107 protein-coding genes and 1 tRNA gene (2 of these 108 only partly in view) are annotated in these 111,190 nt (G+C 68.9%); 51 read left to right on the top strand and 57 right to left on the bottom strand.

The features are described 5' to 3' along the window. A protein-coding gene (gene lipB / locus AC6EUL_RS02745; protein WP_499868731.1) for a lipoyl(octanoyl) transferase LipB crosses the window boundary here: on the bottom strand, nt 1-76 show its 5' portion. It extends 650 nt beyond the left edge of the window; only the first 76 of its 726 coding nucleotides appear in the window; it begins with the start codon at nt 74-76; its stop codon lies beyond the left edge, outside the window. A gap of 80 nt (nt 77-156) precedes the next feature. Here lipB and AC6EUL_RS02750 point away from each other — a divergent pair, with 80 nt between their 5' ends. Next, nucleotides 157-462 carry a FliM/FliN family flagellar motor switch protein gene (locus tag AC6EUL_RS02750; RefSeq protein WP_056211093.1) on the top strand — a complete coding sequence of 102 codons (306 nt, stop codon included), beginning with the start codon at nt 157-159 and terminating at the stop codon, nt 460-462. Between the two features lie 135 nt (nt 463-597). Next, nucleotides 598-682: transfer RNA gene (locus tag AC6EUL_RS02755), tRNA-Leu, on the top strand. Nucleotides 683-762: 80 nt separating this feature from the next. Here the strand turns inward: AC6EUL_RS02755 and AC6EUL_RS02760 are convergent. Beyond that, entirely contained in the window at nt 763-1,941 is a 1,179-nt protein-coding gene (locus AC6EUL_RS02760; protein ID WP_499868732.1) for an FAD-dependent monooxygenase, read from the bottom strand. A 371-nt stretch (nt 1,942-2,312) separates the two neighbouring features. On the opposite strand from AC6EUL_RS02760, the gene AC6EUL_RS02765 reads away from it, so the two are divergent. Next, nucleotides 2,313-2,522 carry a hypothetical protein gene (locus AC6EUL_RS02765; protein WP_499868734.1) on the top strand — a complete coding sequence of 70 codons (210 nt, stop codon included), beginning with the start codon at nt 2,313-2,315 and terminating at the stop codon, nt 2,520-2,522. Between the two features lie 66 nt (nt 2,523-2,588). On the opposite strand, the gene ribB is transcribed toward AC6EUL_RS02765, so the two are convergent. The 3 genes from ribB to AC6EUL_RS02780 all read right to left on the bottom strand — a co-directional run bounded on the left by ribB (nt 2,589) and on the right by AC6EUL_RS02780 (nt 6,054). Next, on the bottom strand, nt 2,589-3,665 hold the full coding sequence (gene ribB, locus AC6EUL_RS02770) for a 3,4-dihydroxy-2-butanone-4-phosphate synthase (protein ID WP_056211087.1): 1,077 nt from the start codon (nt 3,663-3,665) through the stop codon (nt 2,589-2,591). Between the two features lie 51 nt (nt 3,666-3,716). Continuing rightward, entirely contained in the window at nt 3,717-4,820 is a 1,104-nt protein-coding gene (aroC, locus tag AC6EUL_RS02775; RefSeq protein WP_056211085.1) for a chorismate synthase, read from the bottom strand. A 94-nt stretch (nt 4,821-4,914) separates the two neighbouring features. Then, nucleotides 4,915-6,054: an anhydro-N-acetylmuramic acid kinase gene (locus AC6EUL_RS02780; protein ID WP_200917640.1), complete on the bottom strand. Its 1,140-nt coding sequence runs from the start codon at nt 6,052-6,054 to the stop codon at nt 4,915-4,917. 134 nt (nt 6,055-6,188) lie between these two features. Between AC6EUL_RS02780 and tyrS the strand changes: the two genes are divergently transcribed. Then, nucleotides 6,189-7,487, top strand: a complete 1,299-nt coding sequence (tyrS, locus tag AC6EUL_RS02785) for a tyrosine--tRNA ligase (protein ID WP_056272724.1) — start codon at nt 6,189-6,191, stop codon at nt 7,485-7,487. An 891-nt stretch (nt 7,488-8,378) separates the two neighbouring features. Here tyrS and AC6EUL_RS02790 read toward each other — a convergent pair. The 3 genes from AC6EUL_RS02790 to AC6EUL_RS02800 form a co-directional block, all read right to left on the bottom strand. Next, a complete protein-coding gene (locus AC6EUL_RS02790; RefSeq protein ID WP_499868736.1) occupies nt 8,379-8,579 on the bottom strand; it encodes a hypothetical protein in 201 nt (66 codons plus the stop codon). Between the two features lie 10 nt (nt 8,580-8,589). Further along, nucleotides 8,590-8,832, bottom strand: a complete 243-nt coding sequence (locus AC6EUL_RS02795) for a hypothetical protein (protein WP_499868738.1) — start codon at nt 8,830-8,832, stop codon at nt 8,590-8,592. A gap of 447 nt (nt 8,833-9,279) precedes the next feature. After that, nucleotides 9,280-10,248, bottom strand: coding sequence for a LysR family transcriptional regulator (locus tag AC6EUL_RS02800; protein ID WP_499868739.1), 969 nt, complete (start codon nt 10,246-10,248; stop codon nt 9,280-9,282). Nucleotides 10,249-10,340: 92 nt separating this feature from the next. Between AC6EUL_RS02800 and AC6EUL_RS02805 the strand changes: the two genes are divergently transcribed. After that, nucleotides 10,341-11,231 (top strand): aldo/keto reductase family oxidoreductase, encoded by an 891-nt coding sequence (locus AC6EUL_RS02805; RefSeq protein WP_499868740.1) that lies wholly within the window; start codon nt 10,341-10,343, stop codon nt 11,229-11,231. A gap of 45 nt (nt 11,232-11,276) precedes the next feature. Here AC6EUL_RS02805 and AC6EUL_RS02810 read toward each other — a convergent pair whose 3' ends face one another. Further along, a complete protein-coding gene (locus AC6EUL_RS02810; RefSeq protein ID WP_056272734.1) occupies nt 11,277-14,726 on the bottom strand; it encodes a YhdP family protein in 3,450 nt (1,149 codons plus the stop codon). A 173-nt stretch (nt 14,727-14,899) separates the two neighbouring features. Between AC6EUL_RS02810 and AC6EUL_RS02815 the strand changes: the two genes are divergently transcribed. Both AC6EUL_RS02815 and AC6EUL_RS02820 read left to right on the top strand, forming a co-directional pair. Next, nucleotides 14,900-15,367 carry a peroxiredoxin gene (locus tag AC6EUL_RS02815; RefSeq protein WP_056211439.1) on the top strand — a complete coding sequence of 156 codons (468 nt, stop codon included), beginning with the start codon at nt 14,900-14,902 and terminating at the stop codon, nt 15,365-15,367. A 98-nt stretch (nt 15,368-15,465) separates the two neighbouring features. Then, nucleotides 15,466-16,686: a M23 family metallopeptidase gene (locus tag AC6EUL_RS02820; protein ID WP_499868742.1), complete on the top strand. Its 1,221-nt coding sequence runs from the start codon at nt 15,466-15,468 to the stop codon at nt 16,684-16,686. A 112-nt stretch (nt 16,687-16,798) separates the two neighbouring features. On the opposite strand, the gene prfB is transcribed toward AC6EUL_RS02820, so the two are convergent. The 5 genes from prfB to AC6EUL_RS02845 all read right to left on the bottom strand — a co-directional run bounded on the left by prfB (nt 16,799) and on the right by AC6EUL_RS02845 (nt 20,915). Then, nucleotides 16,799-17,927, bottom strand: a protein-coding gene (prfB, locus tag AC6EUL_RS02825; protein ID WP_156375915.1) for a peptide chain release factor 2 whose coding sequence is annotated in 2 segments (ribosomal slippage) — nt 16,799-17,857 and nt 17,859-17,927 — 1,128 coding nt in all. Because the reading frame shifts where the segments join, the coding sequence is not laid out codon by codon here. Between the two features lie 238 nt (nt 17,928-18,165). After that, nucleotides 18,166-18,486 (bottom strand): hypothetical protein, encoded by a 321-nt coding sequence (locus tag AC6EUL_RS02830; protein ID WP_082487798.1) that lies wholly within the window; start codon nt 18,484-18,486, stop codon nt 18,166-18,168. Between the two features lie 211 nt (nt 18,487-18,697). Beyond that, nucleotides 18,698-18,925, bottom strand: a complete 228-nt coding sequence (locus AC6EUL_RS02835; protein ID WP_499868745.1) for a hypothetical protein — start codon at nt 18,923-18,925, stop codon at nt 18,698-18,700. Between the two features lie 189 nt (nt 18,926-19,114). Further along, a complete protein-coding gene (locus AC6EUL_RS02840; protein WP_056211437.1) occupies nt 19,115-20,347 on the bottom strand; it encodes an LL-diaminopimelate aminotransferase in 1,233 nt (410 codons plus the stop codon). Nucleotides 20,348-20,588: 241 nt separating this feature from the next. Then, entirely contained in the window at nt 20,589-20,915 is a 327-nt protein-coding gene (locus AC6EUL_RS02845) for a hypothetical protein (protein WP_056211063.1), read from the bottom strand. Between the two features lie 143 nt (nt 20,916-21,058). Between AC6EUL_RS02845 and phaC the strand changes: the two genes are divergently transcribed. Continuing rightward, nucleotides 21,059-22,864 (top strand): class I poly(R)-hydroxyalkanoic acid synthase, encoded by a 1,806-nt coding sequence (gene phaC, locus AC6EUL_RS02850; protein WP_499868747.1) that lies wholly within the window; start codon nt 21,059-21,061, stop codon nt 22,862-22,864. Further along, nucleotides 22,861-23,331: a GNAT family N-acetyltransferase gene (locus AC6EUL_RS02855; RefSeq protein ID WP_499868748.1), complete on the top strand. Its 471-nt coding sequence runs from the start codon at nt 22,861-22,863 to the stop codon at nt 23,329-23,331. Before phaC ends, AC6EUL_RS02855 begins: the two co-directional genes overlap by 4 nt. A gap of 13 nt (nt 23,332-23,344) precedes the next feature. Here AC6EUL_RS02855 and AC6EUL_RS02860 read toward each other — a convergent pair whose 3' ends face one another. Then, on the bottom strand, nt 23,345-24,682 hold the full coding sequence (locus AC6EUL_RS02860; protein WP_082501229.1) for an outer membrane protein transport protein: 1,338 nt from the start codon (nt 24,680-24,682) through the stop codon (nt 23,345-23,347). Between the two features lie 435 nt (nt 24,683-25,117). On the opposite strand from AC6EUL_RS02860, the gene AC6EUL_RS02865 reads away from it, so the two are divergent. Together AC6EUL_RS02865 and bioB are read left to right on the top strand one after the other, a co-directional pair. Beyond that, nucleotides 25,118-26,002 (top strand): fumarylacetoacetate hydrolase family protein, encoded by an 885-nt coding sequence (locus AC6EUL_RS02865; RefSeq protein ID WP_499868750.1) that lies wholly within the window; start codon nt 25,118-25,120, stop codon nt 26,000-26,002. 50 nt (nt 26,003-26,052) lie between these two features. Further along, nucleotides 26,053-27,075, top strand: a complete 1,023-nt coding sequence (gene bioB, locus AC6EUL_RS02870; RefSeq protein ID WP_056378449.1) for a biotin synthase BioB — start codon at nt 26,053-26,055, stop codon at nt 27,073-27,075. A gap of 37 nt (nt 27,076-27,112) precedes the next feature. Here bioB and AC6EUL_RS02875 read toward each other — a convergent pair whose 3' ends face one another. From AC6EUL_RS02875 to mnmA, 4 genes are all read right to left on the bottom strand, one after another. Continuing rightward, a complete protein-coding gene (locus tag AC6EUL_RS02875) occupies nt 27,113-28,603 on the bottom strand; it encodes a sensor histidine kinase (RefSeq protein WP_056211055.1) in 1,491 nt (496 codons plus the stop codon). A gap of 186 nt (nt 28,604-28,789) precedes the next feature. Next, nucleotides 28,790-29,599: a TVP38/TMEM64 family protein gene (locus AC6EUL_RS02880; protein WP_499868752.1), complete on the bottom strand. Its 810-nt coding sequence runs from the start codon at nt 29,597-29,599 to the stop codon at nt 28,790-28,792. Beyond that, complete coding sequence (locus AC6EUL_RS02885) at nt 29,596-30,249, bottom strand: class I SAM-dependent methyltransferase (RefSeq protein WP_056353787.1); 654 nt, start codon at nt 30,247-30,249, stop codon at nt 29,596-29,598. The genes AC6EUL_RS02880 and AC6EUL_RS02885 overlap by 4 nt, the downstream gene beginning before the upstream one ends. Nucleotides 30,250-30,301: 52 nt before the next feature. Then, entirely contained in the window at nt 30,302-31,453 is a 1,152-nt protein-coding gene (gene mnmA, locus AC6EUL_RS02890) for a tRNA 2-thiouridine(34) synthase MnmA (protein ID WP_499868754.1), read from the bottom strand. A 275-nt stretch (nt 31,454-31,728) separates the two neighbouring features. Here mnmA and AC6EUL_RS02895 point away from each other — a divergent pair, with 275 nt between their 5' ends. The 8 genes from AC6EUL_RS02895 (at nt 31,729) to flbD (ending at nt 39,574) form a co-directional block, all read left to right on the top strand. After that, nucleotides 31,729-33,162: a flagellar hook-length control protein FliK gene (locus tag AC6EUL_RS02895; RefSeq protein WP_499868756.1), complete on the top strand. Its 1,434-nt coding sequence runs from the start codon at nt 31,729-31,731 to the stop codon at nt 33,160-33,162. Nucleotides 33,163-33,173: 11 nt separating this feature from the next. Beyond that, nucleotides 33,174-33,848, top strand: coding sequence for a flagellar hook assembly protein FlgD (locus AC6EUL_RS02900; protein WP_056211045.1), 675 nt, complete (start codon nt 33,174-33,176; stop codon nt 33,846-33,848). Nucleotides 33,849-33,949: 101 nt separating this feature from the next. Then, a complete protein-coding gene (gene sciP, locus AC6EUL_RS02905) occupies nt 33,950-34,225 on the top strand; it encodes a CtrA inhibitor SciP (protein WP_018044452.1) in 276 nt (91 codons plus the stop codon). Between the two features lie 226 nt (nt 34,226-34,451). After that, nucleotides 34,452-36,065: a flagellar basal-body MS-ring/collar protein FliF gene (fliF, locus tag AC6EUL_RS02910; protein ID WP_056211431.1), complete on the top strand. Its 1,614-nt coding sequence runs from the start codon at nt 34,452-34,454 to the stop codon at nt 36,063-36,065. A 42-nt stretch (nt 36,066-36,107) separates the two neighbouring features. After that, nucleotides 36,108-37,160, top strand: a complete 1,053-nt coding sequence (fliG, locus tag AC6EUL_RS02915) for a flagellar motor switch protein FliG (protein ID WP_056211044.1) — start codon at nt 36,108-36,110, stop codon at nt 37,158-37,160. Then, entirely contained in the window at nt 37,157-37,756 is a 600-nt protein-coding gene (locus AC6EUL_RS02920) for a FliH/SctL family protein (protein ID WP_056272775.1), read from the top strand. Before fliG ends, AC6EUL_RS02920 begins: the two co-directional genes overlap by 4 nt. Nucleotides 37,757-37,796: 40 nt before the next feature. After that, nucleotides 37,797-38,141, top strand: a complete 345-nt coding sequence (gene fliN / locus AC6EUL_RS02925) for a flagellar motor switch protein FliN (RefSeq protein ID WP_056211040.1) — start codon at nt 37,797-37,799, stop codon at nt 38,139-38,141. A 65-nt stretch (nt 38,142-38,206) separates the two neighbouring features. Beyond that, on the top strand, nt 38,207-39,574 hold the full coding sequence (flbD, locus tag AC6EUL_RS02930) for a sigma-54-dependent transcriptional regulator FlbD (RefSeq protein ID WP_056211038.1): 1,368 nt from the start codon (nt 38,207-38,209) through the stop codon (nt 39,572-39,574). Nucleotides 39,575-39,616: 42 nt separating this feature from the next. Here flbD and AC6EUL_RS02935 read toward each other — a convergent pair whose 3' ends face one another. Next, complete coding sequence (locus AC6EUL_RS02935) at nt 39,617-39,895, bottom strand: hypothetical protein (RefSeq protein ID WP_056211036.1); 279 nt, start codon at nt 39,893-39,895, stop codon at nt 39,617-39,619. A gap of 137 nt (nt 39,896-40,032) precedes the next feature. Beyond that, the gene (locus tag AC6EUL_RS02940; RefSeq protein WP_056211034.1) at nt 40,033-41,346 is read right to left on the bottom strand and encodes a KpsE/RkpR family capsule polysaccharide export protein; all 1,314 of its coding nucleotides are present in this window, start codon (nt 41,344-41,346) and stop codon (nt 40,033-40,035) included. Between the two features lie 275 nt (nt 41,347-41,621). On the opposite strand from AC6EUL_RS02940, the gene AC6EUL_RS02945 reads away from it, so the two are divergent. From AC6EUL_RS02945 to AC6EUL_RS02955, 3 genes are all read left to right on the top strand, one after another. Beyond that, the gene (locus AC6EUL_RS02945; protein ID WP_056211032.1) at nt 41,622-41,999 is read left to right on the top strand and encodes a (2Fe-2S) ferredoxin domain-containing protein; all 378 of its coding nucleotides are present in this window, start codon (nt 41,622-41,624) and stop codon (nt 41,997-41,999) included. A 100-nt stretch (nt 42,000-42,099) separates the two neighbouring features. Continuing rightward, nucleotides 42,100-43,206 carry a lysylphosphatidylglycerol synthase domain-containing protein gene (locus tag AC6EUL_RS02950; RefSeq protein ID WP_499868762.1) on the top strand — a complete coding sequence of 369 codons (1,107 nt, stop codon included), beginning with the start codon at nt 42,100-42,102 and terminating at the stop codon, nt 43,204-43,206. A 10-nt stretch (nt 43,207-43,216) separates the two neighbouring features. After that, complete coding sequence (locus AC6EUL_RS02955) at nt 43,217-44,131, top strand: EamA family transporter (RefSeq protein WP_499868764.1); 915 nt, start codon at nt 43,217-43,219, stop codon at nt 44,129-44,131. A 21-nt stretch (nt 44,132-44,152) separates the two neighbouring features. Here the strand turns inward: AC6EUL_RS02955 and AC6EUL_RS02960 are convergent, their stop codons facing one another. From AC6EUL_RS02960 to mltG, 4 genes are all read right to left on the bottom strand, one after another. Beyond that, nucleotides 44,153-45,550: a dihydrolipoyl dehydrogenase gene (locus AC6EUL_RS02960; protein ID WP_499868766.1), complete on the bottom strand. Its 1,398-nt coding sequence runs from the start codon at nt 45,548-45,550 to the stop codon at nt 44,153-44,155. Nucleotides 45,551-45,650: 100 nt separating this feature from the next. Beyond that, nucleotides 45,651-46,313 carry a guanylate kinase gene (gene gmk, locus AC6EUL_RS02965; RefSeq protein WP_499868767.1) on the bottom strand — a complete coding sequence of 221 codons (663 nt, stop codon included), beginning with the start codon at nt 46,311-46,313 and terminating at the stop codon, nt 45,651-45,653. A 12-nt stretch (nt 46,314-46,325) separates the two neighbouring features. Continuing rightward, complete coding sequence (locus AC6EUL_RS02970; protein WP_499868768.1) at nt 46,326-47,204, bottom strand: YicC/YloC family endoribonuclease; 879 nt, start codon at nt 47,202-47,204, stop codon at nt 46,326-46,328. Between the two features lie 378 nt (nt 47,205-47,582). Beyond that, a complete protein-coding gene (gene mltG / locus AC6EUL_RS02975; RefSeq protein ID WP_499868769.1) occupies nt 47,583-48,944 on the bottom strand; it encodes an endolytic transglycosylase MltG in 1,362 nt (453 codons plus the stop codon). A gap of 409 nt (nt 48,945-49,353) precedes the next feature. On the opposite strand from mltG, the gene AC6EUL_RS02980 reads away from it, so the two are divergent. Then, nucleotides 49,354-50,712: a hypothetical protein gene (locus tag AC6EUL_RS02980; RefSeq protein WP_499868770.1), complete on the top strand. Its 1,359-nt coding sequence runs from the start codon at nt 49,354-49,356 to the stop codon at nt 50,710-50,712. On the opposite strand, the gene fabF is transcribed toward AC6EUL_RS02980, so the two are convergent. From fabF to AC6EUL_RS03005, 5 genes are all read right to left on the bottom strand, one after another. Then, nucleotides 50,709-51,971, bottom strand: a complete 1,263-nt coding sequence (gene fabF / locus AC6EUL_RS02985) for a beta-ketoacyl-ACP synthase II (RefSeq protein ID WP_499868771.1) — start codon at nt 51,969-51,971, stop codon at nt 50,709-50,711. The two genes, AC6EUL_RS02980 and fabF, sit on opposite strands and share 4 nt — an antisense overlap. 88 nt (nt 51,972-52,059) lie before the next feature. Further along, complete coding sequence (locus AC6EUL_RS02990; protein ID WP_018044468.1) at nt 52,060-52,296, bottom strand: acyl carrier protein; 237 nt, start codon at nt 52,294-52,296, stop codon at nt 52,060-52,062. Nucleotides 52,297-52,670: 374 nt separating this feature from the next. Then, nucleotides 52,671-53,411: a 3-oxoacyl-[acyl-carrier-protein] reductase gene (gene fabG / locus AC6EUL_RS02995; protein ID WP_056272807.1), complete on the bottom strand. Its 741-nt coding sequence runs from the start codon at nt 53,409-53,411 to the stop codon at nt 52,671-52,673. A 16-nt stretch (nt 53,412-53,427) separates the two neighbouring features. Next, entirely contained in the window at nt 53,428-54,369 is a 942-nt protein-coding gene (gene fabD, locus AC6EUL_RS03000) for an ACP S-malonyltransferase (protein WP_499868772.1), read from the bottom strand. 117 nt (nt 54,370-54,486) lie between these two features. After that, the gene (locus tag AC6EUL_RS03005; protein ID WP_056272808.1) at nt 54,487-55,209 is read right to left on the bottom strand and encodes a carbonic anhydrase; all 723 of its coding nucleotides are present in this window, start codon (nt 55,207-55,209) and stop codon (nt 54,487-54,489) included. Between the two features lie 231 nt (nt 55,210-55,440). Here AC6EUL_RS03005 and rpoZ point away from each other — a divergent pair, with 231 nt between their 5' ends. The 3 genes from rpoZ (at nt 55,441) to AC6EUL_RS03020 (ending at nt 59,339) form a co-directional block, all read left to right on the top strand. After that, nucleotides 55,441-55,851, top strand: coding sequence for a DNA-directed RNA polymerase subunit omega (gene rpoZ / locus AC6EUL_RS03010; RefSeq protein ID WP_056211011.1), 411 nt, complete (start codon nt 55,441-55,443; stop codon nt 55,849-55,851). A gap of 184 nt (nt 55,852-56,035) precedes the next feature. Continuing rightward, a complete protein-coding gene (locus AC6EUL_RS03015; RefSeq protein ID WP_056272811.1) occupies nt 56,036-58,279 on the top strand; it encodes a RelA/SpoT family protein in 2,244 nt (747 codons plus the stop codon). A 385-nt stretch (nt 58,280-58,664) separates the two neighbouring features. Further along, complete coding sequence (locus tag AC6EUL_RS03020) at nt 58,665-59,339, top strand: LabA-like NYN domain-containing protein (protein WP_056211007.1); 675 nt, start codon at nt 58,665-58,667, stop codon at nt 59,337-59,339. 556 nt (nt 59,340-59,895) lie between these two features. Here the strand turns inward: AC6EUL_RS03020 and smpB are convergent. Both smpB and dapA read right to left on the bottom strand, forming a co-directional pair. Then, entirely contained in the window at nt 59,896-60,369 is a 474-nt protein-coding gene (gene smpB, locus AC6EUL_RS03025; protein WP_056189358.1) for an SsrA-binding protein SmpB, read from the bottom strand. Nucleotides 60,370-60,451: 82 nt separating this feature from the next. Then, nucleotides 60,452-61,351 carry a 4-hydroxy-tetrahydrodipicolinate synthase gene (gene dapA, locus AC6EUL_RS03030; RefSeq protein WP_499868773.1) on the bottom strand — a complete coding sequence of 300 codons (900 nt, stop codon included), beginning with the start codon at nt 61,349-61,351 and terminating at the stop codon, nt 60,452-60,454. 187 nt (nt 61,352-61,538) lie between these two features. Here dapA and AC6EUL_RS03035 point away from each other — a divergent pair, with 187 nt between their 5' ends. The 3 genes from AC6EUL_RS03035 to AC6EUL_RS03045 all read left to right on the top strand — a co-directional run bounded on the left by AC6EUL_RS03035 (nt 61,539) and on the right by AC6EUL_RS03045 (nt 64,833). Beyond that, nucleotides 61,539-63,806, top strand: coding sequence for a lytic transglycosylase domain-containing protein (locus AC6EUL_RS03035; protein WP_499868774.1), 2,268 nt, complete (start codon nt 61,539-61,541; stop codon nt 63,804-63,806). 69 nt (nt 63,807-63,875) lie between these two features. Beyond that, on the top strand, nt 63,876-64,634 hold the full coding sequence (locus tag AC6EUL_RS03040; RefSeq protein ID WP_499868775.1) for a competence/damage-inducible protein A: 759 nt from the start codon (nt 63,876-63,878) through the stop codon (nt 64,632-64,634). Between the two features lie 28 nt (nt 64,635-64,662). Then, entirely contained in the window at nt 64,663-64,833 is a 171-nt protein-coding gene (locus tag AC6EUL_RS03045) for a hypothetical protein (RefSeq protein WP_200917636.1), read from the top strand. Nucleotides 64,834-64,840: 7 nt separating this feature from the next. Here the strand turns inward: AC6EUL_RS03045 and AC6EUL_RS03050 are convergent, their stop codons facing one another. Then, nucleotides 64,841-65,059 (bottom strand): hypothetical protein, encoded by a 219-nt coding sequence (locus tag AC6EUL_RS03050; RefSeq protein WP_499868776.1) that lies wholly within the window; start codon nt 65,057-65,059, stop codon nt 64,841-64,843. A 131-nt stretch (nt 65,060-65,190) separates the two neighbouring features. After that, nucleotides 65,191-65,370, bottom strand: coding sequence for a hypothetical protein (locus AC6EUL_RS03055; protein ID WP_499868777.1), 180 nt, complete (start codon nt 65,368-65,370; stop codon nt 65,191-65,193). A gap of 231 nt (nt 65,371-65,601) precedes the next feature. Here AC6EUL_RS03055 and AC6EUL_RS03060 point away from each other — a divergent pair, with 231 nt between their 5' ends. Continuing rightward, entirely contained in the window at nt 65,602-66,471 is an 870-nt protein-coding gene (locus tag AC6EUL_RS03060) for an outer membrane protein (RefSeq protein ID WP_499868778.1), read from the top strand. 107 nt (nt 66,472-66,578) lie between these two features. On the opposite strand, the gene AC6EUL_RS03065 is transcribed toward AC6EUL_RS03060, so the two are convergent. The 9 genes from AC6EUL_RS03065 to AC6EUL_RS03105 form a co-directional block, all read right to left on the bottom strand. Further along, the gene (locus AC6EUL_RS03065; protein WP_056210996.1) at nt 66,579-67,013 is read right to left on the bottom strand and encodes a GlcG/HbpS family heme-binding protein; all 435 of its coding nucleotides are present in this window, start codon (nt 67,011-67,013) and stop codon (nt 66,579-66,581) included. A 220-nt stretch (nt 67,014-67,233) separates the two neighbouring features. Further along, entirely contained in the window at nt 67,234-68,208 is a 975-nt protein-coding gene (locus tag AC6EUL_RS03070) for an HpcH/HpaI aldolase/citrate lyase family protein (protein ID WP_056210994.1), read from the bottom strand. Nucleotides 68,209-68,338: 130 nt separating this feature from the next. After that, nucleotides 68,339-71,098: a phosphoenolpyruvate carboxylase gene (locus tag AC6EUL_RS03075; protein ID WP_056210992.1), complete on the bottom strand. Its 2,760-nt coding sequence runs from the start codon at nt 71,096-71,098 to the stop codon at nt 68,339-68,341. A 235-nt stretch (nt 71,099-71,333) separates the two neighbouring features. Then, on the bottom strand, nt 71,334-72,227 hold the full coding sequence (sucD, locus tag AC6EUL_RS03080) for a succinate--CoA ligase subunit alpha (protein ID WP_499868779.1): 894 nt from the start codon (nt 72,225-72,227) through the stop codon (nt 71,334-71,336). An 18-nt stretch (nt 72,228-72,245) separates the two neighbouring features. Continuing rightward, nucleotides 72,246-73,424, bottom strand: a complete 1,179-nt coding sequence (locus AC6EUL_RS03085; protein ID WP_056210987.1) for a malate--CoA ligase subunit beta — start codon at nt 73,422-73,424, stop codon at nt 72,246-72,248. A 272-nt stretch (nt 73,425-73,696) separates the two neighbouring features. Then, nucleotides 73,697-74,338: a methenyltetrahydrofolate cyclohydrolase gene (gene fchA, locus AC6EUL_RS03090; protein ID WP_056490248.1), complete on the bottom strand. Its 642-nt coding sequence runs from the start codon at nt 74,336-74,338 to the stop codon at nt 73,697-73,699. Nucleotides 74,339-74,343: 5 nt separating this feature from the next. After that, complete coding sequence (locus AC6EUL_RS03095; protein ID WP_056210983.1) at nt 74,344-75,204, bottom strand: NADP-dependent methylenetetrahydromethanopterin/methylenetetrahydrofolate dehydrogenase; 861 nt, start codon at nt 75,202-75,204, stop codon at nt 74,344-74,346. A 116-nt stretch (nt 75,205-75,320) separates the two neighbouring features. After that, complete coding sequence (locus tag AC6EUL_RS03100; protein ID WP_056210981.1) at nt 75,321-76,259, bottom strand: D-2-hydroxyacid dehydrogenase; 939 nt, start codon at nt 76,257-76,259, stop codon at nt 75,321-75,323. Nucleotides 76,260-76,389: 130 nt separating this feature from the next. After that, nucleotides 76,390-77,598 carry an aminotransferase class V-fold PLP-dependent enzyme gene (locus AC6EUL_RS03105; RefSeq protein WP_499868780.1) on the bottom strand — a complete coding sequence of 403 codons (1,209 nt, stop codon included), beginning with the start codon at nt 77,596-77,598 and terminating at the stop codon, nt 76,390-76,392. Nucleotides 77,599-78,184: 586 nt separating this feature from the next. Between AC6EUL_RS03105 and AC6EUL_RS03110 the strand changes: the two genes are divergently transcribed. From AC6EUL_RS03110 to rnhB, 3 genes are all read left to right on the top strand, one after another. Then, a complete protein-coding gene (locus tag AC6EUL_RS03110; RefSeq protein WP_499868781.1) occupies nt 78,185-79,006 on the top strand; it encodes a UDP-2,3-diacylglucosamine diphosphatase in 822 nt (273 codons plus the stop codon). Further along, a complete protein-coding gene (locus AC6EUL_RS03115; RefSeq protein ID WP_499868782.1) occupies nt 79,003-80,073 on the top strand; it encodes a glycosyltransferase family 4 protein in 1,071 nt (356 codons plus the stop codon). Before AC6EUL_RS03110 ends, AC6EUL_RS03115 begins: the two co-directional genes overlap by 4 nt. Nucleotides 80,074-80,138: 65 nt before the next feature. Further along, nucleotides 80,139-80,768, top strand: a complete 630-nt coding sequence (rnhB, locus tag AC6EUL_RS03120; RefSeq protein ID WP_499868783.1) for a ribonuclease HII — start codon at nt 80,139-80,141, stop codon at nt 80,766-80,768. Here rnhB and AC6EUL_RS03125 read toward each other — a convergent pair. Further along, nucleotides 80,734-81,858: a PA0069 family radical SAM protein gene (locus tag AC6EUL_RS03125; RefSeq protein ID WP_499868784.1), complete on the bottom strand. Its 1,125-nt coding sequence runs from the start codon at nt 81,856-81,858 to the stop codon at nt 80,734-80,736. The two genes, rnhB and AC6EUL_RS03125, sit on opposite strands and share 35 nt — an antisense overlap. Nucleotides 81,859-82,027: 169 nt before the next feature. On the opposite strand from AC6EUL_RS03125, the gene AC6EUL_RS03130 reads away from it, so the two are divergent. Continuing rightward, on the top strand, nt 82,028-82,549 hold the full coding sequence (locus tag AC6EUL_RS03130; protein ID WP_499868785.1) for a hypothetical protein: 522 nt from the start codon (nt 82,028-82,030) through the stop codon (nt 82,547-82,549). A gap of 30 nt (nt 82,550-82,579) precedes the next feature. Here AC6EUL_RS03130 and moaB read toward each other — a convergent pair whose 3' ends face one another. From moaB to AC6EUL_RS03145, 3 genes are all read right to left on the bottom strand, one after another. Then, complete coding sequence (gene moaB, locus AC6EUL_RS03135; RefSeq protein ID WP_499868786.1) at nt 82,580-83,137, bottom strand: molybdenum cofactor biosynthesis protein B; 558 nt, start codon at nt 83,135-83,137, stop codon at nt 82,580-82,582. An 85-nt stretch (nt 83,138-83,222) separates the two neighbouring features. Next, on the bottom strand, nt 83,223-84,140 hold the full coding sequence (ypfJ, locus tag AC6EUL_RS03140) for a KPN_02809 family neutral zinc metallopeptidase (RefSeq protein ID WP_499868787.1): 918 nt from the start codon (nt 84,138-84,140) through the stop codon (nt 83,223-83,225). 103 nt (nt 84,141-84,243) lie between these two features. Then, nucleotides 84,244-85,137, bottom strand: a complete 894-nt coding sequence (locus AC6EUL_RS03145) for a uracil-DNA glycosylase (protein WP_499868897.1) — start codon at nt 85,135-85,137, stop codon at nt 84,244-84,246. A gap of 238 nt (nt 85,138-85,375) precedes the next feature. On the opposite strand from AC6EUL_RS03145, the gene AC6EUL_RS03150 reads away from it, so the two are divergent. From AC6EUL_RS03150 to AC6EUL_RS03165, 4 genes are all read left to right on the top strand, one after another. Next, nucleotides 85,376-87,037 (top strand): electron transfer flavoprotein-ubiquinone oxidoreductase, encoded by a 1,662-nt coding sequence (locus AC6EUL_RS03150; protein WP_056210961.1) that lies wholly within the window; start codon nt 85,376-85,378, stop codon nt 87,035-87,037. A 164-nt stretch (nt 87,038-87,201) separates the two neighbouring features. After that, complete coding sequence (locus AC6EUL_RS03155; RefSeq protein WP_499868788.1) at nt 87,202-89,055, top strand: tetratricopeptide repeat protein; 1,854 nt, start codon at nt 87,202-87,204, stop codon at nt 89,053-89,055. An 81-nt stretch (nt 89,056-89,136) separates the two neighbouring features. After that, complete coding sequence (locus tag AC6EUL_RS03160) at nt 89,137-90,012, top strand: 4-(cytidine 5'-diphospho)-2-C-methyl-D-erythritol kinase (protein ID WP_499868899.1); 876 nt, start codon at nt 89,137-89,139, stop codon at nt 90,010-90,012. Nucleotides 90,013-90,129: 117 nt separating this feature from the next. Continuing rightward, nucleotides 90,130-91,782 carry a putative bifunctional diguanylate cyclase/phosphodiesterase gene (locus AC6EUL_RS03165; RefSeq protein ID WP_499868789.1) on the top strand — a complete coding sequence of 551 codons (1,653 nt, stop codon included), beginning with the start codon at nt 90,130-90,132 and terminating at the stop codon, nt 91,780-91,782. Nucleotides 91,783-91,806: 24 nt separating this feature from the next. On the opposite strand, the gene AC6EUL_RS03170 is transcribed toward AC6EUL_RS03165, so the two are convergent. Continuing rightward, nucleotides 91,807-92,826, bottom strand: a complete 1,020-nt coding sequence (locus AC6EUL_RS03170) for a polyprenyl synthetase family protein (protein ID WP_499868790.1) — start codon at nt 92,824-92,826, stop codon at nt 91,807-91,809. Between the two features lie 159 nt (nt 92,827-92,985). On the opposite strand from AC6EUL_RS03170, the gene AC6EUL_RS03175 reads away from it, so the two are divergent. Further along, on the top strand, nt 92,986-93,210 hold the full coding sequence (locus tag AC6EUL_RS03175; protein ID WP_499868791.1) for a putative signal transducing protein: 225 nt from the start codon (nt 92,986-92,988) through the stop codon (nt 93,208-93,210). Continuing rightward, nucleotides 93,203-93,973 (top strand): tRNA1(Val) (adenine(37)-N6)-methyltransferase, encoded by a 771-nt coding sequence (locus AC6EUL_RS03180; protein WP_499868792.1) that lies wholly within the window; start codon nt 93,203-93,205, stop codon nt 93,971-93,973. The genes AC6EUL_RS03175 and AC6EUL_RS03180 overlap by 8 nt, the downstream gene beginning before the upstream one ends. A gap of 9 nt (nt 93,974-93,982) precedes the next feature. Here AC6EUL_RS03180 and AC6EUL_RS03185 read toward each other — a convergent pair whose 3' ends face one another. Then, complete coding sequence (locus tag AC6EUL_RS03185) at nt 93,983-94,273, bottom strand: twin-arginine translocation (Tat) (RefSeq protein ID WP_200927201.1); 291 nt, start codon at nt 94,271-94,273, stop codon at nt 93,983-93,985. Nucleotides 94,274-94,464: 191 nt separating this feature from the next. On the opposite strand from AC6EUL_RS03185, the gene AC6EUL_RS03190 reads away from it, so the two are divergent. Next, nucleotides 94,465-95,319, top strand: coding sequence for a S49 family peptidase (locus AC6EUL_RS03190; RefSeq protein WP_499868793.1), 855 nt, complete (start codon nt 94,465-94,467; stop codon nt 95,317-95,319). Nucleotides 95,320-95,339: 20 nt separating this feature from the next. On the opposite strand, the gene AC6EUL_RS03195 is transcribed toward AC6EUL_RS03190, so the two are convergent. Further along, nucleotides 95,340-95,579, bottom strand: coding sequence for a hypothetical protein (locus AC6EUL_RS03195; RefSeq protein WP_056353684.1), 240 nt, complete (start codon nt 95,577-95,579; stop codon nt 95,340-95,342). Between the two features lie 212 nt (nt 95,580-95,791). On the opposite strand from AC6EUL_RS03195, the gene AC6EUL_RS03200 reads away from it, so the two are divergent. Then, nucleotides 95,792-96,721: a glycine--tRNA ligase subunit alpha gene (locus tag AC6EUL_RS03200; RefSeq protein ID WP_499868794.1), complete on the top strand. Its 930-nt coding sequence runs from the start codon at nt 95,792-95,794 to the stop codon at nt 96,719-96,721. Between the two features lie 60 nt (nt 96,722-96,781). Then, complete coding sequence (gene glyS, locus AC6EUL_RS03205) at nt 96,782-98,920, top strand: glycine--tRNA ligase subunit beta (RefSeq protein ID WP_499868795.1); 2,139 nt, start codon at nt 96,782-96,784, stop codon at nt 98,918-98,920. An 18-nt stretch (nt 98,921-98,938) separates the two neighbouring features. On the opposite strand, the gene AC6EUL_RS03210 is transcribed toward glyS, so the two are convergent. Next, on the bottom strand, nt 98,939-99,337 hold the full coding sequence (locus AC6EUL_RS03210; RefSeq protein WP_499868796.1) for a winged helix-turn-helix transcriptional regulator: 399 nt from the start codon (nt 99,335-99,337) through the stop codon (nt 98,939-98,941). A gap of 107 nt (nt 99,338-99,444) precedes the next feature. Here AC6EUL_RS03210 and AC6EUL_RS03215 point away from each other — a divergent pair, with 107 nt between their 5' ends. Then, entirely contained in the window at nt 99,445-100,323 is an 879-nt protein-coding gene (locus AC6EUL_RS03215; protein WP_499868798.1) for an SDR family oxidoreductase, read from the top strand. A 140-nt stretch (nt 100,324-100,463) separates the two neighbouring features. Further along, on the top strand, nt 100,464-100,703 hold the full coding sequence (locus tag AC6EUL_RS03220; RefSeq protein WP_056211425.1) for a hypothetical protein: 240 nt from the start codon (nt 100,464-100,466) through the stop codon (nt 100,701-100,703). A 66-nt stretch (nt 100,704-100,769) separates the two neighbouring features. On the opposite strand, the gene AC6EUL_RS03225 is transcribed toward AC6EUL_RS03220, so the two are convergent. Together AC6EUL_RS03225 and AC6EUL_RS03230 are read right to left on the bottom strand one after the other, a co-directional pair. Further along, entirely contained in the window at nt 100,770-101,264 is a 495-nt protein-coding gene (locus AC6EUL_RS03225) for a GNAT family N-acetyltransferase (protein ID WP_499868800.1), read from the bottom strand. Next, on the bottom strand, nt 101,261-102,835 hold the full coding sequence (locus AC6EUL_RS03230; protein ID WP_499868802.1) for an OpgD/OpgG family glucan biosynthesis protein: 1,575 nt from the start codon (nt 102,833-102,835) through the stop codon (nt 101,261-101,263). Before AC6EUL_RS03230 ends, AC6EUL_RS03225 begins: the two co-directional genes overlap by 4 nt. Before the next feature lie 675 nt (nt 102,836-103,510). Between AC6EUL_RS03230 and AC6EUL_RS03235 the strand changes: the two genes are divergently transcribed. Continuing rightward, entirely contained in the window at nt 103,511-104,677 is a 1,167-nt protein-coding gene (locus AC6EUL_RS03235; RefSeq protein ID WP_499868804.1) for a type III PLP-dependent enzyme, read from the top strand. A 155-nt stretch (nt 104,678-104,832) separates the two neighbouring features. Beyond that, nucleotides 104,833-105,402 carry a GNAT family N-acetyltransferase gene (locus tag AC6EUL_RS03240; protein WP_499868806.1) on the top strand — a complete coding sequence of 190 codons (570 nt, stop codon included), beginning with the start codon at nt 104,833-104,835 and terminating at the stop codon, nt 105,400-105,402. A gap of 24 nt (nt 105,403-105,426) precedes the next feature. On the opposite strand, the gene AC6EUL_RS03245 is transcribed toward AC6EUL_RS03240, so the two are convergent. Continuing rightward, a complete protein-coding gene (locus tag AC6EUL_RS03245; RefSeq protein WP_200917634.1) occupies nt 105,427-105,603 on the bottom strand; it encodes a hypothetical protein in 177 nt (58 codons plus the stop codon). A gap of 320 nt (nt 105,604-105,923) precedes the next feature. Here AC6EUL_RS03245 and AC6EUL_RS03250 point away from each other — a divergent pair, with 320 nt between their 5' ends. From AC6EUL_RS03250 to AC6EUL_RS03265, 4 genes are all read left to right on the top strand, one after another. Beyond that, nucleotides 105,924-107,369 carry a homospermidine synthase gene (locus AC6EUL_RS03250; protein ID WP_499868808.1) on the top strand — a complete coding sequence of 482 codons (1,446 nt, stop codon included), beginning with the start codon at nt 105,924-105,926 and terminating at the stop codon, nt 107,367-107,369. 152 nt (nt 107,370-107,521) lie between these two features. Then, on the top strand, nt 107,522-107,866 hold the full coding sequence (locus AC6EUL_RS03255; RefSeq protein WP_056210929.1) for a hypothetical protein: 345 nt from the start codon (nt 107,522-107,524) through the stop codon (nt 107,864-107,866). Nucleotides 107,867-107,890: 24 nt separating this feature from the next. Further along, nucleotides 107,891-108,733 carry a DUF1206 domain-containing protein gene (locus AC6EUL_RS03260; RefSeq protein ID WP_056210927.1) on the top strand — a complete coding sequence of 281 codons (843 nt, stop codon included), beginning with the start codon at nt 107,891-107,893 and terminating at the stop codon, nt 108,731-108,733. Between the two features lie 110 nt (nt 108,734-108,843). Then, a complete protein-coding gene (locus AC6EUL_RS03265; RefSeq protein WP_056210924.1) occupies nt 108,844-109,179 on the top strand; it encodes a hypothetical protein in 336 nt (111 codons plus the stop codon). Nucleotides 109,180-109,240: 61 nt separating this feature from the next. Here the strand turns inward: AC6EUL_RS03265 and AC6EUL_RS03270 are convergent, their stop codons facing one another. The 3 genes in view from AC6EUL_RS03270 to AC6EUL_RS03280 are tightly spaced (at most 14 nt apart) and all read right to left on the bottom strand, a layout consistent with a single transcriptional unit that may run on beyond the window. Continuing rightward, nucleotides 109,241-110,164: an NAD-dependent epimerase/dehydratase family protein gene (locus tag AC6EUL_RS03270; RefSeq protein ID WP_499868811.1), complete on the bottom strand. Its 924-nt coding sequence runs from the start codon at nt 110,162-110,164 to the stop codon at nt 109,241-109,243. A gap of 14 nt (nt 110,165-110,178) precedes the next feature. Next, nucleotides 110,179-110,565 carry a RidA family protein gene (locus AC6EUL_RS03275; protein WP_499868812.1) on the bottom strand — a complete coding sequence of 129 codons (387 nt, stop codon included), beginning with the start codon at nt 110,563-110,565 and terminating at the stop codon, nt 110,179-110,181. Next, nucleotides 110,562-111,190: the 3' portion of a lytic murein transglycosylase gene (locus tag AC6EUL_RS03280; protein WP_082501232.1), read on the bottom strand. It continues 577 nt past the right edge of the window; only the last 629 of its 1,206 coding nucleotides appear in the window; its start codon lies off the right edge, out of view; its stop codon occupies nt 110,562-110,564. The genes AC6EUL_RS03275 and AC6EUL_RS03280 overlap by 4 nt, the downstream gene beginning before the upstream one ends.

Consider the following 111,190-nt stretch of genomic DNA (forward strand, 5'->3'; position numbering starts at 1 on the left):
GCGCCGTGCCGGCCACGGCCCGGAAGTCCCTCGGCGGGAGCGCCAGCCGGGTGGCGTTTAGGGTTTCGTTTACCAAGACTTCACCATCGCGCGTGGAAGGTGGACGGAGGGGCGGACGCCGCATCGCGCGCCGCCCCGGAGCGGGGGACGGGGCGCGTGGCGGTTCTGGAAGACCTGAAGGTCGATCTTAAGGTGGTGCTCGGCCGCAGTCACATGCCGCTGCACATGCTGCTGCGCATGGGCCGGGGCGCCGTGATCGAACTCGAATCCACCGAGTCCGATATGGTCGAGATCCTCGCCAACGACCACCCGATCGCGCGGGGCCAGATCGTCGTGACGGGCAACCGCATCTCCGTGGAAATCACCGAGTTGATCCGCAAGGCCGAGGTGGTGCGCCTGGCCGGGGTGACCATCGGCGAGGGCGCGGTCCCGGTCCTCGAAGGCGGTGTCGATTTTCTCTGATCCCGCCCTCGCGGCGCTTGTCGGACGGAAATCCCTCTGTTATTGGCTGCGCCGCGCCCCGAGAGATCGGCCGCCGCAGCCGAGTGAGACAGGATCTCCGGGCCCGGTGACCGACGCGAACGGTGTGTTGACGATGCGGCCATGGCGGAATTGGTAGACGCGCTAGCTTGAGGTGCTAGTCCTGCAAGGGGTGGAGGTTCGAGTCCTCTTGGCCGCACCAACTCAACAGAGTTGGTGTCCCCTCCCGAACTGACGAGGTCGCTACCAGGCCTCCCCTTCTCCCTCCGACAATTCGTTCGATCAGGCGCCCTGCACAGGCGCGCCTCTTCCATCGCACGTCCGCTCCCACACCGAGACCGGCTCGCGGAGGGGCGCATAGGCGGCGCGGTAGCTGCGTGGGCCGATGACGGGCAGCAGCCGGTTTCGCGCCCAGTCCGGCAGCGCGGCGGTGCGCGACAGGCGATCGGTCATGGCCTGGACATGGGCCACGCGGGGGCGACGCCGCGCCTCGTAGGCGAGGCCGACCGTGTTCCAATCCGCTTCGCGCGCCAGGAGGTCCGCGAGTACCAGGGCATCCTCCAGGGCGAGGGCGGCGCCCTGTGCCCAGACCGGCGCGGTGGCATGGGCGGCATCGCCGGCCAGGAGAACCCGGCCTTGGGTCCAGCGCGCGATCCGCACCTCCTCGAGCGGGGAATGATGGATCGCGTCGGGATGGACCAGCACTCGATCCAGGGTGTCCTGCACCAGGCGCGGGAAGGGGGCGAACACCCGGCGGACTTTCGCCAGATCCCGTTCGCCCGCCCCGGTCCGGCGAATCGAAACCCAGCCATAGACCGTACCGGTGTCGACCGGGATGAGCAGGAACAGGCCCCCCGCCCCCGCCCAGAGGGTCCACGCATCGATGCCGGGGTTTGGGGCCATGAAGCGCCAGCTGGCCTGTCCGAGCACGGCCGCGCGGGTCGCCTGTTCGCCGAACATGGAACGCCGGACCGTCGAGTGGACCCCATCCGCGCCGACGAGCAGGCCGCCCTGCTCCACCCCTCCTTCGCCAAGATCGACGCTCACGCCCGAGGCGGTCGCCCGGACCGCGCGGATCGTGCCGCCACGCCGGATCGCCTCCGGCGGGAGGTCCTGACCCAGGAGGCGCTGAAGGTCGGAGCGGCGCAGGCAGCGCGGGCAGGCCGCCTCCCCCCAGAACGCCGCCTCGTCTACGGCGAACAGGAGCTGGCCGCGATGGGTGCGATATTCGCGCCGCCGGACGGGCGACCCGACGCGCTCCAGGGCGTCGCCCAGCCCGAGTTGCCCGAGGGCCTGCACCGCGTTGCCCGGGAGGTTGATGGCGAGCCCGCCATCCTCCGGCGCCGTGCGCCGCTCCAGGGCGAGGACGGGCACCCCGCGCCGGTGCAGGGCCCGCGCCGCCGCCAGTCCCGCGATGCCGCCGCCGGCGACGAGGACGCGCCCGCGCGCATCATCGATCATGAAGCCTCTCCGTTCGCGTCCCGACCGGCGCTGCGCACTCTGCACGCGCGCCACTGTGGCAAGGATACGCGCGCGCGGGAACCGCCTGCTGCGCCGGACCTTCCCGGTATGGGTTCGCCCTGTGCGGCGGGTTCCCGCGCAGGTCTGCCCTGTGCCAGACCGCCTTGTCCGGGTCGGGCATGTGCGAGACCGATACGCGCGGCCCGGCGCTTGCAAGCGAATCGCAGCAAGTCGAACGCGGGTGTCGGCGACGACGCTCCTTGCTGGCGGTTCTCGCCGCCGGCCCGCGGCGATGACGGAAAATGGGTGCCATCGCGACCGAAACTACGTAGGTTTGACGGAGACGCTCGCCGAGCGCAGAGGGAAGCGGAATGCGGTTGATCGAGGACGTGGATGCGAGAGGGCGGCGACGGCTCCTGCGCGGTGCCTACATCTGGTATCGCTTCACCATCCTCGCCGTTCGCGAGATCCTGACGCGCCGCGACACCGAGCACCACCGGGGCGGGGCCCCGTCCTACCCAGGACCGCATGCGGGATCCCACCCGCGCCGGCTGTCCTGGTCGAGCGGCCCCAAGGCCTGAGAGCCGGCCGACCCGATCCTCGGTGGGGTCGAGCAGCAATTGGATGCTCTCGCCCCCCGCGTCGGCTCAGCTCTCCAGGCGCTCGTCGCCCAGGAACTCGATCCCGAATCCCGAGAGTCCGACATAGGCGCGCGACGAGGTCGCGAGGTTGCGGATCGACGAGACGCCGAGATCGCGCAGGATCTGGGCGCCGAGCCCGACTTCGCGCCACTGCGCCACGCGCTGCGCCTCCGAACCCTCCTCGACGAAGGGCTTCAGGGGCACGCCGGCCGTGCCGTCGCGGAGGTAGACGAGGATGCCGCGGCCTTCCTCGGCGAAGCGGCGCATCACCGCCTCGATCTGGCGCCCGCCCTCGATGACGTCGGCCACCACGTTCGACCGGTGCAGGCGCACCAGCACGTCCTCGCCGTCGCCGATGCGGCCGTGGACGAAGGCGAATTGCTGCACGGTCTCGAACGGCGTCGTGTAGGCGTAGCCCGTCATCTCGCCGAACTCGGTCTTCACCGGGAAGGTGCCGACCCGCTCCACCAGGGTCTCGCGGGCCTGCCGGTAGGCGATCAGGTCGGCCACCGAGACGCGCTTGAGGTTGTGCAGCTCGGCGAAGGCCGTAATCTGCGGACCCTTCATCACCGTGCCGTCGTCGTTGGCGAGTTCGCAGATCACGCCCACCGGGGGTAGGTTCGCGAGCTTGCACAGGTCCACCGCCGCCTCGGTGTGGCCGGAGCGCATGAGCACGCCGCCATCCTTGGCGATCAGCGGGAAGACATGGCCGGGACGGACGAAATCGTCCTCGCCCATGTTGCCGTTGGCCAGCGCCCGCACCGTGTTGCAGCGCTGCTCGGCCGAGATCCCGGTGGTCAGCCCGTGCTTGGTGTCCACCGTCACCGTGAAGGCGGTACCGAGCGGCGCGTCGTTCGAGGCCACCATCGGGTCGAGGCGCAGGCGCCGGGCCTCGGCCCGGGTCAGGGGCGCGCAGACGATGCCGCAGGTGTTGCGGATGATGAAGGCCATCTTCTCCGGCGTGCAGAGCGCGGCGGCGACGACGAGGTCGCCCTCGTTCTCGCGGTCGTCGTCGTCGGTGACGACGACGATCTCGCCGCGAGCATAGGCCTCGATGGCCTCGGTGACGTGGGTGTGGGGCACGGGCTGTCTCTTGGCGTTTCGCGGATCGGACGACGGCGGGCGCGGGCAGGATCAGTCCCGCGCGCCGACCTGCCCCCGATGACGCAGATAGTGATCGGCGAGGACGCACGCCATCATGGCCTCGGCCACCGGCACGGCGCGAATGCCGACGCAGGGGTCGTGGCGCCCCTTGGTGACGAGGTCGACGTCGCGGTTGTCCCGGGAGACGCTCATGCGCGGCGTCAGGATCGAGGAGGTCGGCTTCACGGCGAAGCGGCAGACGATGGGCTGGCCGGTGGAGATGCCGCCCAGAACCCCGCCCGCATGGTTGGCGAGGAAGGTCGGGGCGCCGGCATTGCCCGAGCGCATTTCGTCGGCGTTCTCCTCGCCCCGCAGGGACGCGGCGGCGAAGCCGTCGCCGATCTCGACGCCCTTCACGGCGTTGATCGACATCATGGCGGCGGCGAGATCCGCGTCGAGCTTGCCGTAGATCGGCGCGCCGAGACCGGGGGGCACGCCCTCGGCCACCACCTCGATCACCGCGCCGACGGACGAGCCGTCCTTGCGGATGCCGTCGAGGTAATCGGCATAGAAAGTCGCGGTCTCGGGGTCCGGACAGAAGAACGGGTTGGCGTTCACCGCCTCCCAGTCCCAGCGCGACCGGTCGACGGCGTGGGGGCCCATCTGCACGAGGGCGGCCCGGATGGTGACGCCGGCGGGCAGGACCTTGCGGGCGACGGCGCCCGCCGCGACCCGCGCGGCGGTCTCGCGCGCCGAGGAGCGCCCGCCGCCGCGATAGTCGCGGATGCCATACTTGGCCTCGTAGGCGTAGTCGGCATGGCCGGGCCGGTAGCTGTCCCGGATCTCGGAGTAATCCTTCGAGCGCTGATCGGTGTTCTCGATCTCCAGGGCGATCGGCGTGCCGGTGGTGAGCTGGACGCCGCCGGTGCGGTCGTCGGCGAAGACGCCCGATAGGATGCGGACCTGGTCGGGCTCGCGCCGCTGGGTGGTGAAGCGCGACTGGCCGGGCTTGCGCCGGTCGAGTTCCGCCTGGATGTCCTCCGCCGACAGGGCGAGCCCGGGCGGACAGCCGTCGACCACGCAGCCGAGGGCGACCCCGTGGCTCTCGCCGAAGGTGGTGACGCGAAACAGGTGTCCGAACGTATTGTGCGACATGGCGCTCCCGCTCTAGCGCGGGTTTGGCCCGAGGGCCAGCGCGGGGCCATGCGCCGGTCCGGGGGCGACCCTGCGCCAGGACACGCGCTGCGCCTCAGGCATCCGGCCGCGCGAGCACGCCGCCGGTGGTCGGCTCGCGCACGCCGGTGGTGGACGGGAAGGTGATCGGCAGGCCCTTGAGCGAGCGCACCGCGAGATGCGCGAAGGCCTGTGCCTCGAGATAGGCCGAGGACCAGCCGATGGCGTCCGCCGTCGTGATCTCGGCGCGCAGGTGGTAGTTCAGCAGGCGCACGAGCTCGCCGTTGCGGGCGCCGCCGCCGGCCACGATCCAGCGGGCCGGGATCTCGGGGGCGTGGTCGAGGGCGCGGGCCACCGCGCGGGCGGTGAAGGCCGTGAGGGTCGCGGCGCCGTCCTCCGTCGAGAGCTGGCCCGCGAGCTTGTGCGAGAACCAGTTGCGGTCGAGGGATTTCGGCGGCCGCCGGGCGAAGAACGGGTGGATCAGCAGCCAGGCCAGCAGCGGCTCGTCGGGGCGTCCGCGGGCGGCGGTGCGGCCGCCGTCGTCGAGGGGGCGGCCGGTGCGCTCCCGCATCCAGTCGTCGATCAGCGCGTTGCCGGGCCCCGTGTCGAACGCGATGACGTCGCCGTTCGCCGACAGGATGGTGGCGTTGGCGACCCCGCCGATGTTCAGGATGCCGAGGGCCCCCTCGAAGCCGGAGGCGCGGGCGAGGGCCTGGTGGAACACCGGGACCAGGGGGGCGCCCTGCCCGCCCGCCACCACGTCGGCGTGGCGCAGGTCCGACACCACGGCGATGCCCAGCCGCCGGCTCAGGGCCGCGCCGTCGCCGATCTGCACGCTCATGCGCTGGTCCGGCCGGTGCACCACGGTCTGGCCATGGAAGCCGATCACGTCGATGTCGGCCGGGGTGAGATGGTTGTCCGCCAGGAAGCTCTCCACCGCCTCGGCATGGGCGGCGGTGACGAAGGCCTCGGCCTCCGCCAGGCAGCCCGGCCGGTCCTCGCGGGCGGTGACCCCTTCCGAATCGATCAGCGCCTGGCGCAGCAGGGCCCGGTCCTCGTCCGAGTAGCCGCGATAGCCCGTCGGCCCGAGGGGCTCGAGGTAGCCGTTGTGGCTCTGGACCACCCGCACGGTCTCGCCGTCGGTCTCGATCAGGGCGACGTCGACGCCGTCGAGGGACGTGCCGCTCATCAACCCGATCGCGCGCATCATCGTCATGGTGCCCTCCCCGGGCCTTGATGCCCGTGCCTTCCGTCCGCAGCCCTGCTAAGAGCCGCCCCACATCCCGTGCGGTGCTATCACGCGGCCTTCAACGCTGTCCCGTGCCGCGATTCTCGAAACCGGAACCTCGCATGTCCTCCGACGCCCCCCAGGCTGCCGCCGCAAACGCGCCCTTCCAGCCGCAATCCGATTTTCTGAAGGTCCTGACCGAGCGCGGCTACATCCACCAGGGGTCGGACCTCGCCGGCATCGATGCGGCCGCCCGCGAGGGCCGGCTGACGGCCTATGTCGGGTACGACTGCACTGCCGCCTCCCTGCATGTGGGCCACCTCCTCTCGATCATGATGCTGCACTGGCTCCAGGCCACCGGCGGCACGCCCATCACCCTGATGGGCGGCGGCACGACGCGGGTGGGCGACCCCTCGGGCCGGGACGAATCGCGAAAGATCCTCACCCTCGCGCAGATCGAGGAGAACAAGGCCGGTATCCAGAAGACCTTTTCGCGGTTTCTCACGTTCGGTGACGGCGGCCAGGCTGCGACGATGGTCGACAATGCCGAGTGGCTGACCAAGCTGAACTACATTGAGATGCTGCGAGACATCGGGCGCCACTTCTCGGTCAACCGCATGATGTCGATGGACAGCGTGCGCATGCGCCTGGAGCGCGACCAGGAACTCTCGTTCCTGGAGTTCAACTACATGATCCTGCAGTCCTACGACTTCGTCGAGCTCAACCGTCGCTACGGCTGCGTGCTGCAGATGGGCGGCTCGGACCAGTGGGGCAACATCGTCAACGGTATCGATCTCGGTCGCCGCATGGGCACGCCGCAGCTCTACGGGCTCACCTGCCCGCTGCTGACCACCGCCTCGGGCGCCAAGATGGGCAAGACCGCCGCCGGGGCGGTCTGGCTCGATGCCGGGATGCTCAGCCCCTACGATTACTGGCAGTTCTGGCGCAACACCGAGGACGCTGATGTCGGCCGCTTCCTCAAGCTGTTCACCCTCCTGCCCATGGACGAGATCGCGCGCCTGGAAGCCTTGCCCGGCGCGGGCATCAACGAGGCCAAGAAGGTGCTGGCGACGGAGGCGACGGCCCTGATGCACGGCCGCGAGGCGGCGGACGCCGCCGCCGAGACGGCCCGCAAGACCTTCGTCGAGGGCACGGTGGCGCAGGACCTCCCGAGCATCACCGTCTCGCCCGAGCTCCTGGACGCCGGCCTCGGCGTCCTCTCGGCCTTCGGCCCGGACTACGCCAAGCTCCTGCCCTCCACCAGTGAGGGCCGCCGCCAGATCAAGAGCGGGGGCCTGCGCGTCAACGACGTGCCGGTGACGGACGAGCGGGCCGTCCTGCGCACGGCGGACCTCACCGCGGACGGCGTCATCAAGCTCTCGTTCGGTCGCAAGAAGCACGTGCTCGTCCGCGTCGCCTGAGAGGTGATCCGCCGTATCGACCCGAGACCGTGCCCCGATCCCGGACACCCCGGAGGTCCCCTGCCTTGGTCAGGACCGGGGGACGTGGCATGACGGGCCGATGCGCATTCCTTCGCTGCCAGACCATAGCGTGGCCGTCTCGGCCTGCCGGAGCGAGAAAGGTCGCTTTCGCTGGTCGGTCTGCACGACCGGCTATCACCCATACCGGTCCCCGAGTTCCTACCCGTCCGCGGCCCTCGCGCTCGTGGCGGGGATCTCGCACGCGCACGTCCTGGCCGAACAGCATCCGATCCGCGCTCGGATCAACGACGGGAGCTGGCTCTAGGCGCGCGTTCGCGCCCGGCAGCGTCCTGGCGGCGGGATCCGACCCAATCTACAATAAGTGTAGGTGATCGATCGATCGAGGCGCATACTGCCCGCTGGGTAGGAATCTCTATGACAATCAAAGAACTCGTGCGTCGGCGTCGATCTTCGGCAGGACAGGCGGCCGTCGTCGGTGTGACGCGTGCTTTGGAGATGGCGTTTCCCATCATCGAGAACGACGCGGGGCTCAATCGTATCGGTCGGGCCCTGGCCGCCCTCGTCGCGTTGGACGCCGTCGCCGAGCGCGTGGTCGCCGTCGAGGCGGCCTGAGTGAGGGAAGTCTGATCGCGACGGACGTCGCCGGGGCGGACGCGATTGGCCACCGGGGCGGTGCGACGGCCGCTCGCCAGGCGTCTTCGCGCAACTTCAACAGATCACAGCCAAAACGCAGGCGATCCCCCGGACCGCATGCGTCCGTGCCCTGCGATCGGTCCGTCGGCGTTATTCGCACCGAAGGTCGGCCCCAGAGCGCGCCTGTCGCTGAGCGCAGGGCCGAGGCGTGGCAGGGATTCGGATCTCAAACCGGTATCAGTGTCTGAGCGAGGTGGCGCCGATGCAGGTTCCGATGATGAAGATGAGCGCCGCGGCACAGAAGTGCAGCGCGGGAGACGGTGTCCGGGAGAGCGTTGGCTCGGAATTTCCGGCCTGAACCCGGACCATCGTTGCGCCGATCGCCAGAGCGACCAGGGCGACCGCCATGTCGAGGGCCACTTCGAGGAATTCCTTCATCCAAGGTGCCCTAATCCCATTGCTGGCTGTCGAGGTTGCAAGCGCCGTTCGTCAGCTTGGCAATGGCCGACATGGCCTCATCGAGGCTCGGGTGCCGGAGCTTGATGGTCTGCAGGATCGTGCCCGGCTCCGGTTCGATGCTGACGGTATCCCCCGTCGCGCTTCTTCGGATCGTTCCCAGATCGCGACCCAGCCGATCCTTCAGGGACCAGACATCGACGTCCGATTTCGTTGGCGTGAGGACGACATCCATCGGCGGTCCCTTAAAATCAATGACCTGAGAGTAACGTCAGCCCTATCGGCGGTCGCTGACGCGCGAGATCCTACGTGAAAGATGCGCTCGGGGTCGGTCTCTGGCAATCATAGAAAGCAAACTTATTTCTATTTTAACGCGTAGGAGCTTTCAGAAACTCGTGTATGTTCGCCTAAATCTTGAAAAGGGCGAAACATGTTCCGAATTATTCTCCGTCACGAGACGTCGGCGCTTGGCTCGAAGGCTTGGACCGACGACCTGGACTCGGCGAAGTCTCATGTGAAGGCCCTGATCGACAAGCCGGGTACGGGCGTTCGACCCACATCCGCCGAGATCCGCGATGGCATCTCGCAGGCGATCGTCTACCGGTATCCCCCTCTCCCGTAGGGTCCGGTCGACCGCCGTGACGCTGGGGTACCGAGCCCGCGCACCGCGATCCCCCGTCCATCACGAAACATCCCGAAGCGGGGTGCCAGGCGACGCCGGGGGATGGTTCGCCGCGAGATCTCCCCTGCGTCCAGGGCGGGGGGCGATGAAGTCCACGAAGGCGCGCAACGGCGCCGGCAGGTAGCGGCGCCCGGGATAGTACAGGAACGGCCCGGAGAACCGCTGCCACCAGGGCTCCAGCACGGGCTCCAGGGCGCCGCTGTCGAAATGCGGCTGGAGCCAATCCTCGAACAGGTTCAGCAGTCCGACGCCGGCGATCGCCGCGTCGATGGCGAGTTCGGTCGCCGCCCCGACGCGCACGACCAGCGGCCCCGTCGGCTCGACCCGGACGATCTCGCCGGCGCGCTCGAATTCCCAGGCCGGCATGGCGCCGCTGGCGAAGCGGCCGCCGATGCAGGCATGGTCGAGGAGGTCGCGCGGGTGCTCCGGCCGGCCGTGCCGGTCGAGATAGGCCGGCGCCGCCGCCGTGGCGAAGCGCTGCTCCCGCGGGCCGATCGGGACCGCCACCATGTCCTGCTCCAGGCGCTCGTCGTAGCGGATGCCGGCATCGCAGCCGGCGGCCAGCACGTCGACGAAGCTGTCGTCGGCGATCACCTCCAGGCGGATGTCGGGATAGGCCGCCAGGAAGGGCGGGACGATCCGGGGCAGCACCAGCCGGGCCGCGCTCACCGGCACGTTGAGCTTCAGCGTGCCGGCCGGCCGATCGCGAAAGCCGTTGACCACGTCCACCGCCGCCGCGACCTCGCCGAGGGCCGGTTTCAGGCGCTCCAGAAGACGCAGGCCGGCGTCCGTCGGGACGACGCTGCGGGTGGTCCGGTTCAGGAGCCGGACCCCGAGGCGCGTCTCCAGGCGCCGCACCGCCTCGCTCAGTCCGGAGGCGCTGAGCCCGCTCGTGCGGGCACCGTCGCGAAAGCCGCCGGCTTCCGCCACGGCCACGAAGGCCGCGAGTTCCCCGAGATCGCTGCGCATCGTTCGTTTCCCCGCACGGCCCGTGCGCATTGTGCCGGATTATCGCGCGGGGCGGCAGGGGCTAGGTGGAGCTCAGCGCAGAGGAGTTTTCCATGAACGATCGCGACAGGGCGAAGGATCTCGACGGAGCCGGCACCTACCAGCTCGGCGACCGGACGGTGAAGCGGATGGGCTACGGTGCCATGCAGCTGGCCGGACCGCAGGTGTTCGGCCCCCCGAAGGACCGGGCTCGTGCTGTGGCCGTGCTGCGGGAGGCGGTGGCCTCCGGTGTGGATCACATCGACACGAGCGATTTCTACGGCCCCCACGTCACGAACCAGATCATCCGCGAAGCGCTGCATCCCTACCCGGACGATCTCGTCCTCGTCACCAAGGTCGGAGCGCGGCGGGGACCGGACGCCTCCTGGAACCCGGCCGCCTCGGCCGAGGACCTGACGCGCGCCGTCCACGACAACCTGAGAAACCTCGGCGTCGAGGCGCTGGATGTGGTGAACCTGCGGATCATGTTCGACGCGCACGGTCCCGCCGAGGGCTCCATCGCGGAGCCCCTGGGCGTCCTGGTCGACCTGCAGCGCCAGGGACTCGTGCGCCGGATCGGACTCAGCAACGTGACGCCGCGCCAGGTGGCCGAGGGGCGCGCGATCACGCCCATCGTCTGCGTGCAGAACGCCTACAACCTCGCGCAGCGGGCGGACGACGCGCTGGTCGACGACCTTTCCGCCGCCGGCATCGCCTACGTGCCCTTCTTTCCGCTGGGCGGCTTCAGCCCGCTCCAGTCGACGACGCTGTCGGCCGTCGCCGCGCGCCTCGGCGCGACCCCGATGCAGGTCGCCCTCGCCTGGCTCCTCGCCCGGGCGCCCAACATCCTGCTGATCCCCGGCACGTCGTCGCCGGAGCACCTGCGCGAGAACATGGCGGCCGCCGGTCTGTCCCTGCCGGCGAACGCGCTGGCGGAGCTCGACGGGATCGCGGGCGCGGGCTGACCATGGGGATCCCGGAGCGGGGTCGCGCGCAGGACGGCGAGCCCCTCAGCGCTCGGTCTCGCTCATCGGCGCGCCCGCAGCGAGGCCGTCATTGCCGCCGCCCGCGCTGAACAGCTTGCGCAGGATGCCGGGGGCGAGGGCCGAGAGCGGGTTCACGCTCACGTCCGGCTTGGCGAGGCGGCCGGACACCCGGAAGTTCAGGGCGAACAGGCCCTCGTTCCGGCCGCCACCGAGGAGCTGGCCGAGGATCGGCAGCTGGGAGACGACGTTGTTCAGGCCGTAGAGCGGCACGAAGGTGCCGTTGATGTCGGTGCGCTCCTTGGCGGTGTCGAGGAAGCCCGTCATGGTGAAGCCCATGGCGGGGTTCGAGATCGCCGCGTCGCTGATGTCGATCCGGCTGCCCGTGCGGGTGAAGATCGCCCGCAGGCGGTCGAACTCCACGTCGTTGCCGGCATTCTGCACGACGTATTTCCGGCCGCGGGAATCCACGACCTCGCTGGTGGCCGGCCCCTGCGCCATGATGCTGGACAGGGCCGGCTCGTTGCGCAGGATGAAGTTGCGGATCTGGACGGAGCCCGGCTGCGGCCCGTCGTTCAGGGCGCTCGTCATGATCAGCTTGCCGCCGTACATCCGCTTGTAGATGTCGGCGAAGCGCAGGGTCGAGCCGGCATCCAGCGTCTCGATGGTGACGCTCGAGGCGCCGCGATCGGTGTGGGTCACCTGCGCCGAGAAGGGCGCGCTGCTGAACTTGCCCTGGACGCGCCCGCTTCGCAGGTCGCGGCCGCGCAAGGAGAGCTTGGCGCTGGCATTGGTCAGGGATTCCCCGTTGAAGCCGCTGACGATGCCGAGGCTGAGATCGGCCTCGACATCCTTCGGGTTCGCATCCCGGGCCCCCTTGACGTCGGGCCCGCCGAGCCCGCGCAGGAACGGGCGCGCATCGGCCACGGCGCCCCGGACGGCGACCCGATAGGCATTGCCGCCGGTGCGGTCGACCTGGACGCGCATGTCGTCCCCGGGCGAGAGCTTCAGCGCCGTCAGATCCGCGCGCTCCAACCCCCCGTCGCCGTTGAGGCTGGCGCTGCCGCGCGCCATCAGCGGTCCCGCGTCGACGACGAGATCGCGCAGGTCCTGGTTGCCGTTCGCCCCCTCGCTCACGGTGAAGCTCGCGCGTCCGGCCTTGCCGACGGCCTTCGTCACGCCCGGCAGGAGTCCGTCGCTCCCCATCCGGGTGAGGTCGGCCTCCACGCGGATCGGGGGCTTGCCCGGTCCGGTCCGGCCGATCGGCAGGGTCAGGCGGACCGGGATGGTGCCGGTGATCTGGGGCGCCACCGGCAGGCCCTTGCGGGCCCGCAGGGCGTCGTCGATGGCCAGGCCGATATTCACCTCGCCGGGCGCGCCGGCCTTGGGCTGGCGCAGGTCCACCGTGATCGGCGTACCCATGACGCGGCCGTCGCCCTTGAGCGAGAAGGCGCCCCGCTCGCAGAGGACAGTGAAGCGTCCGCCCTCGAGCCGCTCCTTCCCGAACACCTTGTCGACCGCGATGTCCGACAGGGTCCCGGTGATGCTCACCGGCAGGTCCGGCAGGTCGGGGATGTGCTTCAGGTTGAGGGGGAAGTCGATGCGCAGGTCCGCGGCGCCCTTCACCGTCCCGGGATCGAGATCGAGGCCCGTGAGGGTCTTGAACATGTTGGTCTGCAGCAGCGAGACCAGGGCGTCGGCGCCGCCGCTGAGGCGCAGCCCGATCTGCGCCGTCACCGTGTCGGGGGTGATCTTGGGGATCACGAAGGATCCATCCGAGATCGACAGGGTCCGGTTGTCCGCCATGCGGACATCGGCGGTGACGTTGCGGATCTTGGTCGTCTGTCCGGTGATCGTGCCGGTCACCCGCCCCCGCGTGAGCGGCGGCGAGTCAGGCACCACGATCAGGGTGGCGTCGGAGACCGCGAAATCGATATGGACCGCGTTGTCGGGCATCGGCTCGCCGCGGGTGGCGGCGGCGAGTTCCGAGCCGCTCATGTCCACGGTGATGTCGACCGCGTTGACCTTTCCGCCGCGCAGGTTGTCCACGAGGTAGTTGCGGGCGGGCGGCGCCACGTGCTCGGGCCAGAGGCGCAGCGCCATGCGCCCGTCGGTGTCGCCGGCGACGATGTGCAGGGTCAGCCCGTCATCGTCGGCCGAGGTCCCGATGGTCCCGGTGATCCGGCCGTTGGCGGCACCGGCCCGGACCGAGAAGTCGTCGATGACGATCCCGCCGGCCTTGCCGGTGAGATGGGCCGAGACCGTGTCGAGGCCGACGGGTTTGTCGGCCGCATTGGCCCCGCGTAGTACCGCGTCCTTGCCCGCCAGTTCCAGGGTCCAGGCGGAATCCGCGCCCGCGGGCGCCGCGGTCCAGGCGCCGGTGAGGTGCACCGCGTTGCCGGCCCCGCGATAATCGAGGGCGTCGAGCTTCATCGCCCGGCCGGCCTCGTCCCAGCTCACCGCGGCCGCGAGGCTGTCGATGGTGACCGGGTTGAAGTCCTTCTCCTCGATCAGGACGTTGCCGCCGCCGGTGCGGATCTCGGCTGTCATCGTCTCGATGCGCCCGGCATCGATCGCCACGTCGGCCTTGGCCGAGAGCTTGAGGTCGGTGTCCACCGGCAGCTTCGACTGGCCGGACAGGAGGAGGAGGTCGCTGATCGGCAGGTCGTCGAGGGTGATGATGCCGGTGCGCTTGGTGCCCCCGGCCTCGTGCAGGTCGCCGCCGAAGCGCCATTCCCCGTGCGGCCCGTCGATGCGCAGTTCGAAGACCCGGGCGTCGCGCACGGCATCGCGGCGGAACAGGCCGTTGACGTGCTCGAACACGGCGCGCTGGCGGGCATCGTCGTCGATGAGCGTGAGGCGTCCGTTGGTGATCCGCGCCCGGTCGAGGGCGCCGATCACGCCGGCGGAATCGAGCACCACCCCGAAGATCGAGGCGACGCTGGCGGAGATCGGCGAGACGTGGCCGGCCGCGGCATCGACGCTCGGCAGCGTGTGGGGCACCACCGCGCTGCCCGGGCTGCTGTCGGAGGCCGCGAAGGCGATGCTGCCGTTGCGGTGGACCAGGGCCGTCATCTGCAGGTCCCGGAACTCGATGGCCCGCGGCTGTACCGCGAGGCGCAGGAGGCTCCAGGTGTCGAGGCTGACCACGGCCAGGGGCGCCCGGACCACGAGGGCGCCCTCGGGATTGTGGATGTCGAGGCCGGCGACGCGCAGGGCCAGGGACTGCTCCGCGTCGAGCTCCAGGGCGCTGTCGCTGAGAGCGACGCGCCAGCCGGGACCGATGCTGCCGGCAATGGCCGAGGCCACGCGCTCCGACATGCCGTCGATGCGCAGGGGACCCATCGACAGGCGGCCGATGACTCCGCCGACGGCGACCGTCAGGCCGACCACCAGGGCGGCCGCAATCCAAAGCAGCGGCCGCCGCCGTGCGGCGGGCCGCGCGGGCCGCGAACCTTTGGCCGTTTCCTGGTCCATCAATCCTTGTGCCGCTGGATCGGAACGTCCCCTCGGGCTATCGAGCGGCAGTCCTACGGGTTTCTGCTTGCGCGGGTCTTTGGCGTTCGTCGGTCCTGGTGCGCCGGGGCGTGGAACTCCCGTCGCGGTGCAACGCCAGAGGCACACCATCAATCGGCCGAAAGGAAGGCATGATGCCCCTCGATACCGGAGATCAGGCGCCCGACTTCACCCTGCCGGGCGCCGGCGACGAGACGATCAGCCTCGGGGACCTGTCGGGCCGCAAGGCGGTCCTGTACTTCTACCCCAAGGACGACACGAGCGGTTGTACCCTGGAGGCGCAGGGCTTCAACGCCCTCGGCCCCGACTTTGCCGCGGCTGACACCATCGTGATCGGGGTGTCGCCGGACTCGGTGAAGAGCCACGACAAGTTCCGCGCGAAGTACGCCCTCACCTTTCCGCTGGCCTCCGACGAGGGCAAGGCCATGCTCGAGGCCTATGGCGTGTGGGTCGAGAAGAGCATGTACGGCCGGAAATACATGGGCGTGGAGCGTACGACGATGCTCCTGGACCGCGCGGGTCGCATCGCCCGGATCTGGCCGAAGGTGAAGGTGCCGGGCCATGCCGAGGCGGTGCTGGCCGCCGCCCGCGATCTGGCCTGAGGACTGGATTCCGTATGATGAATCGTCGGGGCTGCGCCTTGGCGGTTCGTTAACCCTGATCCGGGCAGGGTGACGCGGTGGATCAGGTCACGCGTCCCATGCCATCGTCTTCCCGGAAATCCTCCTCGACGGCGAACCGCGTCGTCCCCGCCGGCCCGGCTTCGGCGCCGCGGTCCCGCCTCCTCGCCGGAGCGCTGGCCGTTGCCGTCGCCTGGGCCGGCGGGGCGACGTACTACCTCGTCTTCCACGACGAGGTGCTGGCCCGCTTCGTCTCGCAGCAGAGCGCTCTCCAGTACGGCTACGAGGAGCGGATCGGCACTCTGCGCCTGCAGCTCGACCGGGTGACGATGGAGCAGGCGGCGTCGCGCGACGGCCTCGCCCAGCGCATGGCCGAGCTCGCGCGCCGGCAGGCCGCGCTGGAGGCCCGCCAGGCCGCCATTGCCACCCTCGCGGGCGATCCCGGCGCCGCGACGCTGGCCGCTCCCGTGAGCGAGGCGCCCGAGCCCGCGATCAAGGGCCCGTCCACTTCCCTGCCGGGCACCCTGTCAGGCGCCAAGCCCTTCCCGACCCCCGATGCGCTCCAGCTCCGGACCGCCGCAGACCCCGCCTCCGGGCGACAATCCGCCCGCGCGGTCGAGGGAAGGGTCGCGGCCCTGGAGCAGCGCCTGGACGGCCTCGCCGAGGCGCAGTCCCGCGTGCTCGCCACGATCGGGGCGCGGGCCGGCAAAGGCGCCCAGCGCCTGCGCGGCCTCGTCGCCCGCCTCGGTCTCGATCCCGCCCGCTACGAGCACGAGCGTCCGGCCGGGATCGGTGGGCCGCTGGTGCCCCTGAGCGGCGACGCGTTCGCCCTGTCCCTGTCGGAGGTTCAGCGCTCCCTGGCCGAGGAGGCGCATCTGCGCCGGATCACGGCGGCCCTCCCCGTGCGCCGTCCGCTCTCCGGGGACCTCAGCCTGTCCAGCAATTTCGGCCCCCGCCTCGATCCGTTCACCCGCGGCTACGCCATGCATACCGGCATGGACATGCGGGCGGAGACCGGAGAGCCGGCCCGCGCCACGGCGGCGGGGCGCATCACGGTGGCCGAGTACAATGGCGGCTACGGCAACATGGTCGAGGTCGATCACGGCCACGGACTCGTCACCCGCTACGCGCACCTCTCGGCCTTCGACGTATCGCCGGGCCAATGGGTCGAGCCGGGCACGATCGTCGGACGCGTGGGCTCCACCGGCCGCTCCACCGGCAGCCACCTGCATTACGAGACCCGCATCGACGGCGAGCCGGTCGACCCGGTGCGCTTTCTCAGGGCCACCGACGTGCTCTGACCGGCCCTCCGCCGGCCCCGCTTCGCGTCGAGATACCCCGACGAGGGAGCCGGCGCGGCGTTTTCCCGAAGCCGGGAAACGCCGTCCGACCACCCGGGAGCGGGCGCGCGCCCTACTCGATGTCCTCGACCACATCCGCCCCGCCATAGACGCGCTGGGCGAGGGACGCTTCCATGAACGGATCGAGGGAGCCGTCCAGCACCGCATCGGGATCGGTGGACTGGGTGCCGGTGCGCAGGTCCTTCACGAGCTGGTAGGGCTGCAGCACGTAGCTGCGGATCTGATGACCCCAGCCGATGTCGGTCTTCGCGGCGGCCTCGGCACTGGCCTTCTCCTCCCGCTTCTTCAGCTCGGCCTCGTACATGCGGGCGCGCAGCATGTTCCAGGCGGTGGCCCGGTTCTTGTGCTGCGAACGCTCCTGCTGGCACGCCACCACGATGCCCGTCGGAATGTGCGTGATGCGCACCGCCGAATCGGTGGTGTTGACGTGCTGGCCGCCCGCGCCCGACGACCGGTAGGTGTCGATGCGGCAGTCGGATTCCTTGATCTCGATCTCGATCCGGTCGTCGATGACCGGATAGACCCAGACGCTGGCGAAGCTGGTGTGGCGGCGCGCGCTCGAATCGTAGGGCGAGATCCGCACCAGCCGGTGCACGCCGGACTCGGTCTTGAGCCAGCCATAGGCGTTGTGGCCCTTGATCAGGAGCGTGGCGCCCTTGATCCCGGCCTCGTCGCCATCCGACCACTCGACGATCTCGACCTTGTACTTCCGGCGCTCGGCCCAGCGGCCATACATGCGCTGAAGCATGTTGGCCCAGTCCTGGCTCTCGGTGCCGCCGGCGCCGGAATGGACCTCTAGGTAGGTGTCGAAGCCGTCGGCCTCGCCGGAGAGCAGCGTCTCGATCTGGCGCCGCGCGGCCTCCTTCTCGACGGCGCGCACGCCCGCCTCGCCCTCCTGGATGGTGGCCTCGTCGCCCTCCATCTCGCCGAGTTCGATCAGCGTGTGAGCGTCCTCGAGGTCCTGGCTCAGCTTCTTGATCGCGTTGACCGCGTCATCGAGCTGGGTGCGCTCGCGCATGACCTTCTGGGCGGCCTCGGCGTCGTTCCAGAGCTCGGGATTCTCGGAAGCCGCGTTCAGCTCCGCGAGGCGTTTCTCGACGGTATCCCAGTCAAAGATGCCTCCTCAGCAGTCCGATCGACTGCTTGGCGGCATCCGAGAGTTGTTCGATCTCGGCGCGCATCTGGTGTTTCGGGCTCGTGTGTTCGGGGTGTGGGACCGGGTGATACCGGGCCGGCCGGATGGTGTAAACGCCGGGGAGCGAAACCGAGGCCGCGTCGCGCCCCCGGTCGGCGCGTCGGCGCAAGGGGGGCGAGCCCACGCACGTGGCTGTGCCTGCCCTTCGGCACCGGTCGTGACGGGAGGCGGATCGGTCCCCGGGGACGCGATGACCCCAGGCAGTGTCGCCGGGCCGACCGGCGCTAGCGGAGGGCGGGGCGGACGTAGTCCGGCGGGCCGATGCGGGCCGGCGCCAGGACGAATTCGCGCGGGCGGTGGCGCTGGTTGAGGGGGCCCTCGCTGAGGCCGTCGCTGAAATACTCGGTTCCGGTCAGGCCGAATCCGCCGCCGTTCATCACGCTCGGCACCGGCACCGCCTCGGGAACGTCCGGGATCGGCCGGCCGGAGCTCGGGCTCGTCGGCAGCACCACGGGGCCGTTCGCGCCGAGATAGAGGGTCTGCGCGGAGGCACCAAGGGTGAACCCGAGACCGATCAGGCCAGCAGCGAGGAGGGTCCGCATCATCAGCACCACGATCAAACTCCGGCGGGCAACCTGAAGACCCGGAGGGACGCGCCCAGGGGCATCCTGCCCCAATCCCGCGTTCCTGTCCGTGTCCGTTCGGTCGCGGGAGCGCGACATTCGTCGCTGTCCTGTGGGAAAGCGGCCGCGACGCGCGGCCTCGAGACGTCGACGGCCGGACAGCGGCCCGGCCCTGCGACGCGTTCCGGGGGGCTCAGCCCTTGGCGCGGACCACCACCGAACGCTCCTGGAGCGCCGGTTCGCAGGTGGAATAGAAGCCGTTCAGCACGGTCGGCCGCGAGCTGCACTCGTAGCCGAGCGTCGGCTCGGGTGCCGGAACCGGGTCGCGGGCGACGATCGGCTTCGGCGCGCAGCCGCCCGCGGAGGCGCTCAGCACCAGGGCGACGGCAAGGGGCAGGCGACGATGGGGCAGGCGACGCATACGATCCTCGGGCCTCGGCGAACGCACCGCGCGCAGACAGGAAACGCGGCGCGGTATCGCTGGGACCCTGCGGAGCGCGCCGCGCCGTGACAAGCGCATCGGTGCGTTTCGGCAAGCTTTGCGGCCGGCTGTCTCCCGGCCGCAACATCCGGGCCCAAGGTTCGGGCCCGAGATCCAGACGAGGAAGCCTCAGCCGGCCTTCGACAGGGACGCCTCGGGCATCGGCACCACGTTGTGCAGCGTCTTGTCCGAGGTCTCGAAGAAGCGCCGGACGTTGCGCGCCGCCTGCCGGATGCGCTGCTCGTTCTCCACGAGCGCGATGCGGACGTAGTTGTCGCCGTGCTCGCCGAAGCCGATGCCGGGGGCCACCGCCACGTCCGACTTCTCGAGGAGGAGCTTCGAGAATTCGAGGCTGCCCAGCGCCTGGTACTTCTCGGGGATCGGCACCCAGGCGAACATCGAGGCCGACGGGGTCGGGATCTTCCAGCCGGTCTTGCCGAAGGACTCGACCAGCGCGTCGCGGCGCTTCTTGTAGATCCCGCGCATCTCGACGATGCAGTCCTCCGGCCCGTTCAGGGCGGCGGTGGCGGCGACCTGGATCGGCGTGAAGGCGCCGTAATCGAGGTAGGACTTCACGCGGGTGAGTGCGGCGAGCAGGCGCTCGTTGCCCACCGCGAAGCCCATGCGCCAGCCGGCCATGGAGAACGTCTTCGACAGGGACGAGAACTCCACCGTGCAGTCGATGGCGCCCGGGATCTCCAGCACGGAGGGCGGCGGATCGCCGTCGAAGTAGACCTCCGCATAGGCGAGGTCCGACAGGATGATGATCTCGTGGCGCTTCGCGAAGGCGACGAGGTCCCGGTAGAAGTCGAGGCTCGCCACGTAGGCGGTGGGGTTCGAGGGATAGCAGACCACGATCGCCACCGGCTTCGGGATCGAGTGCTGCATCGCCTTCTCCACCGCGGGGAAGAAGGCTGGCGTCGGCTCGGCCGGCACCGAGCGGATGACGCCGCCGGCCATGAGGAAGCCGAAGGCGTGGATCGGGTAGCTCGGGTTCGGCACCAGCACCACGTCGCCCGGCGCCGTGATCGCCTGCGCCATGTTGGCGAAGCCCTCCTTCGAACCCAGCGTCGCCACCACCTGGGTGTCGGGGTTCAGGCTCACGCCGAAGCGGCGCTTGTAATAGTTCGCCTGGGCGCGGCGCAGGCCGGCGATGCCCTTCGAGGCGGAGTAGCGGTCGGTACGCGGACGGCCGGCGGTTTCCACCAGCTTGGCGATGACGTGCTTCGGGGCGTCGAGGTCCGGGTTGCCCATGCCGAGGTCGATGATGTCGGCGCCGTTGGCGCGGGCCTGGGCCTTGATCCGGTTCACCTGCTCGAACACGTAGGGGGGCAGGCGCTTGATGCGGTGGAAGTCGGTCATGGCCTTCACGATGTCCGAGAAAACGAGCGAGAGATACGAATGGGGGCGCGGGGCGGCGAGCGTCACCCGGCGCGAAGCTGTCATCATCCCGAGATGGCGGCGTGGTCTTCTCCGGATGTCCCTCGGGTGGAATCCGGACGTCTTTTGACGGCCTCGCCTGGCGCAGGGCCGTCGCAGAATCCGCACGCTCCCTTCCCGTCTAGCAGTTTTGTGCCCCGACGCCGAACGATATCTGGGGGGCCTACGGCTTGGCGGCCTGGGCCGCGCCCTCGGCGGACCGGCCGCGCGCTTCGTTGCGCCCGCGCGCCGCGACGAGCTCGGCCTCGAGGGCCTTGGTGCCCTCGGGCGTCTTGGCCCGGATCGGCCGGGCCGGGGCGGAGACGCCCACCGGCATGAAGTCGTCGCCGCCGCGGCGGGACTGGGCCACGAAGTCCGGCGCCTTGGCGGGCGGCCCGGCCTCGCCGGTGCCGTAGGCGATCCGCATGGGATTCAGGTCGCCGGAACATCCCGCGAGCAGGAGGGCCACGGCGAGGACCGCGACAAACTGAGAGTTGTGAAGCCCGGACATGGGAGAAGTCGGCCGTTTTGGAGGCGTGCGCTCTGGCGGAACTCCGCGATGGCGCGTTAATTTGTCGGAAACGAGGCCCCCTCGACCGTGCGGCAGGCGTCGTGCGGCCAAAGGTTCGGCCACACTCGGGGAGAGATGCACGCGTGACGACCGAACGGACGACACCGCTGCCCGACATCGAGGCCCTGTCCCGCAACGCGAGCCTGCTGGTCGAGGAATTCGGCCGGGCCGCGTCGCGCTACATGAAGCCCGTGGGCACGCCGGACGCCCTGCCGGTCGAGGCGGTCGAGCCGCCCGAGGAGGTCAAGGACGTGGTCCGCACCCTCGGCAGCGTCGCCGAGACCTGGCTCGCCGACCCGAAGAAGACCGTCGAGGCACAGACGAAGCTGAGCGAGGCCTTCATCACCCTTTGGGGCTCGACCTGGCAGCGCCTGCAGGGCGAGAGCGCTCCGCCCGTGGCCGAGCCCGAGCCGAAGGACAACCGCTTCGCCCATGCGGAATGGTCCACCAACCCGATCTTCGACTTCATCAAGCAGAGCTATCTCATCACCTCCCGCTGGGCCGAGGGCCTCGTGGACGAGGCCGAGGGCATCGACGAGCACACCCGGCACAAGGCGCAGTTCTACCTGCGCCAGATCACCGGGGCGCTGTCGCCCTCGAACTTCGTGATGACCAACCCGGAGCTGATCCGGCACACCCTCCAAGAGAACGGCGCCAACCTGGTGCGCGGCATGAAGATGCTCGCCGAGGACATCGAGGCCGGCAAGGGGCAGCTCCGGGTGCGCCAGACCGATCCGGCGGCGGGCTTCGAGGTCGGCGTCAACGTGGCGGTGACGCCGGGCGAGGTCGTCTTCCGCAACGACCTGATGGAGCTGATCCAGTACGCGCCGACCACGGAGACGGTGCTCAAGCGGCCGTTCCTGATCGTGCCGCCCTGGATCAACAAGTTCTACATCCTCGACTTGAACCCCTCGAAGAGCCTGATCGCCTGGATGGTCGGCCAGGGCCTGACGGTGTTCTGCATCTCCTGGGTCAACCCGGATGCGCGCCACGCCGACAAGGATTTCGAGAGCTACATGCGGGAGGGCATCGAGACCGCGATCGATGCCATCGGGGTCGCCACCGGCGAGAACGAGGTCGCGGCGGCGGGCTACTGCGTCGGCGGCACCCTCCTGGCCGTGACCCTGGCGATGCAGGCCGCCACCGGCAACAAGCGCATCAAGAGCGCCACCTTCCTGACCACGCAGGTGGACTTCACCCATGCGGGCGACCTGAAGGTGTTCGCCGACGAGGATCAGATCCGCCTGATCGAGTCGCGGATGCAGAAGCGCGGCTACCTCGAAGGCACCGGCATGGCGACCGCCTTCAACATGCTGCGCCCCAACGACCTGATCTGGTCCTACGTGGTCAACAACTACGTCAAGGGCCAGACGCCGATGCCCTTCGACCTGCTGTACTGGAACGCCGATTCCACCCGGATGCCGGCGGCCAACCACTCGTTCTACCTGCGCAACTGCTACCTGAACAACACGCTCGCGCAGGGCAAGATGATCCTCGGCAACGTCCGGCTCGACCTGAAGAAGGTGAAGATCCCGATCTTCAACCTTGCCACCAAGGAGGACCACATCGCGCCCGCCCTGTCGGTGTTCGAGGGCTCCGCGAAGTTCGGCGGACCGGTCAGCTACGTGCTCGCCGGCTCGGGCCATATCGCCGGGGTGGTGAACCCGCCGGCCAAGCCGAAATACGGCTTCTGGACCGGAGGGCCGGCCAAGGGCCGGTTCGAGGACTGGATGGCGGCGGCCACCGAGACCAAGGGCTCCTGGTGGCCCTACTGGTTCGCGTGGCTGGAGCACCAGGCCCCCGCCCGCGTCCCGGCACGGGTGCCGGGCGAAGGCGGCCTCGCTTCGCTGGGCCCGGCGCCCGGCACCTACGTGCGCATGAAGGCGTGAGCGTCGCCGCGACGGGGTCCGATTGGACGATCCGCCTGGAGGCGGAGCCCGACCCGGGGATGCGGACCGCGATCCTGGCGCCCCTCGTCGCCTATAACGAGGCGCAGATGCCGGGCGGCGACTGGGGCCTCCTCGCCCTCACGGTGCGGGATGCGGACGGCGCCATCGTCGGCGGCCTCTGGGGCCGGCACGGCTACGGCATGCTCTTCGTGGAGTTGCTGGCCCTGGGGCCGGCGCGCGGGCAGGGCCTGGGACGGCGCCTGATGCGGCAGGCCGAGGCCGAGGCGCGCCGGCGCGGCCTGTCCGGGATCTGGCTCGACACCTGGACGTTCCAGGCCCCCGGCTTCTACGCGCGCCTCGGCTTCACCGAGTGCGGGCGGATCACCGATTATCCGCCCGGCCATGACCGGATCTTCTACGTGAAGCGCTTCGACGACGGCGGGACCGCAGCGGTTCCGCCGCCCTGAGTACTCGGCGCCCTCAGAACTTGCGCACCAGCGGGGCCGGCGCGGCGGCGACGGGCTCCCCGAAGACGTAGCGGAAGCCCACCGAGACGATGTCGGCGCTGCTGTCGGCCACGCCCGCGAAGACGACGTTCTGGACGTTGTAGTCGCGGCCGGGGCCGGCCAGGATCCGCCCCTTGTCCACGAAGAAGTGCGAGTAGGCGACGTTGAGGGTCAGCTTTTCGCTCCAGCGGTAGCTTCCGCCGACCGACACGTTCACCCGGTCGCCGTCGGGCAGGCGCACCGACCGGTTCGAGAAGTCGATGGGGGAGGATTCGTAGGCGACGCCGGCCCGGACCGTCAGGGCCGGGGACCAGTCGTACTCGCCGCCGATGGAGTAGGTGTAGCCGTCCTTGTAGTTCAGGGTCAGCGGCGGGGCCGCGGCGCGGGCGCCGGCCGAGACGATGTTGACCAGCCCGAGGCGGCTCCAGTTGTCCCACTCGAAGCCGAGATTGACGCGGGCCACCGGGGTGATCGCCTGGGTGAGGCCGACACTGAGCTTCTCGGGGGTGTTCAGCTTGGCCTTGATGTCGCCGCCCAGCGCCGCCAGGGCCCCGGGCAGGATGAGCTGGCCGCCGATGTCGTGATGGACCGACGAGCGGTAGCCGACGCCGATCGCGGTGCCCTCGAACGGCGTGATCAGGGCGCCCGCGGTGAACCCGACGCCCCAGGAGTCGCCCTTCAGGCCGGAGCTCGGCAGGGCCGCCGGGTTGAAGACCGGGGACGGGATGAAGGCCTGGCGCAGGACGAGCTTGAAATACTCGATGTTCGGGCCGGCGGCGAGGGAGAGCCACTCGTTGACCTTGAAGCCGATGACCGGGTTGAAGGCCAGGGAGAAGATGCGGCTCGACCGGCCGTAGAGCTCGCCCGACCAGGTCTGCCGCGGCTTGGTCACGAGGCCGAAGGGCGCGCCGGAGGTGATGCCGACCCAGAGGCGGTCGTTGATCTGGTAGGAGGTCGCCCCGGCCGGAACGATCGCGCCCTGGCCGAGCTCGCCGCTGTCGCCCAGGCGGCCGAAGGCCGGGTTCGTACCCACGTCGGGCGTGATCTTCGCCGACAGGTTGATGAAGGACAGGTTCTGCTCGGTGACCCAACCCGGCCGCATGGTCACGGTGGCGGGGTTCCAGAACATCGAGGAGACGCCGCCGGATCCCGAGGCGGCGCCCGCGAAGGCGAGGCCCTGGGCCTCGGTGCTCTGCTCGCGGATGCCGAAGGCGCCGGCCGAGGCGCCGGCCACGCCGGCGCAGAGGATGGCCGTGGAAACTCCCGATCGCGCGAGGCCGCGCAGAGAACGGCGCCGAATCGTGCCCATCATGACGTCAGACCCATCCCTATTGTTGGTGCTCGCTTGTCCTGTCCCGTTCGGGACGGCCTCGCACCTTGGGAGCGACAATGACGCGAGTGGCGCGACTTCGCAAATCACGGATTGAAAAGTAAAACTGTCGGATAGTTCGGAAGCAATACTGTAATTGGCGCGATATTGCAGGCCTGGCCGCGCTCTGGCGAGCATGCCGGCAGAATGGTTCACATCTAAACTCTCGTCGACGTGAGTAAGCCGCGCGGGCGAAAAAATGCGCCCGGCGCATCTCCGGACGGGGGTGTGACCTTTCGGCGACAGGCCAGTCATGGGCCCGGCGTCCCGGCGCGATCGGCCGGTGAGACGGCAGGCCATCCGTCGCCGATTGCCCCTTGCCGCCCGTCCCGCTCCGATCGATGTCAGGCAGGGGACAGCCATGCGGAGGCACGAGCGATGAAACTGGTACGCTACGGCGCGAGCGGAGACGAGAAGCCGGGTCTCATCGATGCGCAGGGTGTCCTGCGCGACCTCTCGGCCCATGTGCGCGACATCGCCGGGCCTGCCCTGTCCCGCGAGACCCTGGAGCGTCTGCGCCGGCTCGATCCGGCGAGCCTGCCGGCCCTGCCGGCGGACACCCGCCTCGGCCCCTGCGTCGGCGGCACCCGCAACTTCGTCGCCATCGGGCTGAACTTCAGCGACCATGCCGCCGAGATCGGCGCCGACATTCCGCCGGAGCCGATCCTCTTCAACAAGGCGCCCTCGTGCCTCGCCGGGGCGAACGACCGGGTCATCCTGCCCAAGGGCTCGGCCAAGACCGACTGGGAGGTGGAACTCGCTTTGGTGATCGGCGCGCGCGCCTCCTACGTGCACGCCAACGAGGCCCTGTCCTACGTGGCGGGCGCCTGCATCTGCAACGACGTGTCCGAGCGCGCGTACCAGATGGAGCGCGGGGGCACCTGGACGAAGGGCAAGGGCTGCCCGACCTTCGGACCCCTCGGTCCCTGGCTCGTCACCCTCGACGAGATTCCCGACCTGAAGAATCTCGGCATGTGGCTCGACGTCAACGGCACCCGGATGCAGACGGGTTCGACGGCCACGATGATCTTCGACGCGGCGCAACTCGTCGCCTACGTCTCGCATTTCATGATGCTGGAGCCCGGGGACATCATCACCACGGGCACGCCCCCCGGCGTCGGCATGGCGCGCAAGCCGCCCCGCTTCCTGCGCAGCGGCGATGTGATGACCCTCGGCATCGCCGGGCTCGGCGAGCAGCGCCAGGAGATCATCGCCTTCGACGACTGGACCGCCAAGGTCGCGGCGGGCGAACCGACGCATTGAGGGCGTGCGGCCGGCTTGATTTTCCGGCCGAGATTCGCCTCATGGGGGCTATGACCGACACCCTGGCCCCCCTCGCCGCCCGCCCGGCTCCCGCCTCAGCCGCGATCCGTCACGACTGGACCGTGGCCGAGATCCAGGCGATCCACGACCTCCCGCTCCTCGACTTGGTGTTCCGGGCGGCGGAGGTCCATCGCGCCCACAACGATCCGGCCGACATCCAGCGAGCCAGCCTGCTGTCGATCAAGACTGGCGGCTGCCCCGAGGATTGCGCCTACTGCCCGCAGTCCGCCCACCACAAGGGCACCGGCATGGCCCGCGAGCGCCTGATGCCGGTTGATGCCGTGCTGCGGGAGGCGGCCGAGGCCAAGGCGGCGGGCGCCCACCGCTTCTGCATGGGGGCGGCCTGGCGCCAGCCCAAGGACGGGCCGGAATTCGACGCCGTGCTGGCGATGGTGCGCGGCGTGCGCGGCCTCGGCATGGAGGCCTGCGTCACCCTCGGCATGCTCTCGCCTGCGCAGGCCGAGCGCCTCGCGGAGGCCGGGCTGACCTCCTACAATCACAACCTTGACACCGGCCCCGACTTCTACGGCGACATCATCTCGACCCGCACCTACGAGGACCGCCTCACCACGCTCCAGAACGTGCGTGATGCCGGCATCGGCGTCTGCTGCGGCGGCATCGTCGGCATGGGCGAGGGGGTGAAGGACCGGGCGAGCATGCTGCAGGTGCTGGCCAACCACGCGCCGCACCCCGAGAGCGTGCCGATCAACGCGCTCGTGGCGGTGGAGGGCACGCCCCTGGAGGACCGCCCCGCCGTCGACCCCCTCGACCTCGTGCGGATGTGCGCCACCGCCCGCATCGTGATGCCACGCGCCCGCGTGCGCCTCAGCGCCGGCCGCAAGGGCCTCACCCGCGAGGCGCAGATCCTCTGCTTCCTCGCCGGGGCCAACTCGATCTTCTACGGCGAGCGGCTGCTGACCACGGCGAACAACGAGACCGATTCGGATGCCGAGCTCCTGCGCGACATCGGCATCACCGTGCCGGGCCTGACCCTGGCGGCGGCAGCGGAGTAGTGCCCGCCCCTTCGGTCCGCCATCCGGCGACGCCGGCTCAGGCGACGGCGGCGTCCGGGATGGTGATGCGGAAGCAGGTGCCGATCGCGGTGTCGTCGAGGCTGAGGCGCCCCCCGTTCAGCTCGATCAGCTCCGACGCGATGGCGAGGCCGAGGCCGGTGCCGCCGGAGCGCGACGAGCCCTTGAACGGGGAGAACAGGTGCTCGCGGGCCCGGGGCGGCAGGCCGGGGCCGTTGTCGGCCACGAGGATCGTCGTCTCGCCGGCGCCGGGCTGGCCCTGGCGGCGGGCCCGGATGGTGATCTCGGGGTTCTCCTGGGACGGCGCCTCGTAGCCGGCCCCCTGCGGGCTCAGGGCCTGCACGGCGTTCCGGACGATGTTGGCGAGCGCGCGCGAGAACTGGTCCGGGTCGACGAAGATCCGGAGCTCAGTCGGACAGAGTTCGCGGATGACGATCTTCGAATCGCGCCCGCGCCCGGCCAGGTCCGCCTGCTCGGCGACGATCTGGGCGATGGGGACGAGGCGGCGGTTCGGGTTGCGCTCCGTCGCCCGCCCGTAGGCCAGGGTTTCCTCGCAGAACCGGATCGCCCGATCCAGCGTCGCGACGAGGCGGGGGGCCACCCGCTGGGCGACGGGATCGGCGACGCCGTCGAGGCGGTCGCTGAGGAGCTGAGCCGTCGTCAGCAGGTTGCGCAGTTCGTGGTTGATCTTGCTCACCGACAAGCCGAGGCCGGCCAGCCGCCGCTTCTCGCGCAGCTCGCTCGCGAGCGCCGTCTCCATGCGGGCGAGCGCGATCTCGGCATGGCCGATCTCGTCCGTGCGCCGCGAGGGCACGATCACGCCGTCGATCGCTTCCGGATCGTCGGCGAACCCCGTGATGTTCTGGACGAGGCGCCGGACCGGCCGCACGATCACCCGCTGCAGGACGAGGAAGATCAGGCCCGCGACGGTCGCCGCGAGGGCCAGGGAGGACAGGGCCAGCCGGATCGAGAAATCCGCCACGGCCTCCCGCAGGGGGTGGGGATCCATCAGGATCTCGACGAGGTCGAAGCCGTCGCGGCCGTGCCCGATCACGCGGATCGGATCGCCCGATTCGGTCAGGAGCGTCCGGGCGACGCCGTTGATCGACCGGATCCAATGCTCCGACCGCAGGTCGATGGTGTCCGAGACCGTGTCGGGGACCGGCTCGTTGGCGAGGAGCCGGCGGGTCCCGTTGCCGCGCACCGCGATGGCCCGCGCGCCCGCACCCGCGAGCAGGCGCTGGGACAGCCCTTCCGAGACCTGCTGGTCGGGGGCCGCGTCGAGGACGAGGGCGGCCACCTGGGCGGCGGCGATCCGGTCCGACAGCCACATCCGGCGGTAATTCGCCACCGTCGGGACGTAGATCAGCACCTCGATCAGCGCCACGAACGCCACGGTGAGCAGGAAGAGCCGACCGGACAGGCCGAGATGCCGGCCGAGACCGCGGGCGGCCACGGGGTTCGTGGCGGTCGCCTCCTGCTGAATTTCGACGCGCGACGTCACACCCATCTCGGTACTTGGCGTTTCCGGTGTCCCAACGGCGCGGCGGGTGACGGCGTGAACCCGATCTGGAGCGTGATCCAGTGGCGTTTTCAGGGCGACGGCTCGGAGCGCGATTGCCCACCAACGCTCCGCACCGCATTAGGCTGCGTCCGGAGATACAACTTTTTAGATCAGGTGTCTGGCCAAAATCGATCAGGATTCTAGCCGGCGCCGCGCCTGGAAGCGACGTCGTAGGAATACCGAGATCAGGGCCAGGGCGGCCAGGGCGCCCAGGCCGAGCACCATCTTGGGGGTGATGAGAGCGCGCAAAGTCAGGGCGTTCTCGCAATCGAGGCCGTCGGCGGCGAGGCAGGCCGCCTTGGCGGTCTCGTGCGCCAGCACCACGTCCTCGATCGCCGCGCCGGTGGCGGCGTACACGAAGGCCCCCGGCAGGAGGCCGACCAGGGTCGCCAGCACGAAGGTGCTGCGCCGCACCCCGAAGGCGGCCGGGGCGAGGTTGGTCATCCAGAACGGAAAGATCGGCAGCAGGCGCAGGAAGGCGATGTAGCCGAAGGCGTCCTCGCGAAAGCCCGCCGCGAGGCCCGCCAGGCGGGGACCGGCCCGCCGCAGGAGCAGGTCGGAGGCCGCCCCGCGCCCGATGGTGAAGACGATGGCGGCCCCCGTGGTGGCCGACGCGACGGCGACGAGGGCGCCGGGCACGATCCCGAACAGGAATCCGCACAGCATCGTCAGGAAGAGCGAGGCCGGCACCGACACCACCACGGCCCCGACATAGACGAGGTAGGCGACCACCATCGCGCGGAAGCGATCCTCGGCTACCCAGGCGTTGAGCCAGGCCCGGGAGGCGAGCAGCCGGTCGAGGCTGAGGAGATGCGAGGCGCCGGAGGCCAGCACGGCCAGGGAGGCGCAGACGAGGAGCAGGAGCGGTCCCCAGCGGAGGAGGCGCTTCAGCCGGCTCGGCGCGGCGTCGGGTCCGGCGGGCGGAGGCGTCGGCGCGCTCACCCGCGCTTGCGCATCCGCAGGATCTTGAAGAACCCGCCCGGGAAGGTCGGCGCGACGCCGATGAACTCGACCCCATGGGCACGGGCCCAGGCCTCGATCCGGCTCGCCTTGAAGTCGGAGGACCAGCCGATCTTCGTGCAGAGCGGCGCCACGATCTCCTCAACTTTGGCCACGGGCCCGGTGTCCTGGCCGAAATGATTGGCCAGCACGATCTCGCCGCCCGGCCGGATCACGCGGAGGAACTCGGAGAGGGCGGCCTCGGGATCCGGCACCAGGGTGATGAGGAACTGCGCCACCACGGCGTCGAAGCTCGCATCGGCGTAGCCGAGGCGGCAGACATCCATCACCTGGAGGCCGCGCACGTGGCGCAGGCCGCGGCGCAGAACCTTGGCGCGCGCGCGCTTCAGCATGTCCTCGGAGAGGTCGACGCCGCAGACGAAGCTCGTCGGGGGGTAGTAGCCCAGCGACAGGCCGGTGCCGACGCCGGCCTCGAGGATGCGCGGGCCGCAGGCGACGGCGGCGTTCACCGCGTCGCGGGCGGCCGGCTCCGTCAGCTTGTCGTAGACCACGTCGTAGACCGGCGCCCAGCGCGCATAGGCCTTGCGCATCAGGGCGGTGCTCGGACCGGCCTCCCGCGGCTCGCTCAGCATGTCGATCTCGTCGTCCTGTTGGGGGATGGGGTTCGTTCGGGCCGTGATCCGGTCAGGCCGCTTCGGCCGCGCCGGTCGCCAACGCGTCGATGCGCCGGATGGTGCCACCGCCGAGGACCCGGGCGCGCGGGCCGTCATCGGCGTAGAGCACGCAGGCCTGTCCGGGCGAGACGCCGTCCTCCGGGGTGGCGAGGACGATCTCGGCGCCGTCGCCCGACGCATCGCGGCTCAGGAGGGCCGGTCGCGGCTCCCGGGTCGAGCGCACGCGCACCGCCACCGGCAGGTTCTCCATCGGCCCCGCGTCGCCGAGCCAGTTCAGGTCGGTGATGCGGATGCGGCTGGTGGCGAGCGCCGCGCGCGGCCCGACCACGACCCGGGCGGTGTCGGGCTCGAGGCGGATGACGTAGAGGGGCTCGCCCACCGCGAGGCGCAGGCCCCGGCGCTGGCCGACGGTGTAGTGGATGATGCCCTCGTGCTGCCCGAGCACCCGGCCGCCGAGATCGACGATCTCCCCGGCCCGGGCCGCGTCCGGCCGCAGCCGCGCGATCACGTCGGCGTAGCGCCCCTGGGGCACGAAGCAGATGTCCTGGCTGTCGGCCTTCTCGGCCACGGCGAGGCCGAGGTCGCGGGCGAGGCGCCGGGTCTCGTCCTTCGGGAGCTCGCCCAGGGGGAAGCGCAGGAAGTCGAGCTGTTCCGCCGTGGTGGCATAGAGGAAGTAGCTCTGGTCCCGGGCCGGATCGAGGGCGCGGTAGAGCCCGCGTCCGCCGGAGGCCTCGGGCCGGCTCGCCACGTAGTGCCCGGTGGCGAGGCAATCGGCCTCCAGGTCCCGGGCGGTGCGCAGCAGGTCGCGGAACTTGATCGAGCGGTTGCACTCGACGCAGGGGATCGGCGTCTCGCCGGCGAGGTAGCTCTCGGCGAAGCGGTCGATCACCGATTCCCGGAAGCGGTCCTCGTAATCGAGGACGTAATGGGGAATGCCGAGGGTCTCGGCCACCCGGCGCGCGTCGTGGATGTCCTGGCCAGCGCAGCAGGCACCCTTGCGATGGGTGGCGGCGCCGTGATCGTAGAGCTGGAGCGTGATGCCGACGACGTCGTAGCCCTGCCGCTTCAGGAGCCCGGCCACGACGGAGGAATCGACGCCGCCCGACATGGCGACGACGACGCGCGTCTCGTGGGGAGCCTTGGGAAGATCGAGGGAATTCATCGCGCCAGACTGTGCCGGGAGGGACCGGTCCGGCCCCGCGCGTGAGTCTATAGCCATCCTCGGGCGCGAGTTCCAGGGAGGCCGATGCGCCGGGTGTGTCCCCGCGCATGGCAGCGGCGGTCGAGCCAAAGCTGCCGGGCGCCCGGCAGGATTTGCCCCCTGGCACCGGCGCGGGACGGGGTCTCAGAGAAAAAGACTTTTCTGTACAGTGGCTTGCGTTCCGCGCGCGCTGGCCCGCACCTTGCGGAGGGATGCGGCGGAGAGGATTGTCGCCCATGGCCGTCTCATCGATCGATTGGAACGCACTATCCCGGCGCACGGCTTCGCCGGGCGCGGTTCCGTCGCGGGGATCGGCCGCCACCACCTTCCGGCTCGACCCGCCCGCGCCCGACCCTCGTCCGCGGGCCGCGGAGGCCCATGCCCGGGACGACCGTGCGGCGGCCGATGCCCGCAGCGACCGGATCGCCTCCCAACGGGCCAACGACGCGGCGGCGAACCTCGAGGCGGCGCAGGCCCGCGACACCGCGAAGGCCGCGGCCGAGGCGCGTCAGGTCGAAGCGCGCGCGCTCAAGGCGGACGGGGCCAAGGCGGACGGGGCCAAGACGGAGGGGGCGAAGGCGGACGGGGCCAAGGCGGGCAGCAACAGGACGGGCGCGGGCGGCGCCGAGGCCCGCGGCGGACGCGATCCCGCCCGTCCCGGAGCATCGGACGCGGCGCGGGGCCCGCGCGACGCGACGAACGCATCACCCGGGGCGAGCGCGCGCCAGGACACGACCGCGCCGGCCGAGAGCGACGCAGCCACCGGCGCCACGACGGCCGGGGAAGCTGCCTCCGCCGACCTGTCGGAGAAGACCGAGGCCACCGCGCAAACTGGGACCGCGACGCCGATCCTGCTTCTGCCGACTGCCCCACCGCCCACCGCCCTGGCCTCCGCCGCGCAGGGCGCCGCTGCGGCCGGCCCCGGCGGCGCGGTTCCCGCCGATGCGTCCGGGACCGCTGCGCCGGTCGTGGCCGTGGGCACGAACCACGACGGGAGCGCGGCCCGGGGGCTGCCCGGCCTGCAGGTCCAGGCGCCCGCCGGCCGTGGCGACGGGTCCGAGAGCGGTGAGCCGGGCAACGGCAAGCCGCAGGGCGATCTCGCCGCCGCCCTCGCCCCGGCCTCGGACGCCGCTGCCCGCACCGACCTGACGCCCGTCGCCCCGGCGCCGCCCGCGCCGGCGCACGCGAAGGCGGCGGAGGCGGCCGCCCCCGGCGCGCCGGGCGCGCCCGCACCGGCGCCGGTGCCCCTCGGCGCCGTGCCGATGACGATCGGCCTGCGCTCCCTCGCGGGCAGCAACCAGTTCGAGATCCGCCTCGATCCGAAGGATCTCGGCCGCATCGACGTCAACCTAGACATCGACAAGGAGACCGGCGCGGTCCAGGCGCGTCTGGTCGTCGACCGCCCCGAGACCCTGGCGCTGCTGCAGCGCGACGCCGGCAACCTGCAGCAGGCCCTGGCCCAGGCCGGCCTGAATCCCGGCGACGGCAGCATCAACCTCTCGCTCCGCGGAGACGGTCCGTCCGACGACCGACAGAGCGGCGCCGGTTCCGATGGGCAGCGGTCCGAGACGGGCCGGAGCGCCCATGCCGACACACCCGATCCGACTTCCCTCGCCGCCGTTCCGATGCGCCGCTACGGCGCCCTCCTCGGCATCGACATCCGCATCTGAGGAACCCGATCATGGCTTCAGGCATCACCGGCGCTTCGAGTACCACCGCGTCGAGCGGAACGACCAAGACCTCGCAGCAGGAGCTCGCCGGGAATTTCACCCAGTTTCTGACGCTGCTGACCACGCAGCTGAAGAACCAGAATCCCCTCGACCCGATGGACACCAACCAGTTCACCCAGCAACTGGTGCAGTATGCCGGCGTGGAGCAGCAGCTGAAGTCCAACGACCGCCTGGACTCGATCCTGAGCAATGCGAAGTCGTCGAGCGCCGCCTCGGCCACGGGCTTCATCGGCCAGACGATCACGGCGGACGGCAAATCCACGGCCCTCAAGGACGGCGCCGCGAGCTGGACCCTGACGCCGGCGCGGGCGGCCAAGCAGGCGACGATGACGATCAGCGACGCCAAGGGCAACGTGGTGGCGACCCAGACCAAGGCCCTCACCGCGGGCGAACAGGCCTTCACCTGGGACGGCCGCTCGTCCAGCGGCTTCACCGCGCCCAACGGGACCTACGCGATCAAGGTCGATGCCGTGGACGCCACGGGGGCGAAGGTCACGGTCGACACCAAGGTGAGCGGGACCGTCGACAGCGTCGATCTCAGCGGCTCGGAGCCGGTGCTGATGGTCGGCAAATCACGGGTTCCGGTCTCCACCGTTCAGGACATCGGCGCCGGGTTGTCCACATGACGAACAGGGCGAATCCAATGCGAACGATCCGCTTCAAGATATCTTAAGTGGGCACAAGTAGCTTCCAATCTCGACAGGTCAGTCGAGTTGTAGAGCGTATCATGACCGAACCAAGCCGCCCGAGAGTTAAGTACGTCATCGGGCCTGATGGAAGTCCGTTAACCATCGCGGACCTTCCGCCGACCACGACCCGGCGATGGGTGATCCGTCGCAAGGCCGAAGTGGTCGCCGCCGTCAGAGGCGGATTGCTCAGCCTCGAAGAGGCCTGCCAGCGCTACACCCTCACCACCGAGGAGTTCCTGAGCTGGCAGTTCTCCATCGATCAGCACGGTCTGGCCGGCCTGCGCACCACGCGCATCCAGCACTACCGCCACTGAGCCGGGCGATGGCCGGGGTCTCCGTCGGACCCCTTCGCCGCCCCTCCCGAACCCGGAAGCCGCGTCCCCTCACCCGGGCGCGGCTTTCGCGTTTTGCGGTCTTCCCGGGTTGCGCCGACACCCCTTCGTTCAGGATCGTTAACTCGACGCTAACCACGACCCAGGCAAATTTTGCCGAGCGGGTGCCGGCAGTCCGGCGCCGCGTCTCGGGTGGGTGCGTCGCGTCGTGAAACCGGTCCTCGACCTCGTGACCAAGTTGGGCCCGGCGCGCCTGGCCGCCATGGCCGCCGTCACGATGACGCTGATCGGCTTCTTCGCCTTCGTGATCCTGCGTGTCTCGAAGCCCGACATGGGCGTGCTCTTCGCCGACCTGTCGATGTCGGATTCCTCGGCCGTGATCCGTGACCTCGACGCGCGCGGCATCAAGTACGAGACCAAGGGCGACGCGGGCCAGACCATCCTCGCCCCCCGGGCCGACCTGCCCCGCCTGCGCATGGACCTCGCCGGCAAGGGCCTGCCGAGCGCCGCCGGCGTCGGCTACGAGATCTTCGACAAGGGCGACGCCTTCTCGTCCACCAACTTCGTCCAGAACGTGAACCACCTGCGCGCCCTGGAGGGCGAGCTGTCCCGCTCCATCCGCGCCATCGGGCGGGTCCAGGCGGCGCGCGTCCACCTCGTGATCCCCGAGCGACGGCTGTTCGAGCGCGACCGGGAGATGCCGAGCGCCGCCATCGTGCTCAAGCTGATGGGCGACCTCGACCCCTCCCAGGTGCGCGCCATCCGCCACCTCGCAGCCTCCGCCGTCGAGGGCCTGAAGCCGGAACGGGTCTCCATCGTCGACGAGCGCGGGCGCCTGCTCGCGGACGGCGCCCGCGGGGCCGAGGCCGAGACCGGCGCCGGCATGGAGGAGAAGCAGGTCGGCATCGAGCGCCGCCTGCGCGCGCAGATCGAGGAGATCGTCGCCGGCATCGTCGGCGCCGGGCGCGCCCGCATCCAGGTCAGCGCCGAGCTCGACCTGAACCGCATCGAGAGCCGGTCCGAGAGCTTCGACCCCGAGAGCCGGGTGGTGCGCTCGACCCAGACCCGCACCGAGAATTCGCTGACGGGCGGTGCCGAGGGCGCGGTCAGCGTCGGCAACGAGCTCCCGGGCGCCAATCAGCCCGGCCAGACGCCGACCCAGAAGGATTCCACGAACAAGAACGAGGAGACCACGAATTACGAGATCTCCCGGGTGACCAAGACCGAGGTCGCCGAAGGCGGCCGGATCAAGCGCCTCTCCGTGGCGGTGGTGGTGGACGGCGCCTACGTGCCCGGCCCGGACGGCAAGCCCGTCTACCAGGCCCGCCCGGCCGCCGAGGTCGACCGCATCGCCGCCCTGGTGCGCTCGGCCATCGGCTTCGACAAGGCGCGCGGCGATCAGGTCGAGGTGGTGAACCTCCGCTTCGCCGAGACGCCGGTCCCGGCCGAGTTCGCCGAGCCGTCCCTGGTCCAGTCGCTGCTCTCTCCCTCCAAGGAGGAGATCATGCGGATCGTCGAACTCGGCGTGCTAACGATGCTGACCCTGATCGTCCTGATGGCGGTGGTGCGCCCGCTCCTGAAGAAAGTGCTGGCCTCGGAGCCGATCCAGATCGCCCTGGTCTCGGGCGCCGGAGCGGCCGGAGCGGTGGCGGGCGGCGAGGCGCTGATGGTGGCGCCCGACAACCCGACCGCCCGCCTCGTGGATTTCGCGCAGCTCAACGGCAAGGTCCAAGCCGAGACCGTCCAGCGCGTGGTCGACATGGTCCGCGCCAGCCCGAGCGAGACCGTGGAAGTGCTCCGCAACTGGATTCACGAGAGCTGATGCGCGTCCTGTCCCCCCTCCCCACCGTGAGGCGTTGAGACCATGTCCTCGGGATTGAACCTCCAGGCGGAACTCGCCAAGGGCGGCAACGGCGCCTTCGGCGCCATGACCGGGGCCCAGCGCGCCGCCGCGCTCCTGCTCCTCCTCGGGGAGAGCGAGGGCGCGCCGATCTGGCAGATGCTCGACGAGGACGAGGTGAAGCTCGTCTCGCACGCCATGGTGCAGCTGGGCTCCCTCGAGGCCGAGACGGTCGAGAAGCTCATCGTCGACTTCGTGTCCCGCCTGTCCTCCGGCGGCGGCATCACCTCGAACTTCGAGCGGACGGAATCCCTGCTTCTCAAGATCTTCCCGTCCGAGCAGGTCTCCTCGATCATGGCGGAGATCAAGGGCGCCTCGGGCAAGCGCGTCTGGGCGAGCCTGACCCAGATCGATCCCGAGATCCTCGCCTCCTTCCTGCGCAACGAGTACCCGCAGACCGTCGCGGTGGTGCTCTCCAAGGTGCGCTCGGACTACGCGGCCCGGGTGCTCACCATCCTCCCCGAGGACTTCGCCATCGACGTCCTGAATCGGATGCTGCGGATGGAGACCGTGCAGAAGGAGGCCCTGCGCCACATCGAGGAAACCCTGCGGGTCGAGTTCGTGTCGACCATCGCGCAGACCACGCGGCGCGACGCCCACGAGCTGATGGCCGACGTCTTCAACGCCTTCGACCGGCAGACGGAAGGCCGCTTCCTCACCGCCCTCGACCAGGCCAATCGCGGCTCGGCCAAGAAGATCCGCCAGCTGATGTTCACCTTCGAGGACCTGCTGAAGCTCGATGCCGGCAGCGTCCAGACCCTCCTGCGCAAGGTCGACAACGAGACCCTGTGCCGGGCCCTGAAGGGCGCCGACGACCGGGTGCGCAACTTCTTCCTGAAGAACATGTCCACCCGCGCGGCCAAGAACATCACCGACGAGATGGGCTCCCTCGGCCCGATCCGCCTCAAGGACGTCGACGAGGCGCAGGCCAAGATGACCGAGCTGGCCAAGGAACTCGCCGAGAAGGGCGAGATCATGATCGCCAAGTCGAGCGGCGAGGAGGAGCTGGTCTATTGAACGCGCGCCGCTTCCTCTTCGACACCGACTTCCGGCCCCGGCCCGACAACCCGGTCGCCGCCAAGGAGGCGGCCGCCCTGGCGGAGACCGTGGCGCGCGCCGAGGCCGAGGGCTACGCGCGCGGCCTGCGCGAGGGCCAGGCCCTGGCCGAGCAGCAGATCCAGGCGCGCCTGTCCGACGCCCTCACCCGGGTGGGCCTCGCGGCGGCGGGCCTGATCGGGCAATCGGACGCCCGGGACCAGGCGCGCGAGGACGAGGCCCTCGACTTCGCCATCCTGCTCGCCCGCAAGATCGCCGGCGAGGCCCTGGACGCGCAGCCCCTGGCGGCGATCGGCGACGCGGCCCGCGCCGCGCTCCAGCACCTGCGCGGCGTCCCCCACCTCGTCGTCCGGGTGCACGAGAGCCTGGTCGACGACTCCGAGGCCCTGGTGAAGCGGCTCGCCCGCGAGCGCGGTTTCGAGGGCCGCCTCGTGGTGCTCGGCGAGCCCGATCTCGCGCCGGGCGATGCCCGCATGGAATGGGCCGATGGCGGCGTCGTCCGGGACCGGGCCCAGATCGAAGCCGCGGTGCTCTCCGCCCTCGGACTTCCAGCCTGAACCGACCGCCCGACCCGAACTCAGCCCGAGAAACCTCCGCATGTCCGACGATTTCAGCCTGCCCCAGCTCAACGGCTTGGATGCCTCCTTCGACGGCCTCGGCACCGAGTCGATCCGCGAGACGCCCACCACGCCCAAGAGCGCCGCCGACCTGGAGCAGGTCTTCGACGTGCCGGTGGTGGTCTCGGCGGTGCTCGGCTCCTCGCGCATGCCGATCGGCGACCTGCTCCGGCTTCAGCCCGGCGCCGTGCTCGAGCTCGACCGCAAGGTCGGCGAGGCCATCGACATCTTCGTGAACAACCGCCTCGTGGCGCGCGGCGAGGTGGTGCTCGTCGAGGATCGCCTCGGCGTCACGATGACCGAGATCATCAAGAGCGACCACTGACCCCCCTCGCCTTCCCGGCTGCCGCGCCCCCCGCGCGAAGCCGACCCTGACGGAGACCCTGAGCCATGCGGCTTCTCATCATCGGACGGCTCAACGGCGAGCTGATCACCGCCTCCAAGATCGCCATGAACCGGGGCGCGGCCGTCACCAATGCCGAGAGCCTCGCCCAGGGCCTCGCGGTGCTGCGGGCCAAGGGCGCCGACCTCATCATGATCGACGTGGCCCTGGCGATCCGCGATCTGGTCACGGCCCTGGCCGAGGAGCGCATCCGCACCCCCGTCATCGCCTGCGGCGTCGCCACGGACGCCAAGGCGGCGGTGGCCGCGATCCAGGCCGGCGCGCGGGAATACATCCCCCTGCCCCCCGATCCCGAGCTGATCGCGGCGGTGCTGCAGGCGGTCTCCGAGGACGGGCGCGCCTTCGTCTGGCGCGACGCCTCCATGGAGAAGGTGGTCAAGCTCGCCGAGCAGGTGGCCCGCTCGGAGGCGTCCGTGCTCATCACCGGCGAGAGCGGCACGGGCAAGGAGGTCCTGGCCCGCCATCTCCACGGCAAGTCGAACCGGGCCAACCGGCCCTTCGTCTCGGTGAACTGTGCGGCGATTCCCGAAGCGCTGCTGGAATCCGAGCTGTTCGGCCACGAGAAGGGCGCCTTCACGGGCGCCGTGGCGCGCCGCATCGGCCGCTTCGAGGAGGCCCATGGCGGCACGCTCCTCCTCGACGAGATCTCCGAGATGGACGTGCGGCTGCAGTCGAAGCTCCTGCGCGCCCTTCAGGAGCGGGTGATCGACCGGGTCGGCGGGACCGCGCCGGTCAAGGTCGACATCCGCGTGCTCGCCACCTCCAACCGCAACCTGGTGGAGGAGGTCCGCAAGGGCACCTTCCGCGAGGATCTCTACTACCGGCTGAACGTCGTGCATCTGCGCCTGCCGCCCCTGCGCGAGCGCCCCGCCGACATCCTCGAACTGGCGGCGCATTTCGCCCGGAAGTACGCAGAGGTGAACGGCGTGCCGGTGCGGCCCCTCAGCGCCGAGGCACAGGGCCTGATGCGCGCCAATCCCTGGCGCGGCAACGTCCGCGAACTCGAGAACACCCTGCACCGCGCGGTGCTCCTGGCCGCGGGCCCCGAGATCGGACCCGACGCGATCCTGACCCCGGAGGGCGACAGCATCGCACCGGTCTCGGCCGGGCCGGCCGAGCGCGCCGCCCGGGTGGCGGAGGCCGCCACGCGTGGCCTCGTGGGGCAGACGGTGGCGCAGGTCGAGTGCGACCTCATCCTCGACACCCTGGACCATTGCCTCGGCAACCGGACGCATGCCGCCAGGATCCTCGGCATCTCGATCCGCACCCTGCGCAACAAGCTCAACGAGTACGTCGAGGCCGGCCTGTCGGTGGCCGAGCCCGGCAGCGTCCGGGCCGTGGCCGCCTATGGCTGATCGCGGGAGCTGAAAAACCCGGGTCGCCCCGACGGGCCGACCTCAGCGGCCGTTGTTGGCGCGCTCGGCGGCCATCTGGGCCTCGTGGGCGCGCTCGAGCTTCTCCATCGAATGGAACCGGGCGATGTCGGCTTCGACGTCGCGGATCGTCTCCTCGACGAGATGCTGCTGCAGCGCGCTGCGCGGATCGTTCGCCTCCAGGCCGTCGCGGGCCTGCAAGCGCTCGACCGCCTGCTTGACGACGCTGTAGACCGCTTCCCGCTCCGTGCGGGACATGGCGGGATTGACCGCGCGGGCGATGAGATCGGTGAATTCGGACATGCGTGCTGGCGGGAACGACCGGGGCGTGGGACGGGCTGGAGTCCGTCGGGTTCATCCTAGGACCCGGCAGACGCTCGATGTCTTTTCTGTCGCTTGTCTCCTCGGGATAGCGGGTTTCCACCGATCCCTGACAAACACTAGAGGCGCTGGTCGTTGACGCCCGCGAGGATGAGGGCGATCGAGCTCCAGACCACCAGGCACCCGAAGAAGACGACCATGATGCTGTAGCCGCGCTGCGGGAAGATCGAATCGTCGGGCAGGGCCGGTTCGACGAACGTCGCCAGGTAGATCTGCTGCTTGTTGGCGGCGATGCGGGCCCGGTCCACCATCAGGTTCGCGGATTCGTTGAGCTTGGTGGCGATGACGCGCTCGACCTGCAGGCCCTCGTATTCGAGGAGCGCGCGGGTCATGTTGTTCGCGGCGTTCGAGCCCGACAGGCCGTCGCTGGTGAGCTGGTCGGTCAGCTTCTGGATCTGCTGATCGAGGGCCGCGACGGTGGACGCCAGGTTCTGGATGCTGCGGGACTTCTCGTCGAGATTGGAGCCGCGCAGGACCGCGAGGTCGGATTCGGCCTTGAGCCGGTCCTTCCGCAACGTGCCGATCGTCGTCAGGGTGGACTCGGCGGCCTTGGCCGGATCGATGATGCCCCAGCGATTCCGGAAGACCTGGAGCGCCATGTGGGCGTTGCGCAGGCGCTCCTGCGCCTTCGTCGCCTCGGCCTCCGCATGCTTGACCATGTCGGCCTGGGCCCGGCGGGAGATGTCGTTGATGAGCGCTTCGCTTCGCGCCACGACCCCGCGATTGATCGCCAGGGCATCCTCCGGCGTGAAGGCGCGCACGCTCAGCGTGATGATGCCGGAGAGCACCTCGATCCGCGTCCCGACATGCTTGTTCCAGTACTTGACCAGTTCCTCCATGGACTGATCGACCCGGTAGCGCGTCCAGAAATCTGCTTCCGGCCGCGAGAACATCTGCGAGATGTGGAGGCTTTCTTCCATCTTGGCGACGATGGCGCGGCTCTCGACGAAGTCCCGGATGATGAAGCTGTCCTGGCTGTTGTGCTTCATGATCAGGTCGGAGAACTGCCCGCCCGAGCTTTCTTCCATCGGCTCGACGTTGCCGCGCACGGCGAATTGCGACACGGCCACGTACTGATCGGCCGCGAAGGCGTAGAAATAGATCCCCGCCAGGACCGTCGGCAGCAGGACGAAGACGCCGAATTGGCGCAAAAGACTGCCGACCAGATTCTTCGGCTTGCTCGGCGGCGGCCGCAGGCCCGGAAGCTGGCGCCAGTCCAGCCGCTCCTGCGCCCGGCGCAGGAGGGCCGGGACGCGGCTCCGCGAAACGGGATCGACCGTTTCGGCGTTGCGGCGCAGATCCGGCAGGGAACGCAGGGCGATATCGATCACCCCCCGCACGCGGTCGGTCTGCTTGACCTCGTCGGCCTTCATGATTTCCGGTTCCCGAGGCTCGGCGCGATCAGGGCTGATGGCGGACGCAGCATCATGGGCGGCGAGTCTGCCCGAGCCTGATGACGATGCATATGGTCACGCCTGGGGAGCCCTCTCGCCGTCCTCGTGTTGAACCCGACGAATCCTTCATTTTTCGGCCCTTTTTAAGGCGCGTCGCCCTGGTGGCGGGGCCTGGGTGCGGAGGTTTCGGCGCAGGGGGCTTTCGGCGCATCGGGCTTTCGGCGCATGGGGCCGCAAGGGACATCGGGGACGGCATGGATGACACGGACAGGGAGGCGGCCCGCCCGGCGCGGATCCGCATGGCGCGGGCCGGGTTCACGGAACTCGTGCTGGTCTGCAGCAAGTGCGTCAAGCGCCAGGGCCTGAAGAAGGGCTCGGTGCGGCGGCAGCTCAAGAGCGAACTCAAGCGGCGCCTCACGGCGCGCAAGCCGCGCGTGGTCGAGGTCGGGTGCCTCGGCCCCTGTCCCAAGCGTGCCCTCGCGGTGATCACGGCGGACAGCCTCGCCAAGCAGCGCATCCACCTGCTTGACCCGCAGGCCACGCCGGCCCAATCCGTGGAGGCGCTGTTCCCCGATTTCGGCCCCAAAGGCCGCCTAGACCTGCCGGACGCTGCGGAATCGCCGCACCGCTAGGTCGGAGCCGCGCGCCGGAACGGGAAGCCGGGATCGTCCTCCCGGCGCGACGGATGCGGGAGCGGGGAATCCTTGAAACGGACGATTCGGGACGGGTCCGATGCCTGACGAGCCGCGCTTCGCGACGACCCGGGTCGCCGAACGTCCAGCGGGCGAGCGGACCGGGTCCGGTCGTCTCGGGCGCCTCGTCCTGCGCCGGCTTCCCCTGGTCGGCACCCTCCTGGGCCTCGGTCTCGCTGTCTGGCTCATCGCCACCAACGATCTGGCCGCCGTCACCGACGCCTTCGGCCGGGTCGGTGCCGGCGGCCTCGCAGCCATCGTGCTGGTGCGGCTGTCGGTGATCCTTCTGTGCGGCCTCGCCTGGGGCTGCGTCATCCAGGGGCTCGCGGGGCTGGGTCAGGCCCGCACCGGAGCCTTCGTGCTGCTGCGCCTCGTCCGCGAGGGCATCAACGTGCTGCTTCCGGTGGCCTCCGTCGGCGGCGACGTGGTGGGCGGCCGCCTGCTGACCTTCTGGGGAACCATCGGAACCCTGGCGGCCGCCTCGATCCTCGTGGACATGCTGTTCCAGGCTGGGACCCAGGCCGTCTTCGCCCTGGCGGGGGTGGGCCTCCTGCTTCAGGTCGGCGGCGAGGCGGCGCAGGCGCTGGCCACCTGGGTCCTGCGCGCCCTGGCGGTCACCGCCCTGCTGCTGGGGGCTTTCCTGGCCGTCCAGCGCAGCGCCGCGGCGCGCGCGATCGGGCGCAGGGCCGTCGACGGCGTGCGCCGCGTCTTTCGGGGTGACCCCGTCGCTCCGTCGCCGTCGGGCGGCAGCGTCTACGACGCCCTCGATGCCGTCTGGGCACCGGGTCGGCGCGGACGGCTCGCGGCGTCCGTCCTGCTGCACCTCGCCGCCTGGGGACTGGGCGCCCTGGAGATCTGGATCGCGCTCACCTGCATCGGCGTCGATTCGGTGAGCTTCACCGAGGTCGTGGTGATCGAGGCCCTGAGCCAGGCCATCAAGTCGGCGGCCTTCCCGGTGCCGAGCGGCCTCGGCGTCCAGGAAGGCGGCTTCGTCCTGCTCGGCAGCCTGTTCGGCATCGATGCGGGCACCGCCCTCGCCCTGTCGCTGATCAAGCGCGTGCCCGACGTCGTCCTCGGCCTTCCGGCCCTGCTGCTCTGGCAGGCCCTGGAAGCCCGGCGCGCGCTGATCCTGCCCCCGGCGGCCTGACGCCCGCGCCATGGCTCCCGCTTCGCACGGATCTCCGGCCCCCGGCGGCCTGGCCGCCACGCTGCTGCCCGTCGCGGCCCTCCTGGGCAGCATCGTCTCCCTCAGCGTCGGCACCTCCTACGCCAAGCAGCTGTTCCCGATCCTGGGCGCGGAGGGCACGACCGCGCTGCGGGTCGGCCTCTCGGCGCTGATGCTCGTCGCGATCTGGCGGCCCTGGCGCCTGCGTCCCGGCCGCGCCAACCGGCGGGCCCTGCTGCGCTACGGGGCCGTGCTGGGCGCCATGAATTTGCTGTTCTACCTGTCCCTGCGCACGATCCCCCTCGGCCTCGCCATCGCGATCGAATTCTCCGGGCCCCTGGCGCTCGCCCTCGCGGTCTCCCGCCGGGGGATCGATTTCGCCTGGATCGGCTGCGCAATCCTCGGCCTGTCGCTGCTGCTGCCCCTCGGCGACCTGTCCACCGGGCTCGATCCCGTCGGCGTCGCCTGCGCGCTCGGCGCCGCCCTGTGCTGGGCGCTCTACATCGTCTTCGGCCAGCGCGTCGGTCATCTGCACGGCGGACGGGCGGTGGCCATCGGCATGTCGGTGGCGGCCCTGGTGGTGCTGCCGTTCGGCATCGCGAAGGCGGGGACGCTGCTGCTGCAGCCGGCCATGCTCGGAATCGGCTTGGCGGTGGCGGCCCTGTCGAGCGCCCTGCCCTACACGCTGGAGATGGTCGCCCTGAAGCGGTTGTCGAAGCAGAGCTTCGGCGTCCTGCTCAGCCTCGAGCCGGCCGTGGGCTCGCTGGCCGGCCTCGCGATCCTCGGCGAGCACCTCACCCCCACCGAATGGCTGGCCATCGCCTGCATCGTGGTGGCCTCGGTGGGCAACACGGTGACGAGCCATCGCGGCGGGGTGGCCGCCGCGGCCGCGCTGACGCCGGTCTGACGGTCGCGCGACGGATCCGGCTCAGCTGTCCAGGGCGGCGACGATCGCCTCCAGGGCGGTCTTCAGCCCCTCCTCCACCGTCGGGTGATAGAACGGCCGGTCGAGGAGAGCCTCGGCGGTCAGCCCGTCCGCGATGGCAAGGGCGAGGAACTGGGCCAGGTGCTCGCAGGCCGGTCCGAGCATCTCGGCCCCCCGGAGGGTGCCGCTGCGGTCGGCGTAGAGGTGCAGCGCCCCGGCATTCTCGGCCATGATCCGGGCCCGGCCCTGGTCGCCGAAATCGACGCTGCCGCGGACGAGGGTCGCGTCTGCGGGATCGTAGGGCGCGCCGACGCTTGCCGCCTGCGGCTCGGTGAACACCATGGCGAGGTTGGTCCAGCGCCGGGGCGCTTCGACGGCGTGGCGGCCGGAGGCGACGAGACGGGCCGCGTTGGCGCCGGCGATCCGGCCCTGGCGGGCGGCCTCGTGCAGCACCGGCCGATCGGCGTTGGCGTCGCCCGCGAGGAAGACCGGGCCGCCGGCGCAGAGCAGGCTGCGGGCGTCGAACGCCGGCATCCCGTGTTCGTCGAGGGAGAGGCCGGCGGCCTCCAACCCGAGATGCCGGACGTTGGGGGGCCGCCCGGCCGCCGCCAGGACCCGCGCGAAGGTGCCGGTCCCGGTCGCCCCGGCCGCGTCGGTCCAGGTCAGGCGCACGCCCTCGGGCGCGCGGTCGCCCTCCGTGACCCTGCAGCCGAGGCGCAGCGTCATCTCGGCCCCGAAGAGTCGGCGGGCCGTCTCGGCGAGGCCGTCGTCGCGCAGGGAGGCGAGGTGCGTGCCGGGGTCGAACAGGGTGACGGCGACGCCGAGGCGGGCCATGGCCTGCGCCAGCTCGAGGCCGACGGCGCCGCCGCCGAGCACCGCCAGGGACTCGGGCAGGTCGGGGATCTCGAACACCGTGTCGCTGGTGAGGAGCCGGTCGCCGAGGTCCCGCAGGGGCTCGGGGACGGCCGGGCTGGAGCCGGTGGCGACGATCGCGGCGCGGAAGCGCAAGGCGGTGTGGTCGTCCACCGCCAGGGTGTCGGGCCCGGTGAAGCGGGCGCGGCCGGCGATGCGGATTTCGGCGGGCAGTTCGTCGACGCCCGCGCGGACGCCGGCCACGAAGCGGTCGCGCTCGCGCCGGACGCGCGCCATCACGCGGGGGCCATCCACCCGAACGGAGCCGGCATCGATGCCGAACACGTCGGCGTGGCGGGCCGCATGGGCGGCGTTGGCGGCGGTGATCAGCAGCTTCGAGGGCATGCAGCCCACGCGGGCGCAGGTGGTGCCGCCCGGCCCGGCCTCGATCAGGACGGCGTCGGCGCCGCGATCGCGGGCGGCGCGGAGAGCGGCGAGGCCGGCGGTGCCGGCGCCGATCACGGCGATGTCACAGGATCTCTCGCGCATCGCGACGGCTCTCGGGTTCGCGCCTCTCGACCCCGACCGTCGGAATCGCGGGCCAACCCCCGTCGCCCGACGAACGTTCCTGTCTGCGGCAACCCGCCCGTCAGTCGGGCTCGGCGAGCAGGCCCTCCACGAAGCTGGTCAGGCCGGTACGGCGGGCGCGCTTCAGGCGCTCGGCGATGAGGATGCCCTCCAGGGAGCGGAAGGCGTCGTCGAGGTCGTCATTGACGATGACGTAGTCGTACTCGGTCCAGCGCTGGATCTCCATCCGGGCGTTGGCGAGGCGCTTCTCGATGGTGTCCGGGGAATCCTCGGCCCGGCGCTCGAGGCGGTGGCGCAGCTCGGCCAGCGAGGGCGGCAGGATGAACACCGTCACCACGTCCTCGGCGAGCTTGGCGCGCACCTGCCGGGTGCCCTGGTAGTCGATGTCGAAGATCATGTCCCGGCCGGCGCCCAGCACCTTCTCCACCGGGCGGCGCGGGGTGCCGTAGAAATTGCCGTGCACCTCGGCCCATTCGAGCAGGTTGTCGGCGCTGCGCAGGGCGTCGAAGGCCTCGCGGTCGATGAAGGTGTAGTGCTTGCCGTCGATCTCGGACGGGCGGCGCTGCCGGGTCGTCACCGAGATCGAGAGGTCGAGGCCCCATTTCGGGTCGGCGGCGACGGCCCGGGTCAGGGTCGTCTTGCCCGCGCCCGAGGGGGAGGACAGGATGAGGATGAACCCGCGCCGCGCGATCACCCCGGCCTCCATCGTCAAAGCGTCCCGCATCGCTGAAAAAACCTACTCGACGTTCTGAACCTGCTCCCGGAATTGCTCCACCACGGCCTTCAAGTCGAGTCCGATCCGCGACAGCGCGATGTCATTCGCCTTGGCGCACAGGGTATTGGCCTCGCGCCCGAGCTCCTGGGCCAGGAAGTCGAGCTTGCGCCCGATGGCGCCCCCGGCGGCCAGGAGCTCGGCCGCGCTGGCGAGGTGGGCCTGGAGGCGGTCGAGCTCTTCGCGGACGTCGGCCTTGGCGGCGAGCAGCACCGCCTCCTGGTGCAGGCGGTCGGGATCGAGGTGGCCCGCCTCCAGCAGCGTCGCGACGGTGGCGGCGAGGCGCGCCCTCACGGCCTCGGGCGTGCGGGCCGGGCAGGCCTCGGCGGCGGCGGTGAGCCGGGCCATCGCGGCGAGCTGGCCTTCGATGACCCCGCGCAGCGCCCGCCCCTCGGCGCGGCGCGCCTCCACGAGGTCGGCGACGAGGCGGACCACGCCGGCGGCGAGGTCGCGGGCCAGGGCCTCCGCGTCGGCGCCGGGCTCCTCGTCGGCCTCGACGACGCCGCGGATGCCGAGCAGCCCGTCGAGGGTGGCGGGCGCCACGCCCTCGGGCCGGGGCACCCGCGCGATGGCGGCGGCGAGCTGGCCGAGCAGCGCCTCGTTGATCCGGACGCGGGGCGCCGCCTCCGGCCGGGTGAGGGTCAGGGAGAGCTGGCACTGGCCCCGCGCCAGGCTCTTCTGCAGGGCGGTGCGGGCGACCTCGCCCACGGCGTCGTAGCCGTTGGGAACGCGCAGGCGCACGTCGAGCCCGCGCCCGTTCACGCTGCGGACCTCCCAGGCCCACTGGACCGGCCCGGTGGAGCCGGCGGCGCGGGCGAAGCCCGTCATGCTGGAGAGGATCATGGCTGTCTTCGCGTTCGTCCCGGCCCCCGTGGGGAAAGGCTGGGGGTGGTCGGGGGACCCTGCCGGGTGCGGAGGCGGGTCGGTTGCAGGAAATGATACGGGCTCCGCTTGATTCAAGCGGGGTCCGTATCGCTCAGCCCGCGCGGCGCTTGAGCGAAGCCGAACTCCGCCATCCCGAAGGGATCAAACGGAGTTCGTATGACACCCCGTCATTCCGGGGCGCCGCAGGCGAGCCCGGACCCGCAGGGGCGCGCCGGAGGCGTGCAATCCACAGCCGCCGACGGCGCAAGGCCTTGCCCCATATGTGTTTCTGGATCCCGGGCTCCGCTGCGCGGCCCCGGGATGACGGGGTGGATCATCCGGTTGCGTGGGCGGACGCTACGGCTGCTTGAGCACCGGCACGGTCTTGGGCGAGTTCAGGTCGAAGGTCTTGTTGCGCAGGGGGTCGAGGCGCGTGCCCTCGGAGGCATCGAAGGCCTTCGCGCGGTTGCCGGTGCCGTCGGGGCTGGCGGCCATGTTGGTGCCGTCGGGGGCGTAGGCCGAGGCGGTGCCGGGGACGGTGGGCGCACCCGGCGGATCGGCCTTGTCGACCACCGCGTCCGGCGTCGGCGTCTGTCGAGCGCGCTCGACCTGGCGCCAGCGGGCGACGTTGCGGGAATGGCCTTCCAGGGTCTCGGCGAAGGCGTGGCCGCCGGTGCCGTCGGCCACGAAGAACAGGTCCTTGGTGCGCGAGGGGTTGGCCACGGCTTCCAGGGCGGCGCGGCCCGGATTGGCGATGGGGCCCGGGGGCAGGCCCTCGATCACGTAGGTGTTGTAGGGCGTGGCGCGCTCGATCTCGGCGCGCTGGATGCCGCGCCCGAGGGTGCCGCGCCCGCCCACCAGCCCGTACACGATGGTGGGGTCCGATTGCAGCTTCATGCGCTTGTTCAGGCGGTTGACGAACACCCCGGCGACGCGGGGCCGCTCGTCGGCCCGGCCGGTCTCCTTCTCCACGATGGAGGCCAGGGTCACCATCTCGGCCGGCGTCTTCACCGGGATCTCGGCCGAGCGGCGCAGCCAGATCTGGTTCAGGACCTCGCGCTGCTTGGCGCGCATCAGGTTGACGATCTGCTGCCGGGTGGCGCCGCGCTCGAACTTGTAGGTGTCGGGCAGGAGCGAGCCCTCGGGCGGGATCTCGTTGACGTCGCCGGTGAGCACGTCGTTGTCGTTGAGGCGCATCACGATCTGCTCGGAGGTCAGGCCCTCCGGGAAGGTGATGGCGTGCTGCACCTGCCGGCCGGAGGCCAGGGTGTCGATGGCCTCGCCGATGCTGGCATGGGCCTTGAAGGTGTACTCGCCGGCCTTGAGCGCCTTGCCCGAGAAGCGGGCGGCCCATTCGAACAGGGCGGTCTGGGTGATGACGCCCTCGCGGCTGAGCGCCTCGGCGATCTCGGAGGTGCCGCTGCGGGGCGGGATGACCACGACCTTGTCGGCGGGCAGCGGCCCCGGCTCCTTGGTCTGGCGCTCGAACAGCGTCACGCCGATCATCACCGCGATGGCCAAAACCACGGAGGCGGTGAGCAGGCCGGAGATGCGGGCCAGCAACCCGCCGCGCTCACGGACCGGACGGTCGGGCGGCGGCGGCGCGGCGGTGGGCTTGATCGCCTCGCTGGGGCTGCGGGGCGAGAGCCGGTTGGGCAGGGCCGGCTCGTCGGAGGGCACCGGCGTCTGCGCCGGATCTGGGCGTTTGCGGAAGAACATGGACATCCTGTTCGGGCCTCAGGTCCCCACCCCGGCCGCCGCCGGATTTTTTAGGGGAGTCCGCGCGCCCGAGTCGAGGGGGGCGCACGGGACGGGCAGTTTGGCGCGCGAAGTTGGTGGGTTTTGTGGCGAAGGAGGATATGCCAACGCGGCACGGGCGCGAGCCTTCGGGTTCCAGGAGAGAGCGACTATGAAAGGTGGTCATCATAGGCAGCGGCGCCGCTCTTCCCGCTGTGGCTCCCAGAGACGCTGTTGCATGGCTAAATCAAGATCTATGAGTCAATTATCGGCCCATGCATGATCTATTTTTGTCACTTGCAAGTTGTGTAATTTACCTTAGATCGATCAATCGGATTTTTTATCATAATAATCCATAGATAATATTATTATTGAAGGACATAGTCTTATAATGGAAAGTGTAAATGACGTTGTAGATGGAATTTTAACAGAAGTAGATCATATCCAAAAATACGGATTTTGGGATGATATTGATGGAGACGAGAGTTTATTTCCATCTACGATACCTGTCGGAAATGGGCAATGTATTAGATCGACAAGTATTCTAGAGAGTTTGATTTGGCGTCTTTCATCCGCTTTACATCGTGAACAATCCGGTGAAAGGCGGGGATTTGACAAAAAAGATTTGCGCGATGCTGTCCGCGTTAGCCTCGGAACAATTATGGGATCTGAGGGATGGGAGGCGAGCACGACCGAACGCAGTCAAAATTTACTGGCTTCTATCCGCGCTCACATTGCTAAGTTAAGTCTATTAGAGCGTAAACGCACCTACGTTTTTGGATGTGATTTATTTAGCTCTGATTTAGGCGATTTAAGACTTGGCCCAGTTTTGATGCAACCACGAGATTCGTGGCTGCTAAAGCTTCAGAAAGACGGAAGATTGGGGTCTGTAACGGCAGAACGCATTCGGCGACGATGGAATAAAACAAAGTTCCGTGAAATAAAAAACAATTCTGAAGCAGATATTGAAAATGAGATTATCAATCTCATTGGCGACCATCGTTATGTATGTAGTGTAATTTTGAAAGGTTTTAGTGATAGTATAGGTCTGGATCGCGCCCTGCTTGCGACCAAAATTGCACTGGCAGCGATTGCTATTCGTTGGCAGAGCCCGTCCAGGGCCCTAAAAGATTTTAATATTAGTTATTCCGCCGAAATGTTTCAGCAAAGGTATATTATATTTGGTGATAAAACGGGAATAACAAGTTTTTCTGGAAAATCACGTAGTCCAAATGGAAAGTATGTAGACAAGCAGGAGTGGGCGAACATACTTGCCACGGAAAAGGCATCGTTTCAGTTTTTCAGCAAAATATTAGAATGGACGCTAAATAGAAATGCTGACCGTTACAATTCAGAAATTTTCGATGCCTTCGCTCAGTCTTCATTTTGGTTTCATGAGGCATGCCGAGAAGAAAACTCGATGGTGTCGGTCGTCAAATTTGCAGCTTCGCTGGATTCACTTGTGGGCGGAAGAGGATACTACGAAATTGTGAAATTATTCGGATTAAGGGCCGGAATAACTCCAGCAGACATTATTTTTTCTGACGGATCGACACTCAAGAATTCAATTGAACTTATTTACAATACAGGACGGAGCAAAATCGTGCATGGTAGCACGAATAAATTCAAGTACGATTGGTCCGTCGAAAAATCAAAAGCAGAAATCTTAGCAAAAATTTGCTTGCTTGCTTGTATCGATTGGGCGGCAGAAAGCGAGGGACCAATCGATATTAAGCAGATGCTGGCCTAACCCACCCGCCGCATCACCAAGCTCGCATTCGTCCCACCAAACCCGAACGAGTTCGACAGCACCGTATCCACTCGCTTGCGCTTGGCCTCGTGCGGCACGAGGTCGATGGCGGTCTCGACGGAGGGGGTGTCGAGGTTGAGGGTCGGGGGCAGGATGCCGTCGCGGATGGCCAGGATCGAGAAGATCGCTTCCACGGAACCGGCGGCGCCCAGCAGGTGGCCGATGGAGGACTTGGTGGAGGACATCGAGGCCTTGGCGGCGTGGTCGCCCAGGAGGCGCTCCACGGCCTTCAGCTCCAACTCGTCGCCCATGGGCGTCGAGGTGCCGTGGGCGTTGATGTAGTCGAGGTCGCTGGCCTGGATGCCGGCGCGCTTCACGGCGGCGCTCATGCAGCGGAAGGCGCCGTCGCCGTCCGGGGCCGGCGAGGTGATGTGGTAGGCGTCGCCCGTGAGGCCGTAGCCGATGACCTCGGCGTAGATCTTGGCGCCGCGGGCCTTGGCGTGCTCGTACTCCTCGAGCACGACGACGCCGGCGCCCTCGCCCATGACGAAGCCGTCGCGGTCGCGGTCGTAGGGGCGCGAGGCCTTGGTGGGGGCGTCGTTGAAGCCGGTGGAGAGGGCGCGGCAGGCGGCGAAGCCGGCGAGCGCGAGGCGGTTCACCGGCGATTCGGCGCCGCCCGCCACCATGACGTCGGCATCGCCGAACTGGATCAGCCGGGCCGCGTCGCCGATGGCGTGGGCGCCGGTGGAGCAGGCCGTCACCACCGCGTGGTTCGGGCCCTTCAGGCCATGCGCGATCGAGATCTGGCCGGAGGCCAGATTGATGATGCGGCCGGGAATGAAGAAGGGGGAGATCCGGCGCGGGCCCTTGTCGTGCAGGGTCACCGAGGCGTCGTAGATGCCGCCGATGCCGCCGATGCCGGAGCCGACCATGACGCCGGTGGCGCACTGGTCTTCGTAGGAGGTCGGGTGCCAGTCGGCGTCGTTCAGGGCCTCGCCGGCGGCCGCCATCGCGTAGACGATGAACGGATCAACCTTGCGCTGCTCCTTCACCTCCATGAAGGCGTCGGGATTGAAGCTGCCGTCGCTGCCGTCGCCGAAGGGCACGGAACAGGCGATGCGGCAGGCGAGATCGTCGACGGGGAACGCCGTCACGACCTTGGCCGCCGATTCGCCGGCGATCAACCGGCTCCAGGTGGCTTCGACCCCGCTGGCCAGCGGCGTCACCATCCCCAAGCCCGTCACCACTACCCGACGCATCGCGCTATCCCGAACCGGTCCTGTCATCACAACGAATGGCGCGCGGGGTCCGTTTCAGGGGACCCCGCGGACGCACGACCCGTGACGTTTAAGCGGAGTTCTTCTCGAGGAACTTCACCGCATCGCCGACCGTCTGGATGGTCTCGGCGGCGTCGTCGGGGATCTCGACGTTGAACTCTTCCTCGAACGCCATCACGAGCTCGACGGTGTCGAGGCTGTCGGCGCCGAGATCATCGATGAAGTTCGCGCCCTCGACCACCTTCTCCGGCTCCACGCCGAGGTGCTCGACAACGATCTTCTTCACGCGCTCAGCGATATCGCTCATCGGTCTTGGTCCTTAGCTCTTCAAGGTCGTGATGGTGCAAGGATCTTGTGGGTGAAGAGACTTGCTGGTGGAAGGTCGGTGAAGGTGCCGTGGCCGCCGTCCCGTCCCGGGACGACCTGTTCGGATGGAGCGGCCGGTGTGTTCGATCGCGCGTTTCGGGCAAGTCACCGGACTTGTCCAGTCAGTGACCCACGTTTTTCAAACCTCCGCAACACGCTGAATCGGCACCCCCCTCGCACGGCAGCCGGGGTGTTAACACAGGGTTCCGACGCTGGCGAGAGGCTGTTCACAACCCGTTCATCGGTGTGGCCTTTTCGAGCCAATCGCCTGTTTTTTGGTCTGTGCGCCGCAGCGAAACCGGGGGTCAGAACCCCTCAATACATGGCCATGCCGCCGTTCACGTGCAGGGTCTGGCCGGTGACGTAGGCGGCCTCGTCGGAGGCAAGGTAGATCGCGGCGGCGGCGATGTCGGCGCCGGTGCCCAGCCGCCCCATGGGAACGCGGCCGAGAATGCCCTCGCGCTGCTTGTCGTTCAGCGCGTCGGTCATCGGCGACGTGATGAAGCCCGGCGCGATGCAGTTGACCGTGAGGTTGCGGGTGGCGACCTCGGCCGCCAGCGCCTTGGTCATGCCCACCAGGCCCGCCTTGGCGGCGGCGTAGTTGACCTGGCCCGGATTGCCGGTGGCGCCCACCACCGAGCCGATGTTCACGATGCGGCCGTGGCGGCGCTTCATCATGCCCTTCACGGCCGCCCGCGACAGCCGGAACGCCGCCGAGAGGTTGACGGCGATCACCGCGTCCCACTCGTCGTCCTTCATGCGCAGCACGAGGTTGTCGCGGGTGATGCCGGCGTTGTTGACCAGGATGTCGAGGCCGCCCAGCGCCGCCTCCGCCGCCGGCACCAGGGCCTCCACCGAGGCCTTGTCGGAAAGGTCGCCCGGCACGACGTGGATTCGCTCACCCCCGAGCTCGGCCGCGAAGGCCTCCAGGGCCGCCTGCCGCGTGCCTGAGATGGCGAGGGTCGCGCCCTGCGCGTGCAGCCCCCGGGCGATGGCGCCGCCGAGGCCGCCGGTGGCGCCGGTGACGAGGGCCTTGCGGCCGGTCAGGTCGAACATGGGCTTTCCTCGAGGTTCAGCCGAAGGCAGGGAACGCGGCGATGTCGTCGGGGGTGCCGACCGCGCTCGCCGACGCGCCGGCGGCGATCCGCTTGACGAGTCCGGTGAGCACCTTGCCGGTGCCGATCTCGGTGAACTGGTCGATTCCGGCGGCCGCCATGGCGGCGACGCAGTCGCGCCAGCGCACGGTTCCGGTGACCTGGGCGACCAGGGCCTCGCGAATCGCGGCGGGATCGGTGAGGGGCGCGGCCAGCACGTTGGCGTAGACCGGCACCACGGGGCTGTGCATCGCGACCTCGACAAGTGCTCTCTGCATACGAGCGGCGGCCGGCGCCATCAGCGAGCAGTGAAACGGGGCCGAGACGTTGAGCAGGACCGCGCGCTTGATCCCCCGCCCCGGGGCCAGGGCCACGGCCCGCTCGACCGCGTCTTTGTCACCGGAAAGCACCACCTGGCCGCCGCCGTTGTCGTTGGCCACCTCGCAGACCGCGCCCTCGGCGGCCTCCGCGGCGATCGCCTGCGCGGTCTCGGCATCGGCCCCGATCAAGGCCGCCATGGCGCCGGCCCCGGGGGCCACCGCGTCCTGCATGGCGGTGCCGCGGATGCGCAGCAACCGGGCGGCGTCCGCGATGGAGAAGGTGCCGGCGGCGCACAAGGCCGTATACTCGCCCAGGGAATGGCCGGCCACGCAGGCGACGTCCCGCTTCAGGTCGAGGCCGCGCTCGGCCTCCAGCACCCGCAGGGTCGCGAGGCTCGCGGCCATCAGGGCGGGCTGGGCGTTGGCGGTGAGGGTCAGTTCCTCCGCCGGGCCCTCGAACATCAGGCGGGAGAGCGGCTGGCCCAGGGCCTCGTCGACCTCCGCGAACACGTCGCGGGCCTGATGGAAGTGTTCGGCCAGCGCCCGTCCCATGCCGACGGCCTGACTGCCCTGGCCGGGGAAGATGCAAGCGCGCGCCATGGTGAAGTCCTCGTGGTGCCGGGTCGCCCCGAGAGGCTCGGCCCGGGACAGGAAGGGCGGCGCAGTCGCACCGCCCGCCACCTGTGTCAACATGGCACCGCAGCGAGGCCGGGCGCCCTACCCCTCGTTGAAGAAGTCGACCGTGCCGGAATCGAGGCTGTAGGAGGCGCCGACGATCCGCAGCTTGCCGGCTTTCAGGGGATCGAGGAGCGACGGCTCCGAAGCGCTGCGCAGGCGCTCCACCACCCGGTTGACGTTGGCGCGCACGCAGTTCTCGGTGAAGTCGCCGGGCTTGTCGCGCTGCGACAGCACCGCGGGCACGATCGGCTCGATCATCCGGCCGATCGAACCCGGAAAGACGGTGTTGTTCTGGACGACGTCGATCGCCGCTTCCACCGCGCCGCAGCGGCTATGGCCCATCACCAGCACCAGGGGCACGCCGAGCTGCGAGACGCCGTACTCGATGGAGCCCAGAGCGGCGGTGTCGACGCAATTGCCGGCGTTGCGCACGATGAACAGCTCGCCGAGGCCGCGCCCGAACAGGATCTCCGGCGACACGCGCGAATCTGAGCAGCTCACCAGCACCACGAACGGGGTCTGGCCCAGCGCGATCTCGATCCGGCGCTCGCGACCCTGGACCGCGCGGACAGGGCTGTCGGTCTGGTAGAGGCGGTTGCCTTCCTTCAGGGCCTCCAGCGCCTGGTCGGCGGTCAGGGTCGTCTTCTTGGTCGATGGCGCCGCGGCGAAGGCGAGGGTCGGCAACGCCGTGGCCGCGAAGCATCCGGCCCCGAGCCGGCATCCACAGCCGAGCAGGCTGCGACGACTGAGTATCGTGGTCATTGTGGAATATCCCCCCTCGCCCGGCCGATGCACCGCCGCGCCCGGATCTTCTAAACCGTGCCGCAGCACCGCGTCGCTGAGGCGTTATGCGGGACCGCAGAAGGGGATTGCCGGAGGATCGCCGAACGTGGGCAACGGGATAGACCCGCCGCAGCGCTTGTTGCCCGGCGTTAAGGGGTGTATGAGGCGGGCTCAGCCCAGAAATTCCGTCCGAGGAAGGAGCCGTCCGCCATGGCTCGCGTCACCGTTGAAGACTGCATCGACAAGGTCGAGAACCGCTTCGAGCTGGTTCTGCTGGCCAGCCACCGTGCTCGCCTGCTCGCCGCCGGCGCGCCGCTGACGATCGATCGCGACCGCGACAAGAACCCCGTCTGCGCCCTGCGCGAGATCGGCGACGAGACGATCACCGCGGACGACCTGAAGGAGCAGCTCATCCACTCGATGCAGAAGTACGTCGAGGTCGACGAGCCGGAGGCCGAGACCGTGCCGCTGCTGTCGAGCTCGCCAGCCGCTGCCGCCGTCGCCCCCCCCTCCTCCAGCGACGACAGCGCCGTCCAGTTCGATCGCATGAGCGAAGAAGACCTGCTACGCGGCCTCGAGAACCTGGCGCCGCCCACCGAGACGGACGACGAGGCCGAGTAAGCCATCGTCGATCCCCCAGATCCGATGAAAAACCCGGCCGCTGCGCCGGGTTTTTTCGTCTCGGGACCCCGGAATCGCGGCCGATGCGACGCCGTGGGGCTGGCGTGCCCGCGTGCGATGCGGGACACATCGTGGGAACGGATCCGGCACCGGGGCCGTCGCGCGTGAAAGGGTCTTCCGGCGGATGATGCGCCAATACGAACTTGTCGAGCGGGTGAAGCGCTACAATCCCGCCGCGAACGAGGCCCTGCTGAACCGCGCCTACGTCTACGCCATGCGCGCCCACGGCACGCAGAAACGGGCCTCCGGGGACCCTTTCTTCGCCCACCCCCTCGAAGTCGCCGCGATCCTCACCGACCTCCGGCTCGACGATGCCACGATCGTGGCGGCCGTTCTGCACGACACCGTGGAGGATACGGCGGCTACCCTTGACGAGATCCGGGAGCTTTTCAGCCCCGAGATCGGCGCCCTGGTGGACGGCCTGACCAAGCTGAAGCGCCTCGACCTCGTGTCCAAGCGGGCGGCGCAGGGGGAGAATTTCCGCAAGCTGCTCCTGGCGGTGGCGGCCGATGTCCGCGTGCTGCTCGTCAAGCTCGCCGACCGCTTGCACAACATGCGCACACTCCACCACATGCGGGCGGACAAGCGCGAGCGGATCGCACAGGAGACCCTCGACATCTATGCGCCGCTCGCCGGGCGGATGGGCATGCAGGAGTTGCGCGAGGAACTCGAGGATCTCGCGCTCCGCAACCTTAAGCCGGAGATCTACGCCACCATCGCCCAGCGGCTGTCCGACCTCTCCGCCAAGTCGGAACGCCTCGTCGAGAGCATCGAGCATGACCTGACCGCCAAGCTCGCGGCCCAGGACATCAAGGCCGTCGTCACGGGGCGGCAGAAGCGGCCCTACTCCATCTCGGCCAAGATGGAGCGCAAGTCGGTCGCCTTTGAGCAGTTGTCCGACATTTTCGGCTTCCGTGTCGTGGTCGAGACCCTGGCCGATTGCTACGGCGCTCTCGGTGTCGTGCACACGAGCTGGCCGATGGTCCCAGGCCGGTACAAGGACTACATCTCGACGCCGAAGCAGAACGACTACCGTTCGATTCACACCACGGTGATCGGCCCGAAGAGCCAGCGCGTCGAGCTGCAGATCCGCACGGCGGCCATGGACGAGATCGCCGAGTACGGCATCGCGGCGCACGCTCACTATAAGGAGAGCGGCGGCAAGGACGAGATCGGCGGTGGACACCCGCGTCTCGCAACCGAGAGCGGCGCCTACCAATGGCTGCGTCGAACCATCGAACTCCTGGCTGAGGGCGACAGCCCCGAAGAATTCCTGGAGCACACCAAGCTCGAACTCTTCCAGGACCAGGTGTTCTGTTTCACACCGAAGGGTCGCCTGATCGCCCTCCCCCGCGGGGCGACCCCGATCGATTTCGCCTACGCCGTCCATACCGACGTTGGGAACTCGGCGGTGGGTGCCAAGATCAACGGCCGCATGGCACCGCTGCTGCACGAACTCGTCAATGGCGACGAAGTCGAGATCGCCCGGTCGGATGGCGCCTCGCCGCCTGCTGCGTGGGAATCCCTGGTGGTGACCGGCAAGGCGCGTTCGGCGATCCGGCGCGCGACCCGCTCGGCCGTCCGGCGCCAATATGCGGGCCTCGGGCGCCAGATCCTCGATCGTGCCTTCGAGCGGGCGGCCAAGAGCTTCTCGGAGGATAAGCTCCGCGGGGCGCTGCCCCGTCTCGCTCGTCAGAGCACCGAAGATGTCTTTGCTGCCGTCGGACGGGGCGAGATGTTCTCGGGCGATGTCGTGCGGGCGGTCTATCCGGACTACAAGGACGAGCGCCGCGGTGCCCCGGCACCCCTGCCGCAGCCGACCTCGACCGACGGAGCCGGGCGCCTCAGTCTGTCCAAGGATCAGACCATGCGGCTGACCTTCCCGGAGGGGCGAAGCGCGGAGCATGGCCGCTCGGACGGAATTCCGATCCGCGGTCTCGACAGCGACCTGCCGGTCAGCTTTGCGCCCAACGGTGGTGCTGTTCCGGGCGATCGCATCGTCGGTATCCTGACGTCGGGCGTCGGCGTCACGATCTACCCGATCCAGTCGGCTGCTCTCGCCGATTTCGACAACGAGCCCGATCGCTGGCTCGATGTGCGCTGGGACGTCGAGGCCGGGACGAGCGAGCGCTTTCCGGCACGTCTCGCCTTGCAATCGATCAACGAGCCCGGCGTCCTCGCACAGATCGCTCAGGTGATCGCCGATCATGACGGCAATATCGACAATGTTTCGATGAAGCGGAAGACGCAGGATTTCACCCAAATCGTCATCGATCTCTCGGTCTGGGACCTGAAGCACTTGAACGCCATCATCTCTGAGCTTCGCGGAAAGCGGACCGTGAACAAGGTCGAACGCGTCAACGGCTGAGGCGAAGGCGCGCTTAAAAAACCCGAAGCGTCTATTTGGCCGCCTGCCGCTCCCCTTTCGCCCATCCGATCGCGTGAGGACGAGAACGCGAAGGACCCGATGCGGCACGCAGCGACGGTTGTATTTCTGGCGTGGACTTCTGCAGATTGCTGTCTGCCCGAATTCATATCCGACGAAATTTGACTTCTGACGTGATACGGCTTTAAACAATCAGAAGGTATTTCAGTCGACAAAGCTTCGTTGCGTGATCAATCCGTTCTTTTTTGCTTCGAGTGCATTCTGAGCATCTGCAACCAGGGCTGAGGAGCAAGCATAAGGTTCGGGGTCGCCCACCATTTTTTACAAAGATATTCGTTTTTTGTCTTCCTCTTAAGCGGGTCAACCCATGAGCGCACAACAGCGCAGCGCCATATTTATTGATGGCGCGAATCTTTACGCAGCGACAAAGGCACTCGGGTTCGACATCGATTACCGACGTCTTCTCCGAGAGTTCCAGTCAAGAGATTCGCTTCTTCGCGCCTTTTATTATACGGCAATTGTTGAAGACCAAGAATATTCGTCCATTCGTCCGTTGATCGATTGGCTCGATTACAATGGCTTTCGTGTCGTCACCAAGCCTGCGAAGGAATTCGTCGATTCGATGGGTCGGCGGAAGGTGAAGGGCAATATGGATATCGAGCTGGCGATCGACGCGCTCGAACTGGCCCCCCATATCGACCACATGGTGCTCTTCTCCGGCGATGGGGATTTTCGGTCCCTGGTCGAGGCGATGCAGCGCCGCGGTGTTCGGGTCACGGTCGTCAGCACGATCCAGACGCAGCCCGCGATGATCGCGGACGACCTGCGCCGGCAGGCCGACGAGTTCGTGGATCTCGCGCAACTGATCGCACGGATCGGCCGCGATCCCGGCGAGCGAAGCCCGCGCGCCCCGGACAGCCGAAATTCCGGCGATACGGGAACCCGCTTCCGCGGCGAGACGCCGGAGCGCTCGGCGCGGCCGAGCCCCGCTCTGGAAAGCCGATACGGCATTCGCCAGAGCGATGAGGCGGTCGAGCCCTGAAACGTCGGAAGACTGGCGCTTGCCGCGGAGACTGAAGGATGAGGCCGGACGCTCCCGTCGCCCGGTCGAACGTCATGCCGGCCGACGGGTATCGAGCCGTCCTGGCAGAAGTCATCGGCACCTCGGTCGAGGCACAAGAGCAACGTTTGGGCGACAGCCTCTCCCGTCGCATAAGCTTCGTTCCAGCGTTTGTAGCGGCGCGTGACTGCGATGCCGGAATGGCGCAACCTTCTCCGTGACGTCTCCAGCTCAAATTGGAGGCGGCGATCACGGTGCAGACGATCCCTGTCCCGCGTGACCGATGCGCCCGTCTGAGCCGATGTCTGGCACGACCCGTACCTGCCGCTGCCCGGCGGGGACCCAGTGACGATGCTCGGTGTGGCCCGCCGGCAGACGCGGATGGCGTTATGGGTTCTCGGCCGCCTTCGGAAAACAGGGCGAGCGCGCAACGTCTGACGACCCGTAGGCGCCTGGACAGCGGACGCGCTGCCGCATGTCGTCTGACCCCGATCTTAAGAGCCGCGGCATTGCCCGGGCCCGCGAACCACTCGTGGCCTCAGCCCTTGTCACGCATGATGCGGGCGCGGTCGCGCTGCCAATCTCGCTCCTTCGAGGCCTCGCGCTTATCGTGCAGCTTCTTGCCCCGACCGAGGCCGAGCTCGATCTTGGCGCGTCCCTGCTCGTTGAAGTAGATCTTCAGCGGCACCACGGTGAAGCCCTCACGCTGGGTGGCGCCGATCAGCTTGTTGATCTGCTTACGATGGAGCAGGAGCCGGCGGGGCCGCTTGGTCTCGTGGTTGAAGCGGTTCGCCTCGACGTATTCCGGGATGTAGGCGTTGAACAGCATCAGGTCGGTGCCGGACGGGCCGGCATAGGCCTCCCCGATCGTCGCCTTGCCCTTGCGCAGGGATTTGACCTCGGTCCCCGTCAGGGCGAGTCCGGCCTCCAGCGTATCGGTGATCTCGTAGTGGTAGCGGGCGGCGCGGTTATCAGCGACGACGCGGCGGTTCGATTCGGGTTTGGGAGCCATCACAACGTCGGGTCAGGCCGGTCGCGCCATCGCGACCGGGCCGAGGGATATGGTTCTGCGCGGACCGCTTTGCCAGTCGGGCTCAGGCGTCGAGCAGGCCCGCGTGACGCAGGGCTGCGTCGACCAAGGTTTTCGTCTCTGCACTGACGGTGAGGAGCGGCAGCCGGACCTCGTCGGTCATCAGACCGAGCCGCGCGAGCGCGTACTTCGCCGGTGACGGGTTCGGCTCCACGAACATGCTGGCGTGCAGCGGCATCAGCCGGTCCTGGATCTGCAGCGCTTTGGCATAGTCGCCACCGAGGCTCGCCTCCTGGAGATCGGCACAGAGCCGTGGCGCGACATTCGAGACCACCGAGATGCAGCCGTGGCCGCCATGAGCGTTGAAGCCGAGCGCCGTCGCATCTTCGCCCGAAAGCTGGATGAAGTCTTCGCCCATGGCTTGGCGCTGCAGGCTGACCCGGTCGAGCTTGGCCGTTGCGTCCTTCACGCCGGCGATGTTCTTCAGTTCGTACAGGCGCGCCATCGTCTCGACGCTCATATCGACGATGGAGCGCCCGGGAATGTTGTAGAGGATGATCGGAATGCCGATGGCGTCGTTCACGGCCTTGAAATGCGCGTAGAGGCCGGCCTGGGTCGGCTTGTTGTAGTACGGCGTGACCACGAGTACGGCATCCGCTCCCGCCTTCTCGGCGTGGCGGGCGCGCTCCACCGCCTCGGCAGTGGAATTGGAGCCGGCGCCAGCGATCACGGGCACGCGGCCGGCGGCCTCCTCAATGCAGATCTCCACCACCCGGTCGTGCTCGGCATGGCTCAGGGTCGGGCTCTCGCCGGTGGTACCGGTTGGAACGAGCCCGTGGATGCCCTCGGTGATCTGCCAATTCACGAATTTGCGAAAGGCCGCCTCGTCGAAGGCGCCGTCCTTGAACGGAGTCACGAGGGCGGACATCGCGCCCTTGAGGCGTCGTGTGGAGGTCTCGGTCATCCTGGCGTTCCCAGACGTCGGTCTCGTCATGCGCCGGTTGTCCGGCAGCGGCACCGCTTCACGCGGACGGGGAGACATAGGCCCTCGCCCGCACCGGCGCAAACGCTGCTTTCATGGGGTTAATGCCTTCTTAATGCCCTTCGGGTGAGCTTGAAGGTCTGTCCACGGTGATGGGACTGGAAGAACCATGGTGTTCTCGACGCAACGCGCGGCCCTGATACTGGCCTTCAGCCTGGCTTCGGCCGGCGCTCTCGCGGCCTCGGCGGGCCCGGACGGGGAGCCGAGCCTGCGGCCGGCGAGCGACGCGGTGGCGCCCTCCGCGGCACTGCCCGAAGCCAAGATCCCCGACCCGGTCGCGGCGGACGCGCTCAAGATCGACGCGAAAGCACCGGAGGCCGCCCCGAGCCAGGTTCTTCCCGCCGCCGCCAAGGCCTATGCCTCCGCCGACCCTGAGGCCGGCATCGCGTTTCCGCTTCCCGACGCGGCGGTTTCGCCCGCAGCTCCGATTCCCGATGTGCCGGACCCGGCCCGGGCGGCACAGGTGGCGCCTGACGTGGACCTGCCGGCCCTGCGCCAAGCCATCGACGCCTATCGCAAGGGGCGCGTCTCCGAGGGCGACCGTCTGCGCGACGGGGTCAAGGACCCGGCCGCGCGCGCGCTCCTCGAATGGGTGGCGATCCGGGCCGGTGCCGGCATCGGCTTCGAACGCACCGTCGCCTTCACGCGCAGCAATCCCGACTGGCCGGCCGGCCCCCTCCTGCGCCGCCGCGCCGAGGAGGCCTTGCTGACGGAGCGCAGGAATTCCACCACGGTGCGGGCCTTCTTCGCCGCCTCGCGGCCGGCGAGTGCGCCGGGCAAGTTCGCCCTGGCGCTGGCCTTCAAATCCGACGGCCTCGACGGGGACGCCGCCGCTCTGGTGCGCGACCTGTGGCGCTCGGAAACCTTCGGCCGGAATCTCGAGACGAAGGTGCTGGATGCCTTTCCGACGGTTCTGACCCGGATCGATCACCGCTACCGCATGGAGCGGGCCCTTCTGAAGGAGGATTACGACACGGCCGGTCGCGCCGCGACCCTGGCCGGCGGCAGCTACGCGACCCTGGTCCGTGCCCGCCGAGCCGTGGAGGACAAGAGTTCGGCCGCGCCTGCCGCCCTCAACGCGGTCCCGCCGTCGCTGCGCAGCGATTCCTCCTACATCCTGTCCCGCGCGCAGTACCTGCGCCGCCACGACAAGGTCGTGGAGGCGGCCGCGATCCTGGCCACCGCGCCGACCAACGCGGACGTTTTGGTCGACGGCGACGAATGGTGGGTCGAGCGCCGGATCGTCGCCCGCAAGCTCATCGACGCCAACGACCCCGCCGCCGCCTATGCGGTGGCCCGCGCCCCCTGCGCCCGCACGGTGGAGAAGCGCATCGAGGCCGAGTTTCACGCCGGCTGGATCGCCCTTCGCTTCCAGGACGATGCCGCGAAGGCGGCGCAGCACTTCGACGAGGCCGCCCGGATCGCCGAGACGCCGATCTCGCTCGCCCGCACCGCGTACTGGCAGGGCCGGGCCGCCGAGGCGATGGGCCAGGCCGGGTCCGCCAAGACCTTCTACGAGCGCGCCGCTCTCCAGCCCATCGCGTATTACGGACAACTGGCGCGGACCAAACTCGGACGTTCCAGCCTGTCCCTGCGCAGCATCCCCAGCCTCGACGCGACCCAGCAGGCCGCCTTCGACCAGCGCCTCTACGTCCGTGCCCTGAAGATGCTGGAGGCTGCCGCGATCCGCGACCTCGCGCTACCGCTCTACATCGATACGGCGAACCGCCTAACGGATGCGGCCGAACTCGAAGCGCTCGGCAACGTCGCCGCCGAGCAGCGCAACTCCCGCGCCCTCGTCGCCATCGGCAAGATCGCGGTGCAGCGCGGGCTACCGCTCGACGCCCACGCCTACCCGACCATCGGCATCCCGAACTACGAGGCTTCGGCCGCCGTTCCCCTGGTGGAGAAGGCGATGGTCTTCGCCATCGCTCGGCAGGAAAGCCAATTCGACCCGCAGGCGCAATCCAGCGTGGGTGCCCGCGGCTTGATGCAGATGATGCCGGCCACCGCCCAGCGCACGGCGCGCCGGGTCAGCGCCAGCTTCGACCCAGACCGCCTGACCAGCGACCCCGCCTACAATGCCCGCCTTGGTCAGGCCCATCTCGGCGAACTGATGGAGGATTGGCGCGGCTCGTACATCCTTGCCTTCGCTTCCTACAATGCCGGCGGCGGGAACGTGAAGAAGTGGATCGACGCCTACGGCGATCCCCGCAAGGGCGGTGTCGACCCCATCGACTGGGTCGAGCGCATCCCGTTCACCGAGACGCGCAACTACGTCCAGCGGGTGATGGAGAACCTGCAGGTCTACCGCAATCGCCTGGACGGCAAGAGCGCCCTGCTCATCGACGGCGACCTTCAGCGCGGGGCGCGCTGAAGGTCGCGTGGTCAGGCGGGTCCGGCCGCGCTACTTGGCAGGGTCTCCCCCGCTTGCCCCGGATCCGCCGTGCCCGAACCCACCGAAAATGCCGCCGTCACCGCCGCCGTCCTGGTCATCGGTGACGAAATCCTGTCCGGGCGCACCAAGGACAAGAACATCGGTACGATCGCGGACTATTGCACCGCCATCGGCATCGACCTGAAGGAAGTGCGGATCGTTCCCGACGAGGCCGACCGCATCGTCCCTGCCATCAATGCCCTGCGCGTTTCCTACACCTACCTGTTCACCACCGGGGGCATCGGCCCGACCCACGACGACATCACCGCCGACTGCGTGGCTGCCGCCTTCGGCGTCACGATTGACGTGGATGCGCGCGCGAAGGCGATGCTGCTGGAGCGCCACAAGCCCGAGGACCTCAACGAGGCCCGCCTTCGCATGGCACGCATCCCCGCCGGGGCCGATCTCATCGCCAACCCGATCTCCAAGGCGCCGGGCTTCCGCATCGACAACGTCATCGTCATGGCAGGTGTGCCGGGGATCATGCAGGCCATGCTCGACAATGTCGGGCCGACGCTGGTGACCGGCGCCAAGGTCCTGTCGGAAACGATCGAGGCCGGCAATCTGCCCGAAGGCAATTATGCCGGCGGTCTTGCGGCCATCGCCAAGGCTCATCCCACGGTCTCGATCGGCTCCTATCCGTCGATGACGCCGAACGGTTTTGCCAATCGCATCGTGGTGCGCGGCCGGGAAGCCACGGCGCTGGACGCCGCCCGGGCCGAGGTGGACGCGCTCCTCGCGAGATTGCGCAGCGGGACGCACGCCTGAAGAATCCCAGAACCGGCCCGCTCCCATCGTGATCGCCCTCTTCGTCTGGCTCGGCTCGATAAGCGACGATGCCGGGCGCCTCTTCCCGCCGGCCCTGATCGGAAACATCTTCAGTGACACCGCCCTGGTGGCGGTCCTGAACTTCGGTCGGGTCGCGCCGGAGGTCGAGGCGCAAAGAGCCTCCGACGGTGCGGTGTGAGCCCTCCCTAATCGTTCTGGTCGGGCCGACCCCGGACGTAGCCGTGCGAGATCAGGCGATCCCGGCGCAGGGTCCGGCGCTCGGCCTCGCACAGGTCCGTGAGGGCATCGGCCACCGCGCGATGGAGCGCGAGAACCGCATCGCCGCCGGCCTCTTCCAGGTAGGCGGCCACGATCGCCTCCGCAGGCGAGGTCCAGGCAGGCGTGGAGGTGGACCGTGGCTGCATAAGCGATCCTGAGTAAGAACATATCAGGAACATGCGGCCGAAGGTCAGGAATGGTCAACCGATCTGTCGAGCTTTTCCTCGCCCTCCCGACATCTCGGGAGCCGGCACACGCAAATGTGCCGGCGCCGACGTCAGACTCGGACCAGGCCCTTGCCTTTCACGGCAGCCGCGAGGGCCTTCAGGTTACGGTTGAGATCAGCGATCTCATTCAGGGCGATCGTCTTGTGGCCGTCCTTGACCGCGCGCTCGATGTCACTGACCTGGTCGGTGGCGATGCGCTTCAGTTCGGCGGCGAGCTGGTCCCGTGTCATCGTCGCTCCTGTCACGGCTGGAGGGGTGCCGGACCGGGATAGCGTGACGTGCTTAACCGGCCGTTGTCGGCCCCCGCAGTGCATCGCGGCTCGCATGCCGACGGGGCCGTACGCCGGAATTTCGTACGCCGTCTGACGCTTCCGAGGGGGGTGTGGCTTGCGGGGCATAGTCGGCTTGGACAACCGCGAGTAGCTTGACGGCAACTCTCCGACCCTGGGACAGACACCCCGATGATTGCAAAGACTTTCCTGGCTGGCCTCGCTTCGCTCGCCGCCATCGGCGCAGCAAATGCCGCCGACCTTCCGCGCCGTCAGGCGCCCCCGCCGGTCTTCGTGCCGGTGCCAGTCTTCACCTGGACCGGTTTCTACGTGGGAACGCACAGCTCCTACACCTTCAGCGACAGCCAGACCATTCGCACGGTCGGCAACAACGCCAACACCGCCACGAACGTCGCTCTCGGCCGCCGCGCTCCAAGCTTCAAGGCCGAGCAGGATGGCATCGGCAACATCGGTGGCGGCATCGGCTATAACTACCAGTTCACCCCGGGCTCCGGCTTCGTCGTCGGCGCCGAGGCCGACGTCACCTGGACCGACATCGGCAAGCGCCGCGACTATTTCGGCCCGGCCATCGCCCAGAACAACTTCATCCCGGATCCGAGCAGCTACCGGAACCGTCTGAACTATCTCGGCACCGTCCAGGGTCGCCTGGGCTACGCTTTCGATCGGTTCCTCGTGTACGGGACCGGTGGTTTCGCCTACGGCGAGGTCAAGTACCAGGCCGACTTCTTCAACACCGCCAACCAGCTGGCCTATTTCGGTCGCTACAAGGGCATGGAGACGGGCTACGTCTACGGCGGCGGAATCGAGTACGCGATCCCCACCGACAGCTTCCTGAACCGCTTCAACTTCATCGGCGGCCTCCTCGGCGCCAGCGCCATCACGCTGAAGGCCGAGTATCTCCGCTACGACCTCGGCAGCCGCAACGTTCTGGTGAACAACACCGGTCTCGGCGCTCCGGCGACCGGCTCGTACACCTCGCGCTTCAACACCGAGGGCAACCTGGTCAAGGCTGGCTTCAACTACAAGTTCGGCTCAATGTAAGCTTCGATCCGGCGGCCCCGCGGGGCCGTCGCGTTCGTGGCCCGCAAGGAAAAGCCCCGCTCTCGCGAGCGGGGCTTTTCGCTGTTCGAAGGGGGGTCGCGCGCAGATCAGGTCCGCCAGGGGTGCGCGGGCAGCTCCGTCGACCCGATGCAGCTTGCGCCGGCCAGCGCCACCGCATGGTCGTTCTCGACCGTCGATCCGCTGACGCCGATGGCGCCGGACATCTCGCCGTCCTTGTCGACGATCGGGATGCCGCCCGGGAAGGTGATCAGGCCGTCGTTCGAATGCTCGATCCCGTAGAGCGGTCCGCCGGGCTGCGAGAGCTGACCGATCTGCCCGGTCATCATGCCGAAGAAGACAGAGGTCTTGGCCTTCTTCTGCGAAATGTCGATGGAGCCGACCCAGGCGCCGTCCATCCGGTAGAAGGCCTTCAGGTTTCCGCCGGAATCCACGACGGCGATGCACATCTGGGTGCCGAGCTCCGCGGCCTTCGCGCGGGCGGCCTCGATGGCCTTGTGCGCGTCTTCGATGGTCACGTGCATGATGGGATCTCCCTGAATACCTGGTGAGGGTCTTATGTCATGCGCCCGTCAGTCTGCTCGCTCTTGCAGGTTTGCCGCAACGCTTGGCCATGGCGGGCGTGGATTAACGAATGACGGACGGTCTTGGTGCCGGCCAAGCTGCGGACCGGTCACCAAACAAAAGGGCCGCCCCGAGAGGGGCGGCCGAGTTGCGGGTTTCGTCAGGCGTCGGGCCGAGCCCTCAGCTCGCCGACATCGCGTTGGCCTTCTCGATCAGCGCCTCGGCCATGCGGATGGAGGCGATGTCGATGAGGCGGCCGTCGAGGGACACGGCGCCCTTGCCGGCCTTGGCGGCATCTTCCATGGCCGCCAGGATGCGGCGAGCCTTGTCGACCTCGGCAGCGGATGGGGTGAACACCTCGTTGGCGAGGTCGATCTGCGAGGGGTGGATCGCCCACTTGCCTTCGAAGCCGAGCGCGGCGCAGCGGCGGGCGGCGGAGGTGTAGCCGTCCGGATCGGAGAAGTCGCCGAAGGGACCGTCGATCGGGCGCAGGCCATAGGCGCGGCAGGCGACCATCATGCGGGCCTGGGCGAACAGCCACGGGTCCTGCCAATGGGTCTCGCGGTTGCCGGCCTCGTCCTTGTCGGTCAGGACCGAATAGTCCTTGTTCACGCCGCCGATGACGGTGGAGCGGGCGCGGGTCGAAGCGGCGTAGTCGGCGACGCCGAAGGACATGGCCTCCAGGCGCTTCGACGAGGTGGCGATCGCCTCGACGTTGGCCATGCCGAGAGCGGTTTCGATCAGGACCTCGAAGCCAATCTTCTTCTCGCGCTTCTTGGCCTGCTCGATCTGCGTCACCATCACGTCGATGGCGTAGACGTCGGCCGGCACGCCGACCTTGGGGATCAGGATCATGTCGAGGCGCGGACACGCTTCAACGATATCGACCACGTCGCGGTACATGTAGTGGGTGTCGAGACCGTTGATGCGGATCATCATGGTCTTGTTGCCCCAGTCGATCTCATTGAGCGCCTGAATGATGTTCTTGCGGGCCTGCTCCTTGTCGTCGGGAGCGACCGCGTCCTCAAGATCGAGGAAGATCACGTCGGCCTTCGAGGTGGCCGACTTCTCCATGAAGGTCGGGTTGGAGCCCGGGACGGCGAGTTCCGAGCGGTGGAGGCGCGGCGTGGCCTGTTGGATCAGGGTAAAGCTCATGGGGATTCCTTCCTGTTGCGAATGATTGGGTCGTTCAGGAGACCCGACGGTCGGGCCACCATACCCGTCCGGGTGCGGCTGAGCGCAAGACCGAGGGCCGGTGGCGGTCTTCGGTCTTGGGACAAATGGATCACCCCGTCGCGCCGAAGCCGACGGCGATGCAATTGATCGAGAGCAGCAGGGCGGACTTCACCGCCTCGCGTCGATCCTCGTCCTCCTCCGAGCGGAAGCGGCGCAGGAGCTCGACCTGCTCGCGGCTGACCTGGTTGATGGTCGGCAGGCGCCCGTTGAGGCGGTCGCGGAACAGGGGGAAGCGCTCGGCGAGCTCGCGGCCGCCGCTGACCCGCAGGGCCATCTCGCGGGTCAGGGCGTACTCGGCCTCGATCATCGGGAAGATGCTGTTGCGCGCGTTCTCGTCGGGGACGAGGCTCGCGTAGTCGCGCGCGATCTCCAGATCCACCATCAGCAGCGTCTTCTCGACCTCGTCGAGGATGAGCCGGAACGGCTTCGATTCAGCGAACAGCCGCCGCAGCTGGGCCTCGCCCTGCTGACCGCGCACGTCGAGGAAGCTCTTAAGGCCCGAACCGACACCATACCAGCCCGTGATGACGTGGCGGTTCTGCGACCAGGCGAACACCCACGGGATGGCGCGCAGGTCGGAGAGCGAGCGGGCGCCGAAGCGACGGGCCGGGCGGGAGCCGATGTTGAGGAGCGCGATCTCGTCGAGGGGGCTCGCGGCGCCGAAATACGTCACCAGGTCGGGGTGCTGGATCAGGTTGACGTAGGCCGCGCGCGAGGCGCCCGACAGCGCCTCCAGGCAATCGTCGAACTCGTTACGGGGGATCTTGGCGGCCTCGCGCTCCGACTTCAGGGCGTGCTCGAAGACCGAGGAGGCCAGAAGCTCCATCTGGTAGGCGGCGGTACCCCGGTTGGCGTACTTGAACGAGACGACTTCGCCCTGCTCGGTGGTGCGGAAGCGTCCGTTGATCGAGCCCGGTGGCTGGGCCGCGATGGCCCGTGCGGTCGGAGCGCCGCCGCGGCTGACCGAACCGCCGCGGCCGTGGAAGAACGCGATCGGCACGCCGGAGGCCTTGCCGAGCTGGGTCAGTTTGTCCTGCGCTTTGTAGAGTTCCCAGTTCGAGGCGACGAAGCCGCCGTCCTTGTTCGAATCCGAGTACCCGATCATCACCTCCTGGACGCCCCCCTGCCAGCGGGTCGAGCGGCGCACCACCGGGATCGAGAACAGCTCCTTCATGATCGCGGGCGCGGCGCGGAGATCGTCGATGGTCTCGAACAGCGGCACGATCGGCAGGCAGCAGATTTCGGTGCCGGTTGCGTCGAGGAAGTTGCCGGCCTCCTTGGCCAGCAGGTAGGCGCCGAGGATGTCCTGCACCGAGCGGGTCATCGACAGGATGAAGGCGCCGAAGGCTTCGCGGTCGAGCTGCTCACGCATCTCGCCCACCAGCGCGAAGGTCTCCAGGGTCTCGCGGGCGTCGTCCGGCAGGTCGTCGAAGCTGCGCTCCCCGGTCCGGGGTTTGGCCAGTTCCTCGATCAGCCACTTCTTCCACTCGGGTGAATCGACGTCGGGCGGGGTGCGGTTCTGCCCATGGGACTGGATCCACAGGGCCTGCAGGGTCTTGGTGGTGCGGGTGGTGTTCTCGCGCAGGTCGAGGCGGACAGTGGAGAAGCGGAAGATCTCCACCATGCGCCGCACCGGGCGCACCAAGTCGATCGCCAGCGAGGCGCATTTCGCGTCGGCGAGCCCCTGCTCCAGGGTCCGCAGGTCGTTGATGAGGCCGTCGGCACTCGGGTAGTCGGGTCCGGTCGAGCGCTGACCCTTGTTACGCAGGATCGTCGCCTCGAGCTTGCGCAGGATGCAGGTGAGGAACTGCCGATAGGCCTCGCCCGGGTTGCGGTTGGCGATGGCGCGGCCGTCGCCGCTCTCGGCCAGCATCTGCGCCAATTCGGCCTTGAAGGTCGCCGGCACCGGCAGCGAGCGTTCGGTGAGGGAGAGCGTGCGCCCGAGGGACGTCACGCCGTCGCGGTAGCGCCGCAGGGAGGCGAGCGCGTTGCGCTGCAGGGTGGTGCGGGTGACGGACGAGGTGACGTAGGGGTTGCCGTCGCGGTCGCCGCCGATCCAGGAGCCGAACTGGAAAAACGCCGGCACCTCGAACTTCTCGTCCGGGTAGTACTGCGCCAGGCTCTCCTCCAGGGAATAGAGCACCTCGGGCAGCATCTCGAACAGCGTCTCGTCGAAGAAGTGCAGACCCCAGGCGACCTCGCGCTCGACGGTGGCCTTCTCCAGGTGGAGTTCGCCCGTCATCCAGACGAGCTCGATCTGGTCGCGCAGCTCGTTCATCAGGCCGTTGCGCTCGCGCTCGGTCCAGCGCGGCAGCTCCAGCTCGCGCAGCACGAGGTAGATGCGACGGAACTTCTCCAGCACGGTGACGCGCTTGCCCTCGGTGGGATGCGCGGTGATCGTCGGGCGGATTCGGAGATCCTTGAGCAGAGCGTGGATTTCCGGCGCCTTGATGCCATTCGCCGCCGCATCGGCCAGCACGGCGCTGAAGCTGCCGCTCAGCGCCTCGCGGCCCTTGGTGCGCTCGACCTGACGGCGCCGGCGCATGGCGGCGTTCTGCTCGGCGATCGAGAGGAGCTGGAACCAGATGCCCTGCACCTGCAGCGCGCGGGCCAGCAGCTCGGGCGAGAATTCCGAGATGTTGGCGCGGCCGTGCAGCACGTCCTCGAGCTCGGGCTCGTGCCGGCGGGCTACGTCCAGGAGGGCATGGAACAGGATGTCGAGCGCTTCCTTCGACGAGGTGCCCGTGATGACGGGCGGCGCGAAGGCGTGGTCGACGGCTCCGACCGGGGCGTGAAGGGTATCCGTCATCGAAGGCCACCTCGAGGGAAGTATCAGCCGATTGACCGCGACGGAGGCAGCCAATGGATTGGTCTGTTACGCCCCGCCGGCATGGGATCGGCGCCAGCCGTCGGGTTTTCAGTCGCGTCGCCCCTCCCCACAAGCGCGATCGATTTCGGCTAGGCCGGCGATCCGCCGGGGGGAGCGGTGAGTCGAGGTTCGAATGTCGGCGCGTGGCCGATCCGCAGGACGGATCGGCGTCGGCTCACGCCGCCAGCTTGCGCATCACCTGCGCCACCGTCGTGCCGAACTCACCGGGGCTCGGAGCGACCGTAAGACCGTAGGAGCGCATGATCTCGGCCTTCTCGGCGGCGGAATCGCCGGTCGCCGAGATGATCGCACCGGCATGGCCCATGCGGCGGCCCTTCGGGGCGGTGAGGCCGGCCACGAAGCCGATGACCGGCTTCTTCATGTTCTCTTTGATCCAGGCGGAGGCCTCGGCCTCCTGCGGACCGCCGATTTCGCCGATCATCAGGACGGCCTTGGTCTCCGGGTCCTGCTCGAACAGGGCAAGATGATCGAGGAACGACGATCCGTTGATCGGGTCGCCGCCGATGCCCACCGAGGTGGTGATGCCGATACCCTCGTCCTTCATCTGCGCGGCGGCCTCGTACCCGAGGGTGCCGGAGCGCGAGATCACGCCGACATTGCCCTTCAGGTAGATGTGACCGGGCATGATGCCGAGCATCGACTTTCCGGGCGAGATGATGCCGGCGCAGTTCGGGCCCACCACCATGGTGCGCTTGTCCTTGGGGTAGCGGCGCAGATAGCGCTTCACCCGCATCATGTCCTGGGCCGGGATGCCGTCGGTGATCGAGCAGATCAGCGCGAGGCCGGCATCGGCCCCTTCCATGATGGCGTCGGCCGCGAAGGGAGGCGCCACGAAGGTGATGGAGGTGGTGGCGCCGGTGGCTTCCACGGCCTCCCTGACGGTGTTGAACACCGGCACGCCGAGATGAGTCTTGCCGCCCTTGCCGGGGGTGACGCCGCCCACGACGTTGGAGCCGTACTCCATCATCTCCTTGGCGTGGAAAGTGCCCTTGTCGCCCGTGATGCCCTGGATGATGATCGGGGTCTTCTCGTCGATCAGAATGCTCATGACGTATCCTCCCCGTTCTTAGTTGGCGCGCTTGGTCGCGGCGCAGGCCTCGACGGCCTTGGCGGCGGCGTCGGACAGGCTGTTGGCGGTGATGAGGTCGAGGCCGCTCTCGGCCAGGATCTTCTGGCCCGCCTCGACGTTCGTGCCGGCGAGCCGCACGATCAGCGGCACGTCGATCTTCACCTCGCGCGCCGCCTGAATGACGCCCTGCGCGACCCAGTCGCAGCGGTTGATGCCGGCGAAGATGTTGACGAGGATCGCCTTCACGTTGCGATCCGACAGGACGAGGCGGAAGGCCGTGGCGACCCGGTCCGGCGAGGCGCCGCCACCGACATCGAGGAAGTTCGCGGGCTCGCCGCCGGCATGCTTGATCATGTCCATGGTAGCCATGGCGAGGCCGGCGCCGTTCACGATGCAGCCGATCTCACCCTCGAGGCCGATATACGAGAGGTTGTGCTCAGCGGCCTGGGCCTCGCGCGGGTCGCCCTGCGAGGGGTCGTGCATGTCGGCGATGTTGCGCCGGCGGAACATGGCGTTGTCGTCGAAGGACATCTTGGCGTCGAGCGCCAGGACCCGGTCGTCCTTAGTGACGACCAGGGGGTTGATCTCCAGCATGGTGCCGTCGCAATCGCGGAACGCCCGGTAGGCGTTCATGATCGTCTTCACGGCGGCCGACACCTGCTTGATATTGAGGCCGAGCTGGAACGCGATCTCGCGGGCCTGGAACTGCTGCAGGCCGACGGCGGGTTCGACGACCACCTGGATCAACGCCTCCGGCTCATTGGCGGCGATCTCCTCGATGTCCATGCCGCCGCGCTGGGAGGCGATGACCCGCACGCGCTCGGCCTTCCGGTCGAGGACGTAGCCGAGGTAGAGTTCGCGCTCGAACGGATCCGCGGTCTCGACGTAGACGCGCTGGACCGGCTTGCCCTCGGGCCCCGTCTGGAGGGTCACGAGGCGCTTACCGAGGAGGTCCTTGGCGGCGTCGCGCACCTCGTTGTAGGTCCGGCACAGCTTGATCCCGCCGGCCTTGCCGCGGGCGCCGGCGTGGATCTGCGCCTTCACGGCCCAGAACGATCCTCCGAGCTCGGTCGCGGCGTAGACCGCCTGGTCGGCGCTGAAGGCCACGGCTCCCTTGGGAACGGCGACACCGAAGCCGGCAAGCAGTTCCTTGGCCTGGTACTCATGCACGTCCATCAGCGTTCTCCTCGGCGTTTCTTTCTTGGGGCGACTGTCTCGTAAATTTCACTTCACGGAAAGTGCTTCGCCATTTATATTTTTTTAAATTACCGTTCACTCTGCCTTGAGGGACGGTGAACTGTATTCAATTTGCACAAGAGCTGCCCCGATGGCGTCGGGAGCAGCTCTTGTTACCTCTGATCATCCGGTTTGTCTTGAGCCGATGCCTCGCGGAACCGCCCGGACGTTCCCGAGGCCGACTCACCTTGGGGCCCGAGTCGGATCGCGCCTCAGTTCACCTTGGCCTTGACGACCTCATAGATGGACTCGTTCAGCGGACCGGCCGAGCCCAGGAGGGTTTCGAGTTCGCGCAGGCGCTCGTCTGCGAAGGCGCGGTCGTCGAGGCCCTTGGCGTTGACGTAGACGTTCAGGGCCGCGCTGCGCAGGCCCGCATGCGCGGAGAGCACCGCAACACCGGCATCCGAGATCACGTTCAGGTTGCCCTTTTCGGCGACCGTCTGGGCGAGGTCGATGACCTTGCGGCAGGCGCGGCAACATTCGAGCGGCACGTCGGTGGCGACCTTGAGGGCGGCCTGGATCCGGTCCGCCCGCGCGGCCTTCTCCTCGTCGGTGGTCTTGGGAAGCCCATAGGCGCCCATGACCGCGTCGAAGGCCTCGACGTCGTCGGCGATCATGCCGGTGAGTTCGGCGCGCAGGGCCTCGGACTGTCCGAGGATCTCCTTGAGCTCGCCCTCGACCTCGACGTACTTTTTCTTCCCGATGGTGAGGTTGCACACCATGCTGAGGAGGGCGGCACCCATGGCGCCCGAGATGGCGGCGGCACCGCCGCCGCCGGGCGTGGGCGCCGAACTCGCCAGACCATCCAGGAAGGTCTGGATCGTCTCGTGCGCGGGATTCTCTTTCTCCGCCATGGCGATCAGGCCATCTTCTTGGCGAGCGCGTAGATCGCCTCGGCGTCGAGCACCTGCTCGGTGTTGTCGAAGAGCTGGCCGACGCAGGCGCGGTGCAGCTTGAGCTTCAGGCCGCCGATGCCGAGCGCGCCGAACACTTTCTTGCCGTGCCGATCCTTGCCCTTGTCCATGGCCTCGATGCCGCCGAAGCCGAGGGGCGGCTGAGCGTTGTAATCGGCCACGAACTCGATGCTGGCCTCGTCCTTCCAGGCGTCCTCGGGCAGGAGCTCGAGGCCGATGGCGCCGGCCGAGAACACGAGGTTCTGGCCCTTGACGATCTGTGCGCGCGAGGCGGCGTCGGGCGTCTCGGCGGCCTTGATGTTCACCTTGAAGCGGGTGTTGATCTGGTCGGCGGCGGCCTGGGCCTTGTCGAGCGAGCGACCGCACAGAATGACGTCGGCGCCTTCCTGCGCGAGGAGCGCGGCCGAGCGCATGCCGACCGGGCCGGTGCCCGCGAGCACGACGGCCTTCTTGCCCTGCAGCGACCCGGCCGCCTTTTGCACCAGCGCGACGCCGGCGGCGGCGGTGGTGTTGGAGCCGTTGGAATCGAGCATGATCGAGACACGGAACGGGCCGAAGAAGCGCTTCTTCACCGCCTCGAACACGGCCTCGCCGGCCGCCATGCTGCCGCCGCCGACGAAGATCGCCGTCGACTTCTTCTCGGAGCCGCCGCGGGTGTAGATCGTGCCGTCGACCAGTGCGCCGACATTGTCCGGAGTGACGTTGCCGTAGCCGGTGATGTGATCAGCGCCGCCATCGTAACCGACGACCACGTCGAACACGCTCGGGACGGCGTCGGTGTCGAATTGGAACAGCAGCTTCTTCATGTCTTCAGGATCCCTGTCGGTTCCGCGCTCGGCGCGGCTGGCGTTTGATTTCGATTTGGTCGATCGCTTCGGCGATCACGATGCGCCCCCGCGCGAGTGGGGAGCGCGGGCCCGCGTCACACCACGTTCTGCGGCTTGCCGGCGACGAAGGCCTCGACATTGTCGACGAGCTGGTCGGCGAGAATTTGCATGGCCTCCTTGCTGGCCCAGGCCACGTGCGGCGTGACGATGAGGTTGGGCAGGTCGAGCTCGCACAGGATGTTGCCGTTCTTGGGCGGCTCGGTCATGACCACGTCGAAGCCGGCGCCGCCGATGGTGCCCGCCTTCAGGGCTTCGGCCAGAGCCTCCTCGTCGACGAGGCCGCCGCGCGCGGTGTTGATGAGGAGCGCGTGCTTCTTCATCTTCGCGAGTTGTTCGCGCCCGATCATGTTGCGGGTTTCGGGCGTCAGCGGCGCGTGCAGCGTGATGACGTCGGACTCGCGCAGGATCGTCTCGAAGTCGACGAGGCCCTCCTGGGGGAACACGTCGTAGGCGATGACCGTCATGCCGAGGGCTTCCGCCCGCTTGGCGATGGACTTGCCGAGCGCGCCGTAGCCGACGATGCCCAGCGTCGAGCCGGCGATGTCGTGGATCGGGTAGTCGAAGTAGCAGAACTGGGTCGACTTCGCCCAATCGCCCCGGCGCACGGAATTGGCGTAGGGCACGATGGCCCGGCGCAGGGCGAACATCAGGCCGATCACGTGCTCGGGCACGGTGTTGAAGGCGTAGCCGCGGATGTTGACGACGGTGATGCCCTGGGCCTTGGCGGCCTCCTTGTCGACCACATCGGTGCCGGTGGCGGCCACCGCGATCAGCTTGAGGTCGGGGAGCTGCTTCAGGGTTTCGGCCCGCATCGGGACCTTGTTGATCAGCGCGATCTCGGCACCCTTCAGGCGCTCGACGATCTCCTCCGGCGTCCAGGTCGACTCGTACTCGACGTACTCGTGGGGGAAGTTGAACTCACGGACCTTGGCGTCCAGGGACTCGCGGTCGAGGAACACGATCTTCTTCGTCATGGAATCCTCTGGCCGATCCGGCCAAGTCTCGGATAGGGCACGTCACGGGTGGGGTCGAGGTCGTGGCCGGGATGGGCGAACCCATCCCGGCCGAACGTCTGGCTTCGAAAGATCCGGAACCCGGGGAGGCTCAGGACTTCGAGAGCGGGTTCTCGCGCAGGTAGCTCGAGGCGGCGGCGACGCCGGAGCCGGGCTGGACCTTCACGCCGTGATCGAGCATCGACATCTCGGCACCCGCGATGGCGCCCAGCAGCGACAGTTCGTTCATGTCACCGACGTGACCGATGCGGAACACCTTGCCGGCCACCTGGCTCAGACCGGCGCCGAGCGCCAGGTTGTAGCGCACGTAGGCGTGCTTGATGATCGCGGCGGCGTCGACGCCCTCCGGCACCAGGATGGCCGTGACCGTGTCGGAGTTCCACTTGGGCTCCTTGGCACAGGTCTTCAGGCCCCAGGCGGCCACGGCTTGGCGGGTCGCCTCGCCGAGGACGTGATGGCGGTGGTAGACGTTCTCGAGGCCTTCCTCGTTAAGGCAGGCCAGAGCTTCGCGCAGGCCGTAGAGCAGCGGCAGCGACGGGGTGTAGGGGAAGTAACCGGCCGGGTTCTGCTTCTGGTGGTCGGCCCAGTCGAAGTACACGTGTGCGAGGCGGTCGTTCTGGCCCGACGAGGTGTCGGCGGCCTTGAGCGCCTTCTGGCTGACGCAGATAACGCCGAGGCCGGCGGGGAGCATCAGGCCCTTCTGCGAGCCGGCGATGGCGCAATCGACCTTCCACTCGTCCATCTTGAAGGGGAGCGAGCCGATCGAGGAGACGCCGTCGACGAACAGCAGGGCCGGATGGCCGGCGGCGTCGATCGCCTTGCGCACGGCACCGACATCGCTGGTGACGCCGGTGGCGGTCTCGTTATGGACGACCATGACGGCCTTGATCTCGTGGTTCTTGTCGGCGCGCAGGGCCTCGCCGATCCGCTCCGGGTTCGCACCCGTGCCCCACTCCTCGTCCTGGACGATGACTTCCAGGCCGAGGCGCTGGGCCATGTCGATCCAGAGGTGGCTGAACTGGCCGAAGCGGGCGGCCAGGACCTTGTCGCCGCGCGACAGGGTGTTGGACAGGGCGGATTCCCAGATGCCGGTGCCGGAGGCCGGGAACAGGAAGATGGTGCCCTCGATCGAACCGTAGACGGCCTTCGTGTCCTGGAAGAGCGGCTTGGTCAGCGTGGGGAAGTCCACCGAACGGTGATCCTCGGACTGCACCATCATCGCGCGCATCACGCGATCCGGGATGTTCGTCGGGCCCGGGACGAACAGGTGGTTCCGGCCGGGACGTCGCGTTGCCGCCATGATGTTTTCTCCGTTTCTCACGTTAGTGACCACACGCGCCCTGGCGTGCGGCGACAATGATGCGCCGAGGGTTGAAGCGGATCGCACGGGGCGTCCCGGGACGATCCCGAGTGCTCGTAGCGGCCGCTTGTTAGATGAATCGCGGGACGAACTCGTACGTGCGCGACCTGTGGACGGATACAGGACCCAGGTCCGCCCGCGTCGAAGAAAGCCCTTCGACGCCCGTCGCCGCGCGCGCCACCGAATACCACAAGCCTCTTCTCCATGGGCCGGGTCGCGCGACACGCGCTGACCGCTGGGCCGTTTCAGCGTCGTCGTCCCCGGGGACGGCACCCTTAGTTCGCCTCGATGGGCTCCGGTCATGCGTTCTCGAACGCCGCCCGGTGGGGCACCTTGAGCGGGACTATGCCCGGCTTCCCGCCGAAAGGAAAACCCGAAATACTTGGTCTCAAATCAAAATTTTTTTTGTGGAAGAAGAGCTTACGTCGCGGCGCCGAAGGCGGCTGGTCTGGCGAGGCCGACGTCATCAAACTGATACGGGAATCCGGTTTGGCTCCAGGGATCGGAGGCTGTCCCGGAGGCGAACGTGGGCGAAGACACCGAGACGACCCGCGTCCGGACCCTGTTCCTGTCCGACATGCATTTGGGGACCAAGGGTTGCCAAGCCGATCTGCTGCTCGAATTCCTGCGTGATTACGATGCGGACGAGATCTACCTCGTCGGCGACATCGTGGATGGCTGGCAACTCAAGTCCGGCTGGTACTGGCCGCAGAGCCACAACGACGTCGTGCAGAAGCTCATGCGCAAGGTTCGCAAGGGCTCGACGCTGGTCTACGTCCCGGGCAACCACGACGAGTTCCTGCGCGACTATATCGGCATGACCTTCGGTGGCATCGAAATCGCCGATCAGCGGGTGCATGAGGCCGCCGACGGCAAGCGCTACCTCGTCATCCACGGCGACCAATTCGACATGGTGGTCCGCCATGCCCGGTGGCTCGCGTTCCTGGGCGACGGCGCCTACACCTTCGCCCTCTTCGTGAACACCTACGTCAACACCGTGCGCCGCCGCCTCGGCCTCGCCTACTGGTCGCTCTCCGCCTGGGCCAAGCTGAAGGTCAAGAACGCCGTCAACTTCATCGGCAAGTTCGAGGAATTGCTCAGCGCCGAGGCCAAGCGCGTCGGGGCCGACGGGGTGATCTGCGGCCACATCCACCACGCGGCCAACCGGCAGATCAACGGTCTCACCTACCTGAACACCGGCGACTGGGTGGAATCCTGCACCGCCATCGTCGAGCACTACGACGGCACCATGGAGGTGTTGCACTATCCGAGCCTGCTGAGGGCCCGCGCCGGGCGGACCGAGCTCGTCGACCGCACGCGGCCCGACGGAGCCCGGGCGGTCGCGTGAGGCTCCTCATCGCGACGGATGCTTGGCATCCGCAAGTCAACGGCGTGGTCCGCTCCCTGGAGAACATGGCCGCGGCGGGGGCTGCCTACGGCTTCGACCCGGTGTTCCTGACCCACCAGGACTTCGCCTCCCTGCCCCTGCCGGGCTATCCCGAGATTCGGGTCGCCTACGCCACCAAACGGCACGTGGCGCGCCTCTGGGACGATCTGCAGCCCACCCACGTCCACATCTCCACGGAAGGGACCGTGGGCTATGCCACGCGGCGATACTGCCTCGCCCATGGCCGTCCGTTCACCACGAGCTATCACACCCGCTTCCCGGAATACCTCTCCGCCCGGGCCCCCGTGCCCGAAACCTGGAGCTATGCCTGGCTGCGCCGGTTCCATGGCGCGGCCAACGGCACTATGGTCTCGACTCCCTCCCTGGAGCGCGACCTCCACGCGCGCGGCTTCACCAACCTGATGCGCTGGACGCGCGGCGTCGACACCGAGCTGTTCCGGCCTCGCCCGCCGGATGCGCCGGACCTTGCCGGGCTGCCGCGGCCGATCTTCCTCTCGGTGGGACGGCTCGCGGTGGAGAAGAACCTCGAGGCGTTCCTGCGCCTCGATCTGCCCGGAACGAAGGTCGTCGTCGGCGACGGTCCGGATCGGGCGCGCCTCGCGGGGATTGCGCCGGCGGCCCACTTTCTCGGCATCCGCACCGGCGCCGCCCTCGCTGCCCTCTACGCCGCTGCCGACGTCTTCGTGTTTCCGAGCCTGACCGACACCTTCGGAATCGTGCTTCTCGAAGCCCTCGCCTGTGGAGTCCCCGTGGCCGCCTATCCCGTCACCGGGCCCCTTGACGTCATCGGCCGGACCGGTGCCGGCGTCCTCGATCACGACTTGCGGGCGGCCGCCGTGGCCGCCTTGGCAATTCCGCGGGAGCGTTGCCGCAGCGAAGCCCTGCGGTACACCTGGGCCGAGAGCGCGCGGCAGTTCTACGACAACATCGCACAAGCCCATGGCAGCACGTCCGTCCGGGTTCGGGCCGCGGGCACGCCATCGCGGGGCATCGTCGAACTCGGCTGACGCGTGGACCCGACTGGCCACGCACGCTAGGGGAAGGGATCAGCCCCCTGCCCGGACCCTGCCCGATGCCGCCCTTCGACCCGCGCCTGGCGGAGACCTACCCGGCCGTGATCGGCTGCGACGAGGTTGGGCGGGGGGCCCTCTGCGGCCCGGTGATCGTCGCGGCGGTGTGGTTCGCGCCGGCTGCATTCCCGCCCGAGCTTCTGGCGCGTCTCGACGACAGCAAGCGCCTGAAGGCGGCCGAGCGCGAGGCGTTGACTCCACTCATCCGGGCGCGCGCCCGCGTCGCGGTGGCGGCCGGATCGCGCGCGCTGGTGGACCGGATCAACGTCCGCGCCGCCACCCTCGACGCCATGCGGCGCGCGGTCCTCGGCCTGCATCTCGACGCACCGGTCTGGGTCGACGGCCGCGACACGATTCCGGGACTCGCCCTCCCCGGCCGCGCCGTGGTGGGCGGCGACCGGCTGGTGCCGCAGATCGCCGCCGCCTCCATCGTGGCCAAGACCCTGCGCGACGCATTGATGCGTCGGCTGGCCGGGCGCTACCCGGACTACGGCTGGGCGAGCAACGTCGGCTACGGCACGCGCACCCATCTCGCCGGCCTCGCACACCGCGGCCGCTCGCCCCATCATCGGCTCAGCTTCACGCGCGCCTACGATCTCAGAACAGGCTCAACTGGTCGCGCGGAACCCTGAACAGGTCGACGCGCAGGCGACGACGGACTTCGGGATAGCCGAGGCGCTGCCGGGCGAGCCGCATGCGCTGGCGGATCAGGTCGGCATAGGCGCCGGTGCCGGTCATCCGCGTGCCGAAAGCGGCGTCATAGGCCTTTCCGCCCCGCGCGGCGCGGACCAGCGACATGACGTGGCGCTGGCGACCTGGGTAATGCTCGGCGAACCAGTCGTTCACCAGGTCATCGAGTTCGAGCGGCAGGCGTAGGAGTACGTGGCTCGCCTCCACGGCGCCGAGCGCCCGGGCCCGGGCGAGGATCGCCTCGAGCTCGTGGTCGTTCAACGAAGGGATGATCGGCGCGGCGATGACCATCACGGGAATGCCCGCGGCGCTCAGGCGGGCGATCGCGTCCAGGCGCTTTTGCGGATGCGGCGCGCGGGGCTCCAGCCGGCGTGCCAGGACGGGATCGAGGGTGGTCACCGAGATCGCGACCTTCACGAGACCGTCGCGCGTGAGGTCGGTGAGGAGGTCGAGATCGCGCACGACGAGATTCGATTTCGTCACGATGCCGACCGGGTGGCGGAACCGCGCCAGGACCTCCAGCACCGCGCGGGTGACGCGATGCTCCCGTTCGATCGGCTGGTAGGGATCGGTGACGGTGCCCAGGGCGATGGTGGCGGGACGGTAGCCCGGTGCCGACAACTCCGCTTCGAGCAGAGCGCCGGCACCCACCTTCCGGAACAGCTTGGTCTCGAAGTCGAGGCCCGGTGACAGGCCGACATAGGCGTGGTTCGGACGAGCGAAGCAGTAGACGCAGCCGTGCTCGCAGCCGCGGTAGGGATTGATCGAGCGATCGAACGAGATGTCGGGCGAGGTGTTGCGGGTGATCAGCGTGCGGGCATGCTCCGGCCGCACCTCGGTCCGGACGGGGACCGCCTCCTCGTTGCCGGACCAGCCGTCGTCGAAGGTTTCCCGTCGGGCCGCCTCGTACTGTCCGCTCGGATTGGCCGTGGCACCCCGGCCCCGCCGCCCCATCGGCTGCGGTGTGGTCTCGCCGAGGCGTCGCGCAGCCGCGGGGCCGGCGGACGATGGGCGAGTGGCGTCTGCTGGCATGGGCGGGGTTCATCCGTTGAGATCGGACGAGAACGTATCATGAACAAATCTTCGGAGCGCTGCAAAAATTTCAGGCAGAACGCGTGTCGTGTCGCGTTTCTACCCATTTGCGTCCTCTGCGTCGCCGCGAGGTGGCTTGGCGCTACGCGAAAATACGGTATGCGCGCGCATGCTTTCGGCTCTCATCTCCGTGGCGCGGCCTGCCGACCCCGATTCCGTCGATCACCTCGCCGATACGCTAGGCGCGCTGGTTGCCGGAGTTGCGGCGGGACTCGTCGGTGACGCGGTGATCGTCGTGCCGGTCGCGAATGCGATGATCGAGGCCGTGGCCGAGGCGACCGGCGCGACGGTCGTTCTGCGTGGTCGTGGGTCGTCGCCCTGGTCGGCCGGTGCGAAGATCGCGCGCCGGGACTGGGTCCTGTGTCTCGAGGCCGGCGATGTTCCCGCCGAGGGTTGGATCCGTCTTCTGGATCGCTTCATTGGGACGGCCCGCCCGGAGGTGTCTTTGGCCCGCTTGCGCCGCCCCCATACCGGCCTGCCGGCACGCCTGGCCGCCGGAGGGGAGCGCGTCATCGGCGTGAACGCTCCACGCCCAGGCGATCTGGTGCGCCGCGAACGCCTGCTGGTGGGCCCGAAATTCATCCGCCGTTTGAAGGCCCGTCCGCTCGCGGCGCGCCTCGACCGGGCGTAATCGCCGCGGATCGCGGGTCGACCGTCCCGCCTACACCGAGATAGAAGCGCCGCGACGCAGGTGCTCGTCCAGGCGGGGCATGATCTCGACGAAGTTGCAGGGCCGATGGCGATAGTCGAGCTGCGCGGCCAGGATGCCGTCCCAGGCGTCGCGGCAGGCGCCGGGAGAGCCGGGTAGAACGAAGATGTATGTCGCGTTCGCGACGCCCGCCGTGGCGCGCGACTGCAAGGTCGAGGTTCCGATCTTGTCGTAGGAAATGCGGTGGAAGACGGCCGAGAAACCATCCATGCGCTTCTCGAACAGGGGCTCGATGGCCTCGGGCGTCACGTCGCGACCCGTGAAACCGGTGCCGCCCGTGGTGATGACCACGTCGACGGCTGGGTCACGGCTCCAGCGCTCGACCTGTCCGCGGATCGCCTCGACCTCGTCGGGGACGATGGCGCGGGCGGCCAGGGTGTGCCCCGCTGCCGTGAGGCGCTCGACGAGGGTGTCGCCGGAGCGGTCGTCCCCCTCGCTGCGGGTATCCGATACCGTGAGGACCGCGATGGCCAGCGGGATGAAGCTGCGGGTCTTGTCGGATGCGACCATCTTGGAATGCCTTCAACCGAACGCGAGCGGGACGGGACTGATCCTACGCGAAAGTCCCGCCCCCCGACAGCGCGCCGGCTGCAGCTCAGTTCCGCGCGGCCCGGAACGTGTCGCAGGATTTCGTCTGTCCGCTGCGATAGCCGGTCATGAACCAGCGCATCCGCTGCTCGGATGAGCCGTGCGTGAAGGAATCCGGCACGGCATACCCCTGCGACTGCTTCTGAAGCTTGTCGTCGCCGATGGCGCTCGCCGCCTGCATCGCCTCTTCGATGTCGCCCTGCTCCAGAGCGTTATACTTGTCGTTGGAATTCTTGGCCCAGACGCCCGCGAGGCAGTCGGCCATGAGCTCGGTGCGCACGGACAGCTGGTTCGCCTCGGTCTTGCTCGACGCGTTCTGCTGGCGGCCCTGGACCTTGCCGAGAATGCCGAGTTCGTCCTGCACGTGGTGGCCGACCTCGTGGGCGATGACGTAGGCGTAGGCAAAGTCGCCCTTCACGCCGAACTTCTGCTCCATCTCCTTGAAGAACGAAGTGTCGAGATAGACCTTCTTGTCGATCGGACAGTAGAACGGCCCCATGGCGGCCTGGGCCGAGCCGCAGCCGCTGCGGGTGCCGCCGGTGTAGAGCACCATCGCGGTCGGGCGGTACTGGCGGCCCGTCTGGTTCGGCAGGACCTCCTTCCACACGTCCTCGGTGTTGCCGAGGATCGCGGCGGCGAAGCGCCCGCTCTCGTCCGTCGGCTTGGTCTTGCGCTGGGCCTGGGTCTGGGTCTGGGGGTCGACCTGCTCCTGGCGCGGGCGTCCGCCGCCGGACATCTGCTCGGCACCGCCGATCAGGACCGCCGGGTTGATGCCCGTGACCCAGCCGATGATGCACAGGATCACGATGGTGCCGATGCCAAGGCCACCGGCTCCGCCGCCGGGAAAGCCGAACCCACCACCGCCGCCACCTTCGCCGCGCCGATCCTCGACATTGTCCGACGAGCGGAAATCTTCCCAGCGCATGATCTCGTTACACCCTGTCCGGCCACGCGGCGTCACACACGGCCGCGTGAAGTAAGTCGCAGCTACGGGATACGGTTCCGCTTGGGCGCCGGCCCGAGCGGGCTCAGGCCTTCCCGTCGAGGGCGGCGCGCAAGGTCCGGAAGTCCCGCCAGGCGAGGCGCTTCTGCAGCGGCTGGCGAAGGAGATAGGCCGGATGCAGCGTCGCCAGGGCACGGATCTCGCGGCTCCCGACGCGGTAGGGGTAGAAGCGACCGCGCGCCTTCAAGATGCCGTCCTTGGTGCCGGTGATCGCCTGCGTCGCCGGGCTGCCGAGGCAAACGATGAGGTCCGGATCGGCGAGTTCGATCTGCCGTTCGATGAACGGCCTGCAGATCGAGACCTCCTGCGGGGTCGGGTTGCGGTTCCCCGGCGGCCGCCACGGCACGATGTTGGTGACGTAAGCGTTCGTCCGGTCGATGCCGATGGCCGCCATCATGCGGTCGAGAAGCTTGCCCGAACGGCCCATGAAGGGTTTGCCGACGCGGTCCTCGTCGGCCCCCGGGGCCTCGCCGATGAACATCAGCTTCGCCGCCGGATTGCCGTCGGCGAAGACGAGGTTCTTGGCGGTGAATTTCAGCGGGCAACCATCGAAGCCGGCGAGCAGCGCCTCCAGCTCGTCGAGGCTCTGCACGTCGCGGGCCCGCGCACGGGCATCGCCGGCCGCCTCCCCCGGCTTGGACGCGGCCGACTGGCCGAAGGTCCGGGCCGGCGGCGGGGCCGCGCCGCGCTGGGGCAAATCGGCCAGAACCATGCCGGCGCCGGGCAAGGGTGGGCGCGGCGGGGCCGGTGCGTCGCGCAAAGGCGCGGGCCGTGCGGGGGGCGCCATCATCGGCTCGGGCGCCTCGGCCTCCGAGAAGCGATCGTGGGGCGCCTCGTCGAGGAAGAGGTCGAGTCCGGCCTCGACGTGAAAATCGAGGCTGGCGATGAGATCCCGCTGTCGGTCGTCGCTCTGGCTCATGATCCCGATGTGGCGCCTCACGCAGTTGTGGACAACCGGGCGTGCGACGCTGCGCACTGCCTTTTGAACCGCGCGACATCGTCACCCGCTGCCCCCGAGACCTTGGCGCCGCTTGCGTTCTCAGGTTGGAATGGGTTGAGAGTGATCGCCGGACACGGGATCGTCGGTCCATAGACGGACGATCGGGACGAATGACGAGGGCCCCGCGGCAGAGCAGGGCCTCACAGGAGGATGACGGATGGCGCTGCCCGAACGCGAGGCGATGGAATTCGACGTGGTCATCGTGGGGGCCGGGCCGGCCGGGCTCGCGACCGCCATCCGCCTCAAGCAGTTATCCGCCGATGCCAGCATCGTCGTGGTGGAGAAGGGCTCAGAGGTCGGTGCCCACATCCTGTCGGGCGCGGTGATCGATCCCTCGGGCCTCGACGGCCTGCTGCCCGGCTGGCGCCAGGACGAGGCGCGCCCGCTCAAGACGGCGGTCGCGCGCGACGAGTTCATGTTCCTGACCAAGAACAGCGGCCTCACCATGCCAAACCTGTTCTTCCCCAAGCTGATGTCGAACCACGGCAACTTCGTCGGCTCGCTCTCGAACGTGACGAAGTATCTCGGCGCCAAGGCCGAGGAGCTCGGCGTCGAGATCTACCCGGGCTTCCCGGCATCCGAGGTGCTTTACGACGAATCCGGCGTCGTCGTGGGCGTCGCCACGGGCGACCTCGGCATCGGCAAGTCCGGTGAGCCGCGCGACGACTACACCCGCGGCATGGAGTTGCGGGCCAAGTACACGGTCTTCGGTGAGGGCGCGCGCGGATCGCTGACCAAGACGGTGATCGATCGCTTCAAGCTCAACGCTTACAGCGACCACCAGAAGTACGGCCTCGGCGTCAAGGAACTCTGGCAGCTCGCCCCTGACAAGTTCCAGGCCGGCCTCGTGCAGCACACCATGGGCTGGCCCCTGCCGAACAAGGCCGGCGGCGGCTCCTGGCTCTACCATTTCGACGACGGCCTGCTCTCGGTCGGCTTCGTCACGCACCTGAACTACGAGAATCCGACCCTTTCGCCGTTCGAGGAGTTCCAGCGCTTCAAGACCCACCCGATGATCGCCGAGACCTTCGACGGGGCCAAGCGCATCGGCTACGGCGCGCGCGCCATCATGGAGGGCGGCTGGCAGTCGGTGCCGAAGCTCGTGTTCCCGGGCGGCTGCCTCGTGGGCGACTCCGCCGGCTTCGTGAACGTGCCCCGCATCAAGGGCTCGCACAATGCGGTCCTCTCCGGCATGCAGGCGGCCGAGGCCCTGGCGCAGGCACTCGAATCCGGCCGGCAGGGCGACGAGCTCGAGACCTACGAGAACGGCTGGCGCGACAGCGCCATCGGCCAGGATCTGAAGCGCGTGCGCAACGTCAAGCCGCTCTGGTCGAAGTACGGCACGCTCGTCGGCGTCGGGCTCGGCGGGCTCGACATGTGGTCGAACACCATCCTGGACGCCTCGCCCTTCGGAACGCTGCGCCACGGGAAGCCGGACCACGCGACGCTGAAGCCGCTGAGCGAGGTGAAGCCGATCGTCTATCCCAAGCCCGACGGCAAGCTGACCTTCGACCGACTCTCCTCGGTCTACCTGTCGAACACCAACCACGAGGAGGACCAGCCGGCCCACCTCAAGGTGCGGAACATGGAGCTGCAGAAGGCCTCCGAGCACGACGTCTACGGTGGCCCGTCTGCCCGCTACTGTCCGGCCGGCGTCTACGAATGGGTGGAGGATGCCGGCGCCAGCGACGGCGTACGCTACCAGATCAACGCCCAGAACTGCGTCCACTGCAAGACCTGCGACATCAAGGATCCGAACCAGAACATCAACTGGGAGACCCCGGAAGGACCGGGCGGGCCGAACTACCCGAACATGTGAGGGGGCCGGTCCGCCGCCCGGATCACGGTCGAATGAGGGGGGATGGCGGGCGCAGGGGCCGCCATCCTTATGCCTTGCGAGGATGGCGGTAAGAGTCCAGTGTCCCGCCCCGAACGAGCCCGGCCACCGAGATGGCCGGTGCGCAGGAGCCGTGATCGGTGCCCATGAACGGAACAGCCAAAACCAGCCGGACCGGCCGCCGGGTCCTCTCGGCCCTCGCCGTCTGCCTCGCGAACTCGCCGGCGGCCTACGCGGCTCAGCCGCGGGAATCCGCTCCGATCTCCGAATACGAGCCCGCGGAGTCGCTGGAGGGCAACTTCCTCTCGGCCTACATCGCCGGTGCCTCCAAGGACACCGCAGCCGCCGCGAGCTACTACCGCGAGGCCGTGAAGGCCGATCCCCGCAACGCCGAGCTGCTGGAGCGCGCCTTCGTGTCGCTGCTCGCCGACGGCTCCCTGCCGGACGCCTTCCGGGCCGCCGAACGGCTGACCAGCCGCGACGGCTCGAACGGCCTCGCCCAGCTCGCCCTCGGCGTGCGCCAGATCAAGGCGGGACAGTTCGCCCAGGCCCGCCAGAACTTCGCGCGCAGCGGCCGGGGGGCCGCCGCCGACCTGACCGGGACGCTGCTCACCGCGTGGGCCTTCGCCGGGGCCAACGACGGCAAGCGCGCGCTGGAGACCATCAACAAGCTCAAGGGCGAACGCTACTACAACACCTTCCGCGACTTCCATGCCGGGCTGATCGCCAGCCTCGTCGGCGATCAGGCGGAAGCCGAGCGCCGCCTCAAGGCCGCCTACGACGCCGACCGCAACACCCTGCGCATCGTCGACGCCTATGCGCGCTTCGAGGCCCAGGCCGGCCGCACCGACCTCGCGATCCAGGCCTATACCGAGTTCGACAAGCTGCTGCCGCGCCACCCCATCGTGCGCGATGCCCTGACCAAGCTGAAGGAGGGCAAACCCCTCAGCCGCCTCGTCAACTCGGCGCAGGAGGGCGCGGGCGAGGTGCTGTACGGTCTCGGCTCGGCCGGCTCGACCCAGGGCGACGAACTGCCGGCGGTGGTCTACCTGCGCCTCGCCCTCTACCTCGCCCCCGAGCACGCCCTCGCGCGGCTCACCCTTGCCGACATCCTCGACCGGATGAAGCAGACCGAGCGGGCCAACGAGGCCTATTCGCAGATCCCCACCACCTCGCCCCTGCGCCTCAATGCCGACGTCCAGGTCGGACTGAACCTGGAGCAGATGGGCAAGGGCGACGAGGCCATCGCCCATCTCGATGCCGCGATGAAGGCGCATCCGGACGACATCGACGTCGTCACGGCGCTCGGCAACGTCCAGCGTTCGCGCAAGAAGTACGAGGAGGCGGCGGAGACCTACAGCCGTGCCATCGCGCTGATCGGCGACAAGCCGGCCGCGAATTATTGGACGACGTTCTACTTCCGGGGAACCGCCTACGAGCGCGCCAAGCAGTGGCCGAAGGCCGAGGCCGACCTGAAGAAGGCCCTTGAGCTGGTTCCCGCGAGCCAGCCCGGCGCCCGGGCCCAGGTGCTGAACTACCTCGCCTATTCTTGGGTCGACCAGAACATGAACATCGACGAGGCCTTCACGATGCTGAAGCAGGCCGTCGATGCGGCCCCGCGCGACGGCATGATCATCGACAGCCTGGGTTGGGCCTATTTCCGCCTCGGCCGCTGGGACGACGCGGTGCGCGAGCTGGAAAAGGCGATCGAGCTGAAGCCCGGCGATCCGACCATCAACGACCACCTGGGCGACGCCTACTGGCGCGCCGGGCGTCGCCTGGAGGGCAAGTTCCAATGGCAGCACGCCAAGGACCTGAACCCAGAGCCGGACGACCTCGAGAAGATCAATGCCAAGCTCAAGGACGGCTTGCCGGAACTCGAGAAGCCCGCCGCCACCGCCGAGAATCCGCTCGAGAGCAAGGTGAACCCCGAGCTGCCGAAGGGCGCCCCGGCCCCGAACGAGCCCCCGGGCGCGGCCGATAAGAAGAGCGGCGGTTGATCGGCCCGAAGGCTTGACGGAATGCGCGTCGCGGGGCCAGACCGGCCCCGCGACTGCCCGACCCGTGAGCCCCGAGTGTCCGTGCCCCTCCTCGTCACCCGCGCTCCGGCGAAAATCAACCTCACCCTTCACGTCCTCGGCCGCCGGGCCGGCGACGGCTATCACGAGCTCGAAAGTCTCGTGGTCTTCACCGGCGCCGGCGACACGCTCAGCCTGGAGCCGGGTCCCGACCTGGCGCTGACCGTTTCGGGGCCGACGGCCGGCCCGGCCGGCCCCCTCGACGACAACCTCGTCATCCGCGCGGCGCGTCACCTCGCCCGCCTTCGTCCCGGTCTCCGCCAGGGCACCTTCCATCTTGTGAAGCGCCTGCCCGTCGCCGCAGGCATCGGCGGCGGCTCCTCCGACGCCGCGGCGGCCCTGCGCCTTCTGGGCCGCCTGAACGACATCGCCCCCGACGATCCGGACTTGATCGCGGCCGCCCGTGCCACCGGCGCCGATGTCCCGGTCTGTCTCGTCCCACGCGCCCGCATGATGGCGGGCGCCGGCGAAGCCGTCGGACCCGCCCTGGATATGACCCCGCTGCCGGCGGTCCTCATCAATCCGGGCGTCCCGGTCGAGACTGCGCCGGTGTTCCGCGCGCTCGGGCTCGGGGTCGGCGATCGCCACGGCACCGGCGCGCATCCCGTCATCGCCCCCGGTCTCGGGGCGGAGGCCCTCCTGCGCGCGATCACCCCTGCCCGCAACGACCTCGAAACCCCGGCGCGGAGCCTCGCCCCGGTAATCGACGTGGCGCTCGGGGCCCTGCGGGCCGCCCCCGGATGCCGCTTGGCGCGAATGTCGGGGTCCGGCGCGACGGTGTTCGGAATTTTCGGGCATCGGTCCGAGGCGGCCCGCGCCGCACGCAGCATCGCGGCAGTTCATCCAGGCTGGTGGGTCACGGCAGTAATGCTGCGCTAAGCATTCGCCCTCTTGGTGGGATAGCAACTTTCCGTGCAACGGCGCCGACTTCAGACGTCAGCTTTACGCTCGCTCAAGGTTTGAGGCTGCAGGATCGGCGCGCGCAAGGAGCGGTGCATGCCCGACCAAAAAAACAACTCGTGGGGAGAGGGCGAGCTCCGAGAACTCCTGTGCCTGATGATGATCGGCTCCTGCATCTGGATCGTCGGCACCCAGCTGGGGTTCTTCACGGTTCTCATCGACGCGACCCGGACGCATCAGCTTCAAGATCTGCTGATGCTGTCCCTTTGCATGAGCCTAGGCGTGGTCGTGGCGGCCATCCGCAAGTCGTTCAAGCTGCGCAAGGCGATGCAGGATCGGGACGGGGCCGAGGCGCATGCCGAGGCCGTCGCACGCCACGATGCGATGACGGGTCTCGCCAACCGCCGGCTGTTCGGCGAAACCCTCGCGGCGCGCATCCGCGTGGCCACCGGTCTCCCGCGGGTCGCCGTGATGCTGATCGATCTCGACCGCTTCAAGCCGGTGAACGACGTCCATGGTCATGCCGCGGGCGACGCCGTCCTCTGCGTCATCGCCGATCGCCTTCGGGCCCTCGCGCCGCCCCAGAGCCTCGTCGCGCGCCTCGGGGGCGATGAGTTCGCTCTTCTTCTCGATACCGACAGCGATCCGGAAGCTCTGGCGCGGCTCGCGCAGGGCATCATCGCCTCGCTCTCTCAGCCGATCGCCTGGACCCAGAGCCGTCTCGAGATCGGCGCCACCATCGGAATCGCGACGGCGACGGAGGAGAGCCGCACCGCCGAGGCGCTGCTGCACGCCGCCGATGTCGCCATGTACCAGGGCAAGCGGGATGGGCGCGGGACCTACCGGTTCTTCCATCTCGACATGGGTCAGGCCCTGAAGGCACGCGCCCGACTTGAAGGGGAATTGCGGGTCGGCATCGAGCAGGGCGAGATCGAGCCGTTCTACCAGCCGGTGGTGTCGCTGCCCGGCCGCGATCTCATTGGGTTCGAGGTGCTGGCCCGCTGGAATCATCCCCGGCTGGGCGTCCTGACCCCGGCCGATTTCATCAGCCTGGCCGAGGAGACCGGTCTGATCGCCGAACTCACCTGGTCGCTGATGCGCCGGGCCTGCCGGGACGCTCGGCTCTGGCCGGCCCATCTCCAGCTGGCGATCAACATCTCACCGCTGCAGCTGCGCGATCCGCACCTGCCCGAGCAGATCCTCGGCATCCTGACGGAGACGGGGTTCGCACCGGGACGCCTGGAGATCGAGATCACCGAGACGGCCCTGGTCAACGATCTCGAAGCGGCGCGGACCGCCCTGAAGTCGCTCCAGAGCTTTGGCGTCCGCATCGCCCTCGACGATTTCGGGACCGGATATTCCAGCCTCTACCATCTGCGCGAACTGCAGTTCGACAAGCTGAAGATCGATCGCAGCTACGTGGAATCGATGCGGCTGAGCAGCGAGCGCGCCAAGCTCGTGGATGCGATCATCGCCCTGGGCTCCAGCCTCGGCCTTCTCACCACGGCCGAGGGCATCGAGAGCGGGACCAGCGTCGATTGGCTTGCCGGCCAGGGGTGCACCTACGGCCAGGGCTACCTCTTCGGGCGACCCATGGACAAGGCCACCACCGACGGTCTTCTCACGCAATGGTCCGACGACGCTGGCCGGATCGTGATCGCGCCGTCCCCGGCCGAAACGTCCGAGGTCACCGATTGCGAGCGCGTGGCCCTCGCTCCGCCGCCGGTCATGCGCCAGGCGGCAGCCTGACGATCCGACGCTGCGCCGGGACGCTCAGTGCGCCCGGGCAATGCAGAAGTCGACGACCTGCAGCAGGGCGTGCTTCATCGGGCTCGGTGCAAACGTCTTCAGGGCATCCCGGGCCCGGTCGCCGTACAGGCGGGCGCGCGCCATCGTTTCCTCCAGGGCGCCGTGACGCCGCAGGATGGCGCGCGCTGTTTCGAGATCGTTGTCCGTGACCTCGCCGAGTTCGAGCGTCCGCTTCCAAAAGCCGCGCTCGCTACCCGTGGCACGACGCACCGCCAGGACGATGGGCAGCGTGATCTTGCCCTCGCGAAAATCGTCGCCGACATTCTTGCCCAGGGTATCGCTGGTGCCGCCGTAATCGAGGACGTCGTCGATGAGCTGGAAGGCGATGCCGAGGTTCATGCCGTAGGCGCGGCAGGCTGCCTGCTCGGCGGCGTCGCGCTGAGCCAGGACCGGACCGACCTCGCAGGCAGCGGCGAACAACTCCGCCGTCTTAGCGCTGATCACCGCGAGATACTCGGCCTCGCTCGTTTCTGTGTTCTTCGCCGCGGTGAGCTGCATCACCTCGCCCTCGGCGATGATGGTGGCCGCCGCCGACAGGATGTCGAGGGCCTTCAGCGATCCGACCTCCACCATCATGCGGAAGGCTTGGCCGAGGAGGAAATCGCCCACCAGGACGCTGGCCTCGTTCCCCCACTTGATGCGGGCCGCCACCTTGCCGCGACGCATGTCGCTGCCGTCGACCACATCGTCGTGCAGGAGGGTCGCGGTGTGCATGAACTCGACGCTGGCGGCGAGCTTCACCGCGCCGTCGCCGACATAGTGGCAGAGATCGGCGGTCGCGAGCGTGAGGATCGGCCGAAGGCGCTTGCCGCCCGAGGAGATCAGGTGGTTGGCGACTTCGGGAATCATCTGGACGTCGGATCCGGTGCGGGACAGGATCGTCGCGTTGACGCGCTCCATCCCACCGGACACCAGGGCGACGAGGTCGGCCAGGCTCGCCTCGGGATCGGGACTTCTCTCATCGATCGGAACTACGACGCCCAAGACCTTGAGGCCTCCCGCTTCCCTACGCCAACGCGGCGCGATCCAATCGACCGCGTCCGTGACACCCCATCGCATGCGCCCGGAGACGCTGCAACACGCACCATGCCGCAAGCTATACATCCGTAGGCGGTGCCCGGGATGGCGCCGGGGAGAGCTTGTATGACCGAACTCATTCGCAGCAACGACGTGGTCCTGATCAGGTTCGCCCAGTCGATCCTGGAGGCCGCAGCCATTCCGGCCCTCGTCGCCGACCAGCACATGAGCCTTCTCGAAGGCTCCATCGGCGCCTTCGCGCGGCGTCTCCTGGTGCCGCGGGATCAGGCGATGCAGGCGCGCCGCCTCCTCACGGATGCGGGCCTCGCCCACGAGTTGCGGGATGCCTGAGCCCGGGGCCGATCTCTGGCTCGGCGGACGGCTTCGCCTGATCCAGCCGCCGCGCGGCGCGCATCGGGCCGGCACGGACGCGGTCCTTCTGGCGGGGCTCCTGGCACCCGAGCCCGGTGCGGTCGTCTGCGACGTCGGGGCGGCGAGCGGTGCGGTGGGCCTCGCGGTGGCCCTGCGGAGCCCCGACTGCCGCGTGGTGCTGGTGGAACGCGACCCGGACCTGGCGGCTTACGCCCGGTGCAACGCCGAGGCGAATGGCTTGGTTAACCGGACGACGGTCATCGAGGCGGACGTGCTGGCGCCCGGACTGCGTCGGCAGGCCGATGGCCTGACGCCCGGCCTCGCCGACCTCCTCCTGACGAACCCGCCCTACTTCGAGCCCGGACGGCACCGGCCCTCCCCCGTGATCGGCAAAGCCAGCGCGCATACCTTTTCGGACGGCGGGATCGAGGCCTGGATGCGCAGCTGCGTCGATCTGCTCCGCCCACAGGGTCGGCTCGGCCTGATCCACCGGGCGGATCACCTCCCCGCCTGCCTCGACGCCGCCCGCGGCCGCTTCGGCGCGCTGGCGATCCGGCCGGTCCACGCCAAGCGGAATCAGCCGGCGATCCGCATCCTCGTGAGCGGCGTGAAGGGAAGCCGGGCTCCGCTGCGGCTCCTGCCGCCCGTCGTCCTTCATGACGACGAGGGCCGCTTCACCCCGCACGCCGCGGCCCTTCACGAGGGTCGCGGGTGGGTCGATGCCGGCGTCGAGGTCTCCTGAGGGGCGCGCTCAGTAGAACGTCCGGACCCGATAAGGCCGATGCCAGCCGTGATGGCGGTGGCCCCAGCCGTGGTGCCGGCGCCAATGGTGGCGGCGATACCCGTGGTGGCGATGGTGCCAGTGCCGGCGGTGATGCCAATGACGCCGATGTCCGTGCCACCGGGCCTGCGCCACCAGGGGGGCCTGCGCACCGGCCTCGATACCCGCCACGGGCATCGGCGCGGCGGTCGCCGTCGCTCCAAATCCCATCGCACCGGCCAGCATGCCGAGTGCCAGGGCCATCCAACGCATCATGCGCATGGTCGCGTCTCCTTCGCTGCTGCGCGGGCCTCCCCGGGAGGCGCGCGGGCCGCCACGATGCGGCGGCGTGAGGCGACAACGGCGACGCTGGCAAAAGGGTTCGCCCCGCCCCACCTCACCGCTCGAGCGATCCTGCCCTCCGTGGCCGACGCGCAACACCCTTCCGCTCCTCCGATCCGAGTCGAGGCCGCATGCCCGTTTCCCTGCCTGGTCCCCTGCGCGCGCTGCTTCCCCGACGCTGGCGCCGTGCGGAGCCGCGCGTCGCCGTCCTGCGGCTCAGCGGGGCGATCGGCGCCGTGTCGCCGTTCCGCGCCGGACTTTCGATCGGCAGTCTCGCGAGCAGCCTCGATCGCGCCTTCGCGACGCCCGGCATCGCCGCTGTCGCGCTGGTCATCAACTCACCCGGCGGCGCTCCGGCGCAATCGCACCTGATCCATCAGCGCATCCGCGCCCTGGCGGTCGAGAAGAAGCTCCCGGTCCTGGCCTTCGTGGAGGATGTGGCGGCGTCCGGCGGCTACATGATCGCCTGCGCGGCCGACGAGATCATCGCCGATCCGATGTCGCTGGTCGGATCGATCGGCGTCGTCTCGGCCGGGTTCGGATTCGATCGGCTGATCGAGCGCATCGGCATCGATCGCCGGGTGCACACCCAGGGCGAGGCCAAAGGGATGCTCGACCCGTTCCGTCCGGAGGATCCGGCCGACGTGGCGCGTCTCAAGGCCATCCAGACGGACGTGCAGGCCCTATTCACGGCCCTCGTCGGCGCCCGCCGCCCGAAGCTCGCGCCTAATGGCGAGAACCTGTTCACGGGGGCTGTCTGGACCGGCCAGCAGGCGCTACCGCTGGGTCTCGTCGACGGCCTGGGGGATGCCCGCTCGACCCTGCAGGCACGCTACGGCGACAAGGTCGACCTCGTCTTTATCGCCGAGAAGAAGGGCTCGCTCGTCGCCCGACTGTTGCGGCGCTCGGCGCCCGGCAGCAGCGTCGCGGGCGAAGTCCTGGCAGCGATCGAGGATCGCGCGGCCTTCGCCCGCTACGGCTTGTAGGATCTCAGCGTTTGCAAATTTCAGCGCTTGCAGCTCTCGGTGCCGTAACCGGCATAGACCACCCGGACCTTCCGGGCGCAGGTCTCGGCAACGGCGGGGGCCGGCACGGCCGCGACCTCGATCGGCGTCACGGCGGCGGGCATCGTGACCGTATCCGAATACTCCGCCGTGGCGAGCGCGTTTGACGCCGTGATCACCAGCGGGGTGGCCACCAGGGATGCTGCGACGAGGGCGGCGAAGACTGTGAAGGACGAGCGCATGGCGCGATGTTCCAAATTGTCGACCGCCCTTGAGGACGGTGAGAACCCCTTGATTGCCGAATAAACTTGGCAGCAAGCGAGACCGTTCCACCGCTAAGGCAGATCGTGGCCGAATTGTGTGTGGTGACGCACGCCCATGGTGCGGTGCCGTCGCTTGACACGACCGGGCCGCCTCTTAAACGCTGGCCGCCCCTCCACGGACCGGAAAACCCATGTCGAGCGCCGTCGATCTCGCGCCCAAAACCTCGTTCCAGGGCCTGATCCTGACCCTGCAGCGATTCTGGGCGGCGCAGGGCTGCGTGATCCTGCAGCCCTACGACATGGAAGTCGGTGCCGGTACCTTCCACCCGGCGACGACCCTGCGGGCGCTCGGCCCGAAGCCTTGGAAGGCCGCCTATGTCCAGCCCTCGCGGCGGCCGAAGGATGGCCGCTACGGCGAGAACCCGAACCGGCTGCAGCACTATTACCAGTTCCAGGTGATCCTGAAGCCGAACCCGCCCAACCTGCAGGAGCTCTACCTCGCTTCCCTCGACGCCATCGGGGTCGACTTGAAGCTGCACGACATCCGCTTCGTCGAGGACGACTGGGAGAGCCCAACCCTCGGGGCCTGGGGCCTCGGCTGGGAGTGCTGGTGCGACGGCATGGAGGTGAGCCAGTTCACCTATTTCCAGCAGGTCGCCGGCTTCGAGTGCGCCCCCGTGGCGGGCGAACTCACCTACGGGCTTGAGCGGCTGGCAATGTACGTCCAGGGCGTCGAGAACGTCTACGACCTGAATTTCAATGGTGGGACGGGCGAGGATCGGGTGTCGTACGGCGACGTCTTTCTCCAGTCCGAGCAGGAATATTCCCGCCACAACTTCGAGGCGGCGGACACCGCCATGCTGTTTCGCCAGTTCACCGACGCGGAAAAGGCCTGCCGGACCTATCTCGACGCCGGTGCGCCGGAGGACGAGACCGGCCGGCACCGGATGGCGCAGCCGGCCTACGACCAGTGCATCAAGGCGAGCCACGTCTTCAACCTGCTCGACGCCCGGGGCGTCATCTCGGTGACCGAACGCCAGAGCTACATCCTGCGGGTGCGCGAACTCGCGAAGGCCTGCGGGGCGGCGTACCTGCGCACGGCGGGTGGTGGCGCGGCGTGATCCGCAACGCCGACCGCGCCCGTCACCCCGAAAACCATTACCTGGACGCCGCCTGATCCCATGCCCGACCTCCTTCTCGAACTGCGCTCCGAAGAGATTCCCGCCCGCATGCAGCGGCGGGCGGCCGACGACCTGAAGAAGCTCGTCACCGACGCCCTCGTGGAGCGCGGCTTCCTCTACGAGGGCGCCAAGGCCTTCGCCACGCCGCGCCGGCTGGCGCTGCACGTGGCCGGCCTGCCGCCGCGCGGCCAGGACGTGCGCGAGGAGCGCAAAGGGCCCCGGGTCGGGGCACCGGAGGGCGCGGTCCTGGGCTTCCTGAAGAGCGCTGGGCTGGCGAGCCTCGATCAGGCGACCATCGTCACCGACCCGAAGAAGGGCGACTTCTACGTCGTGGTGATCGAGCGGCCCGGGCGCGAGACCCTCGACGTCCTCGCCGAGATCCTGCCGCAGATCATCCGCGGCTTCCCGTGGCCAAAATCGATGCGCTGGGGCAAGGCCTCGGCACAACCGGGCGCCCTCCGTTGGGTGCGTCCGCTCCAGTCCATCGTGGCCACCTTCGGACCGGAGACCGAGACGCCGGACGTGGTGCCGTTCGCGGTGGACGGCATCGTTGCCGGCACCACGACCTACGGCCACCGATTCCTGGCGCCGGAGGCCATCGAGGTCCGGCGCTTCGACGATTACGTGCAGGCCCTGGAGCGCGCGAAGGTTGTGCTCGACGTGGAGCGGCGCAAGGACATCATCCTGCACGACGCCCGCGTCCTCGCCTTCGCGCGGGGCCTCGAACTGGTGGAGGACGAGGGGCTGCTGGAGGAGGTCGCCGGCCTCGTCGAATGGCCCGTGGTGCTGGTGGGCTCCTTCGACGAGGCCTTCCTCGACATCCCTGCCGAGGCCATCCGCGCCACCATCCGGGCCAACCAGAAGTGCTTCGTCCTGCGCCAAGCCGGCACCGACACCCTCGCGCCGGCCTTCGTCCTGACCTCGAATCTGGTCGCCAGTGACGGTGGCCTTGCCATCACTGCCGGTAACGAGCGGGTGGTGCGCGCCCGGCTGTCGGACGCCAAGTTCTTCTGGGAGACCGACAAGGCGATCCGCCTCGAGGACCGGCTGCCGAAGCTCGACAGCATCGTGTTCCACGAGAAGCTCGGCACGCAGGGCGCGCGCGTTCAGCGCATCGCGGCCCTGGCCCGCGAGCTGGCTCCCCTGGTCGGCGCCGACCCGGACCAGGCCGAGCGTGCTGCGACGCTCGCCAAAGCCGACCTCGTCACCGAGATGGTCGGCGAGTTTCCCGAGCTTCAGGGTCTGATGGGGCGCAAGTATGCGGCACTGCAGGGCGAACCTTCGAGCGTCGCAGCGGCGGTCGAGGACCACTACAAGCCGGTCGGTCCTTCCGACCGGGTCCCCACCGATGCCGTCGCCGTGGCCGTGGCGCTCGCCGACAAGCTCGACACCCTGGTAGGGTTCTGGTCCATCGACGAGAAGCCGACGGGCAGCAAGGACCCCTACGCCCTGCGCCGCGCGGCGCTCGGAGTGATCCGGTTGCTCATCGAGAACACCGTCAAGCTGTCGCTGCTTCGCGACGGCTATCAAGCCGCCGCCGACGGCCATGCGAACTATGGCAACCTGGCGAAGCACGACGCGCCAGCGAGCGCCGCTGACGCGGATGCCGCGAGCCTCCTCACCTTCTTCGCCGATCGCCTGAAGGTCTACCTGCGCGACAAGGGCGCCCGCCACGACCTCATCGACGCCGTCTTCGCCCTGCCGGGCCAGGACGATCTGCTGATGGTGGTCCGCCGTGTCGAGGCCCTCGGCACCTTCCTCGAGACCGACGACGGCCGGAATCTGTTGGCCGGCTACAAGCGCGCCGCCAACATCCTGCGCATCGAGGAGAAGAAGGACGGTCGACCCTACGACGCTGCCCCCGACACGGTCCTGGCCGCCCGTGGCGAGCCGGAGGAGCGGGCCCTCGCCGAAGCCCTGGCGGCGGCGCGCGAGACTGCGTCGGCGGCCGTTGCGGCGGAGGATTTCGCAGTAGCCATGCAGGCTCTCTCCACGCTGCGCGCTCCGGTGGATGCGTTCTTTGAGCGGGTCACGGTGAATGCCGATGATCCGGCCCTGCGCGAGAACCGCCTGGCCCTGCTCAACGCCTTGCGGGCGGCGACCCGCGAGGTCGCGGACTTCTCGCGCATCGAGGGCTGAGCGGCCGGATTCAGCCCCTCACGGCTCGGCTTGGAACCGTGTCCGAGCCGCGCGGATGGCGGGGTGATTCCGCTCTGCCCAATCCACCAACCCGGCGAGGGGCCGGAGCAACGAACCGCCCAGGGGCGTCAGGCTGTATTCGACGCTGGGTGGGCTCGTGGGAAACACGCGCCGTGTGACGAGGCCGTCGCGCTCCAGGTCGCGCAGGGTCTGGGTCAGCATCCGCTTCGAGATGTCGGGGATCACCCGGTGGATGGCGCCGAACCGGCGAGTGCCGCCGGCAAGGGACGCGATGATGAGGGTCGTCCACTTGTCCCCGAGGTGACTTAGCACGTCGCGGACCGGGCAGTGATGCGGGTCGAAGGCGAGATTCTGCCAAGCCGCGAACCGCTCCGCGAGATCGGGGCCATCGGTCATGGGCGGTTCTCTCCGGGTAACCAGGGTTCGAAAACCTGCCGCCTTACGGGGCCTGTCGGTCTCTTTTATAGACCTTGTGGAGAGTCAGAACCACGAGGTAGCCCGACATGTCCCAGATCCCGTCATCGAGACTGTTCGTCACTGGAGCCACCGGCCAACTCGGACGGCTCGTCATCGCGGCCCTCCTGCGGCGGGTGCGCGCCGCCCGGATCGTCGCCGGCGTCCGGCAGGGCGAAGGCCCGGCGGCGCAGGACCTTCGCGCACAGGGCGTCGCGGTGCGCGTGGCCGACTACGCCCGCCCGGAAAACCTCGCGGAGGCCTTCGCGGGAATCGACCGGGTGCTGCTGATCTCCTCCAGCGAGATCGGTCAGCGCGTGGCTCAGCACCGGAACGTCATCGCGGCCGCCGCCCAGGCGGGTATCGGCCTGATCGCCTACACGAGCCTCCTGCACGCGGACACCTCGCCGCTCGGTCTCGCGCAGGAGCATCGCGCCACCGAGGCCATCCTCGGAGAGTCCGGCCTGGCCACCGTCATCCTGCGCAATGGGTGGTACACCGAGAACTACACGGCGTCCCTGCCGCCGGCCCTCTCGCACGGCGTCCTGTTCGGAAGCGCCGGGACGGGCCGGATCTCCAGCGCCGCCCGTGCCGACTACGCCGAGGCCGCCGCCGTGGTGCTCACCGGCGCTCAGACGGCCGGACGCATCTACGAACTGGCGGGAGACGAGGCCTACACCCTGCCCGATTTCGCGGCGGAAGCCGCGCGGGCTTCCGGCCGGCCGCTCCGCTACCAGGATCTCCCACCCGCGGACTACGCGGCGGCTCTCCTCGCGGCAGGCCTTCCGGAAGGCGTCGCGCGCCTCCTCGCGGATTCCGATGCCGGCGCCGCCCGGGATGCTCTGTACGAGGACGGCCACGCCCTGAGCGATCTGATCGGCCGGCCGACGACGCCCTTCGCCACCGTCATCGCCGAGGCCGTTGCGTAAGGTCTTCGGCAAAGTCGGCAGGACATCGTTCACCGCGCGAAGGAGCCGCAAGAGATTCCGGCTGGTCCACCAGCAAACAAGCGGAACGGTTTCTCGATGAACGCCGTTGTGGCAACAGAATTTCCTGAAGGGAGATGTTCATGCGCAACCCCATCATCGCCGCTCTCACCCTGGCAACGCTGTTCGGCGCTTCGGCCGTGCAGGCGGAGACCACGGTCATCCGCCGCGATGCGCCCGACACCGTCGTTGTCGACCGTCCGTCCACCGAGAGCCGCACGGTCGAGCGCCGGGAATCCAGCGACGGGTGCTCCTCGAAGACCGTGACCAAGGAGAACGATCTCGGCGACCGCAAGACGGTCACCAAGGAGAGCTGCGACTGAACCCAGCGTCCGAGTTCGGATGGCTGCAACGCCCGCTCCGGTCCAACCGGGGCGGGCTTTCGCGTTTCAGAGGGTCTTTTCGTAGCGCCAGGCTTCCATGCCATCCTCGTAGTAATCCGGGATGGCGGCGAAGCGCGTGTAGCCCCGCCGTTCGTAGAGCCGGATTCCGGCACCGTTGTCGGCTCGGACCTCGAGGCGCAGGCGTGCGCAGCCATGAGAGCGCGCATCCGCTTCGGCGGCATCGAGGACGAGGCTGCCGAGCCCGAGACCGGCCCGCGCCGGGGACACGGCGATGGAAGAGAGGCGAGCGCTGCGGCTGCCGCGTCGGCGCTCGAGGGTGGCGGAGCCCACCAGGGTTGCCTGCCCCGCCGCGTCGTGGGTGAGCGCGACGAGAAGCGACATGCTGGCCGAGCGGATCGCGTGGCGGATCGCCCGCCGCTCGGCACGGTCGCTGGCGAAGGCGGCGTGTTCGAGGGCCACCAGGGCGTCGAGGTCGGCCAGGGTCGCGGGGCGGATCTCTACCACCGGCGCCGGATCGGGCTGGATCGAGGGCGCCCTCACCGGGCCGTCCAGGGATAGACCCAGGTTTCCGACAGGGCACGGCCGGAGGCCCGCAGGAAGACGCGCAGGTCCGTCGCCTGGCCCGGCGCCTCCAGGGTCACGTCGAGAGCGGCCCGCAGGCCGCGGATATGCGGGTTCGGCGTCACCGAACTGTGCGTGATGTGGCCGGTGGAGGTGCTGGCCACCACCTCCACCCGGCTCGGATCGGCGCGATAGTAGTCGAGGTCGCCGCCGGCGAAATCCACGAGGAAGCGCCGCGTCAGGCCGCCCTTGGCCTCTTCGGCCTTGGCGGTGCCGCTGGCCATTGGGGCGACGCTGAACGTGTTGATCACGCGCCCCCCCGGATGGAGCGGGGCGCCGCCGACGGCGCGAACCCGGTAGGACATTGGGACCGGCGTGCCCGCCGGATAGGGGTTCGCCGGCCGCCAGCACGCGACGACGTTGTCGTTGGTCTCGGTGTCGGTGGGCAGCTCCATCAACATCACCGCGCCCTCCCCCCAGGGGCCGTCCGGTTCCACAAAATAGCCGGGCCGGCGGTCGTAGGAGGCTTCGAGGTCCTGGTAGGTCTCGAAGGTCCGATCGCGCTGCATCAGCCCGAAGCCCTTCGGGTCGCGGTCGATGAAGCTGGAGATGCGCCGGTCGCGCGGATTGTGCAGCGGGCGCCACAGCCATTCCCCGCTGCCCGCCGCGATCTGAAGCCCGTCGGAGTCGTGAAGCTCCGGCCGGTAATCGTCGGCGTGGCGGCGGTCGTTCTCGCCGATGAAGAACATCGAGGTGAGCGGTGCCAGGCCCACCGTCGCGAGGTCGACCCGCGGGATCAGGGTGGCGCGCACCGCCACGCTGGTCTCGTCACCCGGCGTCACGGTGAACTGGTAGGCGCCGGTGAGCGACGGGCTGTCGAGGAGCGCGTAGAGCGTCAGGGCATCGTCGGCTTTCTCCGGCGCGCCCACCCAGAACTCGCGGAACACCGGAAACTCCTCCGGACCGCCCTGCCCCTCGACGTTGACCGCCAACCCCCGGGCCGAAAGCCCGTAGAGCTGATCGCGTCCGAGGAAGCGATAGTAGCTGGCCCCGAGGAAGACGACGAGCTCGTCGAGCAGGTTCGGCTTGTTCAGCGGCGCATGGATGCGCAGACCGGCGAAGCCGAGATCGACCGGCAACGCCTTGTCGAGCTTGGTGCGCCCCATGTCGTAGAGGCTCGACTGGTAGGGGATTGGCGTCGCCACGCCACCGCGCACGAGGTTCACCGTCACCGGACGGGTGTAGAGGAAGCCGAGATGGAAGAGCTGGAGCCGGAACGGGCTCCCCTCCCCGAGGAAGGCCTTGTCGGGCTTGAAGCGGATGTCGCGCCAGGCGTCGTAGTCGAGCTTGGCGATTGGTGCCGGCAGGGCCGGGACGCGCGGATCATGGGCGACCTTGGCCAGGTCCTGCGCCCGGCGCTCCACGTCGGCGAAGCCGAACGGGGTCTCCGGGCGCCCCTCGCGGCGTTGAGCCCGCGCCTCCCCGGTTGCTGCCAGGAGAGTCGTGGCCGCGAGTCCCTGCACGATTCTGCGCCGGTTGGGTTTTGACATCGTCCTGCGATCCGGTGCGCCTGTGGGAAAACCGTGCGCTTGATGGCCCGTCCGCACGGGCTTGGGAAGGGCCCATCGTCGGCCGGGCGGCGGTGTCCGCGGCGTTTCTGCAACAGCCCAGGAAGACAACCCGGTTTCGGGTGAAAGATCGCGGTTTTCCCTTGTGGGGAGAACACCCTGACCGTATATGCGCCTTGCCCAATTTCGCACGTGCCTGTGGCCGCGTGTCGGTTGGTGGGCATCCGGCCAACTGCCGGACAGCCGCCAGGGGTCTTAAAGGATCGATGGTCGACAGGGTGGATTCCCTCCGGCCGGCATCCAGGTGGCAACACCGGACCCCGACAACAACCGGCAGCCGGAGGCGAAACCGGCGAACCCCGCTCTCCACGGGGGACGCAGCTTAAAGCAACGACGAACGGGCTTTTTTGGTCTCGTCGGCCCTCCAAAGGCCGGCACCGAAGAGGCTTGTTTCTCTTTGCCCGGCGTGCGGTGGGGGTCCTCCCTTCCAATCCAAGGCAGCTTCCGGGTGCTCTCGCGCCCGCTGCGCTTCGCGTGTCTCCAAAGCACGCGGTGCGTCGCGACGCAGCGCCCCCAGACGCCGGACGGCTCACGTCGTCCTGACATTCGACAGCGCGCCCCTTGAGGGCGGCCGCGAACCTGTGGGTTGGAACGACCATGACCGACCGTATCCGCGATTTCCTCCGCGCACGCCGCGACATGGGCCAGGACGAGGGCCCGGTGATGGTGCTCGACCTCGAGGTCGTGCGCGACAACTTCACCGCGTTCGCCCGTGCCCTGCCGGACACCCGGGTATTCTACGCCGTGAAGGCGAACCCGGCCCCCGAGGTCCTGCGCCTCCTTGCCGAGATGGGCTCCTGCTTCGACACGGCCTCGGTGGTCGAGGTGGAGATGGCGCTCGCCGCCGGCGCCACCGCCGACCGCGTCTCCTTCGGCAACACCATCAAGAAGGAGCGCTGCATCACCCGCGCGCTCAAGCTCGGCGTGCGCCTCTTCGCGGTCGATTGCCAGGCCGAGGTCGAGAAGATCGCCCGGGCCGCCGAGGCCGCGGGCGTCGCGGTTACCGATGTGCAGGTGTTCTGCCGCATCCTCTGCGACGGGGCCGGGGCCGAATGGCCGTTGTCGCGCAAGTTCGGCTGCGTGCCGGAGATGGCCGTCGACGTGCTGGAGCACGCCCATCGCCAGGGTCTCACGGCCTATGGCGTCTCGTTCCACGTCGGCTCGCAGCAGGGCAACACCGGTGCCTGGGACGGCGCGCTCGCCTCCGCCGCCGCGATCTTCGAGGAGTGTGCCCTGCGCGGCATCAGCCTGTCGATGGTCAATCTCGGTGGCGGCTTCCCGACCAAGTACCTCAAGGCGGTCCCGGGCGTGGAATCGTACGGCGACGCGATCTTCCGCGCCCTGACCAAGCATTTCGGCAACCACATGCCGGAGACCATCATCGAGCCGGGTCGCGGCATGGTCGGCAATGCCGGCGTGATCGAAGCCGAGGTGGTGCTGGTCTCGAAGAAGTCCGACGCCGAGGACGAGGTGCGCTGGGTCTACCTCGACATCGGCAAGTTCGGCGGCCTCGCCGAGACCATGGACGAGTCGATCCGCTACGCGATCCGCACCGAGCATGACGAGGACCGCATGGCGCCCTGCGTACTCGCCGGCCCGACCTGCGACTCGGCGGACGTGCTCTACGAGAAGGTGCCCTACCCGCTGCCGGTGTCGCTCTCCATCGGCGACAAGGTGCTGATCGAGGGGGCCGGCGCCTACACCACGACCTACGCGGCGGTCGCCTTCAACGGTTTCCCGCCCCTTCAGCAATACGTCATCTAAACGCCGTCACGGTCATGACGCGAATGCCGGGCATTCCCCATGGGGACGCCCGGCGTTGAAACTCTCCACGCCCGTCCCGTTCAGGCCGGCGGCCCCGGCCGCAGCCTGAACGGATTTGTCCTGTCGCCTGCCCAACGTTCGGGAGGGGTGCGGCCTTGGTCCAGATCCGTGATGAAGTGGAAGGCGACGTCGTCGCCCGCGAGCACCTCCTCGACGCCTGCTTCGGCGAGGCACGCCGCCTGAAGACGTCCGAGCGCCTGCGTGAGGGTCGGCTTCCTGCGGAGGGCCTCGCCCTCGCCGCCGAGCACGACGGTCGCGTCGTCGGCACCTGCCGTCTCTGGCATGTCGAGGCGGGTTCCCGGCGTCCGGCCCTGCTGCTCGGGCCGTTGGCGGTCGACCCGGCGATCCAGGGGCTCGGCCTCGGATCGATCCTTATGCGGGCAGCCCTGCGTCGCGCGGAGCGTCTCGGGCACGGCGCGGTGCTGCTGATGGGGGACGCGCCCTACTATGCGCGCTTCGGCTTCTCGGCGGAGCGTGCGGAGGGGCTGTTCATGCCCGGTCCGTTCGCGCGCGAGCGCTTCCTCGGCCTGGAACTGCGTCCCGGCGCGCTGGCCGGCGCACGGGGCATCCTGCGGGCTTCGGGCGCCTGGGATCAGGCGGCGCCCATCCCCTTGGGGCCGGCGGTGACCGAGATCGGCGCGGAGTCCCGACGACGGGTCGCCTGACGGCCGTTCCGGCGCAGCCGCCGGTTAGATCGCAGTGTGATAGTCGGTCTTGGCAGCGAGGTCGCAGCGGCGCTGAAAGGCGGCCTCGTGGCGACGCGTCACCGCACGAAGCAGCGAGGCGGCGAGCGTGATGATGCCGGGATCGCGGTCAATGGGCTCGTCGACCGGAGCGGCGAGGCGCGAGGCGATGAGTGCGAGCATGGCAGATGTCCGTGGCGTCGAAGGGGCGGACGCTTCCTCGTCTAGGGTCGCTCTTGTTCTGTTGCAGTGCAATATCGGTGGGTGGAACCGCACTCGCAATGCGCCGAGATGGGATGTCGCCCTGCGTGCAGGGCATGCGCCCCTTCAATCTTCCGTAAGACTTGGTGCATGGCGCATGACGCGATCGCGTCCTGGCGGTTGACCGCCGGAGCCGCAAACGTCACTGAGCCCGTCGCTTGTTCGTCATTTGCGCCGCCTAAGGCATGCGGTCGCCGTGCGACGACTGAAAACGACACGTCTCTGAGAAGGACATCACGCCCATGACCGAAGCCGCCACCACCTGGCCCGTCCACGGCCGCATCACCGGCCCCATCGTGATGATCGGCTTCGGCTCCATCGGGCGCGGCACGCTCCCGCTGATCGAGCGACACTTCGCCTACGACAAGGCCCGCTTCACGGTCATCGAGCCGTCCGACGCGCACAAGGCCCTGGCCGATCAGCACGGCCTGCGCTTCGAGCAGGTCGCGCTGACCAAGGAGAACTACCGCGAGGTCCTGACGCCCCTCCTCACCGAGGGCGGCGGCCAGGGCTTCTGTGTGAACCTCTCGGTCGACACCTCGTCGCGGGCGATCATGGAGCTGTGCCGCGAACTCGGCGCCTTCTACATCGACACCGTGGCGGAGCCCTGGCCGGGCTTCTACTTCGACAAGACCAAGAGCCAGGGCGACCGCACCAACTACGCTCTGCGCCAGGAGATCCTGGACGCCCGCATCGCGAGCCCCGGCGGCATCACCGCCGTGTCGTGCTGCGGCGCCAATCCGGGCATGGTGTCGTGGTTCGTGAAGCAGGCCCTCCTCAACGTCGCCGGCGATCTCGGGCTGAAGATCTCCGAGCCGAAGGACCGCGCCGGTTGGGCCGCGCTCATGCGCGAGGTCGGCGTCAAGGGCGTCCACATCGCCGAACGCGACACCCAGCGCGCCAAGTCGGCCAAGCCCATGGGCGTCTTCGTCAACACCTGGTCGGTGGAGGGCTTCGTCTCCGAGGGCAACCAGCCGGCCGAGCTCGGTTGGGGCACCCACGAGACCTGGAAGCCGGAGAACGCCCGTGAGCAGGAGAAGGGGTCGCGCTGCGCGATCTACCTGCTCCAGCCCGGCGCCGACACCCGCGTGCGCTCCTGGACGCCGACCGCCCAGTCGCAGTTCGGCTTCCTCGTGACCCACAACGAGGCCGTCTCGATCTCCGACTACTACACGGTGCTGGAGGGCGAGCGCGCCGCCTACCGCCCGACCTGCCACTACGCCTATCACCCGGCCAACGACGCGGTCCTGTCGCTTCACGAGATGTTCGGGAACGGCGGCAAGGTGCAGGAGCAGCACCACATCCTCGACGAGACCGAGATCGTGGACGGCATCGACGAGCTCGGCGTCCTCCTCTACGGCCACGCCAAGAACGCCTACTGGTACGGCTCGCAGCTCTCCATCGAGGAGACCCGGCGCATCGCCCCCTACCAGAACGCCACGGGCCTGCAGGTCACCTCGGCGGTGCTCGCCGGCATGGTCTGGGCCCTGGAGAACCCGGAGGCCGGCATCGTCGAGGCCGACGAGATGGACTTCCGGCGCTGCCTCGAGGTGCAGACGCCGTATCTCGGCCCCGTCGTCGGGGTCTACACCGACTGGACCCCGCTGACCGGCCGCCCGGGCTTGTTCCCCGAGGACATCGACACCAGCGATCCCTGGCAGTTCCGCAACGTGCTCGTGCACGGCTGAGCCACCCTGTCGTCGCGTCCCCGGCACGGCTTCCGCGCCGGGGACGCGAGCGATGCATCGAAGCCCGTTGTGCCCGGGACTGACGGACGGCTACGATGGCGTTGCGCTGCGAGGCGCGCCATCTTCGTCTCCAGCCAGGACTGAGCCGCCCGGTGCCCCACTTCGAAGATTTCTACGCCAACAAGCTGCGCGGTTCGCTCGGGGTGACCGATGCGGAATCGGTCCTCGACCTGCGCGAGACCAATCGTCCGACCGCGGAGGCCTCCCTCGCGGACATGCTGGAACGCAGTCGCTTCGGGAAGGGCAAGACGGTGGCGATCCGCCTGGCTCCACCGCCGGAGGGCGGGGGCGAAACCCTGTTCCAGCCGATCGGGCGCCTGCTCCTCGACGCGAAGCGCAAGGGCCTCGTCGATCGCCTGCAGACCCTCCCGGCCGGCGACGGTCTCGGGTTCTACGTGGCACTATCCGGCAAGGCTGTGCGTTCCTCCGACGGATAACGTCGCGCGACCCCGGGAAACGCCTTGCTCACCCTCGGACACAACACCATCGAGCGCGTCGCTCGATTCGGCTACGGCGCCCGCGGCATCGTCTACTGCATCGTCGGGGGGCTGGCGGTGCTGGCCGCCATCGGCCAGGGCGGCCGTGCCGGCGACAGCGAGAGTGCGCTCCGCTGGGTCCTCGCCGGACCGTTCGGCGTGGTGCTCGTCGGTTTGATCGCGGCCGGGCTGCTGGGATTTGCCGTCTGGCGCTTTATCGAGGGCCTCACCGATGCCGACCGGCGCGGGACCTCGCTGAAGGGCCTGACCGTCCGGCTCGCCCATCTCCTGAGCGCCGCGATCTATACCGGCCTCGCCATCACCGCCGCGAGCCTCGCCCTTGGCCTCGGGCGCGGGGGCGGCGACGCCGCCCAGGATTGGACGGCCTGGCTTCTGGCCAAGCCCTTCGGCCTGTGGCTCGTGGGCCTGATCGGCCTCGGGGTGATGGGGGGCGGTGTCGCCTTCCTGGTCAAGGCGTTCAAGGGCGACGTCACCGATCGCCTGAAGCTCGATGCCGACCATTGCCGCTGGGCCAAGCCCGTGGGCCAGTTCGGGTACGCCGCCCGGGGCGTCGCCTTCCTGATCATCGGCGGGTTCTTCATCGCGGCGGCCTGGTATCAGGCTTCTTCGGAGGTCAAGGGTCTGGCCGGCGCCTTCGCGGCGTTGCGCGCGCAACCCTACGGCTGGGTGCTGCTCGCCATCGTGGCCGCGGGCCACTTCGCCTTCGGCGCTTTCGGCCTCATCCAGGCGCGCTTCCGCCACATCGACGCGCCGGACATCGACCAGACCGACGACGCCGTGGCCGCAGCGATTCGCGCGGTACGCTGACGCTGCTCAGGAACAAATTCAGACCTGCGTCGATTGAGGCCCCAAACTGAAGGATGCGCAGCGACGGCGATGGGTCGAGGCGGCGCGCCTGTCAGAGGGGGGAAGACATCATGCGAATCCATTCGACACGCCTGGTTGGCAGCCTCGTGGCCCTGGGCCTCGGCCTGTCCGCCGCTCCCGCTTTCGCCCAGGGCATCTCCATCGGTCCCGGCGGCGTCCAAGTCGATCCGGGCTACCGCCGCGGCTACGACGATCGCGGCCCGCCGCGCAGCGAGCTGACGCGCGGTGAGGCTGCCCGCATCGCCCGCCGCGAGGGTCTGGTGGATGTCGACGGCGTCGACCGCCGCGGCCCGCGCCTGATCGTCCGCGGTTCGGACCGCCGGGGCGACGACATCTCCGTCGTTCTCGACAGCCGGTCCGGTGACGTGCTCGACGTCCGCCGCTGATCCGGCAGACCGCGACAAAATTCGCATCGGTCGAGGCCCGGCAGGCGATGCCGGGCCTTCGTCATGCCTGGCTGCGGGCGAAGCGTTCCAGACCGTCCCGTGCCGTGCCCGCCGGCGTCCATCCCAGCGATGCCAATCCATCCGCGCGCGCGACGAGGCTGGTCGAGAGGCGGGCATAGGCCGCCTCCTGTCCGGCCATCCGACAGGCGAGCCCCAGCAACACGGACGGCGTCGGCAGAAGGCCGGCGCCTCGTCCGAAGCCGGCCCGCAACGCCGTGACCATCTCGCCCGGCGTCAGCGGGTCGGGCTCGGCCACGATGAGCGGGCGACGCAAGGGACCGGGCGCTTCGAGCGCCACGGCAACCGCCTGCGCCAGCGATTCCACCGAGACGAGGGAGCGGCGGCCCCTGAGGCTGGCGAGGGGCAGCGGCATGGCGGAGCGCGCCAGTTGCAGAAGGGTCGCGACGTTGCCCTTCACGCCGGCGCCATAGACCAGCACGGGGCGCAGGGCGACCCAGTCGAGCCCCGTCTCGGCCAGGGCCGCCTCGGCCGCGAGCTTCGAGCGCCCGTAGGCGTCGGTCGGGGCGGCCAGATCGGACTCCGTCACGATCCCGGCCGCCGAGATCCCGGTCTGCGCCCGAATCGAGGACAGGAAGACGAAGCGTTGGACCCGGGCGCGAACCGCGGCCTCGGCGAGCCGCAGGGTCGCTTCGGTATTGGACGACCGGAAATCGTCCTCGGGCGTGCCCGACATGGTCAGGGACAACCCGGCGGAATGCACCACCGCGTCGACCCCTGCGAGGGCCGCGGCCATGTTCATCGGCCGGGTCAGGTCGCCGACGACGGCGCTGCTCGCGCCCTCCGCGACCTCGACCGGCCGACGGAGCAGGACGCGCACCCGAAAGCCGCGCTGCGACAGGCTTCGCAGCAGGTGCCGCCCGATGAAGCCCGTGGCGCCGGTGAGTGCGATCAGCGGCCCACCCATGGGACGAACCCCTCCTACGGCAGCAGCGCCGTGACCTCGATCTCGACCTTCATCTCGGGACGCAAAAGGCCGGCGACGATCACGATCGTGGCGGCGGGCCGGATTACAGCCAGGATCCGGCCGCAGATCCCGAGTACCGCCTCGGCCTCCGTTCGATCCGTCACGTAGTAGGTTGCCCGCACGATGTCCGCGAGCCCGGCCCCGGCCTGCCCCAGGACGTCGCCGATGGTGCGCCAGCAGGCCTCGGCCTGGTCGGCCGCCGAGACCGGCATCGTCATCGTGGCATAGTCGTAGCCGGTGGTGCCGGCCACGAAGACGATGCCGCCTTGCACCACGGCGCGGGAATAGCCGTAGGCCGACTCGAAGGGCGAGCCGGAGTCGATCAGGCGCCGTGTGCTCATCCGCGTCGCAGCGCCTCCAGAACCTTGGCCCCTGGCCGGCCGGTGGGCGGCATGCCGAGGCTGCGCTCGACCTCCTTGATGGCGTCGCGGGTCTTGGACCCGACCTTGCCGTCCGGCTCGCCGACGTCGAAGCCGCGCTTGGTCAGGCGGGCCTGCAGGTCGCGGCGCTCGGCCCGCGACAGCGGCGGATCGTCGGTGGGCCAGTCGGCCTGGATGCCGCCGCGACCGCGGAGGCGGTCGGAAAGCACCGCGATGGCAAGGCCGTAGGATTCGGCGGCGTTGTAGGAATAGAGCGCGTCGAAGTTCTTCGTCACCAGGAAGGCCGGTCCGTCGATGCCGGCCGGAAGCAGGATACCGGCAGGTCCCTCGCCCGAGAGTGGACGGCCGTCGATGCGGGTGACGCCGAGGGAGGCCCAGTGGGCGATTGCCTTCTTGTTCTTACGCCCCGCCGCGCCGGCACTGAAGCCGCGCGGCACCTTCACCTCGTAACCCCAGGGCTGGCCGTTGTTCCACTTGGCCACGCGCAGGAAGTTCGCCGTGGAGGCGACCGCGTCCGGCACCGAATCGACGAGGTCGCGGCGCCCGTCGCCGTCCCCGTCGACGGCGAGGCGCTGATAGGTTGTGG

The organism is Methylobacterium sp. 001424705 (assembly GCF_059816145.1).

What these genes read in the sequence shown, in the direction of transcription:
- AC6EUL_RS02805 (WP_499868740.1), top strand. Translation starts at nt 10,341, where the DNA reads ATGAACGATCGCGACAGGGCGAAGGATCTCGACGGAGCCGGCACCTAC.
- fabF (WP_499868771.1), bottom strand. Translation starts at nt 51,971, where the DNA reads ATGCGTCGGGTAGTGGTGACGGGCTTGGGGATGGTGACGCCGCTGGCC.
- AC6EUL_RS03175 (WP_499868791.1), top strand. Translation starts at nt 92,986, where the DNA reads ATGACCGAACTCATTCGCAGCAACGACGTGGTCCTGATCAGGTTCGCC.
- AC6EUL_RS03020 (WP_056211007.1), top strand. Translation starts at nt 58,665, where the DNA reads ATGAGCGCACAACAGCGCAGCGCCATATTTATTGATGGCGCGAATCTT.
- mnmA (WP_499868754.1), bottom strand. Translation starts at nt 31,453, where the DNA reads ATGAATTCCCTCGATCTTCCCAAGGCTCCCCACGAGACGCGCGTCGTC.
- AC6EUL_RS03150 (WP_056210961.1), top strand. Translation starts at nt 85,376, where the DNA reads ATGGCGCTGCCCGAACGCGAGGCGATGGAATTCGACGTGGTCATCGTG.
- AC6EUL_RS03130 (WP_499868785.1), top strand. Translation starts at nt 82,028, where the DNA reads ATGCTTTCGGCTCTCATCTCCGTGGCGCGGCCTGCCGACCCCGATTCC.
- tyrS (WP_056272724.1), top strand. Translation starts at nt 6,189, where the DNA reads ATGTCCTCCGACGCCCCCCAGGCTGCCGCCGCAAACGCGCCCTTCCAG.
- AC6EUL_RS02820 (WP_499868742.1), top strand. Translation starts at nt 15,466, where the DNA reads ATGCCATCGTCTTCCCGGAAATCCTCCTCGACGGCGAACCGCGTCGTC.
- AC6EUL_RS03265 (WP_056210924.1), top strand. Translation starts at nt 108,844, where the DNA reads ATGCGAATCCATTCGACACGCCTGGTTGGCAGCCTCGTGGCCCTGGGC.
- AC6EUL_RS03155 (WP_499868788.1), top strand. Translation starts at nt 87,202, where the DNA reads ATGAACGGAACAGCCAAAACCAGCCGGACCGGCCGCCGGGTCCTCTCG.
- AC6EUL_RS02810 (WP_056272734.1), bottom strand. Translation starts at nt 14,726, where the DNA reads ATGGACCAGGAAACGGCCAAAGGTTCGCGGCCCGCGCGGCCCGCCGCA.
- AC6EUL_RS02795 (WP_499868738.1), bottom strand. Translation starts at nt 8,832, where the DNA reads ATGGATGTCGTCCTCACGCCAACGAAATCGGACGTCGATGTCTGGTCC.
- AC6EUL_RS03050 (WP_499868776.1), bottom strand. Translation starts at nt 65,059, where the DNA reads ATGCAGCCACGGTCCACCTCCACGCCTGCCTGGACCTCGCCTGCGGAG.
- fliN (WP_056211040.1), top strand. Translation starts at nt 37,797, where the DNA reads ATGTCCGACGATTTCAGCCTGCCCCAGCTCAACGGCTTGGATGCCTCC.
- AC6EUL_RS03185 (WP_200927201.1), bottom strand. Translation starts at nt 94,273, where the DNA reads ATGCGCATGATGCGTTGGATGGCCCTGGCACTCGGCATGCTGGCCGGT.
- flbD (WP_056211038.1), top strand. Translation starts at nt 38,207, where the DNA reads ATGCGGCTTCTCATCATCGGACGGCTCAACGGCGAGCTGATCACCGCC.
- AC6EUL_RS03105 (WP_499868780.1), bottom strand. Translation starts at nt 77,598, where the DNA reads ATGGCGGCAACGCGACGTCCCGGCCGGAACCACCTGTTCGTCCCGGGC.
- bioB (WP_056378449.1), top strand. Translation starts at nt 26,053, where the DNA reads ATGACCGACACCCTGGCCCCCCTCGCCGCCCGCCCGGCTCCCGCCTCA.
- AC6EUL_RS02970 (WP_499868768.1), bottom strand. Translation starts at nt 47,204, where the DNA reads ATGATCCTCTCCAGCATGACGGGCTTCGCCCGCGCCGCCGGCTCCACC.
- AC6EUL_RS02815 (WP_056211439.1), top strand. Translation starts at nt 14,900, where the DNA reads ATGCCCCTCGATACCGGAGATCAGGCGCCCGACTTCACCCTGCCGGGC.
- AC6EUL_RS03220 (WP_056211425.1), top strand. Translation starts at nt 100,464, where the DNA reads ATGCGCAACCCCATCATCGCCGCTCTCACCCTGGCAACGCTGTTCGGC.
- AC6EUL_RS03085 (WP_056210987.1), bottom strand. Translation starts at nt 73,424, where the DNA reads ATGGACGTGCATGAGTACCAGGCCAAGGAACTGCTTGCCGGCTTCGGT.
- AC6EUL_RS02960 (WP_499868766.1), bottom strand. Translation starts at nt 45,550, where the DNA reads ATGCGCGAGAGATCCTGTGACATCGCCGTGATCGGCGCCGGCACCGCC.
- rnhB (WP_499868783.1), top strand. Translation starts at nt 80,139, where the DNA reads ATGCCGCCCTTCGACCCGCGCCTGGCGGAGACCTACCCGGCCGTGATC.
- AC6EUL_RS02790 (WP_499868736.1), bottom strand. Translation starts at nt 8,579, where the DNA reads ATGAAGGAATTCCTCGAAGTGGCCCTCGACATGGCGGTCGCCCTGGTC.
- glyS (WP_499868795.1), top strand. Translation starts at nt 96,782, where the DNA reads ATGCCCGACCTCCTTCTCGAACTGCGCTCCGAAGAGATTCCCGCCCGC.
- sciP (WP_018044452.1), top strand. Translation starts at nt 33,950, where the DNA reads ATGACCGAACCAAGCCGCCCGAGAGTTAAGTACGTCATCGGGCCTGAT.
- ypfJ (WP_499868787.1), bottom strand. Translation starts at nt 84,140, where the DNA reads ATGCGCTGGGAAGATTTCCGCTCGTCGGACAATGTCGAGGATCGGCGC.
- AC6EUL_RS03215 (WP_499868798.1), top strand. Translation starts at nt 99,445, where the DNA reads ATGTCCCAGATCCCGTCATCGAGACTGTTCGTCACTGGAGCCACCGGC.
- AC6EUL_RS02950 (WP_499868762.1), top strand. Translation starts at nt 42,100, where the DNA reads ATGCCTGACGAGCCGCGCTTCGCGACGACCCGGGTCGCCGAACGTCCA.
- AC6EUL_RS02760 (WP_499868732.1), bottom strand. Translation starts at nt 1,941, where the DNA reads ATGATCGATGATGCGCGCGGGCGCGTCCTCGTCGCCGGCGGCGGCATC.
- AC6EUL_RS02860 (WP_082501229.1), bottom strand. Translation starts at nt 24,682, where the DNA reads ATGATGGGCACGATTCGGCGCCGTTCTCTGCGCGGCCTCGCGCGATCG.
- AC6EUL_RS03165 (WP_499868789.1), top strand. Translation starts at nt 90,130, where the DNA reads ATGCCCGACCAAAAAAACAACTCGTGGGGAGAGGGCGAGCTCCGAGAA.
- moaB (WP_499868786.1), bottom strand. Translation starts at nt 83,137, where the DNA reads ATGGTCGCATCCGACAAGACCCGCAGCTTCATCCCGCTGGCCATCGCG.
- AC6EUL_RS03075 (WP_056210992.1), bottom strand. Translation starts at nt 71,098, where the DNA reads ATGACGGATACCCTTCACGCCCCGGTCGGAGCCGTCGACCACGCCTTC.
- AC6EUL_RS03250 (WP_499868808.1), top strand. Translation starts at nt 105,924, where the DNA reads ATGACCGAAGCCGCCACCACCTGGCCCGTCCACGGCCGCATCACCGGC.
- dapA (WP_499868773.1), bottom strand. Translation starts at nt 61,351, where the DNA reads ATGACCGAGACCTCCACACGACGCCTCAAGGGCGCGATGTCCGCCCTC.
- AC6EUL_RS03190 (WP_499868793.1), top strand. Translation starts at nt 94,465, where the DNA reads ATGCCCGTTTCCCTGCCTGGTCCCCTGCGCGCGCTGCTTCCCCGACGC.
- AC6EUL_RS03060 (WP_499868778.1), top strand. Translation starts at nt 65,602, where the DNA reads ATGATTGCAAAGACTTTCCTGGCTGGCCTCGCTTCGCTCGCCGCCATC.
- AC6EUL_RS02845 (WP_056211063.1), bottom strand. Translation starts at nt 20,915, where the DNA reads ATGTCCGGGCTTCACAACTCTCAGTTTGTCGCGGTCCTCGCCGTGGCC.
- AC6EUL_RS03235 (WP_499868804.1), top strand. Translation starts at nt 103,511, where the DNA reads ATGACCGACCGTATCCGCGATTTCCTCCGCGCACGCCGCGACATGGGC.
- AC6EUL_RS03180 (WP_499868792.1), top strand. Translation starts at nt 93,203, where the DNA reads ATGCCTGAGCCCGGGGCCGATCTCTGGCTCGGCGGACGGCTTCGCCTG.
- AC6EUL_RS02835 (WP_499868745.1), bottom strand. Translation starts at nt 18,925, where the DNA reads ATGCGTCGCCTGCCCCATCGTCGCCTGCCCCTTGCCGTCGCCCTGGTG.
- AC6EUL_RS02865 (WP_499868750.1), top strand. Translation starts at nt 25,118, where the DNA reads ATGAAACTGGTACGCTACGGCGCGAGCGGAGACGAGAAGCCGGGTCTC.
- AC6EUL_RS02900 (WP_056211045.1), top strand. Translation starts at nt 33,174, where the DNA reads ATGGCTTCAGGCATCACCGGCGCTTCGAGTACCACCGCGTCGAGCGGA.
- gmk (WP_499868767.1), bottom strand. Translation starts at nt 46,313, where the DNA reads ATGCGGGACGCTTTGACGATGGAGGCCGGGGTGATCGCGCGGCGCGGG.
- AC6EUL_RS02895 (WP_499868756.1), top strand. Translation starts at nt 31,729, where the DNA reads ATGGCCGTCTCATCGATCGATTGGAACGCACTATCCCGGCGCACGGCT.
- AC6EUL_RS02830 (WP_082487798.1), bottom strand. Translation starts at nt 18,486, where the DNA reads ATGATGCGGACCCTCCTCGCTGCTGGCCTGATCGGTCTCGGGTTCACC.
- AC6EUL_RS02990 (WP_018044468.1), bottom strand. Translation starts at nt 52,296, where the DNA reads ATGAGCGATATCGCTGAGCGCGTGAAGAAGATCGTTGTCGAGCACCTC.
- AC6EUL_RS03065 (WP_056210996.1), bottom strand. Translation starts at nt 67,013, where the DNA reads ATGCACGTGACCATCGAAGACGCGCACAAGGCCATCGAGGCCGCCCGC.
- aroC (WP_056211085.1), bottom strand. Translation starts at nt 4,820, where the DNA reads ATGTCGCACAATACGTTCGGACACCTGTTTCGCGTCACCACCTTCGGC.
- AC6EUL_RS03095 (WP_056210983.1), bottom strand. Translation starts at nt 75,204, where the DNA reads ATGAAGAAGCTGCTGTTCCAATTCGACACCGACGCCGTCCCGAGCGTG.
- mltG (WP_499868769.1), bottom strand. Translation starts at nt 48,944, where the DNA reads ATGTTCTTCCGCAAACGCCCAGATCCGGCGCAGACGCCGGTGCCCTCC.
- AC6EUL_RS02780 (WP_200917640.1), bottom strand. Translation starts at nt 6,054, where the DNA reads ATGACGATGATGCGCGCGATCGGGTTGATGAGCGGCACGTCCCTCGAC.
- AC6EUL_RS03005 (WP_056272808.1), bottom strand. Translation starts at nt 55,209, where the DNA reads ATGACCACGATACTCAGTCGTCGCAGCCTGCTCGGCTGTGGATGCCGG.
- fliG (WP_056211044.1), top strand. Translation starts at nt 36,108, where the DNA reads ATGTCCTCGGGATTGAACCTCCAGGCGGAACTCGCCAAGGGCGGCAAC.
- AC6EUL_RS02945 (WP_056211032.1), top strand. Translation starts at nt 41,622, where the DNA reads ATGGATGACACGGACAGGGAGGCGGCCCGCCCGGCGCGGATCCGCATG.
- fabD (WP_499868772.1), bottom strand. Translation starts at nt 54,369, where the DNA reads ATGGCGCGCGCTTGCATCTTCCCCGGCCAGGGCAGTCAGGCCGTCGGC.
- AC6EUL_RS03195 (WP_056353684.1), bottom strand. Translation starts at nt 95,579, where the DNA reads ATGCGCTCGTCCTTCACAGTCTTCGCCGCCCTCGTCGCAGCATCCCTG.
- AC6EUL_RS02980 (WP_499868770.1), top strand. Translation starts at nt 49,354, where the DNA reads ATGGAAAGTGTAAATGACGTTGTAGATGGAATTTTAACAGAAGTAGAT.
- AC6EUL_RS02935 (WP_056211036.1), bottom strand. Translation starts at nt 39,895, where the DNA reads ATGTCCGAATTCACCGATCTCATCGCCCGCGCGGTCAATCCCGCCATG.
- AC6EUL_RS03145 (WP_499868897.1), bottom strand. Translation starts at nt 85,137, where the DNA reads ATGAGCCAGAGCGACGACCGACAGCGGGATCTCATCGCCAGCCTCGAT.
- rpoZ (WP_056211011.1), top strand. Translation starts at nt 55,441, where the DNA reads ATGGCTCGCGTCACCGTTGAAGACTGCATCGACAAGGTCGAGAACCGC.
- AC6EUL_RS03210 (WP_499868796.1), bottom strand. Translation starts at nt 99,337, where the DNA reads ATGACCGATGGCCCCGATCTCGCGGAGCGGTTCGCGGCTTGGCAGAAT.
- AC6EUL_RS03245 (WP_200917634.1), bottom strand. Translation starts at nt 105,603, where the DNA reads ATGCTCGCACTCATCGCCTCGCGCCTCGCCGCTCCGGTCGACGAGCCC.
- AC6EUL_RS03015 (WP_056272811.1), top strand. Translation starts at nt 56,036, where the DNA reads ATGATGCGCCAATACGAACTTGTCGAGCGGGTGAAGCGCTACAATCCC.
- AC6EUL_RS03275 (WP_499868812.1), bottom strand. Translation starts at nt 110,565, where the DNA reads ATGAGCACACGGCGCCTGATCGACTCCGGCTCGCCCTTCGAGTCGGCC.
- sucD (WP_499868779.1), bottom strand. Translation starts at nt 72,227, where the DNA reads ATGAGCATTCTGATCGACGAGAAGACCCCGATCATCATCCAGGGCATC.
- AC6EUL_RS03035 (WP_499868774.1), top strand. Translation starts at nt 61,539, where the DNA reads ATGGTGTTCTCGACGCAACGCGCGGCCCTGATACTGGCCTTCAGCCTG.
- AC6EUL_RS03125 (WP_499868784.1), bottom strand. Translation starts at nt 81,858, where the DNA reads ATGCCAGCAGACGCCACTCGCCCATCGTCCGCCGGCCCCGCGGCTGCG.
- smpB (WP_056189358.1), bottom strand. Translation starts at nt 60,369, where the DNA reads ATGGCTCCCAAACCCGAATCGAACCGCCGCGTCGTCGCTGATAACCGC.
- AC6EUL_RS03055 (WP_499868777.1), bottom strand. Translation starts at nt 65,370, where the DNA reads ATGACACGGGACCAGCTCGCCGCCGAACTGAAGCGCATCGCCACCGAC.
- AC6EUL_RS02765 (WP_499868734.1), top strand. Translation starts at nt 2,313, where the DNA reads ATGCGGTTGATCGAGGACGTGGATGCGAGAGGGCGGCGACGGCTCCTG.
- AC6EUL_RS02885 (WP_056353787.1), bottom strand. Translation starts at nt 30,249, where the DNA reads ATGCTGAGCGAGCCGCGGGAGGCCGGTCCGAGCACCGCCCTGATGCGC.
- fabG (WP_056272807.1), bottom strand. Translation starts at nt 53,411, where the DNA reads ATGTTCGACCTGACCGGCCGCAAGGCCCTCGTCACCGGCGCCACCGGC.
- AC6EUL_RS02875 (WP_056211055.1), bottom strand. Translation starts at nt 28,603, where the DNA reads ATGGGTGTGACGTCGCGCGTCGAAATTCAGCAGGAGGCGACCGCCACG.
- AC6EUL_RS03100 (WP_056210981.1), bottom strand. Translation starts at nt 76,259, where the DNA reads ATGACGAAGAAGATCGTGTTCCTCGACCGCGAGTCCCTGGACGCCAAG.
- AC6EUL_RS02800 (WP_499868739.1), bottom strand. Translation starts at nt 10,248, where the DNA reads ATGCGCAGCGATCTCGGGGAACTCGCGGCCTTCGTGGCCGTGGCGGAA.
- AC6EUL_RS03270 (WP_499868811.1), bottom strand. Translation starts at nt 110,164, where the DNA reads ATGGGTGGGCCGCTGATCGCACTCACCGGCGCCACGGGCTTCATCGGG.
- AC6EUL_RS03200 (WP_499868794.1), top strand. Translation starts at nt 95,792, where the DNA reads ATGTCGAGCGCCGTCGATCTCGCGCCCAAAACCTCGTTCCAGGGCCTG.
- AC6EUL_RS03070 (WP_056210994.1), bottom strand. Translation starts at nt 68,208, where the DNA reads ATGAGCTTTACCCTGATCCAACAGGCCACGCCGCGCCTCCACCGCTCG.
- fchA (WP_056490248.1), bottom strand. Translation starts at nt 74,338, where the DNA reads ATGGCGGAGAAAGAGAATCCCGCGCACGAGACGATCCAGACCTTCCTG.
- AC6EUL_RS02840 (WP_056211437.1), bottom strand. Translation starts at nt 20,347, where the DNA reads ATGACCGACTTCCACCGCATCAAGCGCCTGCCCCCCTACGTGTTCGAG.
- AC6EUL_RS03230 (WP_499868802.1), bottom strand. Translation starts at nt 102,835, where the DNA reads ATGTCAAAACCCAACCGGCGCAGAATCGTGCAGGGACTCGCGGCCACG.
- AC6EUL_RS02940 (WP_056211034.1), bottom strand. Translation starts at nt 41,346, where the DNA reads ATGAAGGCCGACGAGGTCAAGCAGACCGACCGCGTGCGGGGGGTGATC.
- AC6EUL_RS02955 (WP_499868764.1), top strand. Translation starts at nt 43,217, where the DNA reads ATGGCTCCCGCTTCGCACGGATCTCCGGCCCCCGGCGGCCTGGCCGCC.